This window comes from Corynebacterium sp. HMSC074A01, from assembly GCF_001831515.1.
Lineage (GTDB): Bacteria > Actinomycetota > Actinomycetes > Mycobacteriales > Mycobacteriaceae > Corynebacterium.
Genome location: NZ_KV825615.1, coordinates 260639 through 374065 on the forward strand (window position 1 = coordinate 260639; position 113427 = coordinate 374065).

At 65.4% G+C, this 113427-nt stretch carries 106 protein-coding genes, 4 tRNA genes and 1 pseudogene (1 of these 111 running past the window's edge); 34 read left to right on the top strand and 77 right to left on the bottom strand.

What is annotated here, in order from left to right; genetic code table 11:
* Positions 1 to 127: 127 nt before the first annotated feature.
* From rplA to HMPREF2550_RS05010, 9 genes are all read right to left on the bottom strand, one after another.
* A complete protein-coding gene (gene rplA, locus HMPREF2550_RS04970) occupies positions 128 to 838 on the bottom strand; it encodes a 50S ribosomal protein L1 (protein WP_038588172.1) in 711 nt (236 codons plus the stop codon).
* Between the two features lie 84 nt (positions 839 to 922).
* On the bottom strand, positions 923 to 1351 hold the full coding sequence (gene rplK / locus HMPREF2550_RS04975) for a 50S ribosomal protein L11 (RefSeq protein WP_038588169.1): 429 nt from the start codon (positions 1349 to 1351) through the stop codon (positions 923 to 925).
* Positions 1352 to 1533: 182 nt separating this feature from the next.
* On the bottom strand, positions 1534 to 2478 hold the full coding sequence (nusG, locus tag HMPREF2550_RS04980; protein ID WP_070790059.1) for a transcription termination/antitermination protein NusG: 945 nt from the start codon (positions 2476 to 2478) through the stop codon (positions 1534 to 1536).
* Positions 2479 to 2616: 138 nt separating this feature from the next.
* Positions 2617 to 2937 (bottom strand): preprotein translocase subunit SecE, encoded by a 321-nt coding sequence (gene secE, locus HMPREF2550_RS04985; RefSeq protein WP_070763352.1) that lies wholly within the window; start codon positions 2935 to 2937, stop codon positions 2617 to 2619.
* Between the two features lie 24 nt (positions 2938 to 2961).
* Positions 2962 to 3037 (bottom strand) — tRNA-Trp (locus tag HMPREF2550_RS04990).
* Positions 3038 to 3113: 76 nt separating this feature from the next.
* Positions 3114 to 3185: transfer RNA gene (locus tag HMPREF2550_RS04995), tRNA-Met, on the bottom strand.
* A gap of 34 nt (positions 3186 to 3219) precedes the next feature.
* A tRNA-Thr gene (locus HMPREF2550_RS05000) sits at positions 3220 to 3292 on the bottom strand.
* Positions 3293 to 3639: 347 nt separating this feature from the next.
* Positions 3640 to 3722 (bottom strand) — tRNA-Tyr (locus HMPREF2550_RS05005).
* Positions 3723 to 3804: 82 nt separating this feature from the next.
* Positions 3805 to 4821 (bottom strand): polyprenyl synthetase family protein, encoded by a 1017-nt coding sequence (locus tag HMPREF2550_RS05010; RefSeq protein ID WP_070790061.1) that lies wholly within the window; start codon positions 4819 to 4821, stop codon positions 3805 to 3807.
* A gap of 167 nt (positions 4822 to 4988) precedes the next feature.
* Between HMPREF2550_RS05010 and HMPREF2550_RS05015 the strand changes: the two genes are divergently transcribed.
* Positions 4989 to 6209, top strand: coding sequence for a geranylgeranyl reductase family protein (locus HMPREF2550_RS05015; RefSeq protein ID WP_070790222.1), 1221 nt, complete (start codon positions 4989 to 4991; stop codon positions 6207 to 6209).
* A gap of 18 nt (positions 6210 to 6227) precedes the next feature.
* Here the strand turns inward: HMPREF2550_RS05015 and HMPREF2550_RS05020 are convergent, their stop codons facing one another.
* Positions 6228 to 6917 (bottom strand): demethylmenaquinone methyltransferase, encoded by a 690-nt coding sequence (locus HMPREF2550_RS05020; RefSeq protein ID WP_070790063.1) that lies wholly within the window; start codon positions 6915 to 6917, stop codon positions 6228 to 6230.
* Between the two features lie 123 nt (positions 6918 to 7040).
* Here HMPREF2550_RS05020 and HMPREF2550_RS05025 point away from each other — a divergent pair, with 123 nt between their 5' ends.
* Genes HMPREF2550_RS05025 through HMPREF2550_RS05035 form a run of 3 tightly spaced genes read left to right on the top strand, consistent with a single transcriptional unit; the run spans position 7041 to position 9552 of the window.
* Positions 7041 to 7949, top strand: a complete 909-nt coding sequence (locus HMPREF2550_RS05025; protein ID WP_070790065.1) for a metal ABC transporter substrate-binding protein — start codon at positions 7041 to 7043, stop codon at positions 7947 to 7949.
* Complete coding sequence (locus HMPREF2550_RS05030; protein ID WP_070763360.1) at positions 7946 to 8686, top strand: metal ABC transporter ATP-binding protein; 741 nt, start codon at positions 7946 to 7948, stop codon at positions 8684 to 8686. Before HMPREF2550_RS05025 ends, HMPREF2550_RS05030 begins: the two co-directional genes overlap by 4 nt.
* Positions 8683 to 9552 carry a metal ABC transporter permease gene (locus HMPREF2550_RS05035; protein ID WP_070763364.1) on the top strand — a complete coding sequence of 290 codons (870 nt, stop codon included), beginning with the start codon at positions 8683 to 8685 and terminating at the stop codon, positions 9550 to 9552. The genes HMPREF2550_RS05030 and HMPREF2550_RS05035 overlap by 4 nt, the downstream gene beginning before the upstream one ends.
* On the opposite strand, the gene HMPREF2550_RS05040 is transcribed toward HMPREF2550_RS05035, so the two are convergent.
* From HMPREF2550_RS05040 to HMPREF2550_RS05085, 10 genes are all read right to left on the bottom strand, one after another.
* Entirely contained in the window at positions 9458 to 10174 is a 717-nt protein-coding gene (locus HMPREF2550_RS05040; RefSeq protein WP_070790067.1) for a metal-dependent transcriptional regulator, read from the bottom strand. The genes HMPREF2550_RS05035 and HMPREF2550_RS05040 overlap by 95 nt on opposite strands.
* Before the next feature lie 21 nt (positions 10175 to 10195).
* Entirely contained in the window at positions 10196 to 11395 is a 1200-nt protein-coding gene (locus HMPREF2550_RS05045; RefSeq protein WP_070763367.1) for a glycosyltransferase family 4 protein, read from the bottom strand.
* 63 nt (positions 11396 to 11458) lie between these two features.
* Positions 11459 to 11875 (bottom strand): DUF3592 domain-containing protein, encoded by a 417-nt coding sequence (locus HMPREF2550_RS05050; RefSeq protein ID WP_070790223.1) that lies wholly within the window; start codon positions 11873 to 11875, stop codon positions 11459 to 11461.
* Entirely contained in the window at positions 11875 to 13491 is a 1617-nt protein-coding gene (gene menD / locus HMPREF2550_RS05055) for a 2-succinyl-5-enolpyruvyl-6-hydroxy-3-cyclohexene-1-carboxylic-acid synthase (RefSeq protein ID WP_070790069.1), read from the bottom strand. Before menD ends, HMPREF2550_RS05050 begins: the two co-directional genes overlap by 1 nt.
* Before the next feature lie 22 nt (positions 13492 to 13513).
* The gene (locus tag HMPREF2550_RS05060; RefSeq protein ID WP_070763371.1) at positions 13514 to 14095 is read right to left on the bottom strand and encodes a hypothetical protein; all 582 of its coding nucleotides are present in this window, start codon (positions 14093 to 14095) and stop codon (positions 13514 to 13516) included.
* 39 nt (positions 14096 to 14134) lie between these two features.
* Entirely contained in the window at positions 14135 to 15715 is a 1581-nt protein-coding gene (locus tag HMPREF2550_RS05065; RefSeq protein WP_070790071.1) for an SLC13 family permease, read from the bottom strand.
* A gap of 145 nt (positions 15716 to 15860) precedes the next feature.
* A complete protein-coding gene (locus tag HMPREF2550_RS05070) occupies positions 15861 to 16823 on the bottom strand; it encodes an o-succinylbenzoate synthase (RefSeq protein ID WP_070790073.1) in 963 nt (320 codons plus the stop codon).
* Positions 16824 to 16834: 11 nt separating this feature from the next.
* A complete protein-coding gene (locus tag HMPREF2550_RS05075) occupies positions 16835 to 17083 on the bottom strand; it encodes a FeoC-like transcriptional regulator (RefSeq protein WP_070790076.1) in 249 nt (82 codons plus the stop codon).
* Positions 17084 to 19051, bottom strand: a complete 1968-nt coding sequence (gene feoB / locus HMPREF2550_RS05080) for a ferrous iron transport protein B (protein ID WP_070790077.1) — start codon at positions 19049 to 19051, stop codon at positions 17084 to 17086. It lies immediately after the preceding gene.
* Positions 19051 to 19305: a FeoA family protein gene (locus HMPREF2550_RS05085; protein ID WP_083317042.1), complete on the bottom strand. Its 255-nt coding sequence runs from the start codon at positions 19303 to 19305 to the stop codon at positions 19051 to 19053. Before HMPREF2550_RS05085 ends, feoB begins: the two co-directional genes overlap by 1 nt.
* A 74-nt stretch (positions 19306 to 19379) precedes the next feature.
* Between HMPREF2550_RS05085 and HMPREF2550_RS05090 the strand changes: the two genes are divergently transcribed.
* Entirely contained in the window at positions 19380 to 20312 is a 933-nt protein-coding gene (locus HMPREF2550_RS05090) for a 1,4-dihydroxy-2-naphthoyl-CoA synthase (RefSeq protein ID WP_070763380.1), read from the top strand.
* A 4-nt stretch (positions 20313 to 20316) separates the two neighbouring features.
* Here HMPREF2550_RS05090 and HMPREF2550_RS05095 read toward each other — a convergent pair whose 3' ends face one another.
* From HMPREF2550_RS05095 to HMPREF2550_RS05130, 8 genes are all read right to left on the bottom strand, one after another.
* Positions 20317 to 20769, bottom strand: a complete 453-nt coding sequence (locus HMPREF2550_RS05095) for a hypothetical protein (protein ID WP_141757822.1) — start codon at positions 20767 to 20769, stop codon at positions 20317 to 20319.
* Between the two features lie 34 nt (positions 20770 to 20803).
* A complete protein-coding gene (locus HMPREF2550_RS05100; protein WP_070790080.1) occupies positions 20804 to 22165 on the bottom strand; it encodes an AAA family ATPase in 1362 nt (453 codons plus the stop codon).
* 75 nt (positions 22166 to 22240) lie between these two features.
* The gene (locus HMPREF2550_RS05105; protein WP_246819764.1) at positions 22241 to 23599 is read right to left on the bottom strand and encodes a PepSY-associated TM helix domain-containing protein; all 1359 of its coding nucleotides are present in this window, start codon (positions 23597 to 23599) and stop codon (positions 22241 to 22243) included.
* 133 nt (positions 23600 to 23732) lie between these two features.
* On the bottom strand, positions 23733 to 25151 hold the full coding sequence (locus tag HMPREF2550_RS05110) for an ABC-2 family transporter permease (protein ID WP_070790084.1): 1419 nt from the start codon (positions 25149 to 25151) through the stop codon (positions 23733 to 23735).
* Positions 25148 to 25858: an ATP-binding cassette domain-containing protein gene (locus HMPREF2550_RS05115; protein WP_070790085.1), complete on the bottom strand. Its 711-nt coding sequence runs from the start codon at positions 25856 to 25858 to the stop codon at positions 25148 to 25150. Before HMPREF2550_RS05115 ends, HMPREF2550_RS05110 begins: the two co-directional genes overlap by 4 nt.
* A gap of 53 nt (positions 25859 to 25911) precedes the next feature.
* The gene (locus HMPREF2550_RS05120) at positions 25912 to 26562 is read right to left on the bottom strand and encodes a response regulator transcription factor (RefSeq protein ID WP_070790087.1); all 651 of its coding nucleotides are present in this window, start codon (positions 26560 to 26562) and stop codon (positions 25912 to 25914) included.
* Positions 26559 to 27626 (bottom strand): sensor histidine kinase, encoded by a 1068-nt coding sequence (locus HMPREF2550_RS05125; RefSeq protein ID WP_141760525.1) that lies wholly within the window; start codon positions 27624 to 27626, stop codon positions 26559 to 26561. The genes HMPREF2550_RS05120 and HMPREF2550_RS05125 overlap by 4 nt, the downstream gene beginning before the upstream one ends.
* Positions 27627 to 27653: 27 nt before the next feature.
* Positions 27654 to 28802, bottom strand: coding sequence for an ATP-binding protein (locus HMPREF2550_RS05130; RefSeq protein WP_070763396.1), 1149 nt, complete (start codon positions 28800 to 28802; stop codon positions 27654 to 27656).
* A gap of 67 nt (positions 28803 to 28869) precedes the next feature.
* Between HMPREF2550_RS05130 and menE the strand changes: the two genes are divergently transcribed.
* Together menE and HMPREF2550_RS05140 are read left to right on the top strand one after the other, a co-directional pair.
* Positions 28870 to 30018, top strand: a complete 1149-nt coding sequence (gene menE, locus HMPREF2550_RS05135; protein ID WP_083319780.1) for an o-succinylbenzoate--CoA ligase — start codon at positions 28870 to 28872, stop codon at positions 30016 to 30018.
* An 82-nt stretch (positions 30019 to 30100) separates the two neighbouring features.
* On the top strand, positions 30101 to 30814 hold the full coding sequence (locus HMPREF2550_RS05140) for a hypothetical protein (RefSeq protein WP_070763397.1): 714 nt from the start codon (positions 30101 to 30103) through the stop codon (positions 30812 to 30814).
* A 7-nt stretch (positions 30815 to 30821) separates the two neighbouring features.
* On the opposite strand, the gene HMPREF2550_RS05145 is transcribed toward HMPREF2550_RS05140, so the two are convergent.
* From HMPREF2550_RS05145 to HMPREF2550_RS05160, 3 genes are all read right to left on the bottom strand, one after another.
* Entirely contained in the window at positions 30822 to 34001 is a 3180-nt protein-coding gene (locus tag HMPREF2550_RS05145) for an alkaline phosphatase (protein ID WP_070790090.1), read from the bottom strand.
* Between the two features lie 179 nt (positions 34002 to 34180).
* Positions 34181 to 40723 (bottom strand): G5 domain-containing protein, encoded by a 6543-nt coding sequence (locus HMPREF2550_RS05150; protein WP_083319781.1) that lies wholly within the window; start codon positions 40721 to 40723, stop codon positions 34181 to 34183.
* Between the two features lie 267 nt (positions 40724 to 40990).
* The gene (locus HMPREF2550_RS05160; protein WP_070790096.1) at positions 40991 to 41866 is read right to left on the bottom strand and encodes a glycosyltransferase; all 876 of its coding nucleotides are present in this window, start codon (positions 41864 to 41866) and stop codon (positions 40991 to 40993) included.
* 48 nt (positions 41867 to 41914) lie between these two features.
* Between HMPREF2550_RS05160 and HMPREF2550_RS05165 the strand changes: the two genes are divergently transcribed.
* Positions 41915 to 42892, top strand: a complete 978-nt coding sequence (locus HMPREF2550_RS05165; RefSeq protein ID WP_070790097.1) for a 1,4-dihydroxy-2-naphthoate polyprenyltransferase — start codon at positions 41915 to 41917, stop codon at positions 42890 to 42892.
* Here HMPREF2550_RS05165 and HMPREF2550_RS05170 read toward each other — a convergent pair.
* The 3 genes from HMPREF2550_RS05170 to HMPREF2550_RS05180 all read right to left on the bottom strand — a co-directional run bounded on the left by HMPREF2550_RS05170 (position 42831) and on the right by HMPREF2550_RS05180 (position 45372).
* Positions 42831 to 43982 carry an HNH endonuclease signature motif containing protein gene (locus HMPREF2550_RS05170; RefSeq protein WP_070790099.1) on the bottom strand — a complete coding sequence of 384 codons (1152 nt, stop codon included), beginning with the start codon at positions 43980 to 43982 and terminating at the stop codon, positions 42831 to 42833. The genes HMPREF2550_RS05165 and HMPREF2550_RS05170 overlap by 62 nt on opposite strands.
* Positions 43983 to 44527: 545 nt before the next feature.
* Positions 44528 to 44851, bottom strand: coding sequence for a hypothetical protein (locus tag HMPREF2550_RS05175; protein ID WP_070790101.1), 324 nt, complete (start codon positions 44849 to 44851; stop codon positions 44528 to 44530).
* Positions 44845 to 45372 (bottom strand): hypothetical protein, encoded by a 528-nt coding sequence (locus tag HMPREF2550_RS05180; RefSeq protein ID WP_070790103.1) that lies wholly within the window; start codon positions 45370 to 45372, stop codon positions 44845 to 44847. The genes HMPREF2550_RS05175 and HMPREF2550_RS05180 overlap by 7 nt, the downstream gene beginning before the upstream one ends.
* Before the next feature lie 86 nt (positions 45373 to 45458).
* Here HMPREF2550_RS05180 and HMPREF2550_RS05185 point away from each other — a divergent pair, with 86 nt between their 5' ends.
* Entirely contained in the window at positions 45459 to 46373 is a 915-nt protein-coding gene (locus HMPREF2550_RS05185) for an AEC family transporter (protein ID WP_070790105.1), read from the top strand.
* A gap of 16 nt (positions 46374 to 46389) precedes the next feature.
* On the opposite strand, the gene HMPREF2550_RS05190 is transcribed toward HMPREF2550_RS05185, so the two are convergent.
* Complete coding sequence (locus HMPREF2550_RS05190; RefSeq protein WP_070790106.1) at positions 46390 to 46698, bottom strand: DUF4229 domain-containing protein; 309 nt, start codon at positions 46696 to 46698, stop codon at positions 46390 to 46392.
* A 39-nt stretch (positions 46699 to 46737) separates the two neighbouring features.
* Here HMPREF2550_RS05190 and HMPREF2550_RS05195 point away from each other — a divergent pair, with 39 nt between their 5' ends.
* Positions 46738 to 46995: a hypothetical protein gene (locus HMPREF2550_RS05195; protein ID WP_070790107.1), complete on the top strand. Its 258-nt coding sequence runs from the start codon at positions 46738 to 46740 to the stop codon at positions 46993 to 46995.
* 6 nt (positions 46996 to 47001) lie between these two features.
* Here HMPREF2550_RS05195 and galE read toward each other — a convergent pair whose 3' ends face one another.
* Genes galE through HMPREF2550_RS05240 form a run of 9 tightly spaced genes read right to left on the bottom strand, consistent with a single transcriptional unit; the run spans position 47002 to position 56299 of the window.
* Positions 47002 to 47982 carry a UDP-glucose 4-epimerase GalE gene (gene galE, locus HMPREF2550_RS05200; protein WP_070790109.1) on the bottom strand — a complete coding sequence of 327 codons (981 nt, stop codon included), beginning with the start codon at positions 47980 to 47982 and terminating at the stop codon, positions 47002 to 47004.
* A gap of 13 nt (positions 47983 to 47995) precedes the next feature.
* The gene (gene ccsB / locus HMPREF2550_RS05205; RefSeq protein WP_070790110.1) at positions 47996 to 49030 is read right to left on the bottom strand and encodes a c-type cytochrome biogenesis protein CcsB; all 1035 of its coding nucleotides are present in this window, start codon (positions 49028 to 49030) and stop codon (positions 47996 to 47998) included.
* A 39-nt stretch (positions 49031 to 49069) separates the two neighbouring features.
* Positions 49070 to 50698, bottom strand: coding sequence for a cytochrome c biogenesis protein ResB (locus HMPREF2550_RS05210; RefSeq protein ID WP_070790113.1), 1629 nt, complete (start codon positions 50696 to 50698; stop codon positions 49070 to 49072).
* Positions 50699 to 51517 carry a cytochrome c biogenesis CcdA family protein gene (locus HMPREF2550_RS05215; protein ID WP_070790115.1) on the bottom strand — a complete coding sequence of 273 codons (819 nt, stop codon included), beginning with the start codon at positions 51515 to 51517 and terminating at the stop codon, positions 50699 to 50701.
* Positions 51480 to 52064 carry a TlpA family protein disulfide reductase gene (locus HMPREF2550_RS05220; protein WP_070763425.1) on the bottom strand — a complete coding sequence of 195 codons (585 nt, stop codon included), beginning with the start codon at positions 52062 to 52064 and terminating at the stop codon, positions 51480 to 51482. Before HMPREF2550_RS05220 ends, HMPREF2550_RS05215 begins: the two co-directional genes overlap by 38 nt.
* 14 nt (positions 52065 to 52078) lie before the next feature.
* On the bottom strand, positions 52079 to 52681 hold the full coding sequence (locus tag HMPREF2550_RS05225) for a histidine phosphatase family protein (RefSeq protein ID WP_070763427.1): 603 nt from the start codon (positions 52679 to 52681) through the stop codon (positions 52079 to 52081).
* Complete coding sequence (gene hemL, locus HMPREF2550_RS05230) at positions 52674 to 54005, bottom strand: glutamate-1-semialdehyde 2,1-aminomutase (protein WP_070790117.1); 1332 nt, start codon at positions 54003 to 54005, stop codon at positions 52674 to 52676. Before hemL ends, HMPREF2550_RS05225 begins: the two co-directional genes overlap by 8 nt.
* A 25-nt stretch (positions 54006 to 54030) precedes the next feature.
* Complete coding sequence (locus tag HMPREF2550_RS05235; RefSeq protein ID WP_038588055.1) at positions 54031 to 54744, bottom strand: DedA family protein; 714 nt, start codon at positions 54742 to 54744, stop codon at positions 54031 to 54033.
* A gap of 46 nt (positions 54745 to 54790) precedes the next feature.
* The gene (locus tag HMPREF2550_RS05240) at positions 54791 to 56299 is read right to left on the bottom strand and encodes a CAP domain-containing protein (protein WP_141760526.1); all 1509 of its coding nucleotides are present in this window, start codon (positions 56297 to 56299) and stop codon (positions 54791 to 54793) included.
* 59 nt (positions 56300 to 56358) lie between these two features.
* On the opposite strand from HMPREF2550_RS05240, the gene HMPREF2550_RS05245 reads away from it, so the two are divergent.
* Positions 56359 to 57669 carry an MFS transporter gene (locus tag HMPREF2550_RS05245; protein ID WP_070763434.1) on the top strand — a complete coding sequence of 437 codons (1311 nt, stop codon included), beginning with the start codon at positions 56359 to 56361 and terminating at the stop codon, positions 57667 to 57669.
* A gap of 101 nt (positions 57670 to 57770) precedes the next feature.
* Here the strand turns inward: HMPREF2550_RS05245 and HMPREF2550_RS05250 are convergent, their stop codons facing one another.
* From HMPREF2550_RS05250 to HMPREF2550_RS05295, 10 genes are all read right to left on the bottom strand, one after another.
* Positions 57771 to 59153: a protoporphyrinogen oxidase gene (locus tag HMPREF2550_RS05250; RefSeq protein WP_070790121.1), complete on the bottom strand. Its 1383-nt coding sequence runs from the start codon at positions 59151 to 59153 to the stop codon at positions 57771 to 57773.
* Positions 59154 to 59170: 17 nt separating this feature from the next.
* On the bottom strand, positions 59171 to 60217 hold the full coding sequence (gene hemE / locus HMPREF2550_RS05255) for a uroporphyrinogen decarboxylase (protein WP_070790123.1): 1047 nt from the start codon (positions 60215 to 60217) through the stop codon (positions 59171 to 59173).
* Positions 60218 to 60242: 25 nt separating this feature from the next.
* Positions 60243 to 62804, bottom strand: coding sequence for a heavy metal translocating P-type ATPase (locus HMPREF2550_RS05260; RefSeq protein ID WP_070764550.1), 2562 nt, complete (start codon positions 62802 to 62804; stop codon positions 60243 to 60245).
* A gap of 9 nt (positions 62805 to 62813) precedes the next feature.
* Positions 62814 to 63311 (bottom strand): hypothetical protein, encoded by a 498-nt coding sequence (locus HMPREF2550_RS05265; RefSeq protein WP_070790125.1) that lies wholly within the window; start codon positions 63309 to 63311, stop codon positions 62814 to 62816.
* A 9-nt stretch (positions 63312 to 63320) separates the two neighbouring features.
* The gene (locus HMPREF2550_RS05270) at positions 63321 to 63932 is read right to left on the bottom strand and encodes a hypothetical protein (protein ID WP_083317141.1); all 612 of its coding nucleotides are present in this window, start codon (positions 63930 to 63932) and stop codon (positions 63321 to 63323) included.
* A gap of 5 nt (positions 63933 to 63937) precedes the next feature.
* A complete protein-coding gene (hemB, locus tag HMPREF2550_RS05275) occupies positions 63938 to 64945 on the bottom strand; it encodes a porphobilinogen synthase (protein ID WP_070790226.1) in 1008 nt (335 codons plus the stop codon).
* Between the two features lie 24 nt (positions 64946 to 64969).
* Positions 64970 to 66688, bottom strand: coding sequence for a bifunctional uroporphyrinogen-III C-methyltransferase/uroporphyrinogen-III synthase (locus HMPREF2550_RS05280; RefSeq protein WP_070764547.1), 1719 nt, complete (start codon positions 66686 to 66688; stop codon positions 64970 to 64972).
* 197 nt (positions 66689 to 66885) lie between these two features.
* On the bottom strand, positions 66886 to 67770 hold the full coding sequence (hemC, locus tag HMPREF2550_RS05285; protein ID WP_070764546.1) for a hydroxymethylbilane synthase: 885 nt from the start codon (positions 67768 to 67770) through the stop codon (positions 66886 to 66888).
* A complete protein-coding gene (locus HMPREF2550_RS05290) occupies positions 67770 to 69095 on the bottom strand; it encodes a glutamyl-tRNA reductase (RefSeq protein WP_083317140.1) in 1326 nt (441 codons plus the stop codon). Before HMPREF2550_RS05290 ends, hemC begins: the two co-directional genes overlap by 1 nt.
* Before the next feature lie 57 nt (positions 69096 to 69152).
* Positions 69153 to 69392: a glutaredoxin family protein gene (locus tag HMPREF2550_RS05295; protein ID WP_070764544.1), complete on the bottom strand. Its 240-nt coding sequence runs from the start codon at positions 69390 to 69392 to the stop codon at positions 69153 to 69155.
* An 86-nt stretch (positions 69393 to 69478) separates the two neighbouring features.
* Between HMPREF2550_RS05295 and HMPREF2550_RS05300 the strand changes: the two genes are divergently transcribed.
* Positions 69479 to 70519, top strand: a complete 1041-nt coding sequence (locus HMPREF2550_RS05300) for an HAD family hydrolase (protein WP_070790126.1) — start codon at positions 69479 to 69481, stop codon at positions 70517 to 70519.
* Between the two features lie 147 nt (positions 70520 to 70666).
* Here HMPREF2550_RS05300 and HMPREF2550_RS05305 read toward each other — a convergent pair whose 3' ends face one another.
* Positions 70667 to 71065, bottom strand: a complete 399-nt coding sequence (locus HMPREF2550_RS05305; RefSeq protein WP_038592207.1) for an SHOCT domain-containing protein — start codon at positions 71063 to 71065, stop codon at positions 70667 to 70669.
* A gap of 232 nt (positions 71066 to 71297) precedes the next feature.
* Between HMPREF2550_RS05305 and HMPREF2550_RS05310 the strand changes: the two genes are divergently transcribed.
* Complete coding sequence (locus HMPREF2550_RS05310; RefSeq protein WP_007000757.1) at positions 71298 to 71609, top strand: transposase family protein; 312 nt, start codon at positions 71298 to 71300, stop codon at positions 71607 to 71609.
* Between the two features lie 123 nt (positions 71610 to 71732).
* Positions 71733 to 71921 (top strand): annotated as a pseudogene (locus HMPREF2550_RS11830) (IS256 family transposase); the annotation flags it as partial.
* Between the two features lie 251 nt (positions 71922 to 72172).
* Here HMPREF2550_RS11830 and HMPREF2550_RS11835 read toward each other — a convergent pair.
* From HMPREF2550_RS11835 to HMPREF2550_RS05330, 5 genes are all read right to left on the bottom strand, one after another.
* Positions 72173 to 72274 (bottom strand): 30S ribosomal protein bS22, encoded by a 102-nt coding sequence (locus HMPREF2550_RS11835; RefSeq protein WP_003855542.1) that lies wholly within the window; start codon positions 72272 to 72274, stop codon positions 72173 to 72175.
* Positions 72275 to 72503: 229 nt separating this feature from the next.
* A complete protein-coding gene (locus tag HMPREF2550_RS05315) occupies positions 72504 to 72695 on the bottom strand; it encodes a helix-turn-helix domain-containing protein (protein ID WP_038588022.1) in 192 nt (63 codons plus the stop codon).
* 188 nt (positions 72696 to 72883) lie between these two features.
* The gene (proC, locus tag HMPREF2550_RS05320; protein WP_083319784.1) at positions 72884 to 73789 is read right to left on the bottom strand and encodes a pyrroline-5-carboxylate reductase; all 906 of its coding nucleotides are present in this window, start codon (positions 73787 to 73789) and stop codon (positions 72884 to 72886) included.
* A 68-nt stretch (positions 73790 to 73857) separates the two neighbouring features.
* Positions 73858 to 74628 (bottom strand): phage holin family protein, encoded by a 771-nt coding sequence (locus tag HMPREF2550_RS05325; protein WP_070790127.1) that lies wholly within the window; start codon positions 74626 to 74628, stop codon positions 73858 to 73860.
* Positions 74628 to 75584, bottom strand: a complete 957-nt coding sequence (locus tag HMPREF2550_RS05330) for a Ppx/GppA family phosphatase (protein WP_070764541.1) — start codon at positions 75582 to 75584, stop codon at positions 74628 to 74630. The genes HMPREF2550_RS05325 and HMPREF2550_RS05330 overlap by 1 nt, the downstream gene beginning before the upstream one ends.
* 33 nt (positions 75585 to 75617) lie before the next feature.
* Between HMPREF2550_RS05330 and HMPREF2550_RS05335 the strand changes: the two genes are divergently transcribed.
* On the top strand, positions 75618 to 76514 hold the full coding sequence (locus HMPREF2550_RS05335; protein ID WP_070790128.1) for a DUF3109 family protein: 897 nt from the start codon (positions 75618 to 75620) through the stop codon (positions 76512 to 76514).
* On the opposite strand, the gene HMPREF2550_RS05340 is transcribed toward HMPREF2550_RS05335, so the two are convergent.
* Genes HMPREF2550_RS05340 through HMPREF2550_RS05350 form a run of 3 tightly spaced genes read right to left on the bottom strand, consistent with a single transcriptional unit; the run spans position 76511 to position 79197 of the window.
* The gene (locus HMPREF2550_RS05340; RefSeq protein WP_070764539.1) at positions 76511 to 77200 is read right to left on the bottom strand and encodes a response regulator transcription factor; all 690 of its coding nucleotides are present in this window, start codon (positions 77198 to 77200) and stop codon (positions 76511 to 76513) included. The genes HMPREF2550_RS05335 and HMPREF2550_RS05340 overlap by 4 nt on opposite strands.
* Before the next feature lie 19 nt (positions 77201 to 77219).
* Positions 77220 to 78431, bottom strand: a complete 1212-nt coding sequence (locus HMPREF2550_RS05345; protein ID WP_070790130.1) for a sensor histidine kinase — start codon at positions 78429 to 78431, stop codon at positions 77220 to 77222.
* Between the two features lie 19 nt (positions 78432 to 78450).
* Complete coding sequence (locus HMPREF2550_RS05350; RefSeq protein WP_070764537.1) at positions 78451 to 79197, bottom strand: phosphoglyceromutase; 747 nt, start codon at positions 79195 to 79197, stop codon at positions 78451 to 78453.
* A gap of 90 nt (positions 79198 to 79287) precedes the next feature.
* Between HMPREF2550_RS05350 and HMPREF2550_RS05355 the strand changes: the two genes are divergently transcribed.
* Complete coding sequence (locus HMPREF2550_RS05355; protein WP_070790131.1) at positions 79288 to 80454, top strand: chymotrypsin family serine protease; 1167 nt, start codon at positions 79288 to 79290, stop codon at positions 80452 to 80454.
* Here the strand turns inward: HMPREF2550_RS05355 and mshA are convergent.
* Together mshA and HMPREF2550_RS05365 are read right to left on the bottom strand one after the other, a co-directional pair.
* Positions 80451 to 81719, bottom strand: coding sequence for a D-inositol-3-phosphate glycosyltransferase (gene mshA / locus HMPREF2550_RS05360; RefSeq protein ID WP_070790132.1), 1269 nt, complete (start codon positions 81717 to 81719; stop codon positions 80451 to 80453). The genes HMPREF2550_RS05355 and mshA overlap by 4 nt on opposite strands.
* Positions 81720 to 81734: 15 nt before the next feature.
* Positions 81735 to 82730: a MinD/ParA family ATP-binding protein gene (locus HMPREF2550_RS05365; RefSeq protein WP_070790134.1), complete on the bottom strand. Its 996-nt coding sequence runs from the start codon at positions 82728 to 82730 to the stop codon at positions 81735 to 81737.
* A 169-nt stretch (positions 82731 to 82899) separates the two neighbouring features.
* On the opposite strand from HMPREF2550_RS05365, the gene HMPREF2550_RS05370 reads away from it, so the two are divergent.
* Together HMPREF2550_RS05370 and HMPREF2550_RS05375 are read left to right on the top strand one after the other, a co-directional pair.
* The gene (locus tag HMPREF2550_RS05370) at positions 82900 to 84600 is read left to right on the top strand and encodes a long-chain-fatty-acid--CoA ligase (RefSeq protein WP_070790136.1); all 1701 of its coding nucleotides are present in this window, start codon (positions 82900 to 82902) and stop codon (positions 84598 to 84600) included.
* 43 nt (positions 84601 to 84643) lie between these two features.
* Positions 84644 to 86386 carry a long-chain-fatty-acid--CoA ligase gene (locus tag HMPREF2550_RS05375; protein WP_070790137.1) on the top strand — a complete coding sequence of 581 codons (1743 nt, stop codon included), beginning with the start codon at positions 84644 to 84646 and terminating at the stop codon, positions 86384 to 86386.
* Here the strand turns inward: HMPREF2550_RS05375 and HMPREF2550_RS05380 are convergent.
* Complete coding sequence (locus tag HMPREF2550_RS05380; protein WP_070790232.1) at positions 86383 to 87465, bottom strand: UDP-N-acetylmuramate dehydrogenase; 1083 nt, start codon at positions 87463 to 87465, stop codon at positions 86383 to 86385. The genes HMPREF2550_RS05375 and HMPREF2550_RS05380 overlap by 4 nt on opposite strands.
* Here HMPREF2550_RS05380 and HMPREF2550_RS05385 point away from each other — a divergent pair.
* Genes HMPREF2550_RS05385 through HMPREF2550_RS05395 form a run of 3 tightly spaced genes read left to right on the top strand, consistent with a single transcriptional unit; the run spans position 87427 to position 89519 of the window.
* Positions 87427 to 87918, top strand: a complete 492-nt coding sequence (locus tag HMPREF2550_RS05385; RefSeq protein WP_070790230.1) for a DUF2505 domain-containing protein — start codon at positions 87427 to 87429, stop codon at positions 87916 to 87918. The two genes, HMPREF2550_RS05380 and HMPREF2550_RS05385, sit on opposite strands and share 39 nt — an antisense overlap.
* The gene (locus tag HMPREF2550_RS05390) at positions 87919 to 88734 is read left to right on the top strand and encodes a class I SAM-dependent methyltransferase (RefSeq protein ID WP_070790139.1); all 816 of its coding nucleotides are present in this window, start codon (positions 87919 to 87921) and stop codon (positions 88732 to 88734) included.
* A 5-nt stretch (positions 88735 to 88739) separates the two neighbouring features.
* Complete coding sequence (locus HMPREF2550_RS05395; protein ID WP_070790141.1) at positions 88740 to 89519, top strand: LmeA family phospholipid-binding protein; 780 nt, start codon at positions 88740 to 88742, stop codon at positions 89517 to 89519.
* A gap of 16 nt (positions 89520 to 89535) precedes the next feature.
* Here the strand turns inward: HMPREF2550_RS05395 and HMPREF2550_RS05400 are convergent, their stop codons facing one another.
* The 9 genes from HMPREF2550_RS05400 to lpdA form a co-directional block, all read right to left on the bottom strand.
* Positions 89536 to 90060 (bottom strand): hypothetical protein, encoded by a 525-nt coding sequence (locus tag HMPREF2550_RS05400; protein WP_141760527.1) that lies wholly within the window; start codon positions 90058 to 90060, stop codon positions 89536 to 89538.
* Between the two features lie 17 nt (positions 90061 to 90077).
* Entirely contained in the window at positions 90078 to 90341 is a 264-nt protein-coding gene (locus tag HMPREF2550_RS05405; protein WP_038593615.1) for a DUF2516 family protein, read from the bottom strand.
* A 57-nt stretch (positions 90342 to 90398) separates the two neighbouring features.
* Entirely contained in the window at positions 90399 to 90932 is a 534-nt protein-coding gene (locus HMPREF2550_RS05410) for a CGLAU_01105 family protein (protein WP_038587989.1), read from the bottom strand.
* A 13-nt stretch (positions 90933 to 90945) separates the two neighbouring features.
* Positions 90946 to 92226, bottom strand: a complete 1281-nt coding sequence (locus HMPREF2550_RS05415) for a DUF445 domain-containing protein (protein WP_070790146.1) — start codon at positions 92224 to 92226, stop codon at positions 90946 to 90948.
* Positions 92227 to 92353: 127 nt separating this feature from the next.
* Positions 92354 to 92725, bottom strand: a complete 372-nt coding sequence (locus HMPREF2550_RS05420) for a hypothetical protein (protein WP_070790148.1) — start codon at positions 92723 to 92725, stop codon at positions 92354 to 92356.
* A 66-nt stretch (positions 92726 to 92791) separates the two neighbouring features.
* Complete coding sequence (locus HMPREF2550_RS05425) at positions 92792 to 93541, bottom strand: succinate dehydrogenase/fumarate reductase iron-sulfur subunit (RefSeq protein WP_038587979.1); 750 nt, start codon at positions 93539 to 93541, stop codon at positions 92792 to 92794.
* Complete coding sequence (locus HMPREF2550_RS05430; RefSeq protein ID WP_070790150.1) at positions 93541 to 95610, bottom strand: fumarate reductase/succinate dehydrogenase flavoprotein subunit; 2070 nt, start codon at positions 95608 to 95610, stop codon at positions 93541 to 93543. Before HMPREF2550_RS05430 ends, HMPREF2550_RS05425 begins: the two co-directional genes overlap by 1 nt.
* 25 nt (positions 95611 to 95635) lie before the next feature.
* Positions 95636 to 96409: a succinate dehydrogenase cytochrome b subunit gene (locus HMPREF2550_RS05435; RefSeq protein ID WP_038587973.1), complete on the bottom strand. Its 774-nt coding sequence runs from the start codon at positions 96407 to 96409 to the stop codon at positions 95636 to 95638.
* Positions 96410 to 96780: 371 nt separating this feature from the next.
* Positions 96781 to 98199 carry a dihydrolipoyl dehydrogenase gene (lpdA, locus tag HMPREF2550_RS05440; RefSeq protein ID WP_070790152.1) on the bottom strand — a complete coding sequence of 473 codons (1419 nt, stop codon included), beginning with the start codon at positions 98197 to 98199 and terminating at the stop codon, positions 96781 to 96783.
* 184 nt (positions 98200 to 98383) lie between these two features.
* On the opposite strand from lpdA, the gene HMPREF2550_RS05445 reads away from it, so the two are divergent.
* From HMPREF2550_RS05445 to HMPREF2550_RS05510, 13 genes are all read left to right on the top strand, one after another.
* On the top strand, positions 98384 to 99862 hold the full coding sequence (locus HMPREF2550_RS05445) for an alpha/beta hydrolase (RefSeq protein ID WP_246819769.1): 1479 nt from the start codon (positions 98384 to 98386) through the stop codon (positions 99860 to 99862).
* Between the two features lie 458 nt (positions 99863 to 100320).
* Positions 100321 to 101466, top strand: a complete 1146-nt coding sequence (locus HMPREF2550_RS05455; RefSeq protein WP_210400214.1) for an alpha/beta hydrolase — start codon at positions 100321 to 100323, stop codon at positions 101464 to 101466.
* Positions 101467 to 103458 (top strand): prolyl oligopeptidase family serine peptidase, encoded by a 1992-nt coding sequence (locus tag HMPREF2550_RS05460; protein WP_070790156.1) that lies wholly within the window; start codon positions 101467 to 101469, stop codon positions 103456 to 103458.
* Positions 103455 to 104639 (top strand): hypothetical protein, encoded by a 1185-nt coding sequence (locus HMPREF2550_RS05465; protein WP_070790157.1) that lies wholly within the window; start codon positions 103455 to 103457, stop codon positions 104637 to 104639. Before HMPREF2550_RS05460 ends, HMPREF2550_RS05465 begins: the two co-directional genes overlap by 4 nt.
* A 6-nt stretch (positions 104640 to 104645) precedes the next feature.
* The gene (rfbB, locus tag HMPREF2550_RS05470; protein ID WP_070790158.1) at positions 104646 to 105644 is read left to right on the top strand and encodes a dTDP-glucose 4,6-dehydratase; all 999 of its coding nucleotides are present in this window, start codon (positions 104646 to 104648) and stop codon (positions 105642 to 105644) included.
* A gap of 10 nt (positions 105645 to 105654) precedes the next feature.
* Positions 105655 to 106977 (top strand): sugar nucleotide-binding protein, encoded by a 1323-nt coding sequence (locus HMPREF2550_RS05475; RefSeq protein WP_070790160.1) that lies wholly within the window; start codon positions 105655 to 105657, stop codon positions 106975 to 106977.
* 50 nt (positions 106978 to 107027) lie between these two features.
* On the top strand, positions 107028 to 107438 hold the full coding sequence (locus HMPREF2550_RS05480; protein WP_070790162.1) for a hypothetical protein: 411 nt from the start codon (positions 107028 to 107030) through the stop codon (positions 107436 to 107438).
* A gap of 22 nt (positions 107439 to 107460) precedes the next feature.
* Positions 107461 to 108324, top strand: coding sequence for a glucose-1-phosphate thymidylyltransferase RfbA (gene rfbA, locus HMPREF2550_RS05485; RefSeq protein WP_070790164.1), 864 nt, complete (start codon positions 107461 to 107463; stop codon positions 108322 to 108324).
* Between the two features lie 11 nt (positions 108325 to 108335).
* A complete protein-coding gene (locus HMPREF2550_RS05490; protein WP_246819766.1) occupies positions 108336 to 109217 on the top strand; it encodes a glycosyltransferase in 882 nt (293 codons plus the stop codon).
* A 99-nt stretch (positions 109218 to 109316) separates the two neighbouring features.
* Positions 109317 to 110042 (top strand): glycosyltransferase family 2 protein, encoded by a 726-nt coding sequence (locus tag HMPREF2550_RS05495; RefSeq protein WP_070790166.1) that lies wholly within the window; start codon positions 109317 to 109319, stop codon positions 110040 to 110042.
* A complete protein-coding gene (locus HMPREF2550_RS05500) occupies positions 110039 to 110404 on the top strand; it encodes a DUF2304 domain-containing protein (RefSeq protein WP_070790167.1) in 366 nt (121 codons plus the stop codon). Before HMPREF2550_RS05495 ends, HMPREF2550_RS05500 begins: the two co-directional genes overlap by 4 nt.
* Positions 110405 to 110410: 6 nt before the next feature.
* Complete coding sequence (locus tag HMPREF2550_RS05505; protein ID WP_083319785.1) at positions 110411 to 111127, top strand: DsbA family protein; 717 nt, start codon at positions 110411 to 110413, stop codon at positions 111125 to 111127.
* 12 nt (positions 111128 to 111139) lie between these two features.
* Positions 111140 to 112282, top strand: coding sequence for a DNA cytosine methyltransferase (locus HMPREF2550_RS05510; protein ID WP_070790169.1), 1143 nt, complete (start codon positions 111140 to 111142; stop codon positions 112280 to 112282).
* Here HMPREF2550_RS05510 and HMPREF2550_RS05515 read toward each other — a convergent pair.
* Positions 112279 to 112905 carry an MBL fold metallo-hydrolase gene (locus HMPREF2550_RS05515; protein WP_070790171.1) on the bottom strand — a complete coding sequence of 209 codons (627 nt, stop codon included), beginning with the start codon at positions 112903 to 112905 and terminating at the stop codon, positions 112279 to 112281. The two genes, HMPREF2550_RS05510 and HMPREF2550_RS05515, sit on opposite strands and share 4 nt — an antisense overlap.
* Before the next feature lie 25 nt (positions 112906 to 112930).
* Positions 112931 to 113427 carry the 3' portion of an S-(hydroxymethyl)mycothiol dehydrogenase gene (locus tag HMPREF2550_RS05520; protein WP_070790172.1) on the bottom strand. Its footprint extends 604 nt past the window's final position, so 497 of the gene's 1101 nt are visible here — the last part of the coding sequence; its start codon lies off the right edge, out of view; the stop codon is at positions 112931 to 112933.

The window sequence follows — 113427 nt, forward strand, 5'->3', positions numbered from 1 at the left end:
ACCCCAAACGGAGCTAGCTCCATTTAGACCAATCCCGCCCCCGCCCCCTACGCACACCCAAAGCAAAAGCGCCCCGGCCCCAGACTCACGAAGAGTCTGGCACCGGGGCGCTCAACGCGCGTGGGACTTATGCCTTCTTGGCGTAGTCCTTCTCCACGGACGGGTCAACCGGGACGCCCGGGCCCTGGGTCGCGGAAACGACGATCTTCTTCAGGTAGATGCCCTTGGCAGATGCCGGCTTCAGGCGCAGCACCTCGTCGAGCAGAGCGCCGTAGTTCTCAGCGAGCTGCTCGGCGGTGAAGGAAGCCTTACCGATCAGTGCGTGCAGGTTCGCAGCCTTGTCCACGCGGAAGGCGATCTTGCCGCCCTTGGACTCGGAGACAGCCTTCGCCACGTCCGGGGTGACGGTGCCGGTCTTCGGGTTCGGCATCAGGCCACGCGGGCCGAGCACGCGAGCGACGCGGCCAACCTTGGCCATCTGATCCGGCGTTGCGATGGCAACGTCAAAGTCGAGCTGACCAGCGTTGATCTGCTCGATGAGCTCGTCGGTGCCAACGATGTCGGCGCCAGCTTCCTTCGCCTTGGTGGCGTTCTCGCCCTCGGCGAAGACGGCGACGCGGACGGTCTTACCGGTGCCGTGCGGCAGGTTGACGGTGCCGCGGACCAGCTGGTCGGCCTTGCGCGGGTCGACGGACAGGCGCATAGCGACGTCGATGGTGGCGTCGTAGTTCTTGGAGGAGGTCTCCTGCGCCAGCTTGACGGCGTCGAGCGGGTGGTACAGGGCGTTGCGGTCGACCTGTGCGAGAGTCTCGTTGTAACGCTTGGACTTCTTAGCCATGTTGCGTTCCTTTCTTCGAATGTGATTTCAAGGAGTGGTGGTCCGGGCCTGGCCGGCCCTCCCACCGTGAACGTCGAGCAGGTTTTACTTCTCGACGGTGATGCCCATGGAACGGGCGGTACCAGCGATAATCGCGGCGCCAGCCTCGATGTCGCGGGCGTTGAGGTCCTTCTTCTTGGTCTCAGCGATCTCCTTGCACTGATCCCAGGTGACGGAGCCGACCTTCTGGGTGTGCGGGACGCCGGAGCCCTTCTGAATGCCCGCAGCCTTGAGCAGCAGGGAAGCTGCCGGCGGGGACTTCAGGATGAAGTCGAAGGAGCGGTCCTCGTAGACGGTGATTTCCACCGGGATGATGTTGCCGCGCATCGATTCGGTAGCGGCGTTGTAGGCCTTGGTGAACTCGACGATGTTCACGCCGTGCGCACCGAGAGCCGGACCAACCGGCGGAGCCGGGTTCGCCATGCCTGCTTCGATCTGCAGCTTGATCAGGCCAGTGACCTTCTTCTTTGCCATCGTTAAACCTCAATTCCTTGGTACGACGCTCCACCCACGATGTTTGGTGGCGCGCCTCCGGATGCCCTATTTCGTTCAGAGCCACCGGGGAGACGAACAAAAACGTCGCGCCTTACCCACGTGTGGGCACGCGCGACGTATCAGCTTACGGCAGGTAGAGCCTCAGAAGCAAAACGCTCCTGTTACATGATCCGCTCGATCTGGTCTGCGGTCAGCTCCACCGGGGTCTCGCGGCCGAAGATGGACACGAGCGCCTGGATCTTGCCGGTCTCCTCGTCGATCTCCGAAATGGTCGCGGAGACAGAGGCGAAGGCACCAGACAGGATGGTGACGGCCTCGCCGACCTTGTAGTCGTGCGAGATCTTCGGCGTGCTCTCCTCCTGCGGCAGATCCACGACGGTCTCGCCCTCGGCGTTGGTCTTCGCCGCCTGGCCCTCGACCGGGGCGGCCTTGGGCATCAGGAACTTAGCGACGTCACGGTGCTTGACGGGCGTCGCATTCCCCTCATTGCCCACGAAGCTGGTCACACCCGGAGTCTCGCGAACCACGGACCACGCCGCGTCGTTCATCTCCATGCGCACGAGCACGTAGCCCGGCAGCAGCTTGCGCTTGACCAGCTTGCGCTTGTCGTCCTTCTTTTCCATGACCTGCTCGATGGGCACGACCACGTCGTAGATGGAGTCCTCCACCTCGAGGGTCTGGATACGCATCTCCAGGTTGGTCTTCACCTTGTTCTCGTAGCCCGAGTAGGACTGGATGATGTACCAATCGCCCGGCAGCTTCTTCAGCTCGCGCACGTAGGCGCGCAGGCGGCGCTTGTACTCGGCGTCCGCCTCGGCTGCGTCGTCGTCGCCCAGCGCGGAAGCCGCAGCGTTGACGTCGCCCTGCGCGATCTCACCCTCGGCTGCAGTCTCAGCCGCTGGCTCGGTCTCGGGATCAGTCTCCGGCGCAACCGGGGCACCCTCCTCGACCATGTCGAGCTCTGCCTCGCGCTCGGCCTCAGCTGCCTCTGCGTCAGGCTCCTGCGTGGCGTCGTCCGCGTTGGTTTCCGGGTTGGTTTCCGGATCGGTCTGCGCCTCCACGGGCGCGCCCTCCCCGATCATCTCCAGCTCGTTGTCCTCTGCCATGGTCAGTCTCCTTCGATCCTTTACACGTCCCACCCAAGCGTACCCCCCTTGGCGGGTACGAGTGCGGGCCAAAAACTTATCCCGCCCCTCGAGTCTTTCCGAGGCGGCGGGATATTAAATAACCTTCAAGCATTATAGCTAACGGATGAAGATCCATTCAACCAGCATTGTGGCCAGGCGATCAGTGCCCCACACCATGATGGTCAGCACGATGAGGAAGGCGAACACGATCAGCGTGTAGTTCAGCATTTCCTTGCCGGTCGGCCAGATGACCTTGCGCATCTCTTCGACGACTTCGCCGGGGAACGCGGCGACGCTACTCTTCTTCGAGTCCTCGTCGGTGTCGGGCTGCGCGGGCGTGCGCTTCTGCTCGTAAGCGTCCGTGGAAACAGGAGAAACCCCGCGCAGCTGACGCTTGCCGGTCGGCTGTGCTGGGTTCTGACCGTTGGGGTTAGTCAAGAAAACTCCTCCACGTTGATGTTTTGGCAGGGGCGACAGGACTCGAACCTGCAACCTACGGTTTTGGAGACCGTTGCGCTACCAATTGCGCCACGCCCCTAGGTTCCTGCATTGTTTTACACGTACAGGAGCCTAACCCTACCACGGACACCGTCGCGCCCGCTTTAAAGGTTGAGTAGCGATGGAGAGAATTGAACTCTCGACACAGCGATTATGAGTCGCTTGCTCTACCACTGAGCTACACCGCCCTGCGCCTACCGGGAAGGCCCCGGCAAACAACAGAGCCCCCTGACAGAATCGAACTGTCGACCTTTTCCTTACCATGGAAACGCTCTGCCGACTGAGCTAAGGGGGCACAGCCTCGTTGTTGTGAGTCTTACCTTTCGGTGTGACCCGCTCCGTTGAAGCCTTGAAAAGATTAACCCGAACCGCTTATAGAACACAAATCGCCTGCACACCACTGGTTTTCGCGCATGTTTATGTGCGCTATAAACACCCCTCTCAACGATGCAATCGAGGGCTGTGAAAGATTTTTTCACCCCGCACCGTTTCCCCAGGAAACTTGTATATACAACTGGAAAAGTGGTCGAATCTTTCACGTGCGCAACCGAGCAACCCCAACCCGCAACCGAGCAACCCCAACCCGCAACCACCCCAACGCAAAAACCCACCACCTCACATAGAGGCAGTGGGTAAACACTGTGCCAGGTAGAAGATTCGAACTTCTGAAGGCTAATGCCGGCGGATTTACAGTCCGCTCCCTTTGGCCGCTCGGGCAACCTGGCGTGCACCTTAAGTGCGTTGACTACCTTACAACACCCTTGCCAGTAAACAACAAATCAGCAGGTCAGCGCCACAAAATCCAAACTAGCCGACCCGGTCGATGGTGTAGCGAGACAGCTGGCGCAGCGCTTCGGTGACGGGCCCCTGGGGCAGGCTGTCGAGTTCGCGGTTGGCGGCGGCGAGGTAGGCGTTGACGTCGTCAAGCGCGCGTGCCCTGCCCTCGGTCTGACCGATCAAGGCAAGGGCACGCTCGACCTCCGCATCGGTCTGCAAAGGCCCTGTGAGCATCTCGCGCAGCTCGCGGCCGGCCTCCGAGTCCTCCGCCATGGCATAGAGGACGGGCAGGGTGAACACGCCCTCGCGCAGGTCGGTGCCGGGGGTTTTCCCGGACTGTTCGGGGTCGGAGAAGATGTCGATGATGTCGTCGACGATCTGGAAGATCATGCCGACCGCGGCGCCGAGGCGCTGGCAGCTTTGCACCACCTCGCGGCTCGCCCCGGCGTGCGTAGCACCCAAGTAGGCGGCGGAGGCGATCAGCACGCCCGTCTTGCCCTCAATCACCTTGAGGTAGTGCTCGATGGGGTCCCCGCCGCGCGCGCCGATGGATTCCAGCATCTGGCCGGTGACCAGGTCTTGGAAGGTATCGGCGAAGTGGGCGACGGTGGCGGTGTCGATCTCACTCATGATCCGGGAGGCGTGCGCGAACAGCACGTCGCCCGCGAGGATGGCCACCGTGTTGTCCCAGCGACTGTTGGCGGATTCCACGCCGCGCCGCCGGTCCGCCTCATCCATCACATCGTCGTGATACAGGGTGGCCAGGTGCACCATCTCGGTAATCGCGGCAGCCTTGACCACGTTCTCGGCCTCCGGGTGCGGCCCGAACTCACTGCACAAAAGCGCCATGAGCGGGCGGAAGCGCTTGCCGCCGGCGACGGCGAGGTGCGTGACTTTGTCGGTGATGAAGTCTTCGCCTTGTGAGAGCCGCTCGAGCAGCACGCGTTCCACCTCGCCCATCCCGTGCGCGATGCGCTGGTTGAGGGCGTCGTCGCCAAGATCCATGGTGAACGCATGGCTTTGCGACGCGTGGTTGGCGTTGGTCATCGATACCATCCTTTAAGGTTGGGCGAGACGGCCGCCGCGCACCAGTTTTATGGCAGCACGCAGCGACCCACGAGTAGTGCCCTCAACCGTAGTGCAACACGCTCCCTGCGTGTATCAGCGGGGCCGGGGTAGTCCGTGCCGGCAAGCCTGGCACAATGTTGGCCGTGATGGATGTCTTTGATTGCGTTGTCGTCGGCGGGGGCCCTTCGGGTGCGGTCGCGGCGATTGCCGCCCAGCGTGCGGGCTTTTCCACCCTGCTTGTCGACGCCGCCGAGCACGGCCGCGACAAAACCTGCGGCGATGGACTCACCCCGCGCGCGGTGCACACGCTGCGCACGCTCGGCCTCGAAGAGGTACTGCCCGCCTACCGCAACCAGGGACTCAAGCTCCACGGCTACGGCGGGGATGTCACCGCCCCCTGGCCTGACAGCCACTACGGCACGTTGGGCTCGGCGAGCCCGCGGAAGCTTTTCGACGCCGCACTCATCGACCACACCACCGCCGCCGGCGCGACCGTCTGGACCGGGTGCGCGGCGCGCGACGCCAACTTCGACGCCCACAGCGCAATCACTGCAGTCCACACCGACCGCGGCCCAGTACGCACGCGCTGGGTCATCGTCGCGGACGGGGTGCGCTCCCCCTTCGGCAAGCGCCTCGGCCGCACCTGGCACAAGGACCAGGTCTACGGCATCGCCGCCCGCTCCTACTGCACAAGCCCGCACAGCGAAGAGCCCTGGATGCACTCGCACGTGGAGCTGCGCGACCCGGCTGGTGAGATCCAGCCGGGCTACGGGTGGATCTTCCCGCTTGGCGACGGCACGGTCAACCTCGGCTGCGGAGCCCTATCTACCGACGCCCGACCAGCCAAGGTGAACACGAAGAAGCTGCTCGCACACTACGCCCGCGAGCAGTCCGCCGACTGGGGCTTAGGCGAACCACAAGAGGTCACCTCGGCCCTGTTACCCATGGGCGGTGCGGTTTCCAACGTGGCGGGCCCGAACTGGGCGCTGATCGGCGACGCCGCAGCCTGCGTCAACCCGCTCAACGGCGAGGGCATCGATTACGGGATGGAAACGGCGGTCATGGCGGTCGAGCTACTCGCCGAGCGCGCCGACCTCACGCTCGCGTGGCCCTACGTGCTGCGCCGCGCCTACGGCGACGCCTTCGCGCTGGCCCGGACGGCGGCACGCCTTCTGACCTACCCGCAGTTCCTGCCTGCGGCGGGCCCGCTCGCGCTGCGCGGGCTTGGCGGTCGCTACCTCATGCCCGCTGCAGCACGGTTGATGGGCAACCTGATTACAGAAGAAGACACCGACCTGGTCGCCCGCGCCTGGCGCGCAGCCGGGCGAGTCGCGCCGCGCGGCAGCGCGCTGTGGGACGCTGCCTAGCCGGCGCCTAGCCAGCGCTTAACCAGCCCGCGTCGCGCTGTGCAGCGCCACGATCCCGGCACTTAGGTCCTGCCAGCCCGCGTCCTGCCAGCCGTTGCGGTTGATCGCCGCGGCGAGCTCCTCCTGGTCCGGCCAGGCGCGGATGGACTCAGCGAGGTATTCGTAGGCCTCCGCGTTGGAGGAAAAGACCTTGGCTAAAAGCGGCAGCGCGACCGGCAGGTACTCCTTGTAGAAGGTACGGAAGCCGGGCACGACAGGGGGGGAAAACTCGTTGACTACAAGGCGACCGCCTGGCTTGGTCACGCGCGCCATCTCGCGCAAGCCCGCTTCGAAGTCGTAGACGTTGCGCAGTCCGTAGGAAATGGTGACGGCGTCGAAGGTGGCGTCGGCAAAAGGCAGGTGCATCGCATCGCCCACCACCTTGGGCACGTCGCGGTCACGGCCGGCGGCGAGCATGCCTTGAGAGAAATCGCAGGCGACCACCCAGGCACCCGACTTGGCCAGCTCAACGGTAGAAACCGCGGTGCCCGCGGCCAGGTCAAGCACCTTCTCCCCCGGGGCGAGCTGGAGACGCTCGCGCGTACGACGCCGCCAGTACTTATCCAGCCCAAAGGACAGGACGGTGTTGGTGAGGTCGTATTTTTCGCCCACGCCGTCAAACATGCCGGCGACGTCGAAGGGCTTTTTCTCCAGATCTGCCTTGGCCATAGGAATGCATTGTACGGCTCCACCCCACTTCCGTGGGTGTTCACCGGAGCTCTTCTTGCAACTTCGTTCCACCGAAGTTTAAACTTCCCTCTACCAAGACACATCGAAAGAGAAAGACACACCATGATCCGACGGGCACTCGGCGTCTGCGCCGCCCTCCTCCTCGCATGCGGCGCGACAAGCTGCGCCAACGACCCTTCATCCGGCGATGAACCGGTCGTTTTGACCACTTTCACCGTCATCCAAGACATCGCCGCCAACGTCGCCGGCGAACACCTGCGGGTGGAATCCATCACCAAACCCGGTGCCGAGATCCACGGGTACGAGCCGACCCCGGGCGACATCGCCAAGGCGTCGGAGGCGGATCTCATCCTGGACAACGGTCTCAACCTGGAGAACTGGTTCGCCCAGTTCGTGGCAGAGCTCGACGTCCCGCACACCGTGGTTTCCGAGGGCATCGAGCCGATCGACATCACCGAGGACGCCTACGCCGGCAAACCCAACCCGCACGCCTGGATGAGCCCGAAGAATGTGCAGACCTACGTGGACAACATCGTCGATGCCTTCAGCGAGCTCGACCCGGAGCACGCCGAGCAGTACGCGGAAAACGGGGAGAACTACAAGGCGCAGCTGCAGGAAGTCCAGGACGAGATGACGCGCGAACTTTCGGCACTCCCCGAGCAGCAGCGCGCGCTGGTGACCTGCGAGGGCGCGTTTTCCTACCTCGCCCGCGACGCCGGGCTGCAGGAGCAGTACATCTGGCCGGTCAACGCAGAAAACGAGGCGACCCCGCAGCAGATCGCCCGCACCATCGAGTTTGTCAAGCACAACGAAGTGCCCACCGTCTTCTGCGAGTCGACTGTCTCCAACGCGGCCATGCAGCAGGTTGTCGACGCCACGGGTGCCCAGCTCGGCGACACCCTCTACGTCGACTCCCTCTCTCTTGAGGACGGTCCCGTGCCCACCTACCTGGACCTGATCAAGCACGACTCTTCCGCCATCATCGAGGGCCTGACGGGGCAGGCATCATGACGCCCGCGATCAGCGTCGAAGGCGTGACCGTCCGCTACGGCGATGTGGAGGCCCTGCACTTAGCCAGCGTGTCCATCGCCCCGGGCCGCGCCTGCGGGCTCGTCGGAATGAACGGCTCTGGCAAATCCACCCTGTTCAAGGCGATCATGGGGCTGGTCAAACCCGATACGGGCACAGTGCAGATCAACGGCACGCACCCCGCCGCCGCACGCAAGGCCCAGGTAGTCGCTTACGTCCCGCAAAGCGAAGAGGTGGATTGGCAGTTCCCAATCACCGTGCGCGAAGTCGTCATGACCGGCCGCTACGGCCACATGGGCTTTACACGCCGCCCGCACCGTCGCGATGAGGACGCCGTCAATGAGGCCCTGGAGCGCACGCACCTGACCGACTTCGCCGATCGCCAGATCGGCCAGCTTTCGGGTGGGCAGAAGAAGCGCGCCTTCGTCGCCCGCGGCATTGCGCAGGGCGCGAGCATCATGCTTCTCGACGAGCCGTTCGCGGGCGTCGACAAGCAATCCGAAGCGACGATCACCGCACTGCTGCGCGAACTCGTCGACGAAGGCACCACGCTGTTTGTCTCCACGCACGACTTCGCTGCCCTGCCCGCGCTCGCCGAGGAATCCGTCCTGTTAAATAAGCGCGTGCTCATGCACGCCCCCACCGAGGACGTGCTGCGGCCGGAAAACCTCGCCCGCGGCTTCGGCATGACCCCAACGCACACGGAGGAACACGCATGATGTCACTCTTATTGGATCCGCTGAACTACAGCTTCATGGGCCGGGCGCTGGCCACCGCGCTGACCGCCTCCATCGTCTGCGCGATGCTGTCCTGCTGGCTCGTGCTGGTCGGCTGGTCGCTGATGGGCGACGCGGTCTCCCACGCGGTCCTGCCCGGCGTGGTGCTCTCCTACATCGTGGGCGCACCTTTCGCCGTCGGCGCCGTGCTCTTCGGCTTCCTCGCGGTCGCCCTGATCGGCCTGGTGCGCAACACCTCGCGGGTCAAGGAGGACGCCGCGATCGGCATCGTGTTTACCTCGCTCTTCTCCTTCGGGCTGGTGCTCATCTCGGTCACGCCCTCGCACACGGACCTAAACCACATCATCTTTGGCAACCTTTTGGGCGTGTCCCGCGCGGAGATGCTGCAGGTAATCGGGCTTGCGGTGCTCGTGTTCGGCGCGCTGCTGCTCAAGCGGCGGGATCTGACGCTCTATGCCTTCGACCCCATCCACGCGCACGCGATCGGGCTGAGCCCGCGCGCACTCGGTGCCGGGCTGCTCGCCCTGCTCGCGCTCACCACGGTGGTTGCGCTGCAGGTCGTGGGCGTGATCCTTGTTGTTGCCATGCTGATCATCCCCGGCGCGACGGCGTACCTGCTCACCGATTCCTTTGGCAAGATGCTGCTCATCGCGCCTGCCATGGCCGCCGGCTGCGCGGTCTTGGGCCTGTACTGCAGCTACTACCTGGACACCGCTACCGGAGCGATGATGGTGCTCGCGCAGGCCTGCGTGTTTACGCTGGTGTATCTTTTTGGGCCCCGGGGGCTGGTGCGTGCCCGGGCGCGCTCACGTACACCGCGTCAGTCGCAGCACGCCCCAGCGGAATAGTCACGCCATCGGCCGCGTTTTGCACCTCCACCGCCCCGGAAAAGGGCGCGCCCTCGGCCACGTGGAGGTGCGAGCCGACGTTCAGGCCGTGGGCGTGGAGGTAACGCAGCAGCTCCGGGTCTTCGTCGGAGATCCGCTCGATGACCACGTCGCTGCCCGGTTCCACCGTGCTCAGGGTGACGGCGTCGGGGGCCTGTATCGAGCCATCGGCGGCGGGGATCGGGTCGCCGTGGGGGTCGCGGGTCGGGTAGTGCAGCAGGGCCGCCACCCGTTCCACTAAAAGGTCGGAGACGGCGTGCTCGAGCTGTTCGGCTTCGTCGTGGACTTCGTCCCACGAGTAGTCGAGCACCTGCACCAGGAAAGTCTCGATCAGGCGGTGGCGACGCACCATCTGCAGCGCGTGCGCCCTCCCCTGCTCCGTCAGCTGCACGGAGCCGTAGCGCTTATGCGAGACGAGTTTTTGGTCAGCCAGCTTGCGCACGGTGTCAGACACCGTCGACTGCTTCACGCCCAGCGCCTTCGCGATCATTGAGGTGGTGGCCGGCTCGTCCGACCACTCTTCAAGCTCCCAGATCGCCTTGAGGTAATCCTGGGTGCTTGCAGACAGATCCGAGACTGACATAGTTGGTCAGTCTACCTGGCCTTAAGCCCCGCGCGATTTCCGACGCCTCCCCGCCCACTTCGGCAGCGTGATATCGCGCCCGAAGATGCTGACCACGTTCGAGCGGTAGCCAGCGCGCGCCTCCTCGTAGTACCCGAGCAGCTGCTCACACAACGCATCCCAGGTCTTATCAGCCACGGACTCGCGGGCGTTGTGCTTGAGTTCGTCCAGACGGGCGGGGTCGAGCAGGTAGCGGGCGGCGTCGGGAAGCTCTTCGCTAAAGGTGTCCACCTCCAGCAGCAGGCCGTTTTCCCCGTCTTGGATCAGGTCGATCGGCCCGCCGGCCTTCGGGCCGATGGTGGGCACGCCGGAGGCCTGCGCCTCCTGGATGGCCTGGCAGAAGGTCTCGAACTCGCCGGTGTGCACGAACAGGTCCAGCGAGGCGTACGCGCGGGCCAGCTGCTCGCCGGACAGCGCGCCGGTGAACACGGCAGACGGCATGAGGTGCTCGAGCGCGTCGCGCTCCGGGCCGTCGCCCACGATGACGAGCTGGATGTCTGGGTCCTGCTCCAGCACCGCGAGGCGGCACACGCTCTTCTCACTGGCCAGCCGGCCGACGAATCCGACGATCTTCTTTTGCCCCGTGGGATCCCACTGATACCGCAGCATGTCCGAACGTTTCGTGGGGTGGAACAGCTCCGCATCCACGCCGCGGCCCCAGCGCTTCACGTTCTTGATGCCGTGAGCCTCCATCTCCCGGATCGCCTCCGAGGACGGCGCGAGGTTGAGCTGGCAGCGGTTGTGAATGTTGCGCGTCCAGTCCCAAGCCAGCGCCGCCACTGCGGACAGCTGGTACTTGGTGGCAAAGCCCGCCACGTCAGTCTGGTACAGCCCGACCGCGGGCACCCCCAGCTGCATCGCGGAGAACGCGCCCGCACCGCCGAGCACGAACGGGCTGGCCAGGTGGATAATGTCCGGGTCAAAGTCCGCGAGCGCCGCGGTGACATTCGTGGTGGGCACGCCGATCGGCAGCGAGTCCACCAGCGGCACGCGCATGGTGGGCACGCGCACGATGGGAAACCCCAGGTAGTCAGCGACTTCCTCCTGGAAGTCGCGCGCGCCCGGGGCGACGACGAGCGCCTCGTGGCCGTTGGCCTTGAGGTACTCGAGCACCCGGAGCACCGAGTTGGTCACTCCGTTGATGTTCGGGAGGAATGATTCCGCGACTATTCCGACTCGCATACTGTGTTACCTTCCCATGTCCGCGCGAACACCACTCAACCGTTGCGCAAACTTTGTTATAACTCAACGTGAACGCTGTGGTACCCAGCGGCGCACCGCCAGCCACACGGCCGCGAACACCAATGTTGCCACCACCGCCACCGAGACGGCAGGGATCAGCGCGAGCGCCCAGCCGCGTCCCTCCACTTTGACCAGGTTGGGATCACTCTTGGCGTAGGTCACCCAGACCTGCTGGCCCTCCCCCAGCCCCGAGGGGTACAGCAGCCCGCTCGGCGGTGAGAAGTGCCGACCTTCGGCGTCCTGGTATTCGATCGAGGTGCGCCACGCACTCACCCCGGTCACCGTGGCGATGCCGCGGCCAGGATCGGCCATGATGCGCGCGTCGTTCATCGCGGCCCCGCCCACCATCGCCACCGCGCCCAGCATGGCGGCCAGGTAGAGCCCCAGCACCAGCTGTTTGGCGCGCCGCTGCCACTGGATCACTTGGTCAGCCTCTGCGCCAGCGCCCGCCGCGTCGCGCGCGTGGTGTCCACCTCGACGATGGTGATCGGGTTGGGCTCCGCCTCGAGTGCAATCAAGGTCTCCAAAAGCTCCGGCAGGGTGTCCGCGTGCGCGTAGGCCGCCCCGTAAGCCTCGGCCAGCTTTTCGACGCCCACGTCATGACTTGTCCCAAACACCCGCTCAAAGTCGCGCTCCACCGACTCCGCGCCGGCCTCCAACGTGTGGAAGATACCACCGCCGTTGTCGTTGGCCACCACGATGGTGAGGTTGCCCGGGCGCGGCTCGTCGGGGCCAATGAGCAGGCCGTTGATGTCATGCAGGAAGGTGAGGTCGCCCACCAGGGCGACGGTGCGCGGGGCGCGGATCTCGTCCGGGTGCAGCGCCTGGGTGGCCAGGGCGATGCCGACAGCTTGGGAGAGCGTGCCGTCGATACCCGCGGCTCCGCGCGCGGCATAGGTGGACACGCCGTCGAAAGGCATGCCCACCAGACTCACGTCGCGCACCGGGTTGGACGCCCCCACCACGAGCGTGTCGCCCACGCCTAAGGTGTCGCACACCGCGGCGGCGACGTGCATGCCGGTCAGCCCGAAGTTGTCCTCCTGCAGCGCATCGCGCACGGTCTGCGCGCCGACCTCGCCTGCGGCCTCGCAGATCTTGATCCAGCTATCCGTGGGCTGGTCCGTGGCGTTGACGCGCGATCCGCGGCGATCCGGCTGGCCGGTGAACGTCTCGGTGCGCGAGATCCCGATGACCTCGATGTCCGGATCGGCCATCAGCGCCATGACGTCGCGGTGCAGGGTCGGGTGCCCCACCACGATGAGCTGCTCCGGCTTGGTCTCCGCGGCGAAGTCGCCGCCGTCGTGCGAGATCGCCACCTCGCTCTTGGCAAAGAAGCGTGCGGCGAGCGGGTGCACCTGGTGGAAGGGGGCGGGCGCGGTCGGCTCCGCGATGGTGGGCACGTGCTCCAGACTGGGTACGTCCCAGGCCTCATCACCAGCGATGACCAGGGTGTTGCGGGTCAAGTCCACGTCCACGGCGCCGTGGTCGACCCAGGTGGGCGCAGTCTCGAGCCTGCCCGGGCCGACCCGGCGCGGCTCGCCCACCGGCGCGGGCAGGGTTTCGGGCACGAGCGGGGTATCCAGCGCAACGTTGATGTGCACCTGGTCGGCGGCAAAGGAGACGGCCTCGGCTTCCTCGCGCGTTGCCACCTGCTGGGTAGCGGCGTAGCGGCCGAAGATGCCGTCCTGCCAAATCGTTTGCGATGCCCCGGTGCCCACCAGGCGGGCGGGACGATCCGCGCTGATGATGGCGAGCGGTATGTGCGACATGTGCGCCTCCACCACAGCGGGCAGCGCGTTGGCGACGGCGGTGCCGGAGGTCATGACCACGCCGACGTGGCGGCGCTGCACACGCGCGAGGCCTAAGGCGGTGAAGGCGGCCGAGCGCTCGTCGATACGCATGTGCACGCGGATGTCCCGGCGCGCCAAGAGCGCGTACGCGAGCGGCGAGTTGCGCGAACCTGGACTCATGACCACGTCGGTGACGTTGTCTGCCAAGCGTTGGGCGATGATGCGGGCCAGCTCAAGCGATTCCATGGTGGCCCATTCTAGCTGCCGCCTACTGGCCCTGAAGCAGCCCTTCGGCGCCCTGGCGCAGCTCGTCGAAGATGTCCTGGGCGCTATCGCGCACGTCGTCGGGGACCTCTACCGGCGGTGCCTCCGGCAGCTCGGTGGGAACTGGCTCCTCGTTGTCTGTGTCGCGAGTGTCCCTGCTGTCGCGGTCGCCGAAGAGCGAGGGCCGCTTCGTGGTGGTCGCGGTCGTGGTGATGGTTTCCGTCTGCGTATTCGTCACGGTCACCGGCGGCTTGGAGGCTTCGGCGGAAGCTCCCCGCCACAAGAAGAATAAGACGATGCCGGCGGCCAGCGCGATGGCGAGCAGGACGCCGAGCACCGTGGCCAGCGTGTTGGAGCGCTCCTCCGGCGCGGGCGGCGGGCCGGGCGGGTTCGGCTGCGTGTACTGGGGCTGCTCGTACTGCCCGTAGTCGTAGTACTGCTGATCCTGGTACTGGTCCCGGTAGGGCTGCTGCGGGTACTCCGGCTGCTGCCGTGCTTGCTCGGCGGGCTCCGGAAAGTACTGCTTCGGGCGGGGCCTGCGCGGTTCTTCCTCCGGAACGCCAAACTGGCGCGTCTGGTTATCCATGCAGATAGCCTAACGCGCCAGTTGTAACGGGGTTGTAATCTACAGCACCAGCCCGAAGACGGGGACTGCGAGGAAGTAGGTGGCCAGGGAGATCAGGACCAGTGCGATGGCGTTGAGCCACACGCCGCCCTTGATCATCTCGCCCATGGTGACGTAGCCCGAGGAGTACGCGATCGCGTTCGGCGGGGTCGCCACCGGCAGCATGAAGGCACAGGTTGCGGACAGCGCCACCGGGATGGCCAGCAGCAGGATGTTCATGTCGGTGGCCTCGGTCAGCCCGATGCCCACGGCGACGCCGCCCATGATCGGCAGGAAGGTCGCCGCGGTTGCGGTGTTGGAGGTCAGCTCGGTGAGGATGAGCACCAGCGCGGCGATCGCGAAGATGAGCAGGAATATCGGCAGCACAGCCAGCCCCTTCGCCGCCTCACCGATCCACAGCGACAGGCCGGTGGCGGTGAACATTGCGGACAGGGACAGGCCACCGCCGAAGAGCAGGAGCACGTCCCACGGCATCTCATTCGCGGTCTCCCAGTCCAGCAGGCGCTTGCCGTTCTTCATGCCCGGCACGATGAACATGAGCAGGCCGGCGATGATGCCCACGATGGCGTCGTGGTAGGGGAAGTCCCACCCGTAGTGTTCGCGCGCCAGTGGCAGGAAGACCCACGTCAGGGCTGCAAGTGCGAAGATGACGCCGGCAGCGATCTGCGCGAAGGTCCAGGGGCCGAGCTTGCGGATCTCGTCCTGGATCAGCTCACGACCGCCCGGAATCTGGTCAATCTCCGGCTTGAACACGGTGATCAGTACCAGCCATGCGATGACGGTGAACACGATGGCCACCGGCATACCAACGATCATCCACTGCCCGAAGCCAATGTTGATGTCGTGGGCTTCCTTCATGTAGCCCTGCAGCAGCGCGTTCGGCGGGGTACCGATCAGGGTGCCCAGCGAGCCGATAGACGCGGAGTAGGCAATGGCGAGCATGAGCGCGGTAGCGAACTTCTTCTGGTTCTGCATCCCGCCCACGGAATCGGCGGTGAGCATGAGCACCGAGGTGCCGATCGGCAGCATGACCACGGCGGTTGCCGTGTTAGAGACCCACATGGACATGAAGCCGGTGGCCAGCATGAAGCCTAAGATGATGCGCTTTGGGCTGGTGCCGACGATCTTGACCACCACGAGCGCGAGTCGGCGGTGCAGGTTCCAGCGCTGCAGGCCGAGCGCCATGAGGAAGCCACCCATGAACAGGAAGATCGTGGCGGAGGCGTAGGGGGAGGACACCTTGGAGAACTCCGCCACGCCCATGACCGGGAAGATGGCGATGGGCAAAAGCGCCGTCGCTGCCAGCGGGATCGCCTCGGTCATCCACCACACGGCCATGAGCGCGGTGGTGGCTGCAACGACGCGCATCGCCTGGGCGGTGTACTCCACCTCCGGGTCGGCCCCAGAGGATTGGGCGACCGTCTCAGGGGCGTTCGCCGGGAAGATAAACCAAATGAGCGCGGCGAGCGCCACGCCCACAATCAAGCCGATGAGTTGGCGGCGCCATTCGCCTGGTTCTGGGGCTTTGGCCAGATCACCATCCGACAGCGCGGAAGAATCGTGCACAACGGGGGTAGACATGCCCCACCTACTTTCCTACCGTTCCAATACAGCGTTTACAGGGTGTTTGGTGTGATTTTTCACATTCACCTGTACTGAAAATTTTAACGCACCGGGTGTAAAACCAAACATTTGGGCAGTGGCTCCCCCGCATACCCCACACCTGCTACCCCCGTATGTAGGGGAGGCATGCACGCACCCGCTGGAACCACCACGTTTCGCGTTCGGGTGTCGCACGCAGGCCGTGGAGGCGCTCCGGGTCGGGGGTGGTGCGGCGGACGGTGAGGCGGCCGTCGACAAGCGGGCGGGGCTCGGCCACGTCTTCCGCGAACAGGTTTTGCGTGGCCAGGCCGGCCGCGCGCGAACCGGTGAGCTTCGCCGCGACCAGGCCGGCGTCCATGCCGACCGCCGTATCGAGCGCGCTGGCCACGGTGATGTCCAGACCCAGCTCGCGCGAGATGCGCACCAACGGGCGCACTCCCCCGAGCGGGGCGACCTTGCACACGGCCACGTCTGCTGCGGCCAGCTCGGCGACGCGGTAGGGGTCGCTGGCTTTGCGGATCGACTCGTCCGCCGCGATCGGGGTGCTCACGCGCCGGCGCACCTCGGCGAGCTCCTCGACGCTGCTGCAGGGTTGCTCCACGTATTCGAGTTCGGCCACGTTCGCGAGCGCGTCGATCGCCGCGCAGGCCTCGTCGACGCTCCAGGCCCGGTTGGCATCGACGCGCAGGCGCGCGTCGGGCCGCAGGGCGTGGACGCGGGCAAGGCGGGCGGTGTCGTCGGCAAGCGACTGCCCCTGTTCAGCCACCTTGATCTTGAAGGTGGACACCCCCTGCGGGTAGCGGGCGAGCACCGCCTCGACCTGCTCGGCGGGCACGGCGGGGACGGTGCCGTTGACCTCGACTGTGCCTGTGGCTTCGGGCAGGCCCTCGAATGCAGCCTCGATCCCGGCGCGCAGCCAGGCAGCGGATTCTTTCGGCCCGTACTCGGTAAACGGCGCGAACTCACCCCAGCCAGCGGGGCCGTCGATGAGCAGCGCCTCACGGGTGGTGATGCCGCGGAATCGCACGGCCATAGGGAGGGCGACGACGTGCGCGCGCTCCAGGATTTCTTCAGCGGTGGGCAACATGCCCTCGCATGTTAGCGCCGCCCCAGCACCAGGGCCACCGGCCCTTGCGATGCCTGGCACGCGCCCTTGGCCGGGCAGCTGCCGCAACCGCCCGCGCAGGAATCCTGCAGGTACTCGCGCTGCAAGTATCCGAGAACCTCCAGCTTCTCGACGACCGCGTCCACCGTCTCCCGCCGCAAGCTCGCCCGCGCGGCGATGTCGGCGCGGCTGACGGCACCGTCCTCGATGGCGGACATGACTGCGCGCATCGGGCTCGCCATCTACAGCACCACCTTGAGGATCTGGAAGGCGCCGACTGCCAGCGCCCATGCCATGGCAAGCTGCAACACGAAACCGAAGCACGTCCACTTCAGCCCGATCTCGCGGCGTTGCGCGGCGAGTGTTGCCACGCACGGCGTGTAGGCAAGTAGGAAGAGCATGAACGCCCAGACCGCGGCGGTGGCGTGCCCGCCGGAGGCGGCGTCGAAGTCCTCGCGGATGGCAGCCGCCAGCGAGGCGTCGGTTGTCTCGATGGCCGCAGCTGCGTCCTCAGTGGTGCTGGTGCCCGCGGTCACCGGCTCGCCCAGCCCGTAGGTCTGCGCCCAGCTGGAGATCACGGCCTCCTTGGCCACGAACCCGGTGATCAGGGGGCCGGCGAGCGACCAGGAGTCGAAGCCCGCGGGCGCGAAGACTGGGGCGATGGTCTCGGAGACTGCGCCGTAGACCGACTCCTGGGGCGCGACTTCGCCGAAAGCGGGCGCGTCGTCGGCGGCGAAGTTCGCGGGCGTGGACTGCAGCGCCCACACCGCGACCACGGTGATCACGATGATCTTGCCTGCGGTTTCCAAGAAGCCACGGAGGCGCACCCACATCACGCTCAGCGCCAGGCGAGCGCCCGGTAGCTGGTAGGCGGGCAGGTCGATGACCAACGGCTCGGACCCCATCGTGGCCCACAGCGTGCGCCGCAGCACAATGCCGGTGCACACCACCAGGGCGATAGAGATGAGGTACATGAGGAAGACGACCGAGCCCGCGTGCTCGGGGAAGAAGGTGGCCGCCAGCATGACGTAGACCGTCAGCCTTGCCGAGCAGGACGTAAAGGGCACGAGCAGCGCGGTAAGCAGCCGGTGGCGCTTATCCCCCAGCACGCGCGTCGCGGAAATGGCGGGCACGTTGCACCCAAAGCCCACGATCAGCGGGATGAACGCCTTGCCCGGCAGCCCCATCGCGCGCATCACACGGTCGGCAACCACGGCCGCGCGCGCCATGTAGCCGGAGTCTTCCAGCACCGCGAGACACAAGAACATGAGCGCCATGAGCGGGGCGAAGGTGAGCACCATGCCCACGCCGCCGATCAGCCCGTCGATGACCAGGCCCTGCAGCCAGCCGATGTCGGGCAAAAGGCTCGCAGCGAGGTCTGACACCGGCCCAGTGAAGAAGGCCTCGAGTCCGTCCTGCAGCGGCGCGGCCACCGTGGTGGTGATCTGGAAGACCAGCCACATCGCGGCGAGGAAGATCAGCGGCCCGGCTACCGGGTGCAGCACGAGTTTGTCGATGCGCTCGGTTGCGGTCTCGCGGGGCTCGTCGCCAAGCTTGGCTTCTTTAAGCGCCGCATCCACCCACGCGAAGCGGGCGTCTGCCAGGGCGAACTCATCCGTGTCCGCGGTTGGGCGCAAGGTGTACGCGGGCAGGGCCAGCTGCTTCTCGACGCTCCCCTGCAGCCGCCCCAGTTCCCTTTTCCTCGGATCCACCGCGACCACCGGCACACCGAGCGCCGCCTGCAACGCCTCCGGGTCCACCGGCACGCCGGCGGCGTTGGCCACGTCCATCTTGGTCAGCGCGACGACGATGCGATACTCCACCTCCGCCAGCTGCGCGACCATGTAGAGCCCGCGCGCGATGTTGGAAGCGTCCACAGCCACCACGACCAGGTCGGGGCGCTCGGCCGCTGGGCGGTCCAGCAGCAGCTCGCGGGTGAGCTCTTCGTCGGGGCTTTGCGGGTCGAGCGAGTACGCGCCCGGGAAGTCGATGACGTTGAAGGCCTCGCCCCCGTGCTTCCACACGCCGCGCGAGACTTCGACGGAGGTGCCCGGCCAGTTGCCCGTCTTCACCTTCGCGCCGGTCAGCGCGTTAAAGAGGGTGGACTTGCCCGCGTTCGGCGCGCCGATAAGCGCGACCGTGGGCTGGCCCGTGACCGTGCCGTTGGGGGCTGGCGCGCAGCAGGAGGGCACGGTGTGCAGCTCGCTCATCAGGCTTCGACCTCGATTTGGCGCAGCGCCTCGGTGCCAAGCGCGTAGCGGGTGCTGCCGAGCTTGACCACGCGGCCGCCGCCGGAAGTCTTCTGCGCGATGGTGACCTGTACGCCGGGGCGCAAGCCCAGCTCGCTGAGGCGGCGGGTTGCTTGGGGTGCGGCGTTGACAGCGCAAATGGTGGCGCATTGGCCGACGTGGACGTCGCAAAGCTGGCACAGCGTGGGGGTTGCTGTGATGGTCTGGGATCTCATAGTTCTATTTAACTCCCCCATGGTTTAGGTAAGCAATACCTAACCTACATACGGGGGTAGGTAGGCTCTCCCCCATGAGTTACACCACTGACCAGCCCTTCGACCCCACCCAGTGGCGCAGCGTTGAAGGCTTCGACTTCACCGACATCACCTACCACCGCCACGTCGGCGAATCGCGCGCGGACGGCATCGTGCGCATCGCCTTCGACCGCCCCGAAGTGCGCAACGCGTTTCGCCCCCACACGGTCGACGAGCTCTACCAGGCGCTCGACCACGCGCGGCGCGATCCTTCCGTGGGCGTAATCCTGCTGACCGGCAACGGGCCGAGCGAGAAAGACGGCGGCTGGGCCTTCTGCTCCGGCGGCGACCAGCGCATTCGTGGTCGATCCGGCTACCAGTACGCGGGCGGCGAGACCGCCGAGACCGTCGACACCGCGCGCGTGAAGGCGGAGGGCGGGCGCCTGCACATCCTGGAGGTGCAGCGCCTGATCCGCACGATGCCGAAGGTGGTCATCGCAGTGGTGGGCGGCTGGGCCGCCGGCGGCGGGCACTCGCTGCACGTGGTCTGCGATCTGACGATCGCCTCCCGCGAGGAGGCGCGCTTCAAGCAGACGGATGCCGACGTCGGCTCCTTCGACGCCGGCTACGGCTCCGCGTACCTGGCCAAGATGGTGGGCCAGAAGTTCGCCCGCGAGATCTTCTTCCTCGGCCGCACCTACGGCGCGGAGGAGATGCAGCGCATGGGCGCGGTGAACATCGTCGCAGATCATGGGGCGTTGGAGGACGAGGCCATCCAGGTCGCGCGCGAGATCAACGGCAAGTCCCCCACTGCGCAGCGCATGCTGAAGTTCGCGTTCAACCTTGTCGACGACGGGCTCATGGGCCAGCAGGTCTTCGCCGGTGAAGCCACGCGCCTGGCCTACATGACCGACGAGGCCGTCGAAGGCCGCGACTCGTTCCTGGAAAAGCGCGACCCGCGCTGGGACGAGTTCCCGTTCTACTACTAGGGGTTTAAGGAGTTGTGGTGGGGGCGTATGCCCTCAGCCCTGCGTCATAAGTCCAGATCTCGCAGTCAATCTGCAACCGGTTCTGGTACATATTGGCTTCAACCAGGATCGACAGATCGCCCCCACCGACTCGCTCTTGAGCAAGGTCGTACCAGGTTCTTTGGGAATTGGCACCGTCGAGGAAAGAGCGGAGAAACGACTCTCCCCACTCGAAGTCGTGCAGAACCCATGGAGCTTCACGTTCACAAATACTCTCGAGCATTTTGCCGAATCGCTGAGCAATATCACGCCGACTATCACCGTTTTTGATCTGGGCGATGTGGTTCCCCGTCTCGATGACCGTCGTCACCGGTAGCACGAACTGAACCGAATTATCCTCCTGAAGTGCAACAAAGTCCTGTTGCGCTTTCTCCATGTCCTGGTTCTTGCCCGGTATGCGCAAAAGGTTGCTCAGCACACTGGTATCGATAAAGATCGCACGTCGGGACATCTCAAGCCCCGCTTTTAATACCGAATAGTGTATTCAGATCCGCGAAGCGTGTTTCAGTCGATGAATCATCGATGAGCTTGCCATCCGAAACTGCCTTGCCAAGAGATTGCTTCGACAGCTCTCGGGTGTAGTCAGGCAGATCTTGCAACTGGCTCACGTGACTTTGCCCTGTCTGCTCATCGCGGAAGCAGACGAGCACACTGTCGTTAAATCGGCCCTCGATACCGTCGAGGATCGCTGTACTGTGCGTTGTCACGAGGCACTGCGTCCCTTTCTCTGCCACCGCTGCCTCCAGTAGCGAGATGATTCGCTGCGCCTGCGAGGGGTGTAGGCCATTCTCAATCTCCTCGATAACTAGCTGCACTGCAGGACTGGGTCCGCTTCCGACCGCGACTCCCGGCAAGTTCACATCCAGGTTGTCCGTCGGAGACTTCAATGCTGTCGCAATTGCGAGAAAACGCAATAAGCCGTCACTCATTTCTCTGGCGGGTGTCCGGCCCGAAGCTTTTTCAGCCAAGGCGAGCATCACATCACCCAGATCAGAACTGGAGAAACTCAATCCTTGAATGTTCTTTCCCGCGACGTCGCTCACAAGCTGCTCGATCTCCGCAAAGATCTCGGGCGTACTCTGCTGAACCTGAAGGAGCGTGGCTGAAAGATTCTCGCCGGTGCGCCGCAGCTCATCGTTGCCCTTAGGGACGTAGTTTCGCATCAGAGAAGGAACTGGGTCGAGGTGGTACACAGACTGCAGCACTCCCCGCACAGTCTCTGCCGCTTCAATGACCGATTTCTCGGCTCGGTTGGAGCCAGGCAGGGTTTGCAGAATTTGCACGAGGATCAGCCTGGTATCGCGGAAATGGAAGCTCGGATCTGCCCCTCGCTTGCCGCTGAATACCTCTGCGGTAATGAACGCAGCGGTATTCTCTTGCTTCTTCGTCTGAAACAAGCTTGCACTCGGTGATTTCGAACCGCTTTTCACACTTAAGCCCGGCCCCGTCAGCTTCTCGGATATCAGCCGAAGTTCGGGCTCCACCTGGACCTCGACATCGTAAACGTACTGATCCTTCGTCGCGGGATTCACCACTGTGCAGCCGATAGAGAAGCTCTTTGCCCCATGCGGCGCACACCCCCGGGAACCTCCGCGCACTGGCCCTCGAATAGATCCAGCCCCGTCCAGTGCCTCGACCATGTCTAGGCCTGTTGCAAGTCGGGCGAGCACTTCGAGCCCATCCAAAACGTTCGATTTACCGGAACTGTTCAGACCCGTCAGAAATGTCACAGGCCGGATAGGCACCACAGCACCATGGAACGACTTGAAAGCGCCTAAACGTAGCTCACTGAGATGCGCTGTATCCGCACTCAACGTCCAGCCTCCTTATCCATCAGGCTATTTCCGTTAGAAGCATAGTGGAACAGGCCCCACAAAGAAGTTGGGAAACTAGGCCGCGTATGCGCCCCGGCGCCTTGCCAGCAGACGGTCGGCCACCAGCATCGCGACGAAGCTCACCCCGAACAGCGGCAGGAACGCCCCGACGGCGACGGTGAACACTGCAAGCACAGCCCAGTCGGTACCGGTCAGGTGTGCCCGGCCGGGCACACCTGCGAGCGCGCCCTTCGTCGGGCGGCGACGCCACCACAGCATGTAACCCATGACAATCATGGCGCAGATCCCCACAGCCAGGGCGAAGAGCGCGAGCTGGAGCGGCAGGCCGAACATCACGCCCATGTGCAGGTAGATGCCCCAGGACGTGAGCTTGGAGAACAGCGGGAGCTCAGAAAACGGCAGCTTATCCACCACTTCGCCGGTCGCCCCGTTGACGCTCACCGCGTCGGAGGTAATGCGGCCGGGGGTCCAGCGCTCGCTGGCCTGCCATGCCTGCGAGGTGTCCTCCGGGATGAACAGGCGCAGTTGCCCGGTCAGCCCTTCAGCGCGGGCGGCGTCCAGTACGACAGCGGATTGCTCGGCGACCTGCTGGTCAGTCAGTGGGGTACCCGGTGTACTGCTTACTACGGTGTCGATTGGCTCCGCGTCGCCGCCGAGCCATTCGACGGTCTTGTCCACATTTTGCCCCGCAAACAGGGACCAGGTGATGCCGGTTGCGGAAAGGGCAAGCATTCCGACGAGCAGCCAGGTGCCAACCACGCCGTGCAGGTTCAGCACGCGACGGCGCTTGCCCGAGGTGTTTTTCAGTCCAGTGAACACCTTCTTGCCGGCGGTGCACCACCACAGGTACAGGCCACCAAGCGCGATGACCCATAGCCAGCTGGCCGCCAGCTCCGAATACAGCTCACCGGGAGTGCCCAGGTGGAGGTTCTTGTGCAGCGCGGAGATCCAGTGACGCATTGGCAGCTCACCCACGCCCGAGTAGCTCGGCTCGTCGCCGATCACAGCACCAGTGTGGGGGTTCACGAAGACGCTGCGTAGCTCGTCGTTGTCGGCGATCGATTCGTCGATAAGCAGCACGCGCGTCGACTCAGTTGGGGTGGAAGACGGCCAGACCTGCGCGACTTCCATCTCGGGGTGCGAAGCCTGCGCGGCGGCAACCTGGTCGGCAAGGGGCGTGGAAGTTTCTTGCGTCTCGACGGTGAGCACATCACGGTAGAACATGTTCTCCATCGTGGGAGCCAGCGCGTAGAGCCCACCGCTGATGGCAGCGACGAGGATGAACGGGGCGACGAAGAGCCCTGCGTAGAAGTGGATGCGGCGAACGAAGGCGGGGAGCCCGCTCCTCGGTGAGCGCTGCGTACTCAAAGCCTCCGCCGGTTCTCGCATCGCCGCTTTTGTTGGTGCTGTCACATTCATACTTTCGGTTGATTGTTAGGGACACCAAGTAGTCGCACGTCACACTCCCCAGGTTCCCACGGGGGTAAACTTTCGTTGTTTCCCCTGCTTAAGCAGAGCGCTCCCCTACCCCCGACGTGGGCGTTCTTTATGAACGCCCCGCCCCCTGCCCCACCAGCACCCGGCGCGCACTAACCCACGCCCCGGCCACAAGCACTACCCCGCCCACGAGCGCGACCCCCACGCGCAGCGGGCTGGTCGCGGTCTCGGCCCAGGCCGGCACGGCGAGCACCCACAACCAGCTGCCCGCCAGCACGTCGCCGCCTATGGTTACGGAAAGCACGGTCCACGTAAGCGTCGCCGCGAGCGTCCACGCAATACCGAAGCGCGCAGTAATAGCCAGCGCACACAGGGCGAGCGCGCTGGCCGTCAGCAGCGCGATGACAGTTCCGACCAGGCCGAACCCGCCGGTCAGCGCCCCGAACAGCACCACGAGCGCCACCACCGTGCACACCCACGTCAGCAGCGCGGTCACCACGCGCAGGTGCTCGATGCGCATGAGCTGCCACGCGGGCCGCAGCCTCGGCCACACCAGGGTGGGCAGCAGCCCCGCCCCGACCGGCAGGATCAGGTATATCTCCAGCGCGCGCCGCACGTCAGCGGGGTAGCGCGTCGCCACCAGCATCACCAGTGCGGTAAGCAGGAGCAGCACGCTTAACGACGCCACACTCCCCGCCTTATGCACACCCCGCAACGCCGCAACGAAGCCCACGTGCGGCGGGCGCGCTACTGCAGGCCGCGACTCCCGCGGCACAGCCACGTCGTGCGCCACTTTGCGACGCATGCGATGCCTGCGCGGCGGCGTCCACACCGCGCACGCAGCGCCAAAGGCGGCAAACAGGAGGCACAGCGCAAACGGCGCCCACGGCGACTGGCCGTCCAGGGCAGAGCCGGGGTCCAGCGGCAGCAGGTTGAACTGCAGCCCCATCAGTGGCAGTTCGAGGCGCAGCGGCCAAGCTGCGGGGTTGGCCCACCACCATTCGCGGTCGCAGAAGTACCCGAGCTCGACCTGGTAGAGCAGCGCAACGAGCAAGGTGGGCAGCATCCCGATCCGACGCACCAGTGCGGCAGCTACGCCAGCCACACCGCACATACCGACCCAGACGGCGGCACCGACGGCGAACACCGCGCCTACGCCATCAAGTCCGAAGACGGAGGCAACCAGCCAGTTCACCCCGAAGTCCGCGAAGCAGAACGCACCGAGCGCAGTCCACACGAGAACGAGGCGAGCCGCGCGCACCCGGCGCGGGTCCACCGGACGCCAATCAGTCCCACAAGAGCGTGCCTTGCGCTCGCGGGCCTCCACCACGCCGGCAAACAGTGCCGCAACCGGTGCGGCGAGGGCTGTGACTAAGAGCCCCTGCCAGTTCATCAGGTCGCGGGCCGTCTCCACCTGGCCCGCGAACGAAAAGGCGGCAAAAACGCAGCCGAGCAGTAGACCCATCCCGGCGAGCCACCACAGGGTCGAGCCGCGCGAACGGATCCATTCAGAGCGCAGGTAGTTCACCGGGCTCCCCCGTTCCCGTCGGAGGTGAGCCGGAAGAAGGACTCCTCCAGGTTCGGGCCCAGCTCGGCAAGCTCACCTGCAAAACGCACCTCGCCGCCGGCGATAACGGTGGCGTCGACGGCCATGTGCAGGACCTCACCGAGTTGGTGGGAGCTAACCAGCACGGTGCGCCCCGCCGCGGCGTATTCGCGCAGGTAGACGCGCAGGTGAGCGATGCCTTCGGGGTCGAGGCCGTTCTGGGGTTCGTCGAGAATGAGCACCTCGGGCTCGCCGAGCAGAGCCTGCGCCAGCGCCAGCCGGCCCTTCATACCGGTGGAGAACGCGCCCGCCTTCTTCTTACCCGCGTCCTGCAGCCCCACAAGTTTCAGAACGCGGTCCGCCTCCGACTCGGGCAGGCCGAGCAGTGTGGTGTGCACACGCAGGTTGTTGCGAGCGCTCAGGTGGCTGTAGAAGGCGGGGTCGTTGATGGAGGCTCCCACGTGGCGCAGGTTGGCCCGGTCGAAGGGGCACCCCATGAGCGTCACCTCGCCGGCGTCGGGCGCGAGGAGCCCGAGCAGGGCCTTCATGAGCGTCGACTTGCCCGCACCGTTGGGCCCGAGCAGGGCGTGGACGCGGCCGGGGGTGGTGTGCAGGGAGACGTCGGTAAGCACGCGGTGGCTGCCGTAGGAAACGGTCACGCCCGCGCAGGCCAGCTGTGATGAAGTCATGCCCCCGATTCTCGCGGCCCGACGCCCGCGCCACATCGCCCCGCGGGCGGAACTTAGCTCCTCCCGTGGGAGGAGATGCCGGCACGCTGCGCGATGAGCACCAGCGCGATCCGGTCGCGCGCGTCCAGTTTGGAAAGCAGGCTGGACACGTGTGTTTTCACCGTCGTCTCCGCGATATACAGCTGCTGCGCGATCTCGGCGTTGGTCGCCCCGCGGCCGATCTCGGCCAGGACTTCGATCTCGCGGGCGGTCAGCCCGTCGAGCTGCGCCCGGGCCGGCGGCTCGCCCGCCCCATCGCGCGCCCACTGCATCACACGCCCCGTCACCCCGCTGGCCAGGACGGACTCTCCGCGCGCGACGGTGCGGACCGCGTCCGCGAGCACCTCCGGGTCAGCGTCTTTGAGCAGGAAGCCCTGGACGCCGGCGGCGATGGCGGACTGGATCAGCGCGTCGTCGTCAAACGTGGTCAGCATCATCACACGCGTGCCCAGGGGCAGGATTTCCGACGCCGCCGCGATCCCGTCGAGCACCGGCATGCGAATATCCATCACCGCCACGTCGATGCGGTGCGCCCGCGCCTGCTCCACCGCCTGCGCCCCGTCCTTGGCTGTGGCAACCACCTCCATATCCGGCTGCGTGGAGAGGATGGTGGACAGGGCGGAGAGGAGGAGCGGTTGATCGTCGGCAAGCAAGATGCGAATCATCGGCCCAGCTCCGCGCGCACAATAAAGGTGTTTCCGTGCTGCATGGTCTCAAGCGTGCCACCTGCGCTTGCCGCGCGCTCGCGGCACCCCTCTAAGCCCGTGCCGGTGCCGGGGCGAGGGCGGATCGGCCCGGTCGAGGTGATGGTCACGGTGCACCGCTGCCCCGCATCGACTCGCACGCGCACCTCCGGGTCCTGTTGGTGGCGCGCGGCATTGGTCACGGCTTCGGCGACGATGCGGTAAGCAGCCACGCTGCTCACGGCAGGGACCTGCGGCAGGGTGCCCTCAAGCGACACGCCCACCCCCGCCTCCCGGAAGCGGCGAATAAGCTCCGGCAGCTCATCCACGCCAGCGGTCGGCGAGAGCACCACGCCGTCGTCACGCAGGCCCCGGACAAGCTGCCGCATGTCCGCAAGCGCAGCACCCGCCTCCTCACTGATCTGCGTCAGCGTTTCGCGCTCGTTGCCCGCCGCGAGCCCCGCGTTGGCCTGCACTTTGATCAGGGTGAGCGTGTGCCCCAGAAGGTCGTGCACATCGCCGGCGATAGCCAGCCGCTCAGCTTCGCGCGCCTTCTGCAGCCGCTCCCGCCTGGCCCGATCCTCCTGCGCCAGATTCGCCGCCACCAAATACGCCACCGCGCACACCGCCCAATGCGCCGCGAGCGTGAGCCCCCAGTCGATCCCGCGCCGGTAGAACAGGACGAGGCTCTCGTCCCACGTCCACATAAACGGCGAAGCAAAGGACCACGCCATCGCCGCGGCAAGCACACCGTAAGCGAAGCGCCCGCCCGCAAACCTCCGCGCGACGAACACTGCGACCGGCACCGCGATGACCCACACCGTGTAGCCCAGGTTGATCGGCGCGAGCATCCACACCGCAGACCAGGCCATGTTCAGGGCAATCATGCTTGCCGACGCCCACCTCGCCCGCGCCCGCAACACCCCGAACGCCGCCACGAAACCCCAGGACAACAAAGCTTGCGCCCACCCGAACACGTCGCTCGGGTCCGCACACGCGCCGGCGGTGTATACGAGCGCCAGCACTGCGGCAGGTGCGGCGAGCACTGCGTCGACCGTACGCCACCGCACCGCTCACAGCCCCCGGACGAACTCGGCGAAGCCCGGCGCGGTGAACTCCAGGTAACCGTAGCTAGAGGTATCGATGAGCCCCTTGTCCAGCAGGGAGCGTCGCGCCATACTCAGATCGTTGGAGTCCCGCCCCATTGCCTCGGCGATCGCGCTGCGCTTGACGGGGCCGTCTCCGACAGCCTCACCAGTGGCAGCCATGGCGCGCAACATCCGCGCTTCCGCGGGTGTGGCCTTCTTCCAGCGGGCGCGGAAGAAGGTCTGGCGCATCTGGTTGAAACCCTCGCCCGCCGCTTCCACCTGCGGCACTTCCAGCACGGTGCCGGGGCCGGGGAAGCCGGCGGCGCGCCATGCCTCATCACCGATCACCTGCATGAAGTAGGGGTAGCCGCCCGCGAACCCGAGTGCCGCCTCGAGTGCGTCGGCGGACCAGCGGACCCCCTTCGCCGCGGCGAGGCTATCCAGCGCGTTACTCGCCTGCGCGCGGGTGAGGTTGTGCAGGTGCTGGTAGCCGAAGCGCTCGGCGAAGCTTACTGCGTCTGTCACCACGTCCTGGGTGTGGCTCAGGCCTGCGGTGTAGGCGGCCATGGGCAGGTCGCGCTGCTCGGACTGCATGTGTTGCCAGGCGTAGGCGAGCGCTTTGATGCCGTCGGCGTCCGCGCTCTGGATCTCGTCGATAAACAGCACGAGGCCGCGGGAGCGTTGTCGCGCCGCTTCACCTGCGGCGGCAAGCAGTTTCTGCAGCCGGCGGCCTTGGCTGCCCGTCTCCGGGCTCGTGCGCGGGGCCGCCCCGCTCACGGAGACGCCGGCAACCTCGACTTTTGCGGATTTGATGAGGGTACGCAGGGCGTCGACAAGCGAGCCCTGCCAGGTGCTGGAGATCTCTTCTAGTGCTTCCACGAGCGCTCCAAGCAGCGGCCCGTCGCCCGCGGTGACCCAGAGCGTGTCGAAGCCCTTGGCCGCGGCGTCGGCTTGCGCGGCGCGCAGCAGGCTCGTTTTGCCCACGCCGCGCGGGCCGGCGAAGACTTGGATGCGGCCGACCAAGCGCGGCTCGACGATGATGAAGGCGAGGTCGCGGCGGATGTCTTCAAGGATCTGCTCGCGGCCGAAGACTTCGGGCGCGATTTCGCCTGGGGTGTACGGGCTGGGCTGCATGCCACCTTTATACCTCTTTATGACTCGCCGAGTCATAAAGATCCATAAGCACTGCTAGGCTATTTCCGTGACCAAGCGCCTTGAGATCCTGCCCGTCGACCCCGCGAACCCGCTGGCCATCATGCCCGCGCTCGAGGAAGCGCTGACCGGCCAGCGCGCGCTTTTGCCCGTGCCCGCCGACGACCCGGCGCGTGCGGACCTGCTGCGCAACACGCAGGGCATAGGCCAGCCTATCGACGATGACGTAGCCCTCGTCGTCGCCACCTCCGGGTCCACGGGCCGCCCGAAGGGCGCGATGCTTTCGCCTACGAACCTCATTTCCAGCGCGGACGCGACCCACCAGGCACTCGGCGGCCAGGGTCAGTGGCTGCTTTCCATGCCCGCCGCCTACATCGCGGGCATCCAGGTGCTGGTGCGCAGCATGGTCGCCGGCGTCGAGCCCGCCTACCTGGATCTTTCCCACGGCTTCAGCATCAACCAGTTCGCCGAGCGCGCCGAGGAGCTCGCGGCGACCGGCGAGCGCTGCTACACCGCGCTGTCGCCCCACCAGCTGGCCAAGGCCACTTCGAGCCTGCAGAGCATCGATGCTTTACGACGCTTCACCGCCGTCCTCGTCGGCGGCGCCGCCACCAACCCCCGCCTCCTCGACTCCGCGCGCAAGCTGCGTATCAACGTGGTGACCACCTACGGCTCCTCGGAGACTGCGGGCGGCTGCGTCTACGACGGCGTGCCCATCGCGGGCGCGCGCGTACGCGTTGACGGCGGCCGCATTATCCTTGGCGGCCCGATGGTGGCCAAGGGCTACCGCGGCCGCGTGGAGCCGAACCCCTTTACCACTGACGCCGACGGCCGGCAGTGGTTCACCACCTCGGACGCCGGCCGCATCGATGGCGGCACCCTTACCGTTGAGGGCCGCCTGGACAACGTGATTTCCTCCGGTGGCTTCAAGCTGCAACCGGAGGTGCTCGAGCACTTCCTGCTCGCCCAGCCCGGCGTGACCGGTGCCTGCGTCGTCGGCGTGCCCGATGAGCGCTTCGGCCAGCGTATCTGCGCCGCTTACACCGGCTCCGCGTCAGTCGCCGAACTCATGGATGCCTTCGAGGACCTGCCACGCTGGCAGGTGCCAAAAGAGCTGCGCCCCATCCCCGCACTCCCCCAGCTCGGCCCGGGCAAGGTGGATCGCGCCGCGGTGGCGGAGCTGTTCGGCGGGAACTAGTCTCCGACGTTTACGCTCTCGCAACACGGGGTCCTGCACACTTTGGGTTGTACATACCCATCCCTCACACAAGGAGGACACCATGAAACGTCTCACCGCTTGCGTCGCCGCATCCGCGATCGCGCTTTCCGCGTTCGCCGCACCCGCCCACGCCGCAACCGTCGCCCAGAAGGACAAGGACGGCACCTGTGCGGTCAGCCTCACTGCCGGCGAGAAGCAGTTCATCTCCACGCTTTTCGACGAGTCCAAGGCCATCGGCGAGCACGAGCAAGCCCGCGATCTCGTCGCCGCAGTTGAGTCCGTCTACCCCGGCGTCATCGCAGAAAACGAGAAGGCGCTCAAGGGCGAGGAGGCAGACCTGACCAAGGTGCTTCCCGCCCAGCTCGCTGAGAAGTACGCAAGCGCGCAGAAAACGCTCAAGGAAACCGAACCGACGACGGAGCGCACACTGGAGGACATCAACACGGACTCCTGGCACGTCGGCCCCGAGACGAAGCCTGTCGAACTGCCCTTCGCCGTAGCGAAGAGCGATGCCAAGCTGTACGACGCTTGGTCCGCCACGCCTGCCGGGAAAGTCGCTGTGAAGCAGATGCAGCTTAGCGACGCCGACGTCGCCGCTGCCGCAGCCTGCGCCAAGGGCACCCAGGCAAATGTGGAATACCCCACCGCGAAGCCGGATCTGAACGTTCCAGCCATCATCGGTGGGGTCGTCGCAGCGCTGTTGGCGCTGCTCGGGCTGCTTGCCCTGCCACAGCTCGGCCTGAAGCTGCCGAAGCTGCCGATGCTGGGCAAGTAAGTAGCGCTTAGAACTCGGCGATCGGGCCGAGCACCCTATCTACCTGCTGCGGCAGCAGCAGGGCGATCAGGGACAGCAGGCCCGCCAGGCCCGCGATGGTCAGCACGGCGATCAGCCACGGCGACTCGGCAGAGGAGCCAGTGGTGGTACCCGGCTGCTCGTCGACCTGCTTCATCTTGTTCTCGAAGGTGAGGTCGTGGTTAATCGGGTCGATACCGAGCGCGTTCAGGCTGGCGAAGAAGAGGTCAGTCTGGTCGATCTGGCCGGTCAGGTTGGCCGCACCCGGGCCGGAAGCTGCGACGCGCAGCTGGGCACCGGTGTGCTGTTGGCCGCCGAGGGCGTCCTCGTCCTCGTTGGTCTTAGAGGTGGCGAAGTTGACCGCCATGGTGGAGCCTTCGACCGTGGTCAGCTGGGTCACGCGGCCAGCGGTGTTGCTGTCCTCGTAGGTGATCTGCGCGGTGTGCGCGTGATCTGCGGTCGCGACGATGAGGGTTTCCTCACCGGTCTTGTCCGCCCACTGCTGCACGGCCTGGACGGCCTCGTCGAGCTGGCCGACCTCGCCGATCAGGCCGCAGGCGTCTGCGTCGTGGTCGGCCTTGTCCGGGGAGGCGGACTCGACCTGGAGCAGGAAGCCCTTGTCATTCTGCAGCAGCTCCAGCGCCTTGGTGGTCATGTCCGCCAGACGCGGGGTCTCCGCGGTGAACTCCGGGTTTGCCACACACGTCGCCGGAGCCATGTCGCCGCCGTCGGTGGTCGGGATGGACTGGTTCAGCGTACGCGGCATGTTGCCCTCGGAGAACAGGCCCAGCACCGGCTTTTCTGCGTCTGCCTTGTCAACGGCGTTGAGCTCGGAAAGATTGGTCGCGACCTGGTAGCCGTTGTCCTTCGCGTTCTCCAGCACCGTCTTGCCTGCGGTCCAGGTGTTGCCGTCCTCGCCCCACTGGCCGCCCTGCACGACCTCGGTGTTGAAGTACTTCATGCCGCCGCCGAGAGTGACGTCGGCGCGCAGGTCGACGATCTGCTCCGAGATGGAGCCGAGGCCGCCGTTCTCGCGTAGCTGCTCGCCCTGCGCCACCTTCTTATCACCGGACGGCGCGTAGTAGGAGCGATCAAGCGCGTGTGCGGCAAAGGCCGCCGGGGTGGCGTCCTGGATCTCCGCAGTGGAGACGTTACCGATCTTCATGCCCTTCGCCTTGGCCAGCTCGCCGAGGGTAGCAACCGGCTTGCCCTTGCTATCGACGCCAATCGCGCCGTTGTAGGCCTTCACGCCAGAGTTCCAGGCGGTGCCGGTCGCGGCGGAATCCGGGACGTAGTTCGGCAGGCCGGTCTCCTTGTCCAGGGAGAAGGTGGTCAGGTAGCCGGTGTAGTCCAGGTTGTCCAGGCCGTCGAAGCGGCCCGCAGAACCCTTCAGGTAGTTGCGGGCGGCAGTGATTTCGGAGTCGCCCGTGCCGTCGCCAATCAGCAGCACAACGTTCTTCGCCTTCGCGTTATCGATGCCCTGACCGGCGGTGCCGAACTGGGCGCAGTCGCCGACCTTCGGTGCGGCACCTTCAGAGACGAGGTAGCACAGCTGGTCGCCCGGCTTCGCCTTGGAGCGGGTAGCCAGCGACATGACCTTGTTACCCTTGTTGATCTCCCACGGATCCTGACCGCCCTCGGTGCCGCCGTTGAGGCCGAGCGCGTTCGCCATGACGTAGAAAGCGTCAGTCTGGTCGAGCTGACCGTTGACGTTCTCGGAGCCCGGGCCGAAGCCAGCGATGCGCACCTGGGTGCCGGTGTGCATCATCGACTTGGTCTCCAGCTCGCCGCTTTCATTGATGGACCACGGCTGGGTGCCGAAGCCGACGGACATCACCGCGCCGCCATCCTTCTGCGACTTCAGACGGGTCACTGCGGATACCGACGGACGGCCGTCCGGCACGATCTCTGCGGTGTGCGCGTGGTCAGCCGTGACCACGATGAGCGTGTTCTTGTCCTTCTTGGCAAAGTCGAGGGCTTCCTTGATGACCTCGTCGATCTGCTCGGTCTCACCGATCATGCCGCAGGCGTCAGCGGCGTGGTCCGCCTTGTCGATGGAGGCAGACTCCACCTGGAGGAAGAAGCCCTTGTCGGACGAGGGGTCGTCGAGAAGCTCGATTGCCTTCTTCGTCATCTCCGCTGCCGTAGGCTCGTTACCGGTGTCCTGCGGGGTGCAGGTCTCCGGCTCCTTGTCGGTGGCGTTGCCCGGGACGGTCTGCTCGTAGCGGCGGGTCATGTTGCCGTCGTTGAACAGGCCGAGGACCGGCGCGTCCTGGTTAGCCACGGTGACCGCGTCGAGGCCAGCCTTGTCATCAACGATGGTGTAGCCCTTGGCCTCCGCGTTCTCGCGCACAGTCTTGCCGGCTTCCCACTCCGCGCCGCCGTCGTGCTTCTCGGTGAGGAAGGGGTTACGGTTCTCGCCGCCCGCCTGCACCTCGGTGTCGAAGTACTTGCGGCCGCCGCCAAGGGTGAGGTCCGCGCGGGTGTCGATGATCTGCTCGGAGATCGAGCCCAGGCCGCCGTTCTCACGCGCCTCCTTGCCTTGCACGACCTTCTTCTCGCCCGACGGCGCGTAGTAGCCGCGCTGGGAAATGTGCGAGTGCATCGCGCCCGGCGTGGCGTCCTGGATCTCGGCGGTGGAGACGTTGCCGGTGCGCATGCCGGCGTTCTTCGCCATCTCAATCAGGTTCTCGTGCGGTGTGCCCGCCGCGTCGACAGAAAGCGCACCGTTGTAGGTCTTCGTCCCGGTGGACCAGCCGGTGGCGGACGCCGCGGAGTCGGTCACGTACTGGCGCTTGCCCTCCTGGGAGACGGCGAAGGTGGTGTACGCACCCGAAGCCGTCAGCTCGTCCAGGCCCTCGAAGCGGCCGTTCGCACCCTTGAGGTAGTTACGCGCTGCGGTGATCTCCTGGTGGCCCATGCCATCGCCCAGGATGAAGATCACGTTGCGGGCCTGGGCGTCGGTGTTGCCCTGCCCGCCCTTGCCAAACTGGGTGCAATCCCCCGGCTGCGGGACGTGCACCAGGTTGCCTTTAGCATCAAGGGTCACACAGGACTCTTTGCCGTTAAAGTTCTGCTCCGCCGGCGCGGCGGAAGCTGTGGGGAGACTCGCCAGAGCCAGCGCGGAAGCGCTGACCACGGCGGTCAGGGTTTTAAACGGAATACGCATGTGGGGTTCCTTCACATGAAAAGCCAAGAAAAGTGGATGGTTGTTCAACCGCCACACACCATAAATCCAGCAAATTTCCAATACGGAAAACCCAGATGAACTTTAGGTGACTACAAAAACGTAATTAAGGGCGCTACCCGAGTAGCCGGGTAGCGCCCTTTACTTGTGCTTAGCGCGGATTACTTCTGCTCGGAAGAGCCTTCCTTTTCAGAAGAGGTCTTTCCCTCCGCGGAGGAGCCCAACACGGTCAAGCCGTTGTCAAAGCCCTCCTCGCGGCAGGCCTGCGCAATGAGCACGCCCGTCAGGCTGAGCGCGGCGATGGCGCCGAGCGCGATACCCAGCGGCTGCAGCTGCTCACCGTAGCCAGCGAACTGACGGTTGACGGCGTTCGCCTGCGCCTGCAGTTCGCGCATCCACTCAGGCTGCTCGAAGTTGTGGCCGTGGCCACCGCGGCCAAAGCTGTTGTCCGGCAGGGAGTCCTGCACGCGGCGGTTGAGCTGGCCAACTGCCTGCTGAATCTGCGGGCCGAACGCCTCGTTCACGCCGTAGCCAACGCCGGCCAGCAGGCCGATCGGCAGCAGCCACAGGATCGGGCTGTTCGCTGCAAACGCGTTAGCGACGCAGCGCTTCGCCTTCTCAGACGAGCTCTTGGACGGATCCTGCGGATCAGCCGGAACGTTCGGCTCCGTCGGCTCCGTCTTCTTCGTGCCTACCTTGATGATGAGCTTCTGCGCAGGAACCTCGACGACGCTGCCGTCCTCTCGGTGGATACGCTCACCAGGCTTACCTGGCTGCACAACCTCGTGCTTACCCGACTCCAGGTTCGGATCCTCTACAACCTCGTAGTCGTAGGCAAGCTCTTCGGTCCAGCTGGTGCCCTTCGGCGGCTTGCTGCCAACGCGGACAACGCGCTCGACCGGCTGCTCCACCAGTTCGGCGACAGGCTTGCCATCAACAACCTTGATGACATACTTGCCGTCCTTACCTGCAACGTCCTCGACCTCTTCACCCGGCTCCAGGTTCGGATCGAACACAACCCGGGTGGTGTAACGGACATCGATCTCAATGCCGCCCTCAGGAACCGGCGTCGGATCCTCCGGCTCGCCCTCAGGCTTCTTCGTACCGATGAGGATAACGTGATCCTGCTTCTCAATCAGGGTCTCTTCCGAACCATCGGCCTTGTGGTGTACCAGACCCGGCTTGCCCTCCTGCTCGACCTTGTGCTGGCCAGCCTCGAGTGTCGGATCGAGCTTGACCTTCACATCGAACGGGATCCGCTCATTCCACTCAACACTATCCGCCGGCTTGGTGCCGACGCGGACGATCCGCTGGATCGGTTCCTTCGTCGTCTTTACAGAAGGCTCACCATTTTCGACGGTCACCTCGACCTTGCCGTTTTCACCCTCCTGCTCCACGATCTCCTCGCCCGGCTTGAGCGTCTCGTCGTAGATGATCCTCGTGGTGAACGGCAGCTCGACCTCCTTCGGCGGCAGCGACGGACCTGGCGTCGGATCCTCCGGCTGATCCGGTTCATCAGTCGGCGGCGTCGGCTCGTCGGTTGGCGGAGTCGTCGGCGGCGTTGGCTGTTCCGGCTCGTCGGTAGGCGGAGTCGTCGGCGGAGTCGGCTGTTCCGGCTCATCGGTCGGCGGCGTCGGCTGCTCAACCTTCTTGGTGCCGATGCGGATCACCGCGTCTTTCGGCTCCTTGGTGCGCTCAGTCTTCACCACCGGATCACCGGACGGCTTGCCGCTGACAAGCTTCTGCGTGGTGGTCACAACCTCCTCGCCGAACTCGCCGTGCTCGACAACCTGCTTGCCCTCTTCGAGGTTCGGGTCCTCGATGACCTTGGTCTCGAAGTCAACCGAACGGGTCGTCTTGGACACCAGCTCGTTGTCCTCGAGGCCCGGACCGTACTCGACGATCCGCGGAGTCGGCTCAGTACGAGACGATTGCTCGGTCTTTGCAGCTTCACCGCTGGTACCCGTGAAGGAGGCCGTATAGGTTGCCTCGCCGTCCTTACCTTCCTGGACGACCCGCACCTCGCCCGGAGCGAGGTCCGGGTTCGCATGCAGCTCGGTCGGGTACGGGATCGGCTCCTTCCACTCCACCTTGTCGGACGCAGTTGCCTGCTTGGTACCGACCTTGATCACCTTGGTGACCGGCTCAGTGCTGGTCGTCTCGCCACGCGTGGCCTCGACAACCTTGCTGTTCTCAATCTTCTGGGTGATCTTGGTGATCTGCTCACCGGGCTTGCCCTCGGTGACAACCTTGTACTCGCCGGCAGGGATCTCCGGGTCGTACTCAATCCGGGAGTCGAACGGGATCGGCAACTTCTCTTCCAGCTCGTACGTGCCATCGGTCATGGAACCGACACGGACGATCTGCTTCTTCGGCGCCTTCGTCTCCTCGATGGTGATGGTCGGCTCGCCGACAGGCTTGCCGTTCTCGACCTTCTGGGTAGAGGGGATCAGCTCTTCGCCGTTCTCCCCCTCCTGCTCAATCTTTGTCTGCCCGACCGGCACCGTGTTATCCACGATGAACTCGGTCTCGAACGCAACCTCGCGGGTCTTCGTCGACGTCAGCGTCTGGTCCTCGAGGGTCGGACCGTACTCGATGATCTGGTTGACCGGGGCCTTGGTCTGCTTCTCCTCCGGCTTCACCGTTGCTTCATCGCCCTTGGAGGTGAAGTCCGCGGTGTAGGTCTTCTCGCCCGGGACGCCCGTCTGGACAACCTTGATCTCACCCGGCTTCAGTGCCGGGTTCGGGCGGGTTTCAACCTCAAACGGGACCGGCGCCTTCCACTCGACCTTCTTGGAGCTCTCGGACGGCTTGGTGCCGATGACGATGACCTCGTTGACCGGATCCTTCGTCCGATCCCACTCACGGGTCTCCCCGTTCAGCTTCTCTTCACCAAGCTCGCCCTTGGTCTCAACCTTGTACTCGCCGGCAGGGATTTCGTCGGAGTACTTGTACTCAACCTTGAACGGCACCTCGCGCGTCAGCACATCTTCAACGTTGACCACGGCCTTGGCGTTGTCCTTCGAGCCGTCCTCGTAGGTCACGATGACCGGAACATCGATCTTGTCGCCAGCCTTAGCGGTTGCCGGCGCGGTGGAGATGACGTTGCCCTTGTCATCCAGGCCAACGAGCCAGTCACCGTTCGCCGTCTTGACCTTGTAGGTCGGGTTGCCGAATTCGTTCTTCTCACCCGTCGCCTCGAGGCCCTTGCCCTTCGGGTTGATCGTGTAAGGGGTATCCGGGTGCAGATTGATCTCCGCAGGCTTTTCGACGCCAATCGGCGACGTCGCCGTACCACCCGGGTACACCGTCTGCGACGGAATAACCGGCTCAGACTCCCAGTTGTTGGTCAGCTTCACAATGGTGCTGACGGGGACATCATCCACCGAGCCATCGGGGTAGGTAACGGTGATCTTGTAGTCGTGTTTATCACCCGGTTTCGCGTTGGCAGGCGGGGTCACAGAAATCTCACCGGTATCCGGGTTGATCTCGTAGTCCCACCCGTCAACGGTGGTCTTGGTGATCGGATTGTCACCGTCGACACCAAAGGCGAACTTGGACCCTGCCGGAATGTTGTTTGGCTTGATGGGTCGGTCGACCTTGACACCTGGGCCGGTAACTTCCACGGAGTAATACGGCTCGTTAACGTCCTTCTGCTCCTCGATCACCTTGAACGGTGCGAACACAGTCTCCTGGGAACCGTCCAGGTACGTAACCTCCACAGGAACCTGGATGCCGTCGCCAGCCTTCGCGTCCGCCGGCGGGGTCGCCGTCACGATGCCGGATTCATCGACCTTGACAGTCCAGCCCTCGACAGTGCCAGGTGCGCTGAAACGCTTCGACTTATCTTCGGCCAGGTCGCGCTCCGGAACCTTGGTGTCATCCAAAATCGGGGAAGCCTTCTCGACGCCAGGCTTCGTGGTCTTCAGCTCATACTTCGGCTCGTAGATCTGGCGGTGCTTACCCTTGGCCACGACGGTGGCGATGGTGAAGTCCCGCGAACCATCCTTGTAGGTCACACGAACTGGAATATCCGCAGAAGAGCCAGGAAGGACGTTAGCTCCAATTGGCGTGGTGATCTCACCCGTGACTGGATCAATCTTCACCTGGTCCCAGGTGAGGTTGCGCGGCGGCGCAATGTAGTCAGGATCCTTCGGGTCAGTCACGAGGGAGAAGCGTGGTTCAGCATTATCATCCAAGTACGTGCGGTCGACCTTACTCGTCACCGTGGTGCCGATATCACCAGTCACCGTCGGGTAAGACGGCTGATTGGCGCGGGCGTATGCGTCAACAACGGTAAAGTCCGCCGGCACGCTTGCCTTGGAGCCGTCAGGGTAAGTGACTTCTACCGGAATGGTGACGGTAGCACCGTTCGGCACGTTTTCACCCGGGGTTGCGGTAACGGTACCGCTCTCATCGATGGAGAACTCCCAATCAGCAGGCCACTGCTTCTTCGGAGGCAGCTTGTATGTGGCCTTCTTCGGATCATCCAACAAGGTCGTGATGTCCGACTTCACCGACTCGCCAGCCTTAGTGAGCTGGGGACGGTAGAAGGCGTTGTCCTCGCCGGAGCCGTCGCCAATAACGCTGATGGTGCCGGTAGCGATCTGCGGGTTCGCGCCACTAGGGTAGTACACCTTCACCGGAACGGTGAGCTGCGCGCCTGGCAGAGCAGACTTCGGGATGGTGGAGGTCAGCTCACCGGTGTTCTCATCGATGGTGACGGTCCAGTCGCCCACCTTGTACTCGGTGGTGCCGTCCTCGAAGGTGTAGCGGTTCGGCTCTTCGTCGGTTTCCTTGCCACCCAGGCCAACCGGGGGCATGACCGGCTGAAGCTTCACTTCCTCCTCGGCCTTGCCGGAGACAGCGGTGTAGTCCGGCACCTTCACGTTGTTGACTACTTGGAAGGAAACATCGACTTCGTCGATCGTGCCATCCGGGTAGGTAGCCCTGATCTTCGGGGTGATCGTCGAGAAGTTCGGCGCGTCCTTCGGGGACTTTGCGGTGACCTTACCGTTTTCATCCACGGTCACCGTCCAGCCCTCCGGCACACCACCCACTACCTCATAAGACGTCGGGGTGAAGGGGCCATAGTCATCAATGACCTTGCCCACAGTCAGCTGTGCTTCGATGTCTTGCCCCGGAACACCCTTCGTGGTGCCTGGGGTCTCGAGCTTGAGCTCCGAAACCTGGGTGTGGTTGTGATCCACCGTCACAAGCAACGGGATGATATCCTGCGAGCCGTTGGAGTAGGTCACAATGACGCGTGGCTGAGCAAAGGTACCAGGAGCTGGGTTCGACGGCGCGGTGACGGTGACCTCATAGGTCTTGGGATCCATCTTGGCGTCCCAGCCTGAGTAGACGTTCTTCTTGTCCAGCTTGACCTCGGCCTCAAAGCCGCCGTCCTCACGCTTCTTCACCAGGTCCGTAATCTTGTCCCCGGCTTCCTTGAACGAGACCACCTGGCGTTCCTTGGTGGGTTTGTTGTCCTCCACGCCGGAGATGATTGCCTGCTGGTCAGGGTCATACTTCGGGTCGTGGAACTGAGTGTCGTCGAAGCTCCATTGGTGTTTGTCAATAAAGTTCGGCTTGTTATAGCGCGTCAGCGAGTTCGAGCTTTCGAAGGCTCCATCATGCCCGAGATACTCATTGTTGCTCTTAGCAGCGTCCTGGAGCTGTGTAACCGTACGCGGCTTGGCGAGCACGTTGAAGCGCATGCCCTGCTGAGCGCTCAGGTTCGTGCCCTTGTACTCCGGCATGGTGTAAAAGATCTCACCGGTCTCCTGGTCGATGCGCACGCTCGACGTGCCGCCACCAGAAGCCACAGTGTCGCTCGTGCCGATGAAGTTACCTTGCGCGTCGTAGGCCTCCACGACCATGCGGGACATGGAGTCATCGGTTCCGCCGCCGGTCACGGCCGGGATGTTGATCTTGCCGACCTTGAGCTCCTCGCCCTTCCTGATGACCAGCTTTTCCTTGGATTCCCACGTGACCGTGATCGGGTTACATTCGATGTTTTCGCTCGGCCACGGGTTCACGAGGGCCGAAAAGGACGCTCCCCTGGTGGCTCTATTTGCTCCGGGGTTTTCCTGCGTATAGTAGCCTTGCCAGGCATAACGTACCGGGTTACCGTCGGTAGCCTCAGCGAACTGCTTGACTTTCGCATCGGTCAGTTCTGCGAAGAGGTTCAGGTTTCGTTGTTGGCCAGAACCGTCAATACGAATTTTTTCGTCGGCCGCATGAGTGACTACCTCGCCTTGAAGAAAGGTCTCGCCAGCCTTCATAGAGGGAACTTGACCACGATCGAGGTACCCACCCATGCGGCCTGAATGGGTAAAGCCCCAATCGGCGAACGTGCGGTCTTTTGAATTGTCAAAGGCGACGCTCAAGCCCCACCGTTTTTTGTCGGGGCTCTCTGCAGCCGGCTCCACGGTGTTCCAGTGGAAACCAGCTTGGCTGCCCTTCCCATCCGTTGAATCGACAACACACGAGCCGGCCGGCAGGTCAGAGGCCTTCTGGGCGTCCTTCTCCACCGCGCCGGACCTCTCGCGGATGCCGCCCGTGTAACTGGATGCAGCGGCAGCGTGCGGCGCCAGCGGCCCCGGGGCGACGACGCTCACGCCGCCAAGGGCGAGGGCGATAATGGATGAGGCTGCGATGCCTGTAGAAGTTGATTTACGAAAACGCCGAGATGATCCGGCCATGGGATACTCCTCAATCAAGCCGCTGAACAGGGCCTGGCAAGCGCGGCTCGTTATCAGTGTTTGGTTATGTACACATCACCTCGCCCGAAGAGTTTTAGCCCAAACAGCTGAGGTGATAGATGACATCACATTTTAGGGGTGCTTTAAGCACAAGTCCAGGAATACGTTTTTGTATCGTCGAGGCGAACACCCCCGCCCATGCCGCCGCTCAGATGCTCAGCGGTCGACAGGTAGGCATTGCCGCGCAGTGCCCCGGTACGCCTGGGGTTAGCGGGCTGGTTCGTTGAGGGACAACGCGGCGTCGATAAGCAGCCTCAAGTCCTCTTGCGCATAGGTGGCGCGCAGCTGGGCGTCATTGCCGCCGCGCAGATTGCCCCGCACAAGCGCCACACCTTGGGAGGCCGGCACCATCGAAAACTCGCGCGGGTGCGGGAAGACCTGGCGCACGTAGTGGCCCGAGCGCAGTGCGCAGCGGTTGAGCCAGATGTCGTCGGCGTGCGGGGCGCACTTCAAAAAAGCAGTGCCCTGCGCCGCGACTGCGTCGACCATCGCCGACGGGTAGGCCACCCCCGATACCCCGGTGGCGAAGTGGCGCGGGTCCGGATCCGTATCCTGCACCGATTTCCACTGTCTATAGGGGGCCAAGCGGCCGTCGTGCAGCACGATCTCGTGCGCTCGATAGGCCACCACGTTCTTCGGGTCGGCATCGGAGGCGTTGAGCAGCTTTTCCGCGAACCACTTCGGGTACATCATGTCGTCATCCACAGTGATGACGCGGGTGTTTGTTCCCGCGAACTGTTGGAAAGTGCCGTAGTACTTCGTGTGCGGGCCGTAATGCCCGTCCGAGCAGCGCACCTTAAGGCCGTGCTCCACGAGCGCGTGCAGACCCTTCGGCCACTCGCCCTCGTAGTCCTCTTTATCCAGCCACAGGTAGACCGGCAGGCGCTTGGTGCCCACGAGCAGGGAGGAAATCGCCACCACCGCCGACTTCAGGCGCGGCCCGTGGGAAGTCAGCGAGATGACCGTGCTGCCCTCTTGCGGGAAGCGCGCGGGGGACTTGCGCGCAACCACTCGCAGCTGAGGCGCGCGCAGTAGCGCACCTACCCCGCCCAGTGCTTGCCGAAGCGCATAGTCGATCCACATGAGCCAAAACTTTAGCCGACACGAGCAAATCGGGGCATGATGGGAGGCATGACTGACACGACGGGCAATGGAAACGACTCTGCGCAGAATGGTGGCGGCAGTGCCGACGGGACTGCGACTTTTCACGACTGGTGGCAGGCGGCGCGACCCCACACGTGGCCGAACGCTTTCGCGCCCGTCATCGCCGGTACGGGCCTGGCGGCGTACAACGGCGGCATGCACCTGGGCAAGGCCCTGCTGGCGCTGGGAGTTGCGTGGACCCTGATCGTCGGCGTGAACTTTGCCAACGACTACTCCGACGGGGTGCGCGGCACCGATGATGATCGCACCGGCCCCACCCGCATCACCGCCTCCGGGCTGGCGCGCCCGCAGGATGTGAAGCTTGCGGCCTTTGCCTCCTTCTTTGTTGCGGGTGTGCTGGGCGTCATTCTCGCAGTGATGAGCGCGTGGTGGCTCGTACTCATCGGCGCTGCGTGCATCGCTGCGGCCTGGTTCTACACCGGCGGGAAGAAGCCTTACGGCTACTACGGGTTCGGGGAGTTGGCTGTGTTTGTCTTCTTCGGGCTCGTCGCGGTGCTGGGCACGCAATTTACCCAGGCGGGCTGGCTAACTACGGAGGGGTGGCTGGTGGCCATCGCGGTCGGCGCGATATCGGCGTCGGTGAATTTGGCTAACAACATTCGCGATTTGGATTCGGACGCGCTTGCAGGCAAGAACACCCTGGCAGTGCGCATCGGCGAGGTGCGTGCGCGCCGCCTGTTTACCGTGCTGACCCTGACGCCGTTTGCGGTGACGCTGCTTTTGGGCAACTCGCTTGCGCTCGTGGCGTTTGCCGCGCTGCCTTTCGCTGTGTCCTCTATTTTGACCGTGCAACGTCAGCGCGCTCAGGGCAAGGACCTCATCCCGGTGCTGGGCATGAATGGTCGCGCCATGCTGGCGTGGTCCGTCCTGACCGCCGTTGCGCTCACGGTGACGGGGTTACAGCTTTGGGGTTCCGGCATGGTGGTGCCGTACACGACGCACTAGGTGTGCGCCGCTCTTGGCGCTGTCGGTTTTCCTGGCCCTGACAGTCTGCGGCCGCAGACTGTTGGGGCTGTTTTTCGTCCGTACAGGCCGTGCAGGCGGCGTCGCACGTGCGGGGGCTGGGTTTCGGCGGGGCTGTGGGGTGCGCCCGGTTGTAGGCGGTGAAGCGGGTGCCGTCGGCGAAGCGGTAGTGGATGTCGCCGCCCCGCTGCCGGATGTGCACGGAGTTGTTACTCACTAGCGAGTGGCACGACGAGCACAGCGGAAGCAGGTTGTCCATGTTGGTCTCCCCGTTGCGGGACCAGTCTTTGATGTGGTGCATCTGGAGAAAACGGGTATGCGTACATCCGGGCATGGCGCATTGGTGGCCCCAGCTGGCCAGGAGTGCGGCGACCTGGCCGTCAGTGGCGAAGCGCTGTTGGCGGCTCACGTTGAGCGTCAGCCCCTGGCTATCCAGCACGTGGAAGCGGACCATGGCGTTGGCGATGTAGCTTTCCACCGCCGAGGACTTCGCTTGCAGGTTGTTGGGCATCCAGGCCCGGCCGTCCTCGGTGACCATGATGTTCACGTGCGCGCCAGGAGTACGGAGCGGGCTCGAAGGGCTGGTGCGCACCATGTTGATCATGGCGATAAAGGCGGAGTAAAAGTTGCGTGGCTCAGGCGGGCCGAAGCGCGAGGCGTTGTGCTCCCCGTCAAGCGCTTCGGCGGTCGATGTGATGTCCTCCCAGATGCTCTTGCGGTTGGCACCTGGCGGGGCGGTCTTCTTCGCCGGGCAGGCCTCTTCGGTGGCTTCCGCCTGCTTTAGGAGCGCGTCAAGCGCTTCGGGGTCGTCCAACTCTTCGGGTGTCGCGCCGTCAAGACCGTGGTTGGCCAGCTGCGCGAGTTTGAGCGCGGCAAGCAGTTCCTCACCGGTGACGGCTGGCAGGAGGACATCAAGGTGGACCATCCCGTCTTTGCGCTTGTTGAGCCGGAAGTACGGCTCGGTGGGGTCTTTATCATCATTCGACTCCACACCGGCAAGCTTCTGCTGAAGCTCGGAGAAACACATTGCCTCGGCGGCTGCGACGAGTTCGCCCTCGTTCTCCTCATTCATGTAGTTCAACAGCCACCTGACGGTCGTGTAACTAATCCGCGCTTTTTCGAATGACTCATAAAGCATGCGATATTGCCGTATCCCTCTGGCAACGAATACATACTCGAATGCAGTACTGCGGGGGATACGTAGATCACGCATTAACCAAGCGGCGGTAGTTTTCGAACCTAGGCGCGGCGCACACCCCTCCTCGTCGAACTGCCCGACGGCATCAAGCATCCGAGCGCGAGCAACAGTGGAATCATCGTGGTTGACGTGGATATTCTTTGCTAGTTGAGCAGCGAGTTTTTCTTCTTCCGGGGTGACAAGGTCCATGACGGTCTCTCAATTCTGCGGCGCGGCGGTTTGGGTGGGTGGTTTTGCCTTCCGTTATATACATACGCATGTTCGAGCGCAACAGGTAGCGCACGTTGTGATTAAAATGTGACATTCCGCGATTAAGCGCACCACGCGAGTTTGGAATGGCAGATGAGGAACCTCAAAAAGTCTGCGGCCGCAGACTCGCGGACGGCACCGCACCCAAAAACAGTCCGCGGCCGCGGACTTTAAACCCGGCGGGCTCGCACGATCGCGTAGCCCAGCCCAAGCCCGAGCGCGCCGCCAAGCGCCACCAGCACCACGAAGGGCAACGCAGTTGGGTTCATGAATACGAGGATTTCGAGCGCCTGCACCACCGGCGGCACGACACACCACAGCCAATTGACCTTCTCAGAGCGCACCGTGTCCCAGGCGGCGAGCGCCAGTGACAAAAGCGGGTGGCCGAGCAGCAGCACCACGGCCCACCCAGCAGGGCCAAGCAAAGATGACGCCAGCAGCATGGCAGCCGAGACCACGGCGAAGATGCCAAACACAGCCGACTCGGCTAGCACGCCGCGTCGAACTCCTCTTCCGTCCACGTCTGCACACTCCCATCGTAGGCACTTACGCTCAGCACAGTACCAGCTGGCTGCTCCAGGATTTCGCGTTTCGTCGCGCTCGCAGACGCAATTGCCTTCTCCGGGCGGAAGACGCCGTTGCCCCCATCGTCGTCGGGCGCGGGGGTAAGGAGGAGGGCGCGGTTGTCGGGGTACGTGGCGTCGAGAGGCAATTGCTCCGCCCACGGCGCGGGATCGCTCAGGTTCACCCGGATGTGCCCGGACTGTGCTTCGGGGGCGAAGTAGCGGGCGAGGACTTCGTTCGGCTCGTCGTCGACAAGGCCCAGCCTGTCCGCCGCGATATCAAGCTGACTGATGGACTCGCCACACGTCTGCACGTGCGCGATGATCTCGCCTTGCTCGTTGTGGGAGAACCCAGATGCACCGATCACCTCGACGTTGACGTAGTTGCCGCACCCCGCCAGACCAAGCCCCGCCGCAATACTCACGGCCAGCAGCCGCGTGCGCTGATCCATGCTTGCACCTCCTTGACGCATTGCCCAGTAGCGTAGGGAACAATGTTCACGTAATCCTGAACGTGTCGCGAAAGGTTGTTTTTCTCGTGCTGGACGTGTTGACGGGCTTTGCCATCATCTTCGCCGTGATCGGTGTGGGCTTTCTGCTCGCGCAGAAGGGCGTGATTGGCAAGGGCGAGGCGCGCCTGCAGCTCAACCGCATCGCGTTCTGGGCGGCCACCCCGGCGCTCATCTTCTCCAGTGTGGCGACCTCGGATACCTCGGCGTTCGCCTCGCCAGTGGTGGGAGTGATCGCGATTGCTTCGGTAGCCACGATGGCGATCTACTGGGCGCTCAGCGCGCTGTGCTTTCGGCGTAGTGTGGCGGAGACGATGGCGGGGGCGGCCGCATCAAGCTACTACAACTCGGTCAACATCGGCCTGCCGATTGCCACCTACGTGATTGGCGACGCCACCTACGTCGTCCCCGCCCTCGTCCTACAGATGGCGGTGCTCTCCCCCATCATCATCGCGGGACTGAACGCTGAGGGCGGCGGCCTGCGCTCGATCGGCAGCTCCTTTATCGCCGGCCTCACCGCCCCAGTCGTGCTCGCGGCCTTCGCGGGCTTCGCCGTCTCGGCCTCCGGCTGGCAGGTGCCTGAGCCGGTGATGGCGCCGCTGGAGATCCTCGGCGGGGCATCGATCCCGATGATTCTGATGAGCTTCGGTGCCTCGCTCAAGGGAGATGGTGTGCTTTCGCAAGAGCGCTTGCCGACGCTCACCGCCACCACCCTCAAACTCGTCGCCATGCCCGCCCTCGCCCTGCTCGTCGGCAGCCTCATGGGCTTAAACGGCACGCAGCTCTACGCGGCACTCATCCTCTCCGCGCTGCCCACGGCACAAAACGTGTACAACTACACCGCCACCTACCGCGTCGGCGAGACGGTCGCGCGCGACACCGTCTTCCTCACCACGTTCCTCTCGCTGCCGGCGATGCTGGTCATCGCCGCACTTTTCGGCTAACGCTAGTCTGCTAAGACTAGCGCTCAGCGAGCTCGCTGGCGATCCACTCCTTGCGCGCCTTGCGCTGCTCGCGCCACTGGGCGACCGCCTCAGTGGCCTCGATGCGCTGACGCTTGAACACCAGCATGGACAGCGGGAACGCCACGATCAGGGCCAACAGCGCGGACATGATCAGCGGCACTGGAGCGCCGATGAGCAGCGCAGCCCCCTGGATCACCACGGTCAACGCGATGAACAGCCCGAGTCGGCACAGGCCATACACCGCGGCAGCTTTGTTAGCGCGGGAACGGGCGGCGGGGTCGAGCTCGGGGGCTTGTTGTTGCATATACCTAACCCTAGACGGCAACCAAGTATGTTGGAAGTTATGGGAAGGCTACTACTGATCGTGCTCATCGTCGTCGCCATCTACCTGATGTGGCGCGCATTCGGGCCCGGCTCGCAGCAACGCATCGAGCAGGCCCAGCAGCGCCCGCAGATTAAGGGGCCCGACGATGATGAAGACTTCCTCTGGAACATCGAGAAGAACCGTTTCAAAGAGCGCCGCGCCCGCGAGGAAGCGGAACGCAAGCGCCAGGAAGAGGAAGAACGCCGCCGTCGGCGCGAAGAAAACGGCGAAAGCTAGCCCCGACTAGTTCCGCGCGAGCACCTCGGGCAGGCGCTTTGCCCACTCGAGTGAATCGCGCACCCCGTCAGCCACGCTGCGCTCCGCGCGCCAGCCGAGCAGGCGGGCGGCCTTGTCGGTGCGGGTGGCGCAGCCCGCCACGTCGCCGTCGCGCGGCGGGGCGGTGCGCACCTCGAGCGGGGTGCCCGTCGCTTCGCCGACCGCGTCGGCCAGCTCGAACACGGTCGTGCCCTGGCCGGTGCCCAGGTTGATCACCTCGTAGTCGGCAAGCTCTGCCTGAAGCGCCGCGACGTGGGCGCGCGCCAGGTCCCACACATGCACGTAGTCGCGCAGGCCCGAGCCGTCGCGGGTGGGCCACTCAACGCCGGTGACGGTAAAGGGCTCGCCCGCCTGGTAGGCGGAAATCATCTTGCCGAGCGCGTGCGAGGGTGCCGGGTTCTGCAGGCCGGTGCGCAGCTTGGGGTCCGCGCCGATCGGGTTGAAGTAGCGCAGGGACGTGGCTTGGATAAGGCCGGCCGCGGCGGCGTCGGCAAGCACGCGCTCCAGCATCCACTTCGACGCCGCGTACGGGCTGGAGGGGTCGCAGGCGCTGTGCTCGTCGACAAGCAGGCGCTCGTCGGCCGCGTACATCGCCGCGGTAGAGCTGAGCAGGACGCGCTTCACGCCGCGCTCGGCGAGCGCGCGCACGCAGGTCGTCGCCTTGCCCACGTTGTTCTCGTAGTAGTACAGCGGCTTGGCGACGGACTCCGGCACGATAATCTTCGCGGCGCAGTGGACCACGGCCTCGATGTCCGGGTGCTCGTCCATGATGCGGTGCAGCAGCGCCACGTCCGCGATGTCGCCCTCGTAGTGGGCGAAGCGTTCGGCAAAGACGCGCAGGCCGGTGGAGTAGTCATCCAGGATCACCGGGGTCATCCCGTTGTCTTCGCAGCAGGAAGCGATGGTGGAGCCGATAAAACCGGCGCCACCGGTAATGAGGACCTTCATGTAACGCGCCTCCCTAGTTCAGCCCGGCGTAGGAGTGCAGGCCGGCGATCACGGTGTTGACGTACGTCATGTTGAAGATCGTCATCGCCAGGGCAAACACGTTAATCCACGCAGCCTTCGAATTCTTCCAACCCGCGGTTGCGCGCGCGTGCAGGTAGGCGGCGTACAGGATCCAGGTGATCATGGACACGGTTTCCTTCGCGTCCCAGTTCCACGGGCGGCCCCAGGCCACCTCGGCCCAGATCGCGCCGAAGACGATGCCGATGCCAAACAGCGGCAGCGTAATGATCGCCGTCTTGTAGGTGATCTGGTCCAGCGTCTTTGCCGACGGCAACGGGTGCACAATCTTGCCAATGAAGCCGTGCTCCTCACCCTTCGGCTGCCACATGCGCAGCAGGTACAGCAGCGCGAACACACCGGAGACGATACCGACCGAGGCACCGATCGACACCGTGGAGACGTGCACCGGCAGCCAGTAGGACTGCAGCGCCGGCACCACCGGGGCGGCCTTCATGTGGAAGACCGTCGAGTTGAGGAACATCGCCACCACCATCGGGAACAGCAGCCACGGCCAAATCGTGTGCCAGCCCTTGCGCCCGATCACGATCGCGGCAGCCACCATAATCACCGCGGTCATAAACAGGATGTACTCGTACAGGTTGCCCAGCGGGAAGCGCTGCGCCGCGATACCGCGGGTGACAAAAGCCACCAGGTGCAGGGCCACACCGAACCACACCAGGGCCTGCGTCATGCCCGCCCACTTGCGGGCATTCGCTACCCGCGCCTCGTACGCTTCGTCCAGGTCCTGCTCGGAGGGCAGTTGCTTCTCGACGACCGCGGGACCGCCCGCGCCGACCGCGATCCTCTCTTCCGTGCGCTCCTGCGCACGCTCTTGCATGCGCTTCTCGCTGCGCTCACGACGCGCGTCTACGACTGCGAGGACGCGGCCGTAGTACACGCACGACATCAAAAGCGCGACGATGTAAATGATGAATGCAGTGCGAAACGTGAGATCGGACAGCTCCGCCATGGTGGTGTTGACAAGCATGGTTGTCAACTTACCTTATCGACACCTTGTTTTCCAAGGTTATCCGAGGTCATCCACCTCTTCGGGGTCATCTTCCTCCGCTTGTCCAAGGATCTCGGCGGCCAGTTCTCGAAACTCCGGGCCCCACCCGGCGCGGTCGGTGCGCGCAAGACCCGCGATCTCCACGGCGGTGACGCCGCCCGCGGCCGGCGTAAGGCGCACCCAGATGCGACGGCGCTTAATAGTCAGCGAGCCGGCCAGGGCAACCAGCATGATCGTGGAGGCCAAAAGCGCCCACATCTGCGTCGGGTCGCGCGAGATCTGGTAGTTGGCATACTCGGCCGCGCCATCGAAGCGCACCTTCACCCCGCCGTCAATGGTGACTTCCTCGCCCGGGGCGAGGTTGACCCGCTCCACCTTCTGCAGGCGCCCGTCCGCGATGAGCATCTGGTCCAGCACGAAGATATTCTGTGGGCGGCCCGAGTCCAGGCCCGAGTCGCCGCGGTAGATGTCCATCGAGATCGCCGGGTTGTCCATCGCGGGGAAGGCGGAGCCCAGCGTGTCACCGTCTGTGCCACCCCACTGAGCTGTCGGGGCAAAGTTGCCTTCCAGGGCGATCTGGTGCTGGCGACGCTCCTGAAGATCCGGGTACATGCCCGCCGGCGGATCGAAGCGCATCACGCCGGAGGACAGGAAGGTCTGCAAATCGTTCGGGCGGAACTGCATCATCTGCGTGCGCGACTCCCCGTTCGGCCACGTCACCGTCACCTGCGGGGCGAACCCGTGGCCCTGCAGGTAGACGCGGTCGCCGTGGATGCGCAGCGGGTGGTTCACGGCCAAGGTGGTCTCCTGCCAGGACTCCTTCGGCGCGCCCAGATCGTCCGTGTAGATGATGTCGGACCAGAAGCCGTTCGCCTGCCCGTTATTCAGGTACTCGGCGCGGAAGTTTTTAGCATCGATGCAGAAGGGGGTGAGCCCGGTGCCGTCGAAAAGCGGGCCGGCGCGGAAGACGTCGAAGTTGGCGGGCGAGGTATTGCAGAACTCGGTGGACTGCTCCACCGGCACCGCGTACTCCGACTCCGAGTTCGTCACCACAATGACCTGGCCCTCGTAGTAGACCATGCGGCCCGCGGCGAAAGCGACGATCATGCCCACAATCCCGATGTGGAACAGCAGATTCATCAGCTCGCGCGTATACCCGCGCTCCGCCGAGATGGAATAGGTGCCCGCGCGGTCCTGATCCGGCGAGTAGGCGGCCACGTGCCAGCGCTTCAGCAGGCCGCGGACCTTCGCCTCGACCTCCTCGCGGCTGCCGACGACCTCGCCCTCCGCGTGCAGCGGCATGCGGGAGAGGTAGCGCGGGGCGCGGGTGGGCTGGGCGCGGTAGGCGCGCCAGTGGTCGATCGAGCGTGGGATGATGCAGCCGATCAGCGACACCATGAGCAGGGTGACGATGGCGATAAACCAGGTGGAGCTGAAGACGTCGAAAAGCTGCAGGCGATCGTAGATCGGCCCCATCGTCGGATTGGCGTCGAGGTAGTCGTTGACCAGCGACTCGCTCACGTTGCGCTGCGGCAGCAGCGCGCCCGGGATCGAGGCCAGCGAGAGCAGGAAAAGCAGCACGAGTGCCGTGCGCATACTGGTCAGCCAGTGCCACGCTTTGCGCAGCCACGTCCACACTTGCTTCACCTAAATCACCGTCGCTCCATATCCAACGATCCACTGCCTCGACCAGCCGACAAACAGGCCCCACAGGCCCGACACCAGCATGACGCCTACGAGAATCATGAGGATGCCGCCGATGATTTGAATTGCGCGCGAGTGGCGGCGCAGAAAATCGACGCTGCGCACCGCCTGCGCAGACCCCAGCGCCACCAGCACGAACGGCAGGCCCAGCCCCAGGCAATAGGCCACCACCAGCAGCACGCCGCGCGCCGCGGTCATGCCTTCCGTGCCCATCGACACCGAGATGATCGCCCCGAGCGTTGGGCCCAGACACGGTGTCCAACCCAGGGCAAACACCCCGCCGAGCAGCGGCGCGCCAAGCCAGCTGGCTACGCGCTTTGGCTGCATGCGCGTATCGCGCTGCAGGGCCGGGATGGCTCCTAAAAAGACCACGCCCATGAGGATGGTGACCACGCCACCGATGCGCATGAGTAGCTCGGCGTTGAGCGCGATCAGGCTGATCGCCCCGAACACCGACACCGTGGCTAAGAGAAACACCACGGTAAAGCCTGCGACGAAGAGCCCTGCCGCGCCTGCGACTGCCCACTTGCGGGACTGCACCTGCGGGCCGTGCTCATCCATGCGCATCTCGCCGCCGACCACGCTGGTCAAATAGGACATGTAGCCGGGCACCAGCGGGATCACGCACGGCGAGGCGAAAGAGACCAGCCCGGCTGCTGCTGCGGCACACATGCCCAGCAGCAGCGGGCCGCTCGCTACGAGGTCCGCAAACGTCTCGCCCACCTTAAGCGCCGTCCTCCTGCTCGAGCCTGTCCACCACATCCAGCAGATCCTGGGCGGTCACCTCGCGCAAGAACACCGCGGCCGGGCGGTGCTGCGCGTCCAGCACGATCGTGGTGGGGATCACCGAGCTGGGCACGCCGCCGAGGAAGGAGGCGGTCTTAAACGGCGGGTCGTAGATGGAGGGGTACGTCGTGTGGTTATCCGTGAGGAAGTCGCGGGAGATTTCCGGCTGGTAGTCGCGCACGTTGATTCCCAGCACCGTGCCGGTGCCGCGGCGCTCAAGCTCGTCCTGTGTCTCCTGCAGATCGTCCACCTCGGCGCGGCAAGGGGCGCACCACTGGCCCCACGCGTTCAGGATGACGATCTCGCCTTCATAGTCACTTAAGCGGATCTCCTCGCCCGGCTCCCTCAGCGACTCACCGTGGAAGTCCTCCACCGGCTTGCGCTCAGCCTCTTCGTAGAAGATCTCGGTCTGCCCGCCCGGCGAGTGGAACGCAAAGGTCTCCGACCCGCCATCGGACGAGCAGCCGGTGAGCAGCAGCAGTGCCGCCATGGGGGCCGCGAGCAGGCCGAAGCTTCTGCGCATGACGTGAGTACCTCTCAAATCTTCTCGGCGGGGGTGGTATACGACCAGTCAACAACAACGTCGCCGTCAAACACAAGTGACGTCACGCTGGCCAGATCGCACTCGCGGCTCGCGTGCGCAAGACGTTTGCCCTGCACGTAGCGCTGCACCATCACGATGGGCAGCTGGTGGCTCACCATCACCGCCTCGTGGCCTTCCGCTTTGTCTCGGGCATCTTCTACCGCGGCGCACATGCGCTCGCAGATATCCACGTAGGCCTCGCCCCAGCTCGGTTCGAAGGGGTTAAGCATGTGCCGCCAGCGCACCGGGTGCAGAAGCTGGCTGCGCCATCCCTTCGTGCGCAGGCCCTCGAAGGTGTTGCCCGCCTCGATAATGTCCTCGCGGGTCTGGATCTCGAGCCCGGTGACCTCCGCGATCGGCGCGGCCGTCTCCTGGGCGCGCTCCAAGGGACTCGCCGCCAGGTAGGTCACGTCGCGCCCGGCGAAGAATTGCGCGGTCACCGCCGCCATCGAGCGGCCCCGCGAGCTTAGGTGGTAGCCGGGCATGCGCCCGTAGAGTACCTTCTTCGGGTTGTAGACCTCGCCGTGGCGCACGAGGTGGACAGTGGTTTTACTCACTCGGCGCCACCGCCTGCGCGGCGGCCTTGGCCGCAGGCACGAGGGCTTCTTCGATGCGGCCGAAGTCCTCGTCGGTCAGCGCGGTGGAGACGAACCAGGTCTCGAACGGGCTCGGCGGGGCAAACACGCCGTTGTCCAGCAGGGCGTGGAAGAACGGGGCGTAGCGGAAGGTATCCGCCGCCTTCATGTCGGCAAAGTTGCGGCCTTCGCCTTCGGCGAAGCGGAAGGACAGCATTGTCGACGCGCGCTGCACGTGGTGCGCCACGCCCTCGCGCTCCAGCGCTGCCGAGACCATGTTCGCCAGCGTGTCCGCGTTACGCTGCAGCACCGGGTAGATGTCCTCCGAGGCCAAGCGCAGCGAGGCCATGCCCGCGGCCATCGCCACCGGGTTACCGGACAGGGTGCCCGCCTGGTAGACGGGGCCGTTCGGGGCGAGACGCTCCATGATCTCCTTGCGGCCGCCAAAGGCAGCTGCCGGCAGGCCACCCGAGATGACCTTGCCAAAGGTGGTCAGGTCACCGGCGACGTTGTCCACGCCGTACCAACCGGCATACGAGGTGCGGAAGCCCGTCATCACCTCGTCCAGGATGAGCAGCGCGCCGTTGGCGTGCGCCACCTCTTTCAGCTTCGCGTTGAAGCTGTCCTGCGGGGCGACCGTGCCCATGTTGCCCGCTGCCGCCTCGGCGATCACCGCGGCGATCTCGCCCTCGTTCTCCGCGAACGCGGCCTTGACCGCCTCAATGTCGTTGTACGGCACCACGATCGTGTCTGCGGCCTGCGCGCCGGTCACGCCCGGCGAGTCCGGCAGCGAGTACGTCGCAATACCCGAGCCTGCAGCGGCGAGCAGCGCGTCGACGTGGCCGTGGTAGCAGCCGTCAAACTTGATGATCTTGGACCGGCCCGTGTAGCCGCGCGCCAGGCGCACCGCCGACATCGTCGCCTCGGTACCCGAGTTGACCATGCGCACCTCCTCCACCGAGGTACGGCCCACGATCATCTCCGCGATCTCTACCTCCGCCTCAGTCGGCGCACCGAAGCTCAAGCCCTTGGCCATCGCCTCTTCGACCGCCGCGAGGATCTCCGGGTGCGCATTGCCGTGGATCATCGGCCCCCAAGAATTGATGAGGTCGACATAGGCGTTGCCGTCGACGTCGATAAGCGAGCTGCCATGCGCACTCTCAATGAAGCGCGTCTGGCCGCCCACGGAGCCGAAGCCGCGCACCGGCGAGTTCACCCCGCCCGGCGTGGTCAGCTGCGCGCGCTCCCACAGCGCGGCGGAGCGGGAGGTATGAGCGGACGTTGGGTACTTGGCCGAAGTAGTCATACCCGCCAATCCTAGGCCATTCGGCTTACTTGGCTTGTTTGCCCTGCCTGCGGAAGATGCCAATGAAGATGACAACCAGCAGACCGATCGCGATCCAATTCGCCACCCGCGCGTACTGCTCCAGCACGAAGACCACCGGCTCGCCAATCGACCAGCCCAGCGCGAAGTAGCCCAGCGACCAGATCGTCTTGGACACGAAGTCCAGCACCAAGAACTTCCACAGCGGCATGTTTGTCATGCCCATCAGCACAAACACCACAAACGCGATCGGCAGTGGGATCGGCACGTACGCCAGGAAGATGCCCAGCCAACCCAGCTTCATCGCCCACTGCTCCACCCGCGCAATATTCTTCGCGGTGCGCTTCGAATTCTGGGCCTGCACCTCCAGGATGCCGCGGCCCCATAGCTTGCCGGCCCACCAGTAGATCCAGTCGAACTTAATCGCTACCAGCGAGCCAATGAGCAGGTAGAAGAGCCAGTGCTGGGCCTCGCCTACCGACGCCAACGCGCCCGTCGACGCCGCACCAATCCGCGAGCCCGTCACCGCCAGAAGAATCGGCGGGTCCAGGCCCAGTAGCCAGGCGCGCAGCGGGATCATCGCCAGCCCGAACAGGCCGACGAAACCGAACCAGCCCAGGCACCAATAGTCAGCCTTGGTGGGCTTCTCGTTCCAGGGCATGCCTGGCTGCTCCCACCATTCCTGCTCCGCCTGTGGGCCGGTGTGTTCCTCGCTCGACATAGGCAGGAAGTCTACCTATTTGCGCGCTGCTTGTTAGAACTGCTTGTTAGAACTGCGGGAGCAGCCCCGGGTTCAGCGCCACCACAATCCCGATTACTGCGAGCAGGCCAAGTACCACCCCGGCGATGATGCCACCGGTCGAAGAGCCGTCCTTGTCCGCGCCGGTCAGCTTCGCGCACTCCTGCTTCACCGGCTGGTACGCGGACTGGGCTGCCTCGGTCTTCGCGCGGGCCTCGGCGGCGGCAGCGCGGGCTGCCTGGGCTTCCTGCGCGCGCGTGGTTACGACCTGCTTCGCCTCATTAAGTGCTTCCGCGGCCGCAGCCTCGCGGGCGGGCTGCGCTTCCTTCGCGGCGGCGAGCTCCTGGGCGCGCGTAGTCACGATCTGCTCCGCCGCGTCCAGCGCGTAGGCCGCCTCGAGGATCTGCTGCGCGTCGGTCACCTCGGCCTCGCGCTCGTCTAGCGCCTGACGCTTGGCCGCGTCACCATGCTCGATGGCGTGGACGAGCCCGTCGTAGTAGGTGTTGAAGCGCTCGGTGTACTCCGCAACCGAATACGTTGTCTCCGGCTTCTGGTCGTAGGCGAAGGTCTGCGCGTGCGCCACGGTCCACGGGTAGCCGTCGTGGTAGAACTCCTCCGTGTTCACCGCAAAGCCCGTCGCGCGCATGTCAGGGTTCACCAGTGCCATGTAGTGGCCCGCGCCTGCAGAGAACGGATCCCTACCCTGCTGTTGCGCTTCGAAGTAGATCGGACGTTCGCGGTGGAACCACCCGTCGAAAGGATTCTCGTAGTTCCACGACAGGTTGTCCCACCCGTTATCCGAGTGCCCGCGCGGCAGCTGCTGCGACCAGTTGATGTTCACCTGCGCCTGCGCCATCAGGACATCCGCGACCGGCAGCGCGGGCTGTCCGTCGCTTTCCCGCAGCTCGTTCGCCTCCGGCAGCCATGCAATCGCTGCCTTCATGTTGTCCAGATGCGTCGCGTCGTCAGCCGCACCGATGCGCGTGTCGTCAGCGATGCGGTACCCGGTCTGCCCGCTAAACGGGTCCTGCTTGGGGTAGCGGTAGTCCGTGTGCAGCTCGGCGACCGCATCGTCGGCCCCCATCGCCTCAAAGAACCCGAGCGAGCCGCGATCAAACTGCGCCTTCGCCTCAGCCTTGCTCTCCTCGAGCGCGGTTCGCGCAGCTTCCGCGCCCGCCTTCGCGTCCTCGAGCCCCTTGCTTGCCGACGCCACCGTCACCCCCTCCGGCACCGCACCCTTTGCCGCATCACGCTCCTTGGTCGCGGCGTCAAGCGCGCGCTCGGCATCCGCGACCATGTTCGCGCTGGCGGTGCGCTCCTGCTCGGCTGCGTCGACGTCGCGCTGCGCCTGCGCGAGTGCCTCCTGCGCTGCACGCTCGGTGTCCTCGGCGGTGCGCTGTGCGCCGGTGGCGTCCTGCACGGCGTCGATAAGCGCGACGCAGCGCTCCTGCGTCACTGGCTCCGCCGCCGCCTGCGGTGCCACCATGATTGTGGCCGAGCAGGTCGCGGCCAACACGAGTCCCAGATGCTTCTTCATACCAGCAGATTAGCAGTCGTTACCCAGCCGCGCCCAAGGTGTGGTCTAGAGTTTCCTCCATGACACAGGCACTTACCCGCACGCAACGCCTCGACCGGCTCCCCGTCACGCGCAAGCACAAAAAACTCCTGTTCGGATCAGGGATCGGCTGGGCACTCGACGCGATGGACGTCGGGCTCGTCTCCTTCGTCATCGCCGCGCTCGCCGTGCACTGGGATCTGGAGAAGACCACCACCAGCTGGATCGCGTCCGTCGGCTTCATCGGCATGGCCATCGGCGCCTCCCTGGGCGGACTCGCCGCCGACAAGATCGGGCGGCGCAACGTCTTCGCCATCACCCTGCTGCTCTACGGCGTGGCCACGGGCGCCTCCGCGCTGGCTGGCTCGGTGGCCGTCCTGCTCGTCTTCCGCTTCCTCACCGGCCTCGGGCTCGGCGCGGAGCTGCCCGTCGCCTCCACGCTGGTCAGCGAGTTCGCGCCGCTGAAAGTGCGCGGACGCATGGTGGTGTGGCTCGAAGCGTTCTGGGCGGCGGGCTGGATCCTGGCCGCGATCATCGGCACCTTCGTCGTCGCCGAGGGCGAAAACGGTTGGCGGTGGGGCCTGGCGCTCGGCGCTGTTCCTGCTGCGTATGCGCTGTACGTGCGCATGCAGCTGCCAGAATCGGTGCGCTTCCTCGAATCGCGCGGCCGCGAGGAAGAGGCAGAGGCGGTCGTGCGCAGCTTCGAGGAGGGCGTGGCTCCGGATCAGTTGGCCAGTGTCTCGGTTCCGGATGAGTCTGTGAGCACCAGCACCCACATCTGGAGCCCCGAGCTGCGCGCCCGCACCGCTGCCTTCTGGACCGTGTGGTTCTGCGTCTCGCTCGCCTACTACGGTGCGTTTACTTGGATCCCTTCACTGCTTGTCGACCAAGGCTTCAGCCTCGTCCGCTCCTTCAGCTTCACCCTGATCATCACGCTCGCCCAGCTGCCCGGCTACGCCCTGGCGGGCTGGCTCATCGAGGTCTGGGGACGCCGCACCACCCTCGCCGTCTTCCTCGCCGGCTCCGCCGTCTCCGCCGGGCTGTACGGGTTCGCTGCGGTGCCCTGGCAGATCATCACCGCCGGTTGCCTGCTCTCCCTGTTCAACCTGGGCGCCTGGGGAGCCCTCTACGCCATCGGCCCCGAGCTCTACCCCACCCAGATCCGTGCCACCGGCACCGGCGCTGCCGCGGCCTTCGGGCGTGTCGGCTCTATTCTCGCGCCGCTCATCGTCCCGCCGGTGCTGGCGTTTGGCGGCCACGCCGGCGTCTTCGCGGTCTTCGCCGCCGCGTTCACGGTGGCGGCGGCAGCGGCGTTCGTCCTGCCGGAGCAGCAGGGCAAGCCGCTGGGGTAGGTTGCGTCGGTGGTTGGGCTAAATGACGAACACACCTTGACGAACAAGTCCAAAAAATCGGGTTGTTCGACCTGCCGTGTTCGTCAAATAGCGCCGACCCCCTACACCAACCCGCGGGCCGCCTCTCGCGCGTTGCCGATCGCAGCGGGCACGCCCACGCCCGCGACCCAGGCACCGGCGACGCCAACGCCCGGGACATCCGCGAGCGCGTCTTTGACGCTGGCCACCGTGGCGAGGTGTGTTTCGTCGTAGCGCGGCAGGCCGCCGAACCAGCGCTGCACGAAGATCTCCTCCACGCCAGCAGCGCGGCCGTCGAAGCCGGTGATGGTCTGTAGGTCGTCGAGGGCCCAGTCCACGAGGTCGTCCTCGCTGGCGGTCATCGCCACGGTGTCGCCGTAGCGGCCGAAGCTGGCGCGCACCAGGGCCCCGCCGCGCTCCGCGAGGTGCGGCCACTTGCGCGAGGACAGGGTGAACGCCTTGGCGTGGACGTCCTCGGCGTCGGTGCTGACGAGAACGCCGGAGTTTTCGGGCAGACCCTCGTCGGTGGCGAAGCGCAGGCCGACAACGGCAGAGTTGGCCAGTTTGACGGCGCGCAGCGTCTCGGCCGCTTCCGGGGCGATGCCGCGCAGCAGCAGCGCGGTCGTCGGTGCTGGGGTGGCGAGCAGGACGCGGTCGTAGACGGTGTCCTCGCCGCCCTTGAGGCGGTAGCCCTCGCCCTCGCGGGTGATCGCGGAGATGAACGCGTCGACGTAGATGTTGGTGCCGGACTTTTCGGCAAGCGCTTCGTAAAGTTCCTGGTAGCCCTCACGGAAGGTGGCGAAGATCGGCGCGGGCTTGCCGGATGAGGGAGCGGCCTTCTTGCGCGCCGCCTCCAGGTTGGCCACCGCGGTGGACAGGTGCACCGGGCCGTCGGCGGCGAGCCGGTCGAACTCCTCGGCCAGCTGCGGCACGGTGGCGCGCACGCCCAGGTCGTCCGCAGTGCACGAGTAGACGCCGCCGAGCAGGGAGGACACGATGTTGTCCACCACGTCGTCGCCGTAGCGATCGCGCACCAGGGCGCCGACGCTCATATCGCCGCCGACGGTCCACGCAAAGCCCTCGCGCTGCCCCTCCTCGTCGATGCGCCGCGCGGTTTCCTCGCTCACCAGGTGTGAAACCGGTTCCGAGGTAGACGGGATGCCCATCACGCCGCCGGCCGGCATCGCGCGGGTCTCGCCGTCAACGTAGAGCAGCGAGCGCAGGCCGGAGGGGCTGACGAGGGAGTCGGCGAGCCCGAGCTCGTCGACAAGCTGCTTGGCCTCTGGGCGACGCGCGATGAAGGCTTCTGCGCCCATGTCGGTCGGCCCGCCGTCGAAGGCCACGGTGTAGAGCTTGCCGCCGATGCGGTCGCTGCCCTCGTAGACGTCCACGGTGTGGCCGGAATCGCGCAGCTCATACGCTGCGGTCAGCCCGGCAAGGCCTGCACCGACGATGGCGATATTCAATGGAGCGCTCCTTACTTTTATGCTTCGTGGATCATGGCGACGGCGTCGGTGATCGCACCGGCGTCGGTGGTCGGCAGCACGCCGTGGCCCAGGTTGAAAATGTGGCCGGTGGCGTTGCCCGCCTCGATGGCGCGGGCGGCCTCCGCCTTGATGCGGCGGACCTCCTCTTCCACCACTTTCGGTCCAGCGAAGAGCATCGCGGGGTCAAGGTTGCCCTGCAAAACGCGCGGGGAGGCGAACCGGGTCGCGGCGACGTCGAGAGGCACGCGCCAGTCCACGCCCATCACCTCGGAGCCGGCCTCGGACATCGCGCCGAGCAGCTCGCCGGTGGCCACGCCGAAATGGATGCGCGGGATCACGCCCTCGACTTCCTTGAGGATCTCCACCGAGTACGGCAGGACGTGCTCGCGGTAGTCGGCCTCGGTGAGGAAGCCGGCCCAGGAGTCGAAGAGCTGCATCGCGTCGATGCCGGCGTCGACCTGCGTGCGCAGGAAGGCAGTGATCGTGGGCACGAGGCGGCGCATCAGCGCGTGCCAGGTCTCCGGATCGCCGTGCATCATCGCCTTGGTTTTCTCGTGGTTCTTGCTCGGCCCACCCTCGATGAGGTAGCTGGCCAGCGTGAACGGCGCGCCCACGAACCCGATCAGGGCCTGGGTGTCGGAAAGCTCGTCGAGGATGATCTCGATGCCCTTGGCCACCTCGTCCACATTGTGGTCGAGCACGGGCAGCTTATCGACGTCCGCACGCGTTGCAATCGCCTGCTCCATCACCGGCCCACGACCCGGCACGATCTCCACGCCCACCCCGGCCGCCTTCAGCGGCACCACGATGTCGGAGAACAAAATCGCCGCGTCCATGTCGTGGCGGCGCACCGGCTGCAGCGTGATCTCGGCGAGCAGCTCCGGCATGAAGCAGGAATCGAGCATGGGGATGCCCTCGCGTACCTTGCGGTACTCGGGCAGGGAGCGGCCGGCCTGGCGCATGAACCACACCGGGGTGCGCGAGGGGGTGCGGCCGTTGGCGGCCTCGATGAACGGGGCAGAAGAAAGGTCGCGTCTGGTCATGGTCCCCCAGCTTACGCGGGAAAAATTAGGCCGGGAAATGACGCACGCGGACCGAACGCAACTCGATGGCTAAAGAGCTGCCCAACATCAGCGCCGTCGCACCCACCGGAGGCAGCACACCAGCGATGGCGAGCAGCACCGCGACCAGGTTGTACGTCCAGGCGACCAGCATGTTGGAGTCGATCGTGCGGCACACCCGGCGCGCGAGTTCCACCAGTTGCGGCACCGCGGTCACATCGCGGCGGATGAGCAGCACGTTACACAGCTGATCCACCTTGCCGATTTCGGCGCCCAGGATGGAGTCGTCCGCGTACAGGATGCTCACGTCGGCCACGCGCAGGGTGCGCGCGGCGGAGTGGTCGCCCACCATCGCCACGGTCGCGCCCTTCGTGTGCAGGGAACGCACTGCGTGGGGCTTATCCGGCGCGGTGATGCCGGCGAGCACCTTGGAGATGCCCAGGAAGTCGGCGAAGCGGCGCGCCACCGGGTAGGTGTCGCGGGTGAGCATCACGGTTTCTACCCCGATGGACTCGAGTCGGTCGATCGCCGAGATCGCGTCCTCCTTCGGCGGGTCGTACAGGGTGATGACTCCGCGGTCGCGACCCTTCCAGCGCACCACGACGGGTGTGCCCCCGGCCGTTGCCGCCAGCGAGAGTCGACCCTTGAGCTGCGAAAGGTTCGTCGGGCGCCACAGCATCGCCTCGAGGTTCTCGGTGTGCTGATCCTCGTAGGTCAGCGTCAGGCGGCCGCGCACAGAGCCGTCCGGGGTGGTGTCCTCCTGGGTCAGCTCGATCCAGCTCGGCCCGCCGTCGTCCTTGTCGCGCTTGTCGCGCGCCTCGCGTGCCGCCTTGACCAGCGCGCGGGAGGAGGGGTGATCGGACTCGACCGACAGCGCACCCGCGATGGACAAGACGAGGTCCGGGTCCTCGCCGTACTCGGCGGTGACCGTCTCCACCGTCATCGTCGGCTCCACCAGTGTGCCTACCCGGTTAAACACCGCGGTGTCGGTGGCCTCCAGGATGCGGAAGGTCGAACCGTCACGCACGAGGATGCCGTTTCGCGCCGCAGACTCAATGCCCAGCCGGATCGCCAGCGCCGTGGAGATGGCAAGTGCGACCGGTGCCACCACCGCGAGGATCGCCAGGGCCGTGGCAAAGGCGGCGTTTAAGTTACCGGTGAGCAGCCACCACATGCCGAAGTCCAGCACGGCCAGCACATAGGCCGCCGGAATGAGCATGCTCGCCGCCTGAGTAGAGATCATCGTGGTCGCGTTCTGGTGGTGCGAGGCCCGCTCAAGCCAGCGGTTCACCGTGGACAAGCGGGTGGCGTGGCCCACGCGGGAGACGCGCATCTTCACCTTGCCCTTGCGCAAGATGGAGCCGGCGTAGACTTTGCTGCCGACTTTGAGCTTGCGGGACTCGTGGGCGTCGATAAGCTCTGGCTCGAGCAGGCCCGAACCACCGACGACCTCCCCATCCGCCGGGATGATCGCGCCCGGGACGATGACGATGTCGTCGCCGCGGTTGATCTCTGCGGCCGGCAGCGGCTCCTCGATCACCTTGCCGCTGCGCGAGCGGCGGCGCACCATGTACTCCGACTCTGCGCCGGGCGCGCGCACGGAAAGCTCCTGCTGCAGGTGCGGGCGCACGCGCATGCTGAAGAAACGGCCGACGAGCAGCAGCGAGGTGACCGCGCAGGCGACCTCGAAGAACAGCGCCGGTTCTTCCACCATCCGCAGCGGGAGCCAGCCGCCGTAGTTGCGCCAAGAAAGCTTGCCGACGTCCGTAAACACGAGCACCGCGGCGGACCAGACGTAGGAGGCGAGAATCGCAATCGAGCTCGCGCCGTCCAGGGCCGAGATGCCGCGTCGCACCCCGCCGGCCATCGCGCGGTGGAAGGGGAACGCGCACCACAGCGCCACCGGAGTAGTCAGCGCGAAGCAGAGCCAGTGCCACCCGTCGAATTGAAGCGCGGAGACGTAGGTGAGCAGCAGCACCGGCAGGGTGAGCAGGACCGCGACCCACATGCGCAGCGGGGTGACCAGGTCGCGGGCGGTAAAGAGCACGTCCTCGCGCTCGCGCAGGCGCCGCGCCGCCTCGCCTGAGCTGCGCACGAATCCTTGGGCGCGGGCGCGGCGCAGACTCAGCTGTTCGTCGCGGCGCAGCCTCCGGCGACGGCCGCTTAAGCCCCGCACGCTGCGGCGTGGGCTGGGTCGCGTCGCCGCCGCCCGGCCGAGCACGCTGCGGCGCAGGGTGGAGTCGGTGAGCTTGGCCGTGACCCCGAAGCGGGCGAAGACGTCCTCCAGTTCCACGATCGGTGTGGTGCTAGGCACCGTCACCCAGGCGGTCTTCGTGCTGTACACCAGGCGCGCCGAGACCCCCTCGAGCGCCTCGAGTTCCTCCTCAATGTCTTTGAGCTGCGGGGCGTCTTCCAGCCCCTCCATCTCAAAGGCGTAGGAGGTGTTCGGATACTGCGGGTTGCCGTCCGCGCCGATGCGCGGGGTATCTAAGTCGATGCCGCATTCGCGCGCCGCCTCGCGGGCGGCGTCGATGGATTCTTCCAGCGCGGCGTGCTGTTCTGCAGACACTTCCTTTTCTTACCCTTCCACGCTGCGCCAGAGGTCACCGCTGCGCTCGTCCACGTACGCGTTCGCCGCCGGGCGGAACGCCAAGAACAGGGCGGCAACCAAGACCAGGGTCACCGCAAAAGCGGCCCAGCCTGCCACGCCGATGAAAAAGCCGGCCATGTTCACAAACACGGCAACGGCGACCGCCGCGGCGAAGACGCGGCGCGGAGCCTTCGCGCCGCGTTCGAAGAAGGCCGCGCACCCGGCGATGGTCAGCCCGAGCAGGATATCCAGCCCAGCGACGATGCGCATGTTGGTAGTAAAAGCCTGCGCGAACTCCGCGTCCGCGTCCTTCGGTGCGCCGCTGGCGAGCATGAGCATGCCGGTCAGCAAGAGCAATACAGCACCGGCGAGAGCCACGTAGTAGGCGGCGCGCAGGCTGGCGGGCCAGGTAGGGCCTACCTTCCCGTGAAAACGCCGGTTCCTGTCGTTGGGGTCAGCAACGAAGGTGGGAAACATTCCCGCCATGTGCGCTCCTTACTCACCATCTCCGCTGGGCTCGTGTGTCTTCTTCGGCTCCACCCAGTCCACCGATTCCTTCCGGGTAGAGTAAACCAGCCCGAGCACGCCCGCGACACCAAGGATGATTTGGATCACCCCGTCCGCGGCGTAGAGCGCCACCGGCACAGTGGCGGAGGCCGGCGTCATCATAAACAGGGTCAACACGCGCAGCCCAAAGAAGGCGGCGAAGATCTGTAGCAGGCGGCGCGCGTTCGACGCCCACTTCCCGCGCTTAGCCACCGTCCGCAGCGCGTAAGCGAACACGCCCAGGATGACCAGCTGGATCAGCGCCATGAGCACCACCGAACCGTAGATGCCGAAGGTGAGCATCGCGTCGCTTAGCTCCTCGCCCCGGCCCTCGGCGGCCTGCTTCGCGCTCTCGCGCAGCGCCGCCGGGTCGAGGACTGTGACCACGACGGTGAGGATCTGGTGGAGCAGCTCCCCGGCGATCATCACGGCCCAGCAGGTGAGCATGAAGCGCACCGCCTCCGGCGGCGCGCCCTTCTTCCCCTGCGGGTCAGGCTGCGGCGCCGCCGCCGGGGCGATGTGGCTGGGCGACTGCGGGTTGTGTGGCGGGAGGCTCACCATAGGCGTTACCGAACTTCCTTTGCTGCCTCGATGGCGTAGTAGGTGAGGATCTGGTCCGCGCCGGCGCGCTTGATCGACACCAGCGACTCCATCATCGTCTCCTCAAAGTCGATCCAGCCGTTGCGCCCGGCAGCGGCCATCATCGCGTACTCGCCGGAGACCTGGTATGCCGCCACCGGCACCGGGGACATGTCGGCGACCTCGCGCAGCACGTCCAGGTACGGCAGGGCGGGCTTGACCATGACGAAGTCTGCACCCTCGTCGATGTCCAGCTGCGTCTCCAGGATCGACTCGCGGATGTTCGCCGGGTCCTGCTGGTAGGTACGTCGGTCGCCAGTGAGCGAGGAGCCCACCGCATCGCGGAAGGGACCGAAGAACTTGGAGGCGTACTTGGCGGAGTACGCCATGATGGAGACGTCCTGGTAGCCGGCCTCATCCAGCGCGTCGCGGATCACCGCGATCTGGCCGTCCATCATGCCCGAGGGGCTGACGATGTGGGCACCGGCCGCGGCCTGCGCGACGGCCATCTTGGCGTACAGCGGCAGGGTTTTGTCGTTGTCCACGATCTCGTGGCCGTTGCGGTCGGTGCTCAGCGCACCACAGTGGCCGTGGTCGGTGAACTCGTCGAGGCAGGTATCCGCCATAATCAGCAGGTCGTCGCCGAATTCCTCGCGCAGGGCGCGCAGGTTGCGGTTGAGTACCCCATTCTCGTCCCACGCGACCGAGCCGGTGGCGTCTTTATCCTCATCACGGGGCACGCCGAACAGGTCGACGCATTTCACGCCGGCCTCGAGCGCCTCGTGGCACAGGGCCTTCAGCGTGTCGGTGGTGTGCTGGTAGACGCCGGGCATGGACGCGATCTCGCGCTTGTCCTCGATGCCGTCGGCGACAAACATAGGCAGGATGAAATCCGCCGGGTGCAGGCGCGTCTCCGCCGTCAACGCTCGCATCGCGGGGTTCTGGCGGAGGCGGCGGGGGCGGCGGGGCAAATCGTAGTCAGACATGGCCCCCATCATAGGCCCCGCACCTTTTCGCTCCTACTCGCCGGAGGCTTTCGCCGGCTCTGCTTTCCGACGGATGCGGCGCTTCTTGCGCGGCGGCGGCAGCTGGCCGGCAGCGCGGAGGGAGGCGACGTGGTCCGCCAGGGCGTCGATAAGCGAGGGCACATCGGCGACCTCGGGCACAACATCCACGCGTAGGCCCTGCGCCTTGGCCTCCTCGGCCGTGTACGGGCCGATGCAGGCGATGATCGTGCGCTGGTGCGGCTTGCCCGCAATACCCACGAGGTTCTTCACCGTGGACGCGGAGGTAAAGCACACCGCGTCGAAGCCGCCGGTCTTGATCATGTCGCGGGTCTCCGGGGCCGGCGGGGCGGCGCGCACCGTGCGGTAGGCCACCACGTCGTCGACCTCCCAGCCCTTCTCCACCAGGCCGTCAACCAGCACGTCCGTGCCAAGGTCGGCGCGCGGCAGCAGCACGCGGGAGACCGGGTCAATGTCCTCGACGTACTCGGGGAAGATCTCCACCATGCCCGCGGCGTTCTGCTTCGTGCGGTGCGGCACCAGCTCCGGGAACATGCCGAGTGCGCGCAGCGCGTCGGCGGTCTTCTGCCCTACCGCGCCCAGGTGCACCCCGGCAAAGGCGCGGGCGTCCAGGCCCAGCTGCTCGAACTTCTTCCACACCGCGTCGACCGCGTTGACGGAGGTGAACAGCACCCACTGGTAGCGGCCCTCCACGATGCCCTTGATCGCGCGGTCCATCTGCGCCGGGTTGCGCGGCGGCTCCAGCGAAATCGTCGGCACCGACTGCGGGATCGCGCCATAAGAGCTCAGGCGAGCGTTCATCGGGCCCGCCTGGCTCTTCGCGCGCGGCACGAGCACGCGCCAGCCGTACAGCGGACGGTTTTCCCACCAGGAGTACTTCGAACGATCATCAGCCACGGTGCCCACTGTAACCACCAGCGAACCGGGCAGCTCCGCATCCAGCTTGCCCACTGTCTCCAGCGTGGCGTCGAAGGTGCGCTGCAGGCGGGTCGTGCCGTTGGTGGTCACGGCCACCGGCGTGGCTGGCGACATGTCGCGCGCGAGCAGCTGCTCGGCGAGCTCACCCAGCTGCTCCTTCCTCGCCTGCAGCACCAGCGGCTCGGGCGCGGCGGCGAGCATGTCCCAATCCACCTCTTGGCTCAGGTCGGCCTCGGTGTACGTCGAGCCCAGCGCGATGCCTGCAAAGGAGGGTACCGTCGACGGCAGGCTCATCCCCGGCACCACCTGGAACTCCAGCCCGGCGGCGGCCACGGCGGAAATCTCCTCCATGACCTGGTCGCGGGTGAGCGGGTTGCCACGCACGAGCCGGAGCACGTCGCCGTCGCCGGCCTCGCCGCGCTCGATGGCAGCAGCGGCCTCGTCAAGCGCTGCTTGCAGCTTTGCGACGATCGCCTCCCCGGACAGCGCGACCTCCTCGATCTCCGCCGCGGTCGGGTCCTCGGGGCGCGGCGGCTTACGACGTGCACCTGCCTCCTTCGCTTCAGCAACCAGGCGTGCATAAGCTTCGTCGGCTGCGTCCATCTTCGCCTTCGGCACAGGCAAAGCGGCAGCGACGACGTCTCGGGCACCCTGAGCGACCTCCGGATCAACGAGGGCGATAGAATTGTTTTCCATCACCTCGCGAGCCCGCACGGTGAGCAGGTCAGGGTTGCCCGGTCCCGCACCGACGAAGATGACCTTCCCCGGCGGGGGCGTAATCGAGGGCAATGTCATAGAACGATCTTTTCTAAGGCGCGAAAAATAGTGGCCCCGGCGTATCACACGTGCGCACGCGAAAAGCGCGCAGCATGCAAGGAGCCACCCGCACACACCTTCCGGTGCGCTGTGTGGCCCCCAATTGCGTCGGGGCTATCCGACGTATGGTAACTACACCTTAAGATGGAAGACCGCTGAAAACCAAACTCGTGACACTATTCCATCAGTGCCCGGGCACCGCGAGCGAGCAGCGCCTCGGCTGCGCGAGCACCCACCTCGACGGCATCGGTGCCGGTCACGGTCTCAACGAGCTGGGTTTTTCCGTCGAGCGCGAACACCCCGGCGCGCAGGGTCAGCTCTCCGTTTTCCTTCCGCGTGGCGTACGCCGCAACCGGCGCGGTGCAACCTGCTTGTAGCGTGGCGAGCACCTGTCGCTCGGCGGCCGCGCACGCGGTCGCGTCCTCGTCGATGAGCGCGTCGAGCGCGCGCACGTTGTCCGCGTCGTCGGCGCGGCACTCCACGGCGAGCGCCCCCTGCGCCGGGGCAGGCACCAGCGTGTCCGGGTCAAAGACCTCGGTGGCGCGGTCCGCGTACCCGCCGCGGCTAAGGCCGGCATACGCCAGGATGATCGCGTCGAACTCGCCGCGCTCCACGTAGCTCATGCGGGTCTCAATGTTGCCACGCAGCGGGCGAATGTCCAGGTCGGGACGCAGCGCGCGCAGCTGCGAAACGCGCCGTGGCGCGGAGGTGCCCACCTTTGCCCCCTGCGGCAGCTGCTCGAAGGTGAGGCAGTCGCGGGCGATGAGCGCATCGCGGTGGTCCTCGCGCTCCGGGGTGACCAGGTGCAGGCGCGTATCCGGAGCGGTGGGCAGGTCCTTGAAGGAGTGCACGGCCATGTCCACCTCGCCGCTAGCGAGCGCTTCGCGCAGCGCCGTGGTGAACACGCCGACGCCGATGCGCTCCACCGGGGACATGTTCACGTCGCCCGCGGTGGTCACGATGTGCAGTTCGGCCTCGACCCCGTTTGCAATGAGCGCGTCGCGCACGTGCCCTGCCTGCGTGGTGGCGAGGTGGGATCCGCGGGTTCCAATCTTCAGCATCATTTCTCCTTCGCGTTCAGTTCTTCCGGTCGCGGCAAACGCTGCGCGTCCACGGCCACCGACGACCGGCCGAGCCCGAAGAGCTCCTCAATCGCGGTCTCCACACTGACCGTCTCAGAGGTGGCGGCCAGCTCCTTAATCTTCACTGTCGGCGTGTGCAAAAGCTTATCGACGACACGCTTCACCGCCCTGGCGACCTGCCCAAATTCCTCCTCGGAAAGCTCGGGCAGACGCGCCCGCAGGCGCTCGAGCTCCTGCTCTTGGACCTCGTTGGCGGTCCGGCGCAGCCGGGTGACCGCGGGCGCGACCTCACGGACGCGCTGCTCGGAGCTAAACGCGTCCACCTCCTCGCGCACGATCGCCTCGGCTTTGACCAGGGCGCGCGAATCCTCGCTGTCCGCATCGCGCAAGGAGGCGTGCAGGGACTCGATGTTGACGAGGTGGACGCCCTCGCGCTCGGTCACCGCGTCATCGATATCGCGCGGCAGCGACAGGTCCACCAGCATCGTCGGGCCCGAGAGGTCCTCCGGGGTGATGGTGAAGTCGTCCGAGGCGGTCGCGGACACCGTGATGTCGGCGCGGCTGATCGCGCCTGCGCGGGCGTTGAAGTCCACCACCTCGGCGGCCACCCCCGCCTCGCGCGCGTGTTCCGCCACCCGTTCTGCGCGCGAGCGCGTGCGGTTGGCGATGATCAGCCGGTCAATCCCCTGCTTGCCCAGGTGCGTGGCGGCCAGCGAGCTCATCGCCCCGGCACCCAGCACGAGCGCGGTGCGGCCTTGAAAGTCCTCGATGTCAAGGATGCGGCGGGCCTCGTCGAGGGCGAAGGTGACCATCGAAGCACCCGAGTCATCAATGCTGGTCTCCGAGTGGACACGCTTGCCCGTGTGCAGCGCCGTCTGCGCCAGCGAGTGCAGGGTCGGCCCCACCGTGCCACGCTCCGCCGCATCCAGGTAGGAGGCGCGCACCTGGCCGATGATCTGCTGCTCGCCCACCACCATCGAGTCCAGGCCCGCGGCCACGGTGAACATATGCTCCGCGGCTGCGTCGGCGTAGCGCACGTACAGGTAGCCGCGCAGCTCAGCCTCCGGTACACCGGAGACCTCCGCGAGCACGCCGAGCACGTCCTCCACACCTGAGTGGAAGGCCGTGGACACCGTGTAGACCTCGAGCCGGTTGCAGGTGGAAATAATCATCGCCTCGGTCAACGATGGCTGCTTCACCAGCGACGCGGCGGTATCGTGCTGCACCGTCTCGTCCATGCTCAGGCGCTCCAACAGCGCCACCGGCGCAGAACGGTGCGACATCCCTACGACGAGCACACTCACACAATCACTCCAGTCAGCCCTTCCGCGGCCAAGAAAATCAAACTAAAGGATACCCCGCTACGAGTTCAGTTCCGCGACGAGGTCATCCGAGTCGACCTCCCAGCACGCAAACTCCTCATCGTCGATCACCACGACGGGGACGCGGTCGCCGTACTCGGCGGCGAGCTCGGGGTCCGAGTCGACGTCGACAAGCGAAAGCTCCGCGCCGCACTCGCGCACCAGCGGGCGAATCTGCTCCGCCACGCGCACACACGAGCCGCAGCCCTCGCGCACCATCAGCTCCACATGCTTGCCCATCCGCTTCCTCCTGACTGATTGCCTACCAAGCGGTACGATGTTCCAAGCTAACACCCACAGCGAAAGGTACAGCGAAAGGTGAGGACATGAGCGAACACGGCGATCTGCTCGCCGCGTGGTCCGTCTCCCACGGCAACCTGCGGCGATTCATCGAGGATCTCGCCGTGCCCCCGCTTGACGACGAAGCGCAGCGCACCGCCGGCGAAGCAGCCGCAGCCGCCGCCGTCGAGGAAACCTTCGGCCTGACCATCGACGACTTCGCCCTCGGCGTCGACTCCGTCGGCGGGGCGTTCGCCACCGCGGGCGCATCCAAGATCACCCCGCCCGACCCGGACGTACCGCAGGACGCCGAAGCCGCCGCCTTCTTCGACGTGGACAACACGCTCATCCAGGGCTCCTCGCTGATCCTGCTTGCCGAGGGGCTGGCCAAGCGTCGCTTCATCACCGCCGGCGAGCTCTTCCCCGCCCTGATCAAGCAGCTGCGCTTCCGGCTGCGCGGGGCGGAAAGCCACGAGGACATCGTCTCCGGGCGCGAGCACGCGCTGAGCCTGGTCAAGGGCAAATCTGTCAACGAGCTGCAGTCGCTGTGCCGCGAAATCGTCGACCGCCAGATGGTCAGCAAGGCCTACCAGGACACCATCGACCTGGCCTCCATGCACATCGCCGCAGGCCAGCAGGTGTGGCTGGTGTCTGCGACGCCCGTGCAGATCGGCCAGGCGCTCGCCGAGCGGCTCGGTTTTACGGGCGCGCTCGGCACCGTCGCGGAAGAGGAGGACGGCGTGTTTACCGGCCGGCTCGTGGGCGACATCCTGCACGGGCCCGGCAAGCGGCACGCGGTCGCCGCGCTCGCCGCCATCCAGCGCCTCGACCTGGCAAAATGCACCGCCTACTCCGACAGCATCAACGACCTGCCGATGCTGGGCATGGTCGGCTCGCCGGTGGCTATCAACCCGGATCGTGCGCTGCGCCGCCACGCCCGCGAGGCCGGCTGGGCGATCCGCGAGTACCGGCCGCTGCGCAAGCTAGCGCGCAACCGCGCAGTGCTTGGGGCCTGCGTGGCTGGTGTGGTTGCTGTTGTTTGCGGATTTGTGCGGCTCCAGGCGAGGCGTGAAAGATTCCACGTATGACCATTTAGCGACCTGGGCAAACGGGAAATCGGGGGACCCTTAACCCAAAAATAACCCCGCAGGTTTCCCTGCGGGGTGTTGTCATTAGAACGGTACTTCTTCGCCCTCGGACCGCGACGCTGCGGCTGGCGAGTGAGCGGACCAGGGTCAGACCGAGGAGAGCGCCCTTGCCTTGATCTGGTCGAACTCCTGCTGGGTAATCGCTCCCGAGTCGAGAAGGGCCTTCGCCGAGGCGATCTCATCGGTCGGGCTCGATCCGGCGGAGCCGCCGGCGACGGACTTGATGTACTCCTCCTGCCGCTGCTGGAGCTCCTGGTGCGCCTCGGCCGCGCGGTCGGTCATCCCCCGACCTCGAACAAGCAGGTACGCGAGCATTCCGATGAACGGCAGCGCGACGATGAACACCACCCACAGCGCCTTCGCGAAGCCGCCGAGGTCCTTGCTGCGGAAGAGATCTCCGAAGATCCACCACAGGGACATGAACCATGCGAAGAAGATGAAGAACTCGAACATGGCGAGTAGGAATGAGCCGTTGTCGTCGAACATCTGCTGACTGCCTCCTGACTGGATGGACGCTGGCCGAGCGGTCCACGCGGACCCCAGCGCACGACGGTTAGGAACAAGGACGTGCCCGGGCCGTCGCCGAACCACGTTAGCAGATCTTCCTCACCAAGCGTGGTAGCCGGGTTGCGACGCGCTGACCGGGTTGGGCTGGTGAAGACGGACCTGGGACTCCACGATTCGTAGCGACCAAGCAACGGATCGAGAGGAGTCCCAGGTGAGTGTTGAGGCTACCGTCCTGCCCGCTGCGATGCTCGGCATCTCGGGGTTGGTGGTGCTTGCCGCCGGTGAGTACGGCGGTGAGCTGGAGCTGTTGGTGGAGACCTCCGAGTCGGTGACCGGGTGCCCGCGGTGCGGGGTGGTCGCGGTGGCCCGCGGCCGGCGTGAGCATCTGGTGCGTGACATCCCCTCGGCGGGGCGGCCGGTGCTGCTGGTGTGGCGCAAGCGGCTGTGGCGGTGCGCCGAACCGGCGTGCCCGCAACGTACCCGGTCAGTACACCTAATAAAGCGACGTCAGTACGTTCGCTAATGCTCGAGCTGATCTTTCATCGCTCGTACCTCTCGGCTGCCAGCGTGGTCACTTATTCGCAACCGCCCACCGTGCGTTCTCTACACCCCTCACCGTTGCACCCGCGTGAGACTCTTAGACGGACCTGACGATCCACTCACGATCGCCAGGCAGTGCAATTTCGGACAAGACCAACTCGCCAAAGTCAACGATCTTGCCGAAGAAGACCACAACAAAGCCGACCAAGAAACAGGACGACCAGCCTTCTACGACAACGCTATCCCAACCGAATACAACCACTCGATACGAATCAGAAAAGGCCCCATGAAATAGCACAAAAAGTGTCCGACCGACGACACGCCGACCGGACACACATTTTGCTACTTAACCCCCGAATACAACCACTCGATAGGAATCAGAAAAGGCCCCATGAAATAGCAAGCAAAGTGTTCGGCCGACGACACGCCGACCGGACACACTTTTTGCTACTTAACCCGGAAATCGGCCCCGCACTGATGTCGACATTTTCACGCGCACAGCAAAACACCCGCCCCAACAAATGGGACGGGTGCAAATCATAAGGCTTACTTGCCCAGCTTACGACGCTGCACGCGGGTGCGGCGGAGCATCTTGCGGTGCTTCTTCTTGGACATGCGCTTGCGGCGCTTCTTAATAACAGAACCCATGGGGCTTCCTCGTTTCTTGTGTACGTACAGTGCGAGTCAGCGCGACCACCACCCCCGCATAAAACGGGGCTAGCGGGCCAGCACGAGGTGCACGCTCTGCCGGGCGCGCGCCAACTTCAGTGGTTGACAGCATACCGCGCGGCCTGCCGCCACCAAAAATCCGGCGCCAGGCCCCATGACTAGTGGGCACCCGACGCCGGAGGTGTTGGTAGCGCTTCGCGCAGTGATTCTACCCCACGTCGTAGACGGAGGACTCGAGGTACTCGTTGACCGCGGTCTCGTTCACGCGGAAAGAACGGCCCACGCGCACTGCCGGCAGCTCGCCGGAGTGCACCAGGCGGTACACCGTCATCTTCGAAACACGCATGATCTCCGCGACCTCTGCGACTGTCAGAAACTTACCTTTATCTTCGTTTGCCATGAAATATATAACCCTTCAGCACGGTCGCGCTGTAGGCTTCCCCTCCCACAGGACGAACACGCACGTGCTTGAACCACCCTATCGTGAAACCAGGGCCGAATGCGACTCAAGTGCCAAAATTTTTCAGAGTGTTTTCAGTCGACCCCAACACACTCGTGTGAAAGGTGGGGTTTACGCGCCTTGACGCGCTACTTGCGCCCCATCTCCGCCGAACGCTCCGCGCAGGCCTCCGTCGCTCGGTAGAGCGCGCCGCGCAGGCCCGACTCCTCCAGTTCACGGATCGCCGCGACGGTCGTGCCCGCCGGCGAGGACACGCCCGCCCGCAGCGCCGCCGGGTCCGGCGTCTCCTCCAGCATCGCGCCTGCACCCGCTGCGGTGGCGGAGGCGAGTTGGGTGGCGAGGTCGCGGCTCAGGCCGAGGGACACGCCGGCGTCGACAAGCGCCTCAGCGAGCAAGAAGAAGTAGGCCGGGCCCGAACCCGACAGGGCGGTGACCGCATCCAGCTGGTGCTCCTCGACCTCCACGAAGGTGCCCGCGGCGGAAAGCAGCTCCGCGATCTGCGCGCGCTGCTCGTCGTCGACGAAGCGGCCGAAGGCAGCGGCAAGCACGCCCTTGCCCACCAGCATCGGGGTGTTCGGCATCACGCGCACGATTGGCGCGCCCGCCGAGGAGACCGCTTCCTCCATCGCGTGCAGGCAAATGCCTGCCGCCATCGACACCAGCACCGGCTGAGTGTCCGCCTCGGCGATGTCGGTGCTCACCTCGTCGAGGAGCTCGAGGATCTGGTACGGCTTCACGCACAGAAAGACCACGTCCGCCTCCGAGACAGCACCGTTGTTGTCATCCGTGACTTGCACGCCGTAGCGCTCGGCCAGCTCCTGGCCGCGCTCCGCCGTGCGGTTCGTCGCCGTGATGCGCTTCGGGTCGATCCCGCTGGCCACCAAACCCGCAAGAAGGGACTCACCGATGCTCCCCGCACCGATAATCGCGATCTGGCCGCGAAACGCGGGCTCGGCGGGCTGCTCGGCGTCCTTCGCCGCCACCTCGGGCTGTTCTTCGACGTCTGCTCGTTGTCCGGTAGTGCTCTGTTCCATGCAGCACAGCGTAAACCCTCCGACCAAGCACGCGCTCGGCGGAGGGTGAAAGGGGGGTATCGCGCCCGCTAGATCAGGGCCGGGCCGAAAGCCATGACCGCGGCGGCGATGCCCGCCATCGTCACGGTCAGCGCGTCGTTGCCAGTGCGCAGCGCCTTCACGCCGAAGATCACCGCGACGACGGCGACGATGCCGGCAATGACAGCCACGGCAGTCGCAGCGTTCGCCCAGATCCACTGGAACGCCAAAAAACCCAGCACGCCGAGGATGAGACCGAAGAAGACGAGCAGCACCAGCATGATCGGGTTGATCGTATCGTCTGCGTCATCCGCGGAGTCTGCGGTCGCGGACTTTTTGGGTGCAGCAGGCGCGGCCGAGTCTGCGGCGGCGGACTTTTTGGTGTCTGCCGAGTCTGCGGCCGCGGACTTTTCCGGCGCGATCTTGACCGGGCGGGAGACACCGGGGCCCACCTTGGGTAGGACTGCGGTCTCGTCAGCAGAAGGTGCCGAAGGCTCAGCGGAGTCTGCGGCCGCGGATTGCTCCGGGCGCTTCACCTCTACCTTCTCCACCTCTACCTCGCGCGGGGCCGAAGCTGCACCAGAAGCTGCACCAGAAGCCTTATCCTTAGCCTGCTCCTCCGGCGGGTCGATCGGCACGCTCGAGTGCTTCGGCTCGGGCGGTCGAGCGTCCACGCGTTTAAGGGAGCCGGTGAGCTCAGCAACCGAGACGCCGCCCTCTTCCAAGCTCCGGCGACGCCGACGGCGCTTGCCCGCCTCGGGGTTATCCTTCTGGGCCCGGGCGAGCAGCTCCGCTACTGTCAGCTGCTGATCCTCAGACATTAGGCGTGGTCTCCTTCGTCATCTCCTGGGGCGAGTCCCTGGTCAATCCGCTTCAGAATGACGCCTTCGCGCAGCGCCCAAGGACAGATCTCTAACTTATCAAGATTAAGGGCACGCATGGCGGCTTCCGCGACCAGGGCCCCCGCAACGATCTGGTGGGAGCGATCCGCGTTGATGCCCTCCAGCTCAGCGCGGTCGGCCGCCGTCATGCGCGAGATGAAGGCAATCAGCTGGCGCAGGCCAGGCGCGGTGAGCGTGCGCTGCACGTATGGGCCGGCTGACGACGGCGCCGCACCGGTCAGGCGCGCCAGCGAGCGGAACGTCTTCGACGTACCGACGGCCAGGCCTACCTCCCCCAGCGCGTGGAACTTTTCGGCCGGGCCCGCGAGCTCCGCGTCGATGTAGTCGCGCAGCGCATTGATCTTCTTGCGCTCCGGCGGGTCCGTGTCGAACCACTCGTGGGTCAATCGGCCCGCGCCCAGATCCAGGGAGACGGCAAGGTCCGGCACCTCCTCGCTGCCGGTGGACAGCTCGAGCGAGCCACCGCCAATGTCCAGGTTGGTGATGCGGCCGGCGGACCAACCGTACCAGCGGCGCACTGCCTGGAAGGTGGAGCGGGCCTCCTCCTCGCCGGAGATGACTTTGAGTTTGACCCCCGTCTTCTTCTCCACCTTCTTCAGCACGGCCTCGGAGTTGGTCGCCGAGCGCACTGCGGAGGTGGCGAAGGCGAGCAGCTCGTCGCACTTGAGGTTTTCGGCTAAGCCCCGGGCTTCGTCCACGGCGTCGATAAGCTTGGCGACGCCCTTGTCCTCAATATTGCCGTCCGCATCGAGCTGCTCCACGAGCCGCAACGGCTGCTTCCAATCGCTCATCGGGGTCGGGCGGCCACCTGCGTGGGCATCCACCGCCACCAAGTGAACGGTGTTGCTGCCAACGTCTAATACACCTAATCGCACACCACCAGGGTAATGGGTCTACGGTGTTGAGGTGTGAATCAACCAGCCTCCAATGAAGTTTTTCTTGGATTTCCCGCCACCTCCCCCGCCGGAAAATCCATCCTGGCAGGGCGGGAGACACCCCCGGACTTCCCCCGCGAATGGTTCGAATTCGTCCACCCGGACGACCCCACCCACTACTTCAGCCTGGACCTGACCTGGCTGGAATCCACCTGGTCCTGCCGCTTCGGCACGCCCGAGTGCTTGGGTATCGACGAGAGCTTCCCCGTCGTCGGCTGCTGCATCCACGGCGCCTACATCGCCGATGAGACCGACCGCGACGACCTCTACAACGCCGTGGCAGAAATGCCCGCAAAGTACTGGCAGCTGCGCCCGGCGGAGACCGATTCCTACATCGCCAACGCGGACCCGACCGTGCTCGAGCCCTGGCTGGAGTGGGACGACACGGAGGAAGAGGACGACGGCCCGCACATCAAGACCCGCGTGGTCGACGGTGCCTGCATCTTTGCCAACCGGACGAAGGAAGGCAGCGGGCCGGGCTGCGCGCTGCACCAGTGGGCCATGGCGGAAGGCCGCAACATCATCGGCTCCAAGCCGGAGGTGTGCTGGCAGGTGCCCTTCTCCCGGGAGGACGCCTACGAGGAACGCTCCGACGGGGAGGAGATTCTGCGGACCACCATTGGCGAGTACGACCGTCGCCAGTGGGGCGGGGGCGGCGAAGACTTCGACTGGTGGTGCACCAGCGCCCCCAGCTGCCACACCCCGCAGGGTGAAGGTGCGGCCACCCCGGTGTGGCAATCAATGAAGGACGAGCTCACCGCGCTGATTGGTGAAAAGCCCTACGAGGTTGTGGCGCGCCACTGTGCCGCCCGCGCGAAGGCACCGCGCGAGGCGAAGTCCATCCACCCCGCAGCGGAGACCGGCGCTTAGGCCTCGAACTTGTAGCCCAGGCCACGCACGGTGACCAGCTGCTTGGGCTTCGACGGCTCCTCCTCGATCTTGGTGCGCAGGCGCTTGACGTGCACGTCCAAGGTCTTCGTGTCGCCGACGTAGTCCGCGCCCCAGATCCGGTCGATGAGCTGGCCGCGGGTCAGCACCCGGCCGGCGTTGCGCATCAGATACTCGAGCAGGTCGAACTCTTTGAGAGGCATGGGGACCGGCGTGCCGTCGATAAGCACTGTGTGCCGCTCGATGTCCATCTTCACGCGGCCGCCCTCCAGGATTTCCTGGTCTTCGGGCTGTGCCTGCTCCCCCTCGCCGCCGCGGCGCAGCACCGCGCGGATGCGGGCGATGAGCTCGCGGGTGGAATAGGGCTTGGTCACGTAATCGTCCGCGCCGAGCTCCAGGCCCACCACCTTGTCGATCTCCGTGTCGCGGGCCGTGACCATAATGATCGGCACCATCGAGGTGGTGCGCAGGGACTTGCACACCTCCGTGCCGCTCATCCCCGGCAGCATGAGATCGAGCAGGACCAGGTCCACCTCGTTTGCGGCGAAGGACTCCAGTGCGCTCGGGCCGTCCGGCGCAACGAGCGTGTCAAAGCCTTCCTTCTGCAGCAGGTAGGCCAAGGGATCAGCCAAAGATTCTTCGTCTTCAACGATGAGAATGGTGGTCACTGTGGTTCCTTACATCTTCCTAGTTCGAAGTCGGATGCTGCGCGGCCCCAACGCCCGCGTCTGCGGCACTTGCAGCACTTGCGGCAGCACGCTCCGGGTCGAAGATCGGCAGCTCGATGGTGAACGTCGATCCCGTGCCGGGACGGGACCATAGTTTGATGTTACCCCCGTGGTTGGCCACGACGTGTTTGACGATGGCCAAGCCCAAACCCGTACCCCCGGTACTGCGCGAGCGCGCCTTATCTACCCGGTAGAAGCGCTCGAAGACGCGCTTCTGGTCCTCCGGCGCGATCCCGATCCCCCGGTCGGTCACCCGCAGGTGCAGCACCGTGCCCCGCATGACCTTCTGGGTCACGCTCACCGGTTTGCCGTCCGGCGAGTAGTTGATCGCATTGGAGACCAGGTTGGACACCGCGGCAGTCAACAGCGAGCGGTCCCCCAACACGTGCAGTCCGGTGCGCTCGCCGCGGATGAGCTCGATGTCGCGGTCCTCGGCGGTGACGTGGTTGCGCTCTAACGCGTCGTCGATGACCTCGTCGATGCGCACCGGCGACATGTCCGGCAGACGCTCCGCCCCCTGCAGCTTGGACAGGGAGATCAGATCCGTGATCATCTCCCCCATCCGGTGCGCCTCCTTTTGCAGGCGGGTGCCGAAGTAGTCGACCATCTCCACGTCCGAGGGGTCTTCCATCAGCGCCTCGGCCAGCAGCGCCATGCCGCCAACCGGGGTTTTTAGCTCGTGGGAGACGTTGGCCACAAAGTCGCGGCGCGCGTTTTCCATGCGCACGTTCTCCGACTCGTCGGTCACGTACACCGCCGCATAGGAGTTCTGTGTGAGCGTGAGCGGTTTGATCACCGCGCGCACGTTCCGAATCCGGCTACCCGTGGCGCGCTGCGGCAGGTCCAGGTTTAAGAGGTGCTCCTCCTGGTCCTCGAAGACCTGCTCTGCAACAGACCACACCTCGGGGTTGACTGTCCCGTCGTGCACGATCGACATGTCGTGCGCACGCGCGTTGGACAGCGCCACGCGCCCGGAGCGCTCCACCACCGCGACTCCGGTGGGCGAGCCTTGGATGGCCAGGTGGTACATCTGGCTAATCGAGCTGGTTTCCTCGCTGGTCTCGTCGCTGTAGTCGCGGTTGCGCTCACGCCAACGCAGCGCCCGCTGCACCAGTGGTGCGGCGAGCGCTGCGACGCCAATGCCTAGAAAGAAGGCGATCAGTGGGGACATGCAGGCAAAAGTGGGCGAACTACTTCTGGCCCTGGTTTGCCACTGCAGCGGCACCGGCGGCAGCCGCCTCCGGGTCCAGGTAGGTGCCGCCCGGGTTGAGTACCTTGCCCTCCGCGTCAATCTCGTAGACCAGCGGCATGCCCGTGGGGATGTTCAGCCCGGCAATCTCTTCCTCAGAGATGTTGTCCAGGTACTTCACCAGCGCGCGCAGGGAATTGCCGTGCGCGGCGACCATGACGTTCTTGCCCGCGAGCACCTCCGGCAGGATCACGTCAATGTAGTAAGGCAGGAAGCGGGCCACCACGTCCTTAAGGCACTCGGTGCGCGGCACCTCCGGCAGGAAGGAGTAGCGCACGTCGTGCGTCTGCGAGTACTCGTTCTCCGGGTCAATCTCCGGCGGCGGGGTGCCGTAGGAACGACGCCAGGTCATGAACTTTTCCTCGCCGAACTCATCGCGGATCTCGGCCTTGTTCAGGCCCTGCAGCTTGCCGTAGTGGCGCTCGTTCAGACGCCAGTTACGGTGCACCGGAATCCAGTGGCGATCAGCGGCGTTCAACGCAATGTTGGCCGTGCGGATCGCGCGGCGCAGCAGCGAAGTAAACACGACGTCCGGCTCGACGTTGTGCTCCTTCATCAGCTTGCCGGCGTTCACCGCTTCCTTCTCGCCCTGCTCAGTCAGGTTGACATCGACCCAGCCGGTGAACTGGTTGGACTTGTTCCACTCGCTTTGCCCGTGACGGACAAGAATCAGCTTTCCGTTGCTCATACCCCCAGCATGCCACGAATCGCGGACCCGTGCTTTAGAATCGTCACATCTACCACCCGATACGCTGACGTCTACTAGCAAAGGCACCCTGTGAAGTTACGCCGCTTTCGCGCAGCCACGCTCGCCGTGCTCGCCACCGCACTCATCGCCCCACTCGCCCCTGCTGCACAAGCAGCTGAGCCCGCGCTCGTCGCCCCGGGCGGCGCGTTCCGCGTGTTCGCGCAAGACCCGCCGAAGCACCTGCCCGCAGGCGGGGGTGTCAACGTGGTCATCCCGCCGGAGGCCTCCGCCGCAGCGTGCTCCCAGGGGCCGAACGGCACGATCCGCGGGCAGCGCGTCATGCTCACCGCCGGTCACTGCCTGGCAGCAGACAAAGACAGCCCGAAGATGGGCGAGCGGGTCACCGTGCCCGTCAACCGCCAGTACGTGCCCATCGGTACGCGCGGGAAGGTACACAAGCCCACCGACTACGAAAACACCTTCTGGCCGCACGAGTTCTTCTGGGACACCATCAACACCGACGACTGGGGCATCGTGCAGCTTCACGACGGCGTGCCGGCCACCAGCCTCTCCCAGTCCCGCGATGCGGGCGGCCGCACTCACGGCGCGCCGGTGCGCCTGCGCAGCATCCGCGACCGGCCGACCCTGCCACACAACACCTTCAGCACCGACAACTTCGGCGAACCGATCTGCAAGGACGGTGCCACCACGGGCCGCAGCTGCGGCACCCAGATCGGGCGCAGCCGCAACGGCGTCTACAGCTGGGGCCTGTACTACGGCTTCGGCGACTCCGGCGGCATCAACTACGACCCCAACGACGGTGCCGTCGTGGGCGTGACCTCCATGGGGCTCGGGCCCCTGGGCAAGGCGCAGCCCGCCGACCGCATTATCGAGACCGCCTACGGCGTGCCCGACGGCCAGGTCAACAAAGAGTTCAAGCTCGAGGACTCCACCGCCCCGCACGCCAACTTCACCCCGCTGAACACCGAGCAGCAGCGGATCACCGACACCGTCAAGCGCGAAAACCCGGACCTGCAGCTGTACACGCCCGAGGAGGCCTGGAACAAGGCTATCGACGCCGCGCAGACCGACGCCGCCATCGTCGCCGATCGCGCCGGCAAGGTCCGCACCATCGATGAGGCCCAGAAGCTGGCGGACACCGCAGCCTTTGCCGCTAACCACCACGCCGCCCAGCTTTCCGCCACCGGCACCAACTACGCAATTAGCAACCTCGCGGGCATGGGCAGCTCGAACTAGCCGCCGATGGCGCGGCGCTCGCCCGCGCCCGGCGCGAAGTCGGCGATCGTCTCCTTGTACACGCCCACCAGCGTCTTTGCGCTTTCCTGCCAGCTGAAGGTAGCGGCGTGGGCGACGGCGGCTTCGCCCATGGAGATCCGCAGCGCGTCGTCGCTAAGCAAAGCCCCAAGCGCCTCTGCCCACGCGCCAGGCTCATGCCCGTCCACCAGCCGGCCGGTGGACCCGTCCGCGACGGCGAGCGGGAGCCCGCCCACGCGCGCGGCGACAACCGGCGTGCCCGTGGCCTGTGCCTCGACCGCCACTAGGCCGAAGGACTCGTTGTAGCTCGGCACGGCGACTACATCCGCCGCCTGGTATACCGCCACCAGCTCCTCCGGTGGCCGCGGGCCGAGGAAGCGCACGAGGTGCGCAACCCCTTCCTCCCGCGCGAGCTGCACGTAGCGCTCGACGCTGGCACCGCTTCCCGACGCCCCGCCGCAGATCACCGCGCGCAGCGGCAGCTCCGGGTGTGTGCGGTGCAGCTCGCCGAGCGCCCGGATGAGTACCTGCGGGCCCTTGAAATCCTGCAACCGGCCCACAAACGCGACGACCTTGGCGTGCAGCGGGATGCCCAGCTGGCGGCGGGCAAGCTCCGTGTTGCGGTTCGTGCCCGGGGTAAACAGCTCCGTGTCGGCGCCCGGGGTGACCACGCGGATCTTGCACGGGTCGACGTCGTAGTGGCGCGCCAGCTCCTCGATCTCGTCCTCGGTGTTCACCACGAGGCAGTCGGCGTTGTCCACCAGCTGCTGCTCGCAGATGCGCCGGGCCTCGGCCTCGGTCTCGCTATTCGACGCCGCGTTTTTCACCGCGGCCCAAGTGTGCCCGGTGTGCACGAGAGGGATCCCGGCCAAGTCCGCGAGCAGCCAGCCGACCTGCCCGGACAGCCAGTAGTGCGAGTGGATCAGGTCGTAGTCCAGGTCGTGGGCGCGGGTGAATTGCACCACCCCGCCGGCGAACGCGGCCAGCTGGGTGGGCAGCTCCTCTTTGCTTAAGCCCTCGTAGGGGCCGGCCACGATGTTGATCACCCGCAGGCCCTCACATACCTCGACCACCTCGCCCTGGCTGGGACGGGTGGCGCGCGTGTACACGTCGACGCACACGCCCTGGCGGGCCAGGCCCTTGGCCACGTTAAAGGTGTAGACGTTCATGCCGCCAGCGTCGCCCACGCCCGGCTGCTCCAAAGGCGAGGTGTGCATTGAAATCATCGCGACGCGTAGTTGGCCCATAAGGCCCAAGCGTACTTAGTGGGCGGCGTGCTTGTGCCAGGCACCGAAATCGCTGGCCATATCGGCGGCGAGGTGCTGGTAGGCGCGCTTGGTGTCGGTGGAGAGCCGGTCGAGGTCCACCACCGCGCCCTCGGCCAGGTGCCGGTCGTACGGGATCGTGTGTACCGCCCGGGCGCGGGAGGCGAAGTGCGCGGAAAGCTTCGCCGTGTCAATGGTGGGCCTGCCCGGCGCGGCCGCGGAGATCACCACGGTGGAGTTGGCGGCCAGCTGGTCGTAGCCGTGCAGGTTCAGCCAGTCCAGGGTGGCCGAGGCGGACTGCGCTCCGTCGAGCGCGGGCGAGGTGACCAGGACGAGCGCGTTGGCCAGGTCGAGCACGCCCGCCATGGCGGAGTGCATCAGGCCGGTGCCGCAGTCGGTGAGAATCACGTTGTAGTGGTGCTGCAGGATGTCGATGGAGCGGCGGTAGTCCAGCTCCGAGAAGGCCTCGGAGACCGCCGGGTCGCGCTCGGAGCCGATGACCTCGAGCCGGGACGTGGCCTGGTTGGTAAAGGCGCGCACCTGCGGGTAGCGCGAGGTATCCGGCGCGGCGAGCAGGTCGCGGATGGTGGCCGGGCTGATCGCCGCGGCGCGCTGCGCCAGGGTGCCCAGGTCCGGGTTGGCGTCGATAGCGATGACCCGGTCGCCGCGGGTCTCGGCGAACACGCCGCCGAGCGCCACCGTGGTCGTGGTTTTGCCCACCCCGCCCTTCAGACTCATCACCGCGATGCGGTAATCGCCGCGCAGCGGGGCGCGGATCCCGGCGATGAGCCGCTCGTACTCGAGCTCCTTGCGCGACCCGCCCGGATTGATCCTGCCCCGGCTGGCGGCGTGGACGAGCTTGCGCCAGCCTGCTTTCGGTGGTGCTTTGACCGGGTCGACCAGGTTGGAGTGGTCGAGCGCGGGTGGCGGCGCGAGCTCGACGGTGTTCTCGCTGTGAGCAGCGCGTCCAGCGGGCTCAGCATACGTGGTCATGAAATTTTCCCCCCAATTTTCCCCTCGTATGTGTTGGGCACCAAGCCTAAGGCAGGGTCGCGGAGCCTGCAACGGGAGCGAATAATTTTCCCATTCACCCCACAAAGCTACAGTTGCGTAGGTTATACTCGCACCCTGTTAGTTGCCAACAACTAAGGAGATACGACGTATGGGAGCGCGCGAGACCGCCAGGCCCTGGATCCAGCAATACGCCGCATGGACCGACCCGAACCCCAAGATCGGGAGCGACACGCTGGTCAGCATGTTCAACCGGGTCGTGGCCACCACGCCGAAGAATCCAGCCACGTGGTTCATGGGCAAGACGCTCACTTATGAGGAGCTCAACGCCAAGGTCTCCCGCTTCGCCTCGCAGCTCTACGGCCTCGGGGTGCGCGCCGGCGACCGCGTCGCAGTCGCCCTGCCGAACTGCCCGCAGCACATCATCGCCGTCACCGCGATCCTCCGCCTGGGTGCTACCGCGGTGGAGCACAACCCGCTGTATACCGCCTACGAGCTGCGCAGCCAGTTCCTCGACCACGGTGCGAAAGTGGCCGTCGTCTTTGACCGGCAGGCCGAGACCTTTACCACGCTGACCGAGCAGACCCCGCTGGAAACGGTCATCTCGGTCAACATGATCGAGGAAATGCCCTGGACCACCAAGGCGGTGCTGTCCATCCCGATCGGCCCGATCAAGTCCAAGCGCAAGGAGCTCAGCACACCCGCGCCCGGCACGATCAGCTTTTCCAGCCTGATTGCCACCCCGCAGCAGGCAGTACCGACGCCGCAGGTGGAGCCGGAAGATACCGCGATCATGATCTACACCTCCGGCACCACCGGGGAGCCCAAAGGCGTGCCGCTGACCCACCGCAACATCGTCTCCGTGCTCACGGCCGGTCTCTCCTGGCTGGAGAACTGGGGCGCGGTGGAGGAAAAGGTCCTCGCTGTCCTGCCGCTGTTCCACATCTACGGCTTCGCGCTTAACTACGGTCTGCCGCTGACCTGCGGCGGGCAGATGGTGCTCGTGCCCGCGCCGAAGCCGGAACTCTACCAGCCCGCCATCACCAAGACCCGCCCCACCGTCCTGCCTGGCGTGCCCACGCTCTACGACCGCATTATCGACTGGGCGCTGGAGTCGGGTGCGGACCTCTCCTCTATCCACACCTCCATCTCCGGCGCGGCGACCCTGCCCGCACCCACCATCGAGCGCTGGGAGCAAGCCACCGGCGGCCGGCTGATCGAGGGGTACGGGCTCACCGAGACCTCGCCCATCCTGGCCGGCAACCCGCTGGACGGCTCCCGCAAGCCCGGCTACATCGGCCTGCCCTTCCCCAACACCGATATCCGCATTGCCAACCCGGATAACCCGGCGGAGACGATGCCGCCCGGCGAGCCCGGCGAGCTGCTTGCCCGCGGCCCGCAGGTCTTCGGCGGCTACTTAAACAAGCCGGAGGCCACCGAGCGCGCCTTCCACGACGGCTGGTTCCGCACCGGCGACATGGCCGTCATGGAGGAAGACGGGTGGATCAAGCTGGTCGCCCGCATCAAGGAGATCATCATCACCGGTGGCTTCAACGTCTACCCGGACGAGGTCGAGCAGGTCATGCGCGAGCACCCGGACATCACCGACATCGCGGTGGTTGGCCGCCCGCGCGAAGACGGCTCGGAGGATGTCGTCGCGTGCGTGACGCTTCGCGACGGTGCGGCGCTGGACCCGGACGGCATGAAGGCCTACGCGCGCGAAAGGCTCACCCGCTATAAGGTGCCGCGTACCTTCTACCACTTCGAAGAGCTCAATCGCGACCAGACGGGGAAGGTGCGACGTCGAGAAGTGCAGGAGACGCTCATGGGCATGCTGAACGCCGACAGCTAAGCGCGCCGCACCCCAAAAGCTACGGGAGCGTAAGGTGTGTGGCATGTCTTCAACAGTGCAACCATCCAACACTGGCGCAACCCCCGATCCGAACACAGAGAAGCCCTGGCTGCAGTACTACCCGGAGTGGACCGCCCACTCCCTGGAGTACGGCACCACCACTCTGCCGGAGATGTACCAGCAAAACCTGGAGAAGAACGCCCACAAACCGGCGGCAACCTTCTTCGGCCGCACGCTGACCTTCGCCGAGCTGGACCGCGATGTGCGCCGCGCCGCCGCGGGCTTAAAGGCATTCGGCGTGCGCGAGGGCGACCGCGTAGCCATCATGCTGCCGAACTGCCCGCAGCACATCGTCGCTTTCTACGCCGTCCAGCTGCTCGGCGGCGTGGTGGTGGAGCACAACCCGCTCTACACGGCCAACGAGCTGCGCCCGCAGTTCGCCGACCACGGGGCACGTATCGCCATCGTGTGGGATAAGGCCGCGGACACGCTGGAGAAGCTGCGCACGGACACCTCACTCGAAACGGTCGTCAGCGTGGACATGACCCGTGCGATGCCGCGTTTGCAGCGCCTCGCACTGCGCATCCCCATCCCCAAGATCCGCGAGGCGCGCGCCCAGCTCACCGGCCCCTGCACCAACACCGTGCCCTTCGAGGCGCTCACCGGCTCCGCCATCGGCGGCGAAGGCACAGACCTGGAAATCCCTGCAACGCTCACCCCCGACTCGCCCGCCTTGGTGCTCTACACCTCCGGCACGACCGGCGCGCCGAAGGGCGCGGTGCTCACCCACGCCAACCTGCACGCCAACACAGTGCAGGGCCGCGCTTGGGTCAAGGAGCTGCAGGAGCCGGGCCAGCGCATGCTGGCCACCCTGCCCTTCTTCCACGCCTACGGCCTGACCTTCTCGCTCACGCTGATGATGCTGGTAGGCAGCGAGCTCGTCCTGCTCCCGGCCCCGAAGATGGACCTGATCATGAGCGCGCTGAAGAAGCACCCGCCGAGCTTCGTGCCGGGCGTGCCCACCGTGTTCGAGCGCATCGTGAAGTCTGCGCGCGAGCAGAACGTGGACATGTCTAAGGTCAAGATCGGCTTCTCCGGAGCCTCCTCCCTGCCCGCCGAGGTCATCGAGGAGTGGGAGGCCATTACCAGCGGCCACCTGGTGGAGGGCTACGGGCTGACCGAGACTTCGCCGATCATCGTGGGTAACCCGCGCACCGCGGACCGCCGCCCCGGCTACATCGGCATTCCCTTCCCGGATACCCAGATCCGCATCGTCAACGAGCACAACCCGGACGAGGACATGCCCTACGGCGAGGAGGGCGAGATCCTGGCGAAGGGCCCGCAGGTCTTCGGCGGCTATCTCAACAACCCGGAGGCCACCGAGCGCGCCTTCCACGACGGTTGGTTCCGCACCGGCGACATGGGCGTGATGGAAGAGGACGGCTTTATCAAGCTGGTCTCGCGCATCAAGGAGCTCATCATCACCGGCGGCTTCAACGTCTACCCCGCCGAGGTAGAAGAGGTCATGCGTAAGCACCGCGACGTGGTCGATGTCGCCGTGGTGGGTCGCCCCCGCGAGGACGGCTCGGAGGACGTCGTCGCCTGCGTGGTGCTCCGCGACGGCGCTGCGCTCGACCCGGAGGGACTCAAGGAGCACGCGCGCGAGAACCTCACCCGCTACAAAGTGCCGCGCACCTTCTACCACTTCGAGGAGCTGGCCCGCGACCAGATGGGCAAGATCCGCCGCCGCGAGGTCCGCGAGGACCTGCTGCGCATGCTGGGCTAGAGGCCCACCCACACGGGCTCAGGCACGAGGGCTACGCCGAAGCGCTTCTCGACGCCACGCTGCACCCGCCGCGCCAAGTCCGCAATATCATCCGCGCTCGCCCCGCCACGGTTGGTCAGGGCGAGCGTGTGCTTTGTGGACAGCCGCGCCGGCGCATCCTCGCCCGGGAAGCCGCGCGGGAAGCCTGCGCGCTCGATGAGCCAGGCCGCCGACAGCTTCTCTTTCCCATCCGGTTGCGGGAAGCGCGGCATGCCCTCCTCGCCCACCTCGCGCTCGATTCGGTCCGCCAGCGCCGTATCCACGACGGGGTTGGTGAAAAAGGAGCCCGCCGACCAGGTGTCGTGGTCTGCCAGGTCCAGCACCATCCCCTTCTGCCTGCGGGTTTGCAGCACCGAGGCGCGCGCCTCGGCAAGCGGAACACGCTTGCCGCCTAAGTGACGCAGCGGGGCGGAGAGCTCGCGGCGTTCCAGCTCGATCTCCAGCTCAAGCACCACGGCGCGGTGGGTGAACTTCAGGTTGGAGTAGCGGTACGCCAAATCCAGGGAGCTGGCGGGCACCCACTCATCGGTATTGGTCTCACGGTTCCACAAACGCACCCGTGTGAGTACGTCGGCGATCTCCGCGCCATACGCCCCCACGTTCTGCACCGGGGTCGCACCCGCCGAGCCCGGGATGCCGGATAGGGCCTCGATGCCGGCCAGGCCGTGCTCGACCGCGTAGGCCACCACGTCGTCCCAGACGGTGCCCGCGCCGATGCGCAGCGTGGCGTGGGAGGGGGACGAGGCGGCGTCGATAAGCGAGATGCCCGCGTTCGCTGCGACAACCGCAACGATGTCCAACTGCCCCTCGGCCACGAGCAGGTTCGAGCCGCCGCCCACCACAATGAGCGGCGTGCCCGCCTCATCGAGGCGCGCGACGGTCGCGGCGAGCTCCTCGGCGCTCGTGCAACGGATCAGGTCAGCGGGGGTGCCGCCGACGCGGAGCGTGGTCAGGGAGGCGAAAGATGAATCAGACACCCCACCAACGGTAGTCTGTTCATCATGACTGCACGTAGTGAAACCACCGTAACCATCAACCAGCCGGCCGAGAAGGTCGCCGAAGCATACGCTACCCAGGCGTACTGGGAGTTCATCGCAGAGAAGCTCTCCCCGGAGCCGGGCCAGCTGCACGAGTTCACCGGCGAGACCGCCACCCTGTTTGAGGTGCTGCCGAAGTCCATCCTGCCCGAGGCTGCCCAAGCCATGATCAGCCAGGACCTCAAGCTCAAGCGCGTGGTGAACATCGGCAAGCTCGACGGCACCACCGCCAAGCACACCTTCACCGGTGACGTGAAGGGCACCCCGGTCGACTTCTCCGGCGAGATCACCATGACCGGCGAGGGCGAAACCACCACCCTGGCCTACGACAACGAGGCGAAGGTGGACATCCCGTTCATGGGCGCCGCCCTCGAGCCGAAGGTCGCCGAGGCCCTCGAGGAGATCGTGGAGAACGAAGCCAAGCTCACCGAGCAGTGGATCGCGGAGAACCTGTAAATCTCCCCGCACCACCACAATCTCAAGGCGCAGGCCGGTCCCGGCAAGCCGTACGGGGTAATCACCCGCGGCACGACCGGGTATAACCGCCTGCGCCGTTGCGATCGCTGGGCCTTTTACAACCCGGCGATCCGCTCCCTTCTGCGTAGCGCACCCGCCCCGCTCGCGCTCGACGTGGGCTACGGTGCCTCGCACACCACCACCGTCGAGTGGGCGCGCTGGCTACGCCGCATCACCCCGTCCACCGAGGTCGTGGGCTTGGAAATCCACCCCGATAGGGTGCTGCCGCCGCGCGACGGGGTGCGCTTCGAGCTCGGCGGCTTCGAGCTCGCCGGCTACCGGCCGCACCTCGTGCGCGCTTTCAACGTGCTGCGCCAGTACGACGTCGCTGAGGTCGGTGAGGCCTGGCGCACCGTCTGCGCCCAGCTGGCCCCCGGCGGCATGTTCATCGAGGGCACCTGCGATGAGCTCGGCCGCCGCGCCACCTGGGTGCTTCTCGACGCCTCCGGGCCGCGCTCGCTTACCCTCGCCTGGGACCCCTTCGACGTGACCACCCCAGGCGATGTCGCCGAGCGCCTGCCGAAGGCGCTCATTCACCGCAATGTGCCGGGCGAGCGCATCCACGCCCTGCTTGCCGACGCCGACGCCGCCTACGCCCACGCCGCCGCCTTCGAACCCTACGGGCCCCGGGTGCGTTGGCGCGAAGCCCGCAAGGAGCTCATCTCCTCAGGCTGGCCCATCCAGCCTGTGCGCCGGCCCCTGCGGGACAACGTGCTCACCGTGGACTGGGCGGCCGTGGCCCCTGCCGTACACTAGGCCGCATGAAAACTGCGTGGAAAGTCATCGTTGGCATCCTTGCCGTGCTACTGGTCCTCCTGCTCATCGCCGAGGGCGGGATCCGCATGTTCATGGCCAACCAAATCACCTCCGAGTACTCGACGGGCGCGCAGTCTGACGCCAGTAGCGAGGCTGAGTTGGCCGAGCCGAAGGTGTCCTTTGGTCCGCAACCGGTGATCTTCGGGCTCGCCTCCGGCAAGCTGCCGCACATTGACATCGAGACACCGTCGACCCTGGTGGTCAACGGCGACGAGATCTACGGCGAACCCGCCTCCCACGTGCAGATGGACAATATGCGCTACGGCTCCGGCGAGCCGATCGCTGATTCCCTGCGCCTGGACACCGAGCTGACCAACGAGCTGATCCGCGCCATGCTCAACCAGCAGCTGCGCGAGCAGATGGGCGAGGACTCCTTCCTCAGCGGCATCATCACCGTCTCCGACGTCAACACCGACCCCGAGGCGGGCACCATCCACATCGCGTTCAGCGGTGGAGCGGCCAGCCTGGACCTCAAGCCGGTCACCGAGGGTGGGCAGATGCGCTTCGAGGCCACCGGCACCAAGCTCTTCGGCTTCGACCTGCCAGACGAGGCCGCAGGCGCGCTGAGCGACGCGATGAACCAGGGCATGGAAAACCAGGGGGCTGGCCAGCTGCGCATCGAAGACTTCACGGTCGTCCCCGGCGGGGTGCGCGTGACCATGGCGGGCGAGAACGTGAACTTCAACGACCTGCAGCAGATGCAGGGCCAAAACTTCGGGGCCTAAGCAGGCCTAGGCGGGCCTAAGCGGGGCGAGCGAACACGCGGGCCGCGCCCGCCTCCAGCCACTCGATCGCGGCTTCCTGGCCCGGCTCGACGTTAAAGACGCAGATGTCGAGGGAGGTTTCGGGCAGCGGGGCGGATGCGGGCACCGCCAGGCACGACGCGCCGAGCTGCTCGGCGACGCGCACCACGGCCGGATCGGGCGTGCCGGGGCACACGATGCCGACTTCAACGGTGAGGGATTGGTGGACCGCGATGGCGTCGGCAAGCATGGCCTCAGGCGCGGCATCGGGGTCCAGGGCGAGCCACAGCGCGTCCGCGCCCGCCTCCGCGGCGAGGCGCGCTTCTGCGGCCTTGATCACGCTGTGGTGGCGGCCCGTGGGCCAGCCCACCACGGCGATCACCTCAAGACCGGTGCGCACCGCCTGCGGGATCTGGGTCGGCTCCACGACCAGCCCGGCCGTCCCTGGGGCTGCAGGGAGAGAAAAAGGCCTCCCGGCGACAAAGGTGCCGCAGCGGGTGGCCAGCCACTCTATATCGTTCATCAGCGTGTGAGAGCGCCCTAGTAGCCGTAGTTGCCGTTGAGGATGCCGTCGATCTGCGGCTTGACATCAAACCAGTAGATGCCGATCGCCACGGCACCGAACCACATCACGAACGGGAAGCTGAGCAGGCACACCAACCCGGACAGGCCCAGGATCGCGCACCAGGCACCCTTAGACTGCCGATCCGCGGCCTCGAAAGCATCCGGGCGAGTGGTGGCCGCGAAGTAGAGGCCGACGAAGCCTGCGATCCCCACCACGAGGAACAGCGCGGCGCTCACCATGTTCGGGATCGACACGATCAGTCCGACCGTGCTCAAGTCAAAGGGAATGGGCATGGGTTACTTTCCGTCCTCGGCAACGATTTCGCCCTCGATGATATCCGGCGTCTCATCCTTGCCCGCAAACTGCTCCTGCACGCGCCCGAACAGCGCTTCCAGACGCTGGCGGACGTCCTCGAGCACGCCGTCGGTGTCCTTGGCGCGCAGCTCATCAATCTTGCTGTTAAACGTGCCGCGCACATCCTCCACCGTGCTGCGCAGGGTGGCCATGACCTCGTCGGAAAGCTCCAGGTCGCGCTTCTGGAAGGCCTGGAACTGCTTCTCCGCCTCGGCAACAAAGTTGGAGGCCGCCGCGCGCACCTCGCTCTCATCCGAGGCGCTATCCAGGCGCTCGCGCGCGCTGGCGGTGGCTGCCTTGAGCTTGCCCGGCAGGTCCTCGGCGTACTTGCCCGCCTGCTTGCTCAGCAGCGAGCCGAGCGAGGAACCGGCGGCAAGCAGGGCCTGGCCTGCGTCGCGCAGGTTGGCGCGCAGCCCGTCGGCGGCGGTGTTCTCTTCGTGTGCGGCGTGCTTACCCGAGGAAGTGTTCTCAGTCATGAATCATCCTTTGTTAGAAAAAGAGCAGTTGAGACACAGTGTAAATAACCAGCCCGGCGAGCGCACCCACGATCGTGCCGTTGAGGCGAATGAACTGCAGGTCCTTGCCCACCATCAGCTCAATCTTGTCGGAAGCCTCGCGACCGTCCCAACGCTGGATCGTCTCCGCAATAATGCCGACGATCTGGTCCGCGCCGTTGTCGGCGGCATAATGCACCGCCTTCTCCAGCTTCTCCTCTGCCGCGGCGCGCACCTTTTCGTCGTGCGCCAGCTTCTCGCCCCACTCCTGCGCGGCGCTGGCCACCTTGCGGCGCAGCAAGCTGTCCGCATCCGAGGCGTTGGCGATGAGTGCCTCGGAGACCTGCGCCCAGATGTTGCCCGCGGCAGCGGTCACCGCGTTCGAGCCCATCACGTCGGTTTTCAACGCCTCGACGCGCGCGATCATCTCGCCGTCGAACTGCAGGTCCTGGGCAAACTGGTTGAGCTGGCGGCGGATCGCGCGGCGGGCCTCGTGGTTCGGGTCATGGTCTACCTCGGCCATGAACTTCACCAGCTCGGAGTACACTTTCTCCCCCACCAGGTCTTTGGCAAACTTGGGGGCCCAGCGGGGCATGCGCTCGTCGATAAGCGTGATGATGCTCTCCTCCATCCCACCGAGCTTGGTGCGGGACCAGGCGATGATGCCATCCACGATGGGTTCGGCCTTGCCGTCGGCGATGAAGCCGTCGAGCGCGCGGCCGAGCGGCGGGCCCCACGTCGGCTCGGCAAGCCGATCGATGAGCTGCGTGTTGATCAGTGCCTCCGCATCCGCGGGGTCGATGCCACGCACCAGGCGGACGGTGAAGACGCCGACCTCCTCGCTCACGCGCTCGGCGTTTGCGGGCTGCGCGAGCCACGCGCCGACGCGCTCGGGCAGCTCAGCTTCCATCACCTTCTGCGTGATCGTCTGTGCGTTGAGGAAATTCTCGCTCACGAACTCGCTGAGCGCGTCGGCGACCTGGTCCTTCTTGTTGGGGATGATCGCCGTGTGCGGGATCGGGATGCCCATGGGGTAGCGGAACAGGGCGGTGACGGCGAACCAGTCGGCGAGCCCGCCGACCATGCCGGCCTCCGCTGCCGCGCGCACATACCCCACCCAGGCGGGCGCGCTACCGGTGGACTGCCACCAGGAGCAGGACAGGAAAATCACCGCCATCAGCCCAAGCAGGCTGGTAACGAAGATCTTGTGGTTTCTTAGAGTCCGCCGCCGCTCCTCTCCATTCGCGGGTGCGGGCATGAGCGCGTGCTGAGCCATACCCCGATTATGGCAGGGCAGGTGCCGCGTGCTCGACTCAAGGCGTAAGCGTTGGCCGCGCACGCAAAACTCCCCGCCCGAGAACCTCTGCGTTCCCGGACGGGGAGTTTAAGATTTGGCGCAGTGACTAGTTCACGCGGCCGGTGGCCTTGCGGTAAGCCTTGTAGTCCTTACGACCACGGCCCAGCAGGATAGCACCGCCGACGAGGGTGAGGACCATCTCAACCACGCCGATGATGAGCATGATCTGGGCGTAGTCGTGCTGCTGAGCGCCGAAGCCGTAGAGCATTGCGGCACCGCCCCACACAGCCATACCGAAGCCGTGCAAGGAGGCCAGGATCAGCCCCATCGAGATCCAGGTGGCGTGCTTGTTCAGCGAGGCATGGGGCGCGGCGAGGGAAACCGGGTCGTAGCCCTCAATGTAGGTGTCCTGAATAGCCGGCTCGTAGTCCGGGAAGGATTCGCTCCTGATGTCTGCAACAGCGTGCTCGGAAGCCATGATGACTCTTTTCTCTAGTCCTGCGTCAAATACTCGGTCAATACTCCGTCGTCATTATACGACGGCCTAGTCGTCGCCACCGCGGAAGGCTGCGCGCGCACGCTCGGCGTTGATTGCGCCGACCGCGTCCAGCGGGATACCCGCCGGGCACACATCCGCACACTCGCCGTAGAGCGAGCAGTGGCCGAAGTTGGTCTCCAGCTCGTCGACCATGTTGCGGGCACGACGGCCGCGCTCCTGCTTGCCCAGGGGCAGCAGCTTCAGGTGCTTGAGCTTCGCGCCCGTGAACAGGTGCGCAGCACCGTTCGGGCAAGCAGCCACGCAGGCACCGCAGCCGATGCAGGCGGCGTAGTCCAGCGCGGTCTCCGCGTCGTGGTGGTTGACAGCCAGCGTGTCGGCGTCCGGTGCGGTACCGGCGTTGACGGAGACGTAGCCGCCCTGCTGCATCACGCGATCCAGTGCGGAGCGGTCCACGGTGAGGTCCTTGATCACCGGGAACGCGCCGGAGCGGAAGGGCTCGATCTTCAGCGTGTCGCCGTCGTTGTAGTTGTACAGGCGCTGCAGGCAGGCCGTGATGTTCGTGTCGGCGCCGTGCGGGCGGCCGTTCACGCTCAGGCCACAGGTGCCACAGATGCCCTCGCGGCAGTCAGACGCGAAGACGAAGGGCTCCTTGCCTTCCTCGACCAGGTTGTTGTTCACGTGGTCGAGGAGCTCCAGGATGGACATCTGCTCGACGGCGTCATCTACCTGCACCGTCTCAAAGTGCCCGTCAGTGTCGGGTCCGGCCTGACGCCAGATCTCAAGTGTCAGTTTCATTACTTGTAGTTCCTTGTCATCAGCGGGATCGAATCAAAGTACAGGGGTTCTGCGTGGCGAATGAACTCGCCCTCGCCAGCCGGCTCCCACGCGGAGACGAAGCACCAGTTCTCGTCGTCACGCTCAGCCTCGCCGTCCTCGGAGAGGTGATCCATGCGGTAGTGCGCACCACAGGACTCGTCGCGGTCAAGCGCGTCGATGCACATGAGCTCGCCCAGGTTGATGTAGTCAGCCAGGCGGAGTGCGGCCTCGAGCGTCTGGTTCATCTCATCAGCGGAGCCCGGGACGGAGATGTTGGCACGGAAGTCCTCGCGCAGGGCGCGGATCTTCTTGATGCCCTCCTGCAGGCCCTCAACGGTACGGGAGACACCACAGTGCTCGTAGAGGATCTCGCCGAGCTGCTTGTGGAAGTACTCCGGGCCGTGCGGGTCATTGCCCTTGACGTTCATGATCTGCTCGACCGCGTCCTTGGCGCGGTTGACAGCCTCGGTGACCTCCGACGCGTCCTCTGCCAGGCGCTCCTCGCCAAGGTGGTTGGCCAGGTAGTTCGGCACGGTGAACGGCAGGGTGAACCAGCCGTCGACGGAAGCCGAGAGCAGCGAGTTCGCGCCCAGGCGGTTCGCGCCGTGGTAGGTCCAGGAGCACTCACCGGCAGCGAACAGGCCGTCGATGGAGGTCATCTCGTTGAAGTCGGTCCACAGGCCGCCCATGGTGAAGTGGACGGTCGGGGCAATACGCATCGGTGCCTTGTACGGGTCCTCACCAGTGGAGTCCAGGTACATCTCGAACAGGTTGGAGTAACGCTCGCGGATCGTGTCCTCGCCGAGACGCTCGATGGCGTCGGAGAAGTCCAGGTACGCAGAGTTGTGCAGCGGGCCCACGCCGTAGCCGGCGTTGAGCTGCTGGGAGATCGCGCGGGATGCCACGTCGCGCGGCACCAGGTTGCCAAACGCCGGGTAGCGGCGCTCGAGGAAGTAGTCGCGCTCCTCCTCCGGAATGTCCTTCGGATCGCGGTCGTCGCCCTTCTCCTTCGGGGTCCAAATACGACCGTCGTTGCGCAGGGACTCCGACATCAGCGTCGTCTTCGCCTGCCACTCTGCGTTCACCGGCAGACCAGTCGGGTGGAACTGGATAAACGCCGGGGAGGCAAGGTAGGCACCGCGCTCGTAGGCACGCATCATGGCGGAGGAGTTGGAGTTCTTCGCCAGGGTGGTCTTGTGGTAGACGTTGCCGTAGCCACCGGTAGCCAGGATGACAGCGTGGCCGGTAAACGGCACAATCTCACCGCTGATCAGGTTGCGGGTGACAATGCCCTTGCAGCGCTTCTTGCCGTCCTCTTCCGTGATGACCAGGTCCATCAGGTCATTGTGGGTGAAGATCTCCACGTTGCCCAGGTGGATCTGGCGCTGCAGCGCCGACGCGGTGGACAGCTGCAGCTGCTGACCCGTTTGGCCACGGGTGTAGTAGGTACGGGAGACCTGCACACCACCGAAGGAACGGGTGGCCAGGGTGCCGCCGTACTCACGGGCGAACGGTGCGCCGATGGCGTTCATGTGGTCGATCACGCGCACCGACTCGATGGCCAGACGCCAGCAGTCGGACTCGCGGCAGCGGTAGTCGCCGCCCTTGACGGTGTCCTTGGTGTGGCGGTACGCGCCGTCGTTGTCCACCTTCTTGCCGCGAGCGGAGTTCACGCCACCCTGCGCAGCAATGGAGTGCGCACGACGCGGCGCGTCGTGGTAGGTGAACGCCTTGACGTTGTAGCCCAGCTCGCCGAGGGCGGCAGCTGCGGCACCGCCGGACAGGCCGGTGCCCACCACGAGCACGGTGAACTTGCGACGGTTCAGCGGCGAGACCAGGTTCATGTGGTCCTTCTGGTAGGCCCACATGTCCTTCATCCGAACCTCATCGCGGTTCGGCTCGTTGGACTCGAGGACGTGACCCGGGGTCACACCAGGCGCGACAGACTCCGGCTGGCGGAAGCCCTGCGCGGTGTCCTGGGCAGCGGTGACAGTGGTGTCGGCTTCGCCGCTCTGTGCGCCCTGGTTGGCGTTAAATGCGGTAGTCATAGTTGTATTTCTCCTCTATCAGCCGTTACCGGGAAAAGCCTGGGACCCAGCCGAGCATGATGGCGATCGGCATCACAACGTTGCCGATGACCACAATGAACGGAAGGACGTACGCCAGAAGCACCATCAGGCCGCGGCCGCGCTCGCCCAGCCAACCGAGGTCGGAGACAGCGAGGTAGATGCCGTGGGTCAGGTGCAGCAGCAGCGCAAGGTTGGCCACCACGTAGAACAGGGTGACGTACCAGCGCTCAGGCGCAAACGTGGCGAGCAGGTTGTTGCGCACCTCGCCGTGCATGAACTGCTCAGAGGCGACGACCTGGCCGACCGTGAGGTCCAGCAGGTGGAAGATGATGAACAGCAGCAGGATAACGCCGGTCACCAGCATCCAGCGGGTGGCGGTGGACTGCCAGCCACCCATCAGGCCCGTGCGCTTGAACTTGCCGCGGGACTTCGCCGAGCGCGACTTCAGTGCGAATGCGCCCCAGATGTGCAGCACCAGGCAGGCAAGCAGCACAATGCGGACGATCCACAGGAAGCCCTCGTGCGGGAACAGCGGCTCGCCCATCTCGCGCAGGAAGCGGCCGTATGCATCAATCGGCGCCTCCCCGTTCGCATCGAGCGGCATAAAGATCTTCAGGTTGCCCACCATGTGGCCAAGCACGAAAAGACCAAAAATAAGGCCAGTGATGGCCATGGTCAGCTTCAAAGCCCACGTTGGGTAGGACGGCCGCTCGCGCAGCGGCTTCTCAGTGATTTTTCCGTGACGAATTGCTTCACGGTCTGCGTTTTGTACAGTCATGGCACCTCCAGTGTCGCTACTACTGTAGGCAACCTTTGGTCTTGCCACATACTTTATTGTCCGCTTCGCACGCCGAGACACCCCCTCCCACCTCCCACAATGAGCATATCTTTTGCGGATCGCTCCATACTCCCAGCAGATTTCAACCTTGCCAGGTTTCCCTACGCGCATTTGTGACTTTGGACACCTTGCACCAACTTTGTTGAGGGTACCCCCTTCAGTACCCCTTAATGTGTCAACCTTTGGTTGGTAAGTCAACCCTAAGAGTCAACCTGAGGTTGAGCCATTGCTTTGCGACGCCCACCCGCCTCCCCCACACACGAAAAACGCCCCGGCATAACCAGGGCGAATTTCAGGCGTGTCCGTGACCTTTACAAGTTGATCATGTGGCCTTCGACGCCGTGCGCGATCTCCTTGAGCACCTCAGACAGCGTCGGGTGGATGTGGATGTTGCGCGCGATCTCACCGGCGGTGAGGTCGAAGCGCTGCGCCAGGGTGATCTCCGGCAGCAGCTCGGAGACGTTCGGACCAACCAGGTGCGCACCGAGGATCTCGCCGAACTCGGCGTCCGCAACAAGCTTGCCAAAGCCGGCGGTCTCAGCCAGACCGACGGCCTTGCCGTTCGCGCTGAACGGGAAGGTAGCGACCTTGATGTCACGATCCGGCCACTTCTCCTTGGCCTGCTCCTCGGTGTACCCCATGGAGGCGACCTGCGGGTTACAGAAGGTAGCGCGCGGGGTCATCATGTAGTCCTCGATCTCGAGGGTCTCCGCACCAGCGATGGTCTCCGCAGCAATGATGCCCTGGGCCTCCGCCACGTGCGCAAGCTGCAGCTTGGCGGTCACGTCGCCGATGGCGTAGATGTGGTCGACGTTGGTGCGCATGCGCTCATCAATGTCGATCGCGCCGCGGTCGGTCAGCTCCACGCCGGTGTTCTCCAGGCCGTAGCCCTCAACGCGCGGGGCGAAGCCGACGGAGATCATCACGCGATCCACGGTCAGCGTCTCGGTCTTATCGGTGTCGTTCTTCTTAATGTCGACCTCAACGGAGTCACCGTTGTCGCGCACCGCGGTGGTGGCGTGGCCGGTCAGCAGCTTCACGCCGAGCTTCTTGTACGCCTTGGCGATCTCCTTGGACACGTCCTTGTCCTCGTTCGGCAGGACGCGGTCCATGTACTCCACCACCGTAACGTCCACACCGTAGTTGGACAGCACGTAGGCGAACTCCATACCGATGGCACCGGCACCGACGATGACCATCTTCTCCGGAGCCTCCGGATTCAGGATCTGCTCCTCGTAGGACACCACGTTCTCGGACAGCTCAATGCCCGGCAGGGTGCGCACGACGGAACCGGTAGCGATAATGCAATCGTCGAAGGTGACGACCTTACCCTTATCGTCGCCCTCGGTGATCTCGATCGTGTTCGCATCCTTGAAGGAGCCAAGACCGTTGACCTCGGTGATCTTGTTCTTCTTCATCAGGTAATGCACGCCGCCGACGATCTTCTTGGAGACCTGGCGGGAGCGCTTGTGGGCGTCTTCGTAATCAAACTCCACATCGCCCTTAATGCCGAACGTCTTGGCATCGTGGTTGAAAATTTCAGCAACCTCGGCGTTCTTAATCAACGCCTTGGACGGGATGCAGCCCACGTTCAGGCACACACCGCCCCAGTACTGCTTCTCTACAACTGCAACCTTTTTACCCAGCTGAGCTGCACGGATTGCGGCAACGTAGCCACCGGGGCCCGCGCCGAGGACAACAACGTCAAAATGTTCTTTACTCACGCCCATCAGGATACGTGTATTCCCGCACTTTGGGTACGACTCCCCCGATTTTGCGTGCCCCTGCGCCGACTTCGCCTCGGCCCCGCCGCTTTCCGACGCCCGCTACCCTTGGGTAACGCTTCAGCGATCTGGCACTATATACCCTAACGATCCCCACACCAGACTCAGGAAAGCGAGCCAACCTGTGAAAATGACGCGCCCGGCGATCGCTGCCGTCGCCGCTCTTGCCGTCGCTGCAACCGCGATCCCGACTACTGCCCACCTCACCGCGAGCAACTCGTCTGACGCGGAGACCGCCCACATCGCCGCGGCGCAGTCGACCACGCAGGCGACCGTGCCGGAGACCAGCTCCGCCACAAGCGCAGCCGAGACAGCTGCGGCCGCGACCACGACTGAAGGCACGGCCGACAACGCGCCGTCGGCAAGCGAAGAAGCGGCAGAGCCCGTAGTGACCACCACCACCGAGGTAGTCGACGAGGTCGGCGTGGTGGATGCGCCCGTCGACAGCGACCTACCCGAAGGCGAGGACATCGGCGCGTCCAAGCCCACCGGCGAGGAAGGAGATTTGGGCGAGGTGCTGGACAACGCGCTGGCAGGCCCGGAGACCGACCCGGAGAAGCTGGCCAACATGCCGGAGGAACAGGAGAGCCCTGCGGGTACCGTCAAGCCGCTTTCGCGCTCGCTGCCGTCGACCGACGGCGGGGAGCAGTCCTGGATTCAGAAGGTCAAGCAGTTCCCAGGCGGCGAGGCGCTCGAGGTGTACTCGCCGTCGATGGAGCGCGACATCCCGGTCGCGATGATCCGCGCGACCGATAGTGCAGGCAAGCCGATCGACAACGCGCCGACCTACTACCTCCTCAACGGTGCTGGCGGTTCCGAGCAGAACACCGACTGGCTGGCGCAGGCCGCGGGCACGATCTACAAGACCCTCGGCAATGAGCCGGTGAACGTGGTCATCCCGATGGAGGGCGCGTTCTCCTACTACGTGGACTGGCTCACCGTGCCTGAGAAGAACCGCTACCTCAATGGCAAGCAGATGTGGTCGACGTTCTTGGCCAAGGAGCTGCCCCAGTCGATCGAGCCCTACATGAACGCGAACGATAAGCGCGCCGTGTCCGGGTTCTCCATGTCCGCGACCTCGTCGCTGCTGCTCGCCGAGCACAACCCGGGCTTCTACGACGCGGTCGGATCCTTCTCCGGCTGTGCCGCTACCTCCACCCCGCTGCCCTCTTTCTTCGTGGGCCTGACCGTCAACCGCGCGGGCGGCGGCGTCACCCCGGAGAAGCTGTGGGGCCCGATGGGCTCGGAGTACAACCGCTACAACGACGCGCTGGTCATGGCCGAGCACCTGCGCGGCACCAAGCTCTACATCTCCTCGGGCACCGGCCTGACCAGCGAGACCGACATGATCGGCTACCTGAAGAACAAGCGCGGGCTGACTTCGAGCCAGGCGTTTTCTAACCACATGACGCTGCTGGTTGAAGGCGGCGCGATCGAGGGTGCGATGAACGCTTGCACGCACGACCTGCGCGCCAAGCTCAACGCCAAGGGTATTCCCGCGCACTACAACTTCCGCGCGACCGGCACGCACTCCTGGCCGTCCTGGCTGGAGGACATGCGCGAGTCCTGGAAGACCGTGATCCGCCCGGCGCTCCTCCCGGACGCCTAGGAGCACGTCTACAACACGGCCCTAAAAGCGAAGCGCCCTGGTCGCAACTGATGAGCTGCGACCAGGGCGCTTTCTCCGCCGCAAAAGGGCGAGAACAGGAGCTAGAACATCCCCATGCCGTAGGCGATGGTCGACGACATCGACGAGCCGACGTGGATGAGCTCGCCGAGCACGGTGTTGATCTGGACCTGGAGTGCTTCCAAACCGTTCATAAAAGGGACCTCTTTCTCTTCTTGGGGCAGGTGCCAGTAGGACTTGCAGTGCTTTACGGTGCCCTGCAAGGCACACACTTCTATGTTCGCGTTTGCTGGCACGAATATTACAAACTGTGTGGCCCATTGTCGCACACGTAAACCCCAATTGCCCCACGAGTAACGTATGATGAACTTCCGTCACAGCCGCGCGGAGCGGTGTTTGCCCACTTCCCCCGAGCAGAAAAGTTAAGGAAACCCGGACCGATGAAGATGAAGCGCGTAGTTGCCGCTCTCGCCTCGACGCTGGCGCTGACCTGCGGTGTGGCAGCCCCCGCCGACGCCGCCACCGTCACCGCAGGCCAGGTTGCTGGTGACAGCCCGGTCGGCGTCGTCAAGCCGTGGGATGCCCGCAGCAACCCGCCGCTGGCGCTGAACTTGAACCAACCGCAGTCCTGGACAAAGCAGGTCGACCACCGCAATGTGTTGTCCTACAAGGTGTACTCGCCGTCGATGCGCCGCGACATCCCCATCGCGGTTGTCCCGGCTACCAACCCGGCGGGCCAGCGCGTGGCAAACGCGCCGATCATCTACCTGCTCAACGGCGCGGGCGGCGCGGAGCAGGACCAGGATTGGCTGAAGTCCTTTGAGGTCCGCGAGTTCTTCGCAGGCAAGGGCGTCAACGTGGTCATCCCCCAGGCCGGTGCGTTTTCCTACTACACGGATTGGGTCGACCCCAACCCGCAGGGCCGCTACCTCAAGGGCCCGCAGATGTGGGAGACCTTCCTGACCAAGGAGCTGCCGGGCCCGATTGAGCGCACGCTCAACGCGGATAACCGCCGCGCCATCGTCGGTTTCTCCATGTCCGGCACCACCTCCCTGGTACTGCCGCAGCACCGCCCCGGCTTTTACGATGCGGCGGCGTCCTTCTCCGGCTGCGCCTCGACGTCCTCGCCGCACGGCTACAACTACGGGCGCGTCACCGTCAACCGCGCGTCGTACGTGCCGAACTTCCAGCAGATCACCCCGGAGCAGATGTGGGGCCCGATGGGCGGGCCGAAGAACCGCTGGAACGACGCGCTACTCAACGCCGAGCGCCTGCGCGGTACCAAGCTCTACATCTCCACCTCCACCGGTCTGGCCGGCCGGCAGGACCAGGTCAGCTACCTGGTCGGCGAGGCGGGCGTGCCGGAGGTTGCCGCTGGCATTGCCGCCACCACCCTGCAGGTAGAAGGCGGCGCGATTGAGGCCGCGATCAACCAGTGCTCGCACGACCTGCGCGCCAAGCTTGTAGCACTGAACATTCCGGCGCACTACGAGTTCCGCAACGCCGGGACGCACTCGTGGGGTTACTGGCGCCAGGACATCAAGAAGGCCTGGTTCACCACGATCGCCCCGGCTTTTGGGATGTAAATGCGCTCGATTGATCCGCACCTTCTAGACGACATCACCGGGCCCGAGGCACTCGACTGGGCCACCGCGTGGTCGCGCGCCACCGAGGACGCGCTCGAATGCCCCGCCACCGCCGAGCTGCGCTCGCGCCTGCGCGCCGCACTCGATACCAGCGATCGCATCCCGTACGTGGTGCGCCGCGGCGAGCACCTTTACAACTTCTGGCGCGACGCCGATAACCCGCGCGGCGTGTGGCGTCGCACCACCTTGGACGAGTACCGCTCGGATACACCGCAGTGGGAGGAGTTAGTCAGCGTCGATACCCTGGCCCAGGCCGAGGGCGAAGACTGGGTGTGGAAGGGCGCGACCGTCCTGCCGCTGGAGCACGACCGCGCACTGCTCAAGCTCTCGCGCGGCGGAGCCGACGCCGTGGTCATCCGCGAGTTCGACCTTGCGCGCGGCGCCTTTGTCGCCGGGGGTTTCTACCTGCCCGAGGCGAAGACGGACGTGAGCTGGGTGGACCGCGACACGCTGTTGGTGGGCACCGACCTGGGCGAGGACTCGCTCACCCAGTCCGGCTACCCCGCGCAGGTGCGGCGCTGGCACCGCGGCACCGACCTGGGCCAGGCCGAAGAAATCTTCCGCGGCGAGCCGACCGACGTCGCCGTGGGCGCGCACTTCGACCCCACCCCGGGGTTCGAGCGCACCGTCTGCACCCGCGCGCTGGACTTTTACACCTCGCGGACCTGGGTCGACGGCGTTGAGCTCGACCTGCCGACCGACTGCACCGCGGTGACCTACAAGCAGTGGCTGTTCATCCTGCCGCGCACGGACTACGAAGCCGGGCCACAGACCGTCCCGGCCGGGGCGCTCGCGGTCATCGAGCTCGACGCTTTCCTTCACGGCGCGCGCGAGTTCACGCTGCTCGTTCGCGATGCCGCGGTCGAGGATCTCTCGCTGACCGCCACCGGCGTCTACGTGACCACGCTGGAAAACGTCGCCACGCACATCTACCGCTTCGCCCTCGGAACGTGGGAGCGCACCGAGGTAGAGCTGCCGGAGGCTGCGACCGCGTCGATCGTCGCCACCAGCCCGCTCGACGGCGATGAGGTCTGGCTCAACGTCGCCAGCTTCACCACGCCAAGCACGCTTTTGCTTCTCGACGCCACGCCCACCCCAATCAAGCACGCCCCCGCCCTCTTCGACGCGGCAGGCCTGACTACCCGCCAGCACTGGGCGACCTCGGCGGACGGGACGAAGATCCCCTACTACATCACCGGCGACTTCTCGCGTGGTGCACGCCCGACGCTGGTGGGCGGCTACGGCGGCTTCGAGGTCTCGCTCACTCCGGGTTTTTCCAACCTGCGCGGTCTTGCCTGGCTGGCCAAGGGTTACTTCTACGTCCAGCCCAACCTGCGCGGCGGCGGCGAGTTCGGCCCACGCTGGCACTCGCAGGCGGTCAGGGAGCACCGCCACAAGGTGTGGGAGGATCACCGCGCCGTATTAGAGGACATCGTGGCGCGCGGCTACGCGACACCGCCGCAGATCGCCATCCGCGGCGGGTCCAACGGCGGGCTGCTGACCTCCGGGGCGCTTACACAGTACCCGCAGTGCTTCGGCGCGGCCGTGGTCCAGGTGCCGCTGACGGATATGCTGCGCTACCACACCCTTTCCGCGGGCGCGTCCTGGATGGCCGAGTACGGCGACCCGGATGATCCCGCGCAGCGCGCCTTCATCGAGACCTGGTCGCCGCTGCACAACGTGGCGAGCACGCCCGCGTACCCGCCGGCGCTGGTGACCACCTCGACCCGCGACGATAGGGTCCACCCCGCGCACGCGCGCACCTTCGCGCTCGCGCTGTGGGAGGCAGGCCAGCCGGTGGACTACTTTGAAAACACCGCGGGCGGCCACGCCGGTGCCGCCGATAACGAGCAGGTCGCGCGTGTCGAAGCCATGATCTACGCCTGGCTCGAGGAGAAGATCGGCGACACTGCCACGGGGACCGACAAGTGAGGAACCTGACGCTGGCGACGATCTTCGCCGCGATCAGCGGCTTCGTCGTCTTGTGGGTCGCCGCCCGCGCGCTGGACGCGGAGACCGGCTACCGCTACTTCGCCGCGTTCTGGAGCGTGTTCTTCGCGGGCACTGGGCTTATCGACGGCATCACGCACGAGACCACCCGCGCAGTCGCCTCCGCCCGCGAGACCAAGAAGCTGGGCGCGGCGAATCCCTGGCGCATCGGCGCGCGCCTCGCCGCGATCGTGCTAGTCATCGTCGCCCTCGGCGGGGTGCTGCTCATGGGCCTGGTCGTGCCCCAGTCCCCCTGCACCGCCACCGCGCTCATGACGATCGGACTGGCCAGCTACGCCTTCCAGGCAGTGCTCGCGGGCGTCCTCTCCGGGCTGCAGGCCTGGGATCGCTACGCCGGGCTGTTCGCCCTGGACTCAGGCGTGCGTCTGGTGCTGGCCCTGGCCGCCTGGGCCGCCGGCTGGGGGCTCACTGTCTTCCTCGTCATCACCGTCATCGGCGCGGCCAGCTGGCTCACACTGCTGCGCCGCGAACACCTGCACGTGCCGGTGGATGTGAACCGCGGGATGTTCGTACGCCGCATGCTCAGCGCGATGGTGGCCTCCGGGGCCTCGGCCGTGCTGATCACGGGTTTCCCGGCTGTGATCAACGCCGCCTTCCCGGCCGCGCCGGTCGCCGCGCTGATTAACGCGGTGATCCTCACCCGCGCGCCAGTGCTCGTGCCGCTGCAGCGCTTCCAATCCGCACTGGTGGTCCGCTTCGTCGAGCACCGCGACCGCATCTACGCAGCGCTGGCCATGCCGATCGCCGCGGTGCTCGCGCTCGGCGCGGTCGGGTTCGTGGCCGCCTGGGCGCTCGGCCCGCTGATTCTGCGGCTACTCTTTTCCCCCGAGTACGCCATGAGCGGGCTCACCCTCGGCGTGCTCACCTTCGCGTCCGCGTGGATGGGCGCGCTGATGATCACCGGGGTGGCTGTACTCGCTCTGGAGCGCCACGGCTGGTACGTGGCCGGCTGGCTCACCGCAACTGTCGTTGCTTTCGGCATCGTGTTTGGGGCGCCGGCGGCCGCAGGCGGCCACGTGGCGAGTGTAAGCACTGCCCTCTTCTTGGGCCCTGCCGCGGGCGCGCTGGTGCATATCGCCGGCCTGCGCCGGGCGGTAAAGTAGACCCCCATGGAAACAATGCTGGTCACCGGCGGTGCCGGGTTCATCGGATCCAACTTCGTGCGCACGGTGCTCTCCCGCGGCACGGCGGGCAACGTGATTGTGCTGGACAAGCTCACCTATGCGGGCAACCGCGCAAGCCTCGACGGTTGCGACGTGGAGTTTGTGCAGGGTGATGTGGCGGACGCTGCGCTCGTCGAGAAGCTTGTGGCCCGCGCGGACACCGTGGTGCACTTCGCGGCCGAATCCCACAACGACAACTCGCTGCGCGACCCCTCCTCCTTCGTGCACACCAACCTCATCGGCACCTATGCGCTGCTCGAGGCGGTGCGCGCACACGACGTGCGCCTGCACCACATCTCCACCGACGAGGTCTTCGGCGACCTGACCCTCGGTGCCAAGGACGCCTTTACTGAGACCACTGCGTACAATCCGTCCTCGCCGTATTCGGCCACCAAGGCGGGCTCGGATCACTTGGTGCGCGCCTGGGTCCGCTCCTTCGGCATCAACGCGACGATTTCGAACTGCTCCAACAACTACGGGCCGTATCAGCACGTGGAGAAGTTCATCCCCCGCCAGATCACCAACCTGCTTCAAGGGCAGCCGGCGAAGCTCTACGGCACGGGCGCGCAGGTGCGCGACTGGATCCACGTGGACGACCACAACGACGCCGTGCTGGCAATCCTTGCACGCGGCACACTCGGCGAGACCTACAACATCGGGGCGCATACCGGCGCAGACGCCGTGCACGTGACGAACAAGCAGGTCATCGAGGAAATCTGCGAGCTGATGGGCGGCGCTTACGAGCACGTGGCGGACCGGCCCGGCCACGACCAGCGCTACACCATGGACGCCACCAAGCTTTTCAACGAGCTGGGCTGGGCCCCGCGCTACACCGATCTGCGGGCGGGCTTGGAGCAGACCATCGAGTGGTACCGCGACAACGAGTCCTGGTGGGCGGGCGGCAAGGCCGAGGTAGAGGCGGGCTACGCGGCGCGCGGACAGTAGACTGGCCCGCATGGTTGACACCTCGATTGAAGGCCTGCAAGTCCACTCGCTGCGCGTCCACGAGGACAACCGCGGCTGGTTTAAGGAGAACTGGGCCGGCCAGGCGCTTGTGCCCGCGCAGCAGAACGTGAGCCTCAACGCCCGGCGCGGCGCGACCCGCGGGATGCACGCCGAGCCCTGGGACAAGTGGGTCTCGGTAGCCACGGGCCGCGTCTATGCCGCGTGGGTGGATATGCGAGAAGGCTCGCCCACCTATGGCAAGACTTTTGGTCTGGAAGTCGGCCCGGACACGGCGGTGTTTGTCCCGCGCGGTGTGGCCAACGGCTTCCAGGCCCTCGAAGACGACACCTCCTACATTTACCTGGTCAATCAGCGCTACAACCCGAACGGGTCTTACGCGTTTTGCTCCTACAAGGAAATCGAGTGGCCGCTGCAACCCACCGAGCTCTCCGAGGCCGACAAGGCGCACCCCGCGCTTGCCGACGCCACGCCAGTCCCGCCCCGCAAAATCCTCATCACCGGCGCGAACGGCCAGCTGGGCCGGGCGCTCAAACAGATCTACAGTGCCGAGGAAGCGGACTTCTTTACCCGCGCCGAGTTCGACCTCACCGACATACCGGAGCTGGACTTTTCCCAGTACTGGGCGGTGATCAACTGCGCCGCCTACAACGACGTCAACGGGGCTGAAAACGATCGGGCCACCGCCTGGGCGGTCAACGCCGAAGGCCCGGCGCGCCTGGCGGCGATCTGCAACGCACATGATCTGACGCTCGTGCACGTCTCCAGCGACTACATCTTCGACGGCACCAACGAGGTCCACGATGAGGCGGAGCTGCCGTCGCCGCTGTCGGCCTACGGGGCGTCGAAAGCCGCGGGTGATACGGCGGCGCAGGTGGCGCGCAAGCACTACGTGGTGCGCACCGCCTGGGTCTTCGGCGAGGGCAACAACTTCATGTCCACCATGGCGGGCCTCGCCGCGCGCGGGGTGGAGCCGAAGGTGATCATGGACCAGCGCGGGCGGCCCACCTACGCAGAGGACCTGGCCAAGGGCATCGCGCACCTGCTGCGCACCAAGGCCGAGTACGGGGTCTACAACCTCACCTCAGACGGGGATGCCGTAGGCCGCGACGAGATCGCCATGGCCGTGTTCATCGGGGTCGGCCACGCCCCTTCCGAGGTCCACCCGGTGACCACCGCGCAGTACGCCGAGCTCAACGGCCCTGAAGCGCCGCGCCCGGCGGAGTCCACGCTGAGCTTGGACAAGATCAAGGCGACCGGGTTTGCGCCGATGAATTGGCGCGCAGCACTCGCCCTCTACCTTGCGATGCACTAGGTTTAGACCCTGTACTTGCTTCGCTGCCAGAAACATTAAAGGAGCCACCAATGTCGAAGAAGTTTTTTGCGGCTGTTGCCACCACCGCTGCCCTTGGTGCTGCGTGCGTGATCGCGCCGGCGCAGGCGGCTCCTGAAAAGGCGAGCGAGACGGCGACTGCGACCGCTACCGAGACGGGGACCGCAACGCCGACCGGCACCCCGCTGCCCACGCCCACGGTGACCGTGACAGTCACGCCGACGGTGACGCCTACGACGTCGACAAGCACGACCGCGGCTCCGGACATCATGCTGGCGCTGTCCAGCGGTGACTTCTCCAACATCAGCAAGCCGCAGATCGCACTGCTGGTGCTCGGCGTGCTGACCACGGTGCTCAGCCTGGCCGTGAAGTTCGACGTGCGCGAGATCGCAGCGGGCCGCTACACGTTTGAGGACTTCCTCAAGGAGATGTCCGAGGGCTAGACTACCAGCTAGTCTGGGACGCATGCGAGGCATCATCTTGGCCGGCGGGTCCGGCACGCGGCTGTACCCGATCACGCAGGGCATATCGAAGCAGCTCATGCCCATCTACGACAAGCCGATGATCTACTACCCGCTGACCACCCTGATCAGCGCGGGTATCCGAGAGATCCTCATCATTACTACCCCGGAGGATGCGGGCGCGTTCAAGCGCTTGCTTGGCGACGGCTCACGTTTCGGCATCATGCTCAGCTACGCCGTCCAGCCCTCCCCGGACGGGCTCGCGCAGGCATTCATCATCGGCAAGGACTTCATCGGCGACGAGTCGGTCGCGCTCGTGCTCGGCGACAACATTTTTGAAGGCGCGCAGCTGACCCGCATCCTGGGCGAAACGCGCGACGTGGACGGCGGCGCGATTTTCGCCTACGAAGTCTCGGACCCGCAGCGCTACGGCGTGGTCGACTTCGACGCCAATGGCACGGCCCTGTCTATTGAGGAGAAGCCTGCGCACCCAAAGTCCAACTTCGCCGTGGTGGGCCTGTACTTCTACGACAACCGCGTCGTGGACATTGCTAAGCAGATCACCCCGAGCGCGCGCGGCGAGCTGGAAATCACCAGCGTGAACGAGGCCTACCTGCGCGAGGGCGCGCTGAAAGTCCACCGTCTGCACCGCGGGGACGTGTGGTTAGATACCGGCACGATCGACTCCATGAGCGAGGCCAGCGCGTACGTGGAGGTCATCCAGAAACGCACCGGCACCATCATTGGCTCGCCCGAGGTGGCCGCCTACCGGGAGGGCTTCATCTCGCGCGAGGCGCTGGAGGAGCTCGGCCACGCCACGCTGAAGTCGGGCTATGGGCGCTACCTGTTGGACGCGGCGCGGGACTAGACTCAGCTAGTATGTCCACGCTCGCTGAGAGTACGTTGGCTATGTCAGACAAGGATGCATCAATTTTGGAGCAAGAAAAGCAGGTCAAGCCATTGCGCGTAGGCGAAGTCACAGTGCTCATGTCCGTGTACGCAAAAACGCAACCTGGCGACCTTGCTTTCGCCTTGGAGAGTCTGCAGGCACAGACTCGGCCTCCCGAACGCATCCTCGTGGTTCTCGACGGCCCGACCTCTCCGGATGTCCGCGAGCTTCTCAGCAAAGTCGATACGTTACCACTGCCGAAAAACGTTGGTCTCGGGAAAGCTCTGGCTGCAGGTCTTCATGCAGTGGATACCGAATTTGTCGCACGCCTCGACTCAGACGATGCCGCTTTCCCGCACCGCATCGAGACCCAGCTTCGCTTCCTTAACCAGCACCCCGATATCTCGGTAGTCGGTTCATCCATGAGGGAGTTCAACGACTCAGGTCACGGCAAAGTCAGAGCACTACCGGAAACCTCCTCAGCAATCGCAAAGTACGTCCGTCTGAATTCCCCAATGAACCACCCTTCCGTAATGTTTCGCACCGCCGACGTGCTTGCCGCAGGAGGCTACCGTGATCTGCATGGCATGGAGGACTATGACCTATGGGCACGCATGATCTCGCAGGGGAAAAAGCTTTATAATCTTCCGGAACCTCTGACATACTTCCGAGTGGATCAAGAGCAGTTCAGACGCCGTTCCGCGAAAAATGTACGCAAGGCTGAAAGGGCACTTCAGTCGGCACTTGTCCGATATGGCCTTGTCTCACCGATGCGTGCGCGTTTCAACTTCGTACTCCGAAACCTTTATCGCGCGCTCCCGCTACAGCTTATGCAGCGTGCGTATAGTGTGTTGTTCCATCGAGGTAAGTGAGCGTCGGGTAAGGAACTCTTTCACCCACTATTCCTCACAGGCTGCTCACACGCGTGTACGCCCTACTTTTTCACCGCGCGCGGTAACCTATTGCACGCTATGAATGTTTCTCATAACGCTTTCCCGGATGCAGGCCAGGAGTCTTTTGCAGACACCTGGCTGATCGTCCCCTGCTACAACGAGGGGCAGGTCATCCAGGAGGTGCTGGCGAGCGCGCGCGAGACGTTCCCCAACATCGTGGCGGTCAACGACGGCTCCCGCGACAACTCCGCACAGGCCATCCACGCCGCGGGCGCGCACCTGGTCAACCACCCGGTGAACCTGGGCCAGGGCGCGGCGATCCAGACGGGCGTGGAGTACGCCCGCGCTCAGCCCGGCGCGAAGTACTTTGTCACCTTCGACGCCGACGGCCAGCACCAGGCCAAAGACGTCAAGCGGATGATCCACCGACTGCGCACCGAGCCCCTCGACATCGTGGTGGGCACCCGCTTCGCCGGGCAGGAAGAAACACAGGTCCCATGGATCAAGCGAGTGGTGCTCAAAACGGTGGTGTTTCTCTCCCCGCGCACCCGCCGGCTGGGCTTGACGGACGCGCACAACGGGCTGCGCGCATTTAATGCCAAGGTGGCAGGCGAGATGAACATCCGGATGAACGGGATGTCGCACGCCTCCGAGATCGTCGCCATGATCGACCAGCACGGCTGGCGGGTTGCCGAGGAGCCGGTGGACATTCTGTACACGGAGTACTCCATGAGCAAGGGCCAATCCCTGATCAACGGCGTGAATATCCTCGCCGACGGCATCGTGGCAAGGAGGCTGCCGTGATCCAGTTCTTCCTCATCCTGGCCACCTTGGCGCTGGCCGTCTACTTCTTCACCCACCGCAAGAAGGCGAACGCGAAGGCGTGGGTCAAGCTCGGGTTCGTCCTGCTCATGTTCGCGGCGATCTGGGCGATTCTGCGCCCCGACGACGTGACCGTCCTGGCCAACTGGCTCGGTGTCTCTCGCGGCACGGATCTGATGCTCTACGCGCTGATCTTCGCGTTCTTCTTCACCACCGTCTCCACCTGGACGCGCTTCCGCGAACAGGAGTTGCGCTACGCGCGCCTCGCGCGCGCGGTGGCCTTGCAAAACGCGGTGCGCCCGGAAGATACGCTGGGGATCACAGATAAAACAGGCAAGGAGTAGTTCCCCGTGAGCGATACGAAAATCCCGCCGCTGATGTGGGCCTTTACCGCAGTGTTGGCGCTCGGCACGGGCGTGGGCGGCTACGTGATTGGCAGCCAGAGCGCTACCCCGCCGGCGGCGACTGAGACGCAGCAGGCCCCGGCCGCGGGTGAGAAGGAAGCGAAGGTGGACGTTGCTCGTCGAGAAGCGAACGACGCTATGGCGCTTGGCGACGTCGACGCGCCCGTGGTCATCTCCGAGTTCTCCGACTGGGCCTGCCCCTACTGCATCCGTTTCGGGGCGGAGACCATGCCGGAAATTGTGAAGCAGTACGTGGAGACCGGCAAGGTGCGCTACGAGATGAACGACTTTGTCATCAACGGCGAAAGCGCGCTCAACGGTGCACGCGCGGGCCGCGCCGCCGCCGACCAGGGCAAGTTCTTCGAGTTCCAGGAGGCTTACGTGGCGGCCGCCTCCAAGGTGGAAGGCCACCCGGACTTCAGCCTCGACGAGCTGGCCGGCTTTGCCGTAGAGGCGGGCGTGCCGGACCTCGAGCAGTTCCGCGCGGATATGGAAAGCGACAAGTACGACCAGGCGCTCACCGAATCAAACAAGCTGGCCCAGCAGGCCGGCTTCAACGCCACCCCGAGCTTCTCCATCAACGGCCAGGTCCTCGAGGGCGCGCTGCCGTACGAGAAGTTCGCCGAGGTCATCGACGCCGAGCTGGAGAAGGCCGGGGCGTAGGGCGAGTCTCCTATGTCGCATTTGCACCCCGTCCCCTCTACCGACCAGCTGACCGCGATTGAGTTTTTCGCTGGCATCGGTCTCGCGCGGGCTGGGATGGCTGACGCAGGAATCTCGACGGTCTGGGCGAACGATTACGACAAGAACAAGTTCGCCATGTACTCGGGCCAGTGGGGCGACGATGACTTTGCGCTGGAGAACGTATTCGATGTTGACCCAGACCAGGTGCCATCCGCGGACATTGCCTGGTCCTCATCTCCTTGCACCGATCTCTCACTGGCTGGGAAGCGGGGTGGGATCAGCGGGCGGGAATCATCTGCATTCTTTGGTTTCACCAACGTCCTTCGTGGAATGGGAGACCGCAGGCCGAACGTCGCGGTCTTAGAGAATGTCGTTGGCCTGGCATCTTCCCATGGTGGTGACGATCTCCGCGCCGCGATCAGAGAATTCAACGAACTCGGATACGCGGTGGATGTCGTCACCATCGACGCGCGCAGGTTTGTCCCGCAGTCCCGCCCAAGACTCTTCCTCATTGGCGTGAAGCAACCGCTTGACGGCGGTAAAGACGACACGGCGCTGCGTCCAGATTCTGTGGCGTGGGTACACCAGGAAGATGACCTGCGGACCTTCAAGTTCCCGTTCCCAAGCATCGCTGCTCCCCGCAAGGACGGGTTCAGCGGCGAGATCGAACACCTTGCAGACCACGATCCGCGGTGGTGGGACAGCCAGCGAACCGAGGCCTTCATCAGCTCCATGTCGCCAACACAGCGACTCCGCGCCGATGGGTTTATCAACGCGCCAGCAATAACCGCACGTACTGCCTACCGGAGAACTCGCAACGGCGTTCCCACCTGGGAAATGCGCGCTGAAGACATCGCGGGATGCTTGCGCACAGCGCGCGGTGGCTCCTCGAAGCAGGCGGTGGCGGTCATGGGGCATGGCCAGATCCGGGTTCGCTGGATGACCGGACTCGAGTACGCACGCCTCATGGGTGCCGGGTGGTACAACCTCAGTGGCTTGCGTGAGCCCCAGGTCCACTACGGTTTTGGCGACGCGGTGGCAGTGCCAGTGGTGTCTTGGCTTTCACGAGCGGCACTGGCCCCACTCGCCCTGCCAAGATGCCAGACGAGCGAGGCATCTCAACCGCAGGCCTAGTAGCCGCGGCGGATCCACTCCTCCAGGTGCGGCGCCTCATCACCGATCGTGGTGTGGTCGCCGTGACCGGTGCGCACCACCGTCTCCGCTGGCAGGTCCAGTACGGAGGTCTGCAGCGAGTGGATGATGGTGTCGAAGGAAGAGAAGGAACGGCCCGTTGCGCCCGGCCCGCCCTGGAAGAGGGTGTCGCCGGAGAAGAGCTCGCCTGCCTCGGGTGCGTAGATCACCACGGAGCCGGGCGAGTGGCCCGGGGTGGACATGACCTTGAGGTCGGTGCCGGCGATGTTGAACGTGGCACCGTCGAGAAGCTGCTCGTAGTGCGCGTTGGGGTTCTCGCGCTGCCACAAAAAGCCGTCGGTGGGGTGCAGGTAGACCGGCGCGTTGACCAGGCGGGAAAGCTCTGGCGCGGCGTCGATGTGGTCGGAGTGGCCGTGGGTGGCGATGATGCCCTTGACGCGGCGGTTCCCCACCGCGGCGGCGATCGCCTTGGCGTCGTGGGCGGCGTCGATGATGTAGACCTCGCTGTCGTCGCCGACGATCCAGACGTTGTTGTCCACCTCCCACTCACCGCCGTCCAGCTTGAACAGGCCAGAGGTGACAACGTTTTCTACGCGGAAAGTCATGGTGGTCCTTTCGGGGTTGGGTGGGCTAGAACTCGACGACGCTGCGCAGCACGTCGCCGCGCTTCATCTTGGCGAAGGCGTCTTCTACGTCGCCCACGCCGATGCGCTCGGAGACGAACTCGCCGAGCGGGAAGCGGCCCTGCAGGTGCAGGTCGACGTAGGTGGGGAAGTCGCGCTCCGGGAGGCAGTCGCCGTACCAGGCCGGCTTGATCGAGCCGCCGCGGCCGTAGACGTCGATAGCCGGAACGTCGATGTGGTCGGTCTGGTTGGGCACACCCACCATGACCATGCGGCCGGCCAGGTCGCGCGAGTAGAAGGCCTGGCGCCAGGTGGGCTGGATGCCGACGGCGTCGATGGCCACGTCGGTGCCGAAGCCTCCAGTAAGCTCGCGCACCTTGTCGATAACCTCCTGCTCGCTCAGATCCTTCGAGCAAATGGCGTGGGTAGCGCCGAAGGTTTCGGTGGCGGCGTCGCACTTGCGCTGGTCAAGGTCGACGGCGATGATCGTGGTCGCGCCCGCAA

Coding starts and splice junctions, on each gene's coding strand:
- HMPREF2550_RS05295 (WP_070764544.1), bottom strand. CDS start 69,392: ATGGGCAAGCATGTGGAGCTGATGGTGCGCGAGGGCTGCGGCTCGTGT.
- HMPREF2550_RS05460 (WP_070790156.1), top strand. CDS start 101,467: ATGCGCTCGATTGATCCGCACCTTCTAGACGACATCACCGGGCCCGAG.
- HMPREF2550_RS05075 (WP_070790076.1), bottom strand. CDS start 17,083: ATGGCGAGCCCGATGCGCGCAGTCATGTCCGCCATCGAGGACGGTGCC.
- mshA (WP_070790132.1), bottom strand. CDS start 81,719: ATGGGCCAACTACGCGTCGCGATGATTTCAATGCACACCTCGCCTTTG.
- HMPREF2550_RS05215 (WP_070790115.1), bottom strand. CDS start 51,517: ATGTGGTGGACAGGCTCGAGCAGGAGGACGGCGCTTAAGGTGGGCGAG.
- HMPREF2550_RS05170 (WP_070790099.1), bottom strand. CDS start 43,982: ATGAATGAGGAGAACGAGGGCGAACTCGTCGCAGCCGCCGAGGCAATG.
- hemL (WP_070790117.1), bottom strand. CDS start 54,005: ATGACTACTTCGGCCAAGTACCCAACGTCCGCTCATACCTCCCGCTCC.
- HMPREF2550_RS05265 (WP_070790125.1), bottom strand. CDS start 63,311: ATGGCGGGAATGTTTCCCACCTTCGTTGCTGACCCCAACGACAGGAAC.
- HMPREF2550_RS05410 (WP_038587989.1), bottom strand. CDS start 90,932: ATGACTGAGAACACTTCCTCGGGTAAGCACGCCGCACACGAAGAGAAC.
- HMPREF2550_RS05495 (WP_070790166.1), top strand. CDS start 109,317: ATGAATGTTTCTCATAACGCTTTCCCGGATGCAGGCCAGGAGTCTTTT.
- HMPREF2550_RS05445 (WP_246819769.1), top strand. CDS start 98,384: ATGACGCGCCCGGCGATCGCTGCCGTCGCCGCTCTTGCCGTCGCTGCA.
- proC (WP_083319784.1), bottom strand. CDS start 73,789: ATGGAACAGAGCACTACCGGACAACGAGCAGACGTCGAAGAACAGCCC.
- HMPREF2550_RS05480 (WP_070790162.1), top strand. CDS start 107,028: ATGTCGAAGAAGTTTTTTGCGGCTGTTGCCACCACCGCTGCCCTTGGT.
- HMPREF2550_RS05165 (WP_070790097.1), top strand. CDS start 41,915: ATGACTGACACGACGGGCAATGGAAACGACTCTGCGCAGAATGGTGGC.
- rplA (WP_038588172.1), bottom strand. CDS start 838: ATGGCTAAGAAGTCCAAGCGTTACAACGAGACTCTCGCACAGGTCGAC.
- rplK (WP_038588169.1), bottom strand. CDS start 1,351: ATGGCAAAGAAGAAGGTCACTGGCCTGATCAAGCTGCAGATCGAAGCA.
- HMPREF2550_RS11835 (WP_003855542.1), bottom strand. CDS start 72,274: ATGGGTTCTGTTATTAAGAAGCGCCGCAAGCGCATGTCCAAGAAGAAG.
- HMPREF2550_RS05060 (WP_070763371.1), bottom strand. CDS start 14,095: ATGGATAACCAGACGCGCCAGTTTGGCGTTCCGGAGGAAGAACCGCGC.
- rfbB (WP_070790158.1), top strand. CDS start 104,646: ATGGAAACAATGCTGGTCACCGGCGGTGCCGGGTTCATCGGATCCAAC.
- HMPREF2550_RS05025 (WP_070790065.1), top strand. CDS start 7,041: ATGATCCGACGGGCACTCGGCGTCTGCGCCGCCCTCCTCCTCGCATGC.
- HMPREF2550_RS05020 (WP_070790063.1), bottom strand. CDS start 6,917: ATGGCCAAGGCAGATCTGGAGAAAAAGCCCTTCGACGTCGCCGGCATG.
- nusG (WP_070790059.1), bottom strand. CDS start 2,478: ATGGCAGAGGACAACGAGCTGGAGATGATCGGGGAGGGCGCGCCCGTG.
- HMPREF2550_RS05510 (WP_070790169.1), top strand. CDS start 111,140: ATGTCGCATTTGCACCCCGTCCCCTCTACCGACCAGCTGACCGCGATT.
- HMPREF2550_RS05190 (WP_070790106.1), bottom strand. CDS start 46,698: ATGCAACAACAAGCCCCCGAGCTCGACCCCGCCGCCCGTTCCCGCGCT.
- HMPREF2550_RS05220 (WP_070763425.1), bottom strand. CDS start 52,064: ATGCGCAGAAGCTTCGGCCTGCTCGCGGCCCCCATGGCGGCACTGCTG.
- hemB (WP_070790226.1), bottom strand. CDS start 64,945: ATGGGGGCCATGTCTGACTACGATTTGCCCCGCCGCCCCCGCCGCCTC.
- HMPREF2550_RS05160 (WP_070790096.1), bottom strand. CDS start 41,866: ATGTGGATCGACTATGCGCTTCGGCAAGCACTGGGCGGGGTAGGTGCG.
- HMPREF2550_RS05130 (WP_070763396.1), bottom strand. CDS start 28,802: ATGCAGCCCAGCCCGTACACCCCAGGCGAAATCGCGCCCGAAGTCTTC.
- rfbA (WP_070790164.1), top strand. CDS start 107,461: ATGCGAGGCATCATCTTGGCCGGCGGGTCCGGCACGCGGCTGTACCCG.
- HMPREF2550_RS05015 (WP_070790222.1), top strand. CDS start 4,989: ATGGATGTCTTTGATTGCGTTGTCGTCGGCGGGGGCCCTTCGGGTGCG.
- HMPREF2550_RS05140 (WP_070763397.1), top strand. CDS start 30,101: ATGAAACGTCTCACCGCTTGCGTCGCCGCATCCGCGATCGCGCTTTCC.
- HMPREF2550_RS05085 (WP_083317042.1), bottom strand. CDS start 19,305: ATGAGATCCCAGACCATCACAGCAACCCCCACGCTGTGCCAGCTTTGC.
- HMPREF2550_RS05350 (WP_070764537.1), bottom strand. CDS start 79,197: ATGAGCAACGGAAAGCTGATTCTTGTCCGTCACGGGCAAAGCGAGTGG.
- HMPREF2550_RS05145 (WP_070790090.1), bottom strand. CDS start 34,001: ATGCGTATTCCGTTTAAAACCCTGACCGCCGTGGTCAGCGCTTCCGCG.
- HMPREF2550_RS05365 (WP_070790134.1), bottom strand. CDS start 82,730: ATGACCACGTATGCTGAGCCCGCTGGACGCGCTGCTCACAGCGAGAAC.
- HMPREF2550_RS05035 (WP_070763364.1), top strand. CDS start 8,683: ATGATGTCACTCTTATTGGATCCGCTGAACTACAGCTTCATGGGCCGG.
- menD (WP_070790069.1), bottom strand. CDS start 13,491: ATGGAATCGCTTGAGCTGGCCCGCATCATCGCCCAACGCTTGGCAGAC.
- HMPREF2550_RS05345 (WP_070790130.1), bottom strand. CDS start 78,431: ATGTCCCCACTGATCGCCTTCTTTCTAGGCATTGGCGTCGCAGCGCTC.
- HMPREF2550_RS05280 (WP_070764547.1), bottom strand. CDS start 66,688: ATGACATTGCCCTCGATTACGCCCCCGCCGGGGAAGGTCATCTTCGTC.
- HMPREF2550_RS05325 (WP_070790127.1), bottom strand. CDS start 74,628: ATGTCTGAGGATCAGCAGCTGACAGTAGCGGAGCTGCTCGCCCGGGCC.
- HMPREF2550_RS05180 (WP_070790103.1), bottom strand. CDS start 45,372: ATGGATCAGCGCACGCGGCTGCTGGCCGTGAGTATTGCGGCGGGGCTT.
- HMPREF2550_RS05045 (WP_070763367.1), bottom strand. CDS start 11,395: ATGCGAGTCGGAATAGTCGCGGAATCATTCCTCCCGAACATCAACGGA.
- ccsB (WP_070790110.1), bottom strand. CDS start 49,030: ATGCTTGTCAACACCACCATGGCGGAGCTGTCCGATCTCACGTTTCGC.
- HMPREF2550_RS05040 (WP_070790067.1), bottom strand. CDS start 10,174: ATGTCAGTCTCGGATCTGTCTGCAAGCACCCAGGATTACCTCAAGGCG.
- HMPREF2550_RS05065 (WP_070790071.1), bottom strand. CDS start 15,715: ATGTCTACCCCCGTTGTGCACGATTCTTCCGCGCTGTCGGATGGTGAT.
- HMPREF2550_RS05030 (WP_070763360.1), top strand. CDS start 7,946: ATGACGCCCGCGATCAGCGTCGAAGGCGTGACCGTCCGCTACGGCGAT.
- HMPREF2550_RS05475 (WP_070790160.1), top strand. CDS start 105,655: ATGGTTGACACCTCGATTGAAGGCCTGCAAGTCCACTCGCTGCGCGTC.
- hemE (WP_070790123.1), bottom strand. CDS start 60,217: ATGACCAGACGCGACCTTTCTTCTGCCCCGTTCATCGAGGCCGCCAAC.
- HMPREF2550_RS05370 (WP_070790136.1), top strand. CDS start 82,900: ATGGGAGCGCGCGAGACCGCCAGGCCCTGGATCCAGCAATACGCCGCA.
- lpdA (WP_070790152.1), bottom strand. CDS start 98,199: ATGGGCGTGAGTAAAGAACATTTTGACGTTGTTGTCCTCGGCGCGGGC.
- HMPREF2550_RS05455 (WP_210400214.1), top strand. CDS start 100,321: ATGAAGATGAAGCGCGTAGTTGCCGCTCTCGCCTCGACGCTGGCGCTG.
- HMPREF2550_RS05375 (WP_070790137.1), top strand. CDS start 84,644: ATGTCTTCAACAGTGCAACCATCCAACACTGGCGCAACCCCCGATCCG.
- HMPREF2550_RS05435 (WP_038587973.1), bottom strand. CDS start 96,409: ATGACTGTACAAAACGCAGACCGTGAAGCAATTCGTCACGGAAAAATC.
- HMPREF2550_RS05395 (WP_070790141.1), top strand. CDS start 88,740: ATGAAAACTGCGTGGAAAGTCATCGTTGGCATCCTTGCCGTGCTACTG.
- HMPREF2550_RS05090 (WP_070763380.1), top strand. CDS start 19,380: ATGAGTTACACCACTGACCAGCCCTTCGACCCCACCCAGTGGCGCAGC.
- HMPREF2550_RS05235 (WP_038588055.1), bottom strand. CDS start 54,744: ATGTCGAGCGAGGAACACACCGGCCCACAGGCGGAGCAGGAATGGTGG.
- galE (WP_070790109.1), bottom strand. CDS start 47,982: ATGAAGGTCCTCATTACCGGTGGCGCCGGTTTTATCGGCTCCACCATC.
- HMPREF2550_RS05300 (WP_070790126.1), top strand. CDS start 69,479: ATGAGCGAACACGGCGATCTGCTCGCCGCGTGGTCCGTCTCCCACGGC.
- HMPREF2550_RS05430 (WP_070790150.1), bottom strand. CDS start 95,610: ATGACTACCGCATTTAACGCCAACCAGGGCGCACAGAGCGGCGAAGCC.
- HMPREF2550_RS05305 (WP_038592207.1), bottom strand. CDS start 71,065: ATGTTCGACGACAACGGCTCATTCCTACTCGCCATGTTCGAGTTCTTC.
- HMPREF2550_RS05270 (WP_083317141.1), bottom strand. CDS start 63,932: ATGGTGAGCCTCCCGCCACACAACCCGCAGTCGCCCAGCCACATCGCC.
- HMPREF2550_RS05010 (WP_070790061.1), bottom strand. CDS start 4,821: ATGACCAACGCCAACCACGCGTCGCAAAGCCATGCGTTCACCATGGAT.
- HMPREF2550_RS05420 (WP_070790148.1), bottom strand. CDS start 92,725: ATGGCTTCCGAGCACGCTGTTGCAGACATCAGGAGCGAATCCTTCCCG.
- HMPREF2550_RS05150 (WP_083319781.1), bottom strand. CDS start 40,723: ATGGCCGGATCATCTCGGCGTTTTCGTAAATCAACTTCTACAGGCATC.
- HMPREF2550_RS05490 (WP_246819766.1), top strand. CDS start 108,336: ATGTCCACGCTCGCTGAGAGTACGTTGGCTATGTCAGACAAGGATGCA.
- HMPREF2550_RS05070 (WP_070790073.1), bottom strand. CDS start 16,823: ATGTTGCCCACCGCTGAAGAAATCCTGGAGCGCGCGCACGTCGTCGCC.
- HMPREF2550_RS05415 (WP_070790146.1), bottom strand. CDS start 92,226: ATGGCTCAGCACGCGCTCATGCCCGCACCCGCGAATGGAGAGGAGCGG.
- HMPREF2550_RS05400 (WP_141760527.1), bottom strand. CDS start 90,060: ATGAACGATATAGAGTGGCTGGCCACCCGCTGCGGCACCTTTGTCGCC.
- HMPREF2550_RS05315 (WP_038588022.1), bottom strand. CDS start 72,695: ATGGCAAACGAAGATAAAGGTAAGTTTCTGACAGTCGCAGAGGTCGCG.
- HMPREF2550_RS05245 (WP_070763434.1), top strand. CDS start 56,359: ATGACACAGGCACTTACCCGCACGCAACGCCTCGACCGGCTCCCCGTC.
- feoB (WP_070790077.1), bottom strand. CDS start 19,051: ATGAGCGAGCTGCACACCGTGCCCTCCTGCTGCGCGCCAGCCCCCAAC.
- HMPREF2550_RS05240 (WP_141760526.1), bottom strand. CDS start 56,299: ATGAAGAAGCATCTGGGACTCGTGTTGGCCGCGACCTGCTCGGCCACA.
- HMPREF2550_RS05120 (WP_070790087.1), bottom strand. CDS start 26,562: ATGATTCGCATCTTGCTTGCCGACGATCAACCGCTCCTCCTCTCCGCC.
- HMPREF2550_RS05195 (WP_070790107.1), top strand. CDS start 46,738: ATGGGAAGGCTACTACTGATCGTGCTCATCGTCGTCGCCATCTACCTG.
- HMPREF2550_RS05115 (WP_070790085.1), bottom strand. CDS start 25,858: ATGACTTCATCACAGCTGGCCTGCGCGGGCGTGACCGTTTCCTACGGC.
- HMPREF2550_RS05405 (WP_038593615.1), bottom strand. CDS start 90,341: ATGGTGAGCGCCGCGCTGTTCCTCGTGGTGGGGATCGCAGGCTTCGTC.
- HMPREF2550_RS05425 (WP_038587979.1), bottom strand. CDS start 93,541: ATGAAACTGACACTTGAGATCTGGCGTCAGGCCGGACCCGACACTGAC.
- hemC (WP_070764546.1), bottom strand. CDS start 67,770: ATGCTGAAGATTGGAACCCGCGGATCCCACCTCGCCACCACGCAGGCA.
- HMPREF2550_RS05385 (WP_070790230.1), top strand. CDS start 87,427: ATGACTGCACGTAGTGAAACCACCGTAACCATCAACCAGCCGGCCGAG.
- HMPREF2550_RS05515 (WP_070790171.1), bottom strand. CDS start 112,905: ATGACTTTCCGCGTAGAAAACGTTGTCACCTCTGGCCTGTTCAAGCTG.